Consider the following 112,715-nt stretch of genomic DNA (forward strand, 5'->3'; position numbering starts at 1 on the left):
TTTTCCTGCAACCCGACGCCAATGGCGAGCGCAAAGTGCTGCGCACCCATACATCTCCGGTGCAGGTGCGCACCATGGAAGTGCAAAAACCGCCGATCCGCATCGTCATTCCGGGCAAGACCTATCGGCAGGATTCGGACGCCACCCATTCGCCGATGTTCCATCAGGTCGAAGGCCTGGTGATCGACAAGACCGCCAATGTTGGCCATCTGCGCTGGGTTCTGGAAGAATTCTGCAAAGCCTTCTTTGAAGTCGATAGCGTCACCATGCGCTTTCGCCCGTCCTTCTTCCCGTTCACGGAACCATCGTTCGAGGTGGATATCCAGTGCGACCGCTCCAGCGGCCCGATTGTCAAATTCGGCGAAGGCAAGGACTGGATGGAAATCCTCGGCTGCGGCATGGTCCACCCCAACGTGCTGCGCGCCAGCGGCCTTGACCCCGATGAGTATCAAGGCTTTGCCTGGGGCATGGGGCTGGACCGCATCGCCATGCTGAAATACGGCATGCCCGACCTGCGCGACTTCTTCAATGCCGACGTCCGCTGGATCAGCCACTACGGTTTTCGTCCATTGGACGTGCCGACATTGTTTGGTGGTTTGAGCGTTTAAGGACCAGTGAACATTGAAGACGGTAGAAAATACTTTGTTCGGGCAATTTGAAGTGTTTTGGGGAGTTCTCGATCCTCATATTGAAATTCAAGCTCGAGTTGGATCGTTTTCACATTATAAAAGCGGGTCAGAAGCGGTGACGTTCCAAGACCCTCTTTACCCCAACGAGGCTAAAACACTTTCTGTCTACAGGCATGCAAGCAATCCGAAATGCATCGTTCTACTAGCTGAAATTACACCGAGCATTTGGGCATATGGCTTCCAATTGGATGGACAATACGCATGAAATTCACACTCTCCTGGTTGAAAGACCATCTGGACACCGATGCCACGCTGGATCAGGTCTGCGAGCGCCTTACCGCCATTGGCCTTGAAGTTGAAGATGTTGATGACAAGGCGGCCTATAAGCCGTTTGTGATTGCCAAGATTTTGAGCGCGGAAAAGCATCCCTCTGCCGATCGTCTGAAAGTTCTCTCGGTGGATGCGGGCGACGGTAAACCGGTGCAAGTGGTTTGCGGCGCGCCAAATGCGCGGGCGGGCTTGATTGGCGCGTTTGGCCGTCCGGGCATGTATGTGCCGGGGCTGGATGTGACACTGGCCGTTGGCAATATTCGTGGCGTTGAGAGCCATGGCATGATGTGTTCTGAAAAAGAACTCAACATGTCTGATAATCACGATGGCATTATCGATCTGCCTGATGATGCGCCTGTCGGTACCTCTTTCGCGGCCTATGCTGGCATTGATGATCCGGTCATCGAGATCAATCTCACGCCTAACCGGCCCGATTGCACCAGCATTTACGGCATTGCCCGCGATCTGGCCGCCTCCGGCCTTGGCACGTTGAAGCAGCCCAAAACTCCAAGCTTTGCGGTGGAAGGCGAGACTTCGGTTGAAGTCAAGCTGGAGTTGGATGATGCAAAGCTTTGCCCCGGCTTTGCCTATCGCCTCGTGCGCGGCGTCAAAAATGGCCCAAGCCCGGTCTGGATGCAAAAGCGGCTGATTGCCATTGGCCTGCGCCCGATCTCGGCGCTGGTGGATGTGACCAATTACATGACCTTTGATCAAGGTCGGCCTATGCATGTGTTTGATGCCGATAAGGTCAAGGGCGCGCTCACCGTGCGTCGTGCCAAGGATGGTGAGGAAATTCTCGCTCTCGACACGCGCACCTATAAGCTGACACCCAATACCGTGGTGATTGTCGATGACAATGGCGTTGAATCCATTGGCGGTATCATGGGCGGCGAGCATTCCGGCTGCGATGAAAACACCAGTAATGTGCTGATTGAATCGGCCCTGTGGGACCCGATCAACATTGCCAAATCGGGCCGCTCGCTTGGCATCATCACCGATGCCCGCTATCGGTTTGAGCGCGGCGTTGACCCGGACTATATGGTGCCCGGCCTTGAGCGCACCACTGAACTGGTGCTGGAGATGTGTGGCGGTGTGGCTGCCACCACCAAGGTGGTTGGCTATCAGGGCCACACGAAAAAGGTGGTTGATTTCCCATTCTCGGAAGTCAAGCGCCTCACCGGGCTGAATGTTTCCACCGACGAATCCCGCTCCATCCTCACCGGCCTTGGCTTTGAGGTGTCTGGCGAGGGCGAAACCGTCAAGGTGGCCGTGCCATCCTGGCGGCCGGATGTGGACGGCAAGGCCGATCTGGTGGAAGAGGTCATGCGCATGCATGGCGTGGATAAGATCACGCCAGAGCCTCTGCCCTCCATAGGCGCGGTCAACAGCAAGATCCTCACCACCTTGCAGATCCGTACCCGCACAGCCAAGCGGGCGCTGGCCAGCCGTGGCATGATGGAAGCGGTGACGTGGTCCTTCATCTCGGCAGAACAGGCTGCCCTGTTTGGAGGTGGTAGCGCGGCGCTGAAACTGGTCAACCCGATTGCCTCTGACATGTCGGACATGCGCCCATCGCTGCTGCCGGGCCTGCTCACTGCTGCCCAGCGCAATGCCGACCGCGGCTTTGGCGATGTGGCGATTTTCGAAGTCTCCGGCACCTATGAAGGCGATACGCCGGAAGGCCAGCGCCGCGTGGCTGGCGGCGTGCGCCGTGGCACGGCATCGCTTGCAGGTGCTGGTCGCATGTGGTCGAATGCTGCCAAGGGCGGCGGCAAGCCGGTGGATGTCTATGACGCCAAGGCCGATGCGCTGGCCGTGCTGGAAGCCTGTGGCTTGCCGATGGGCAATGTGCAGATCGAGCAGGGTGGGCCGGAATGGTATCATCCGGGCCGCTCCGGCACCATCAAGATGGGGCCAAAGGTCGTGCTTGGCTATTTCGGCGAGTTCCACCCCAAGACGCTGGCAGCCCTCGATGTGTCCGGTGCGCTCTGCGGCTTTGAGGTCTATCTCGATGCCATGCAGGAGCCGAAGAAAAAGGCCACCCGCACCAAACCAGCACTGGATCTCTCGCCCTTGCAGATGGTGAAGCGCGATTTCGCCTTTGTGGTCGAACGTTCCGTGGAAGCGGGCGCGATCATCAAGGCCGCCACCAGCGCCGACCGTAAGCTGATCACGGGCGTCAACGTGTTTGACGTGTTTGAAGGCGCAAGCGTTGGCGAAGGCAAGAAGTCCGTTGCCATCGAAGTGCTGATTCAGCCATCGGACAAGACCCTGACGGATGAGGATTTTGACGCGCTGACCAAGAAGATCGTCGGCAATGTGGAGAAGACCACAGGTGGTACGCTACGCGCCTGACATCTGTCTTATGGGCAAGGCGGCGGCAACTTTGTCCCGCTGTTTTTATCGTGATTGTCAAAACCCCTCGAATATTTCGAGGGGTTTTGTGTTTCTCAGGTTTTCAACACAGTCAGACGCTTAATACCAAGTCTCGAAGATGCTCACGCATCCTCGACTTGAAAAATTGAAAATATCTCAAATGCGCCAGAGGCTTGAGATATTTTCAAATGGAATACGAAGAGTCATTTTCAATGAACCTTCGTATAAATCATCGGAATGGTGAGCGGCAGACCCGCATGCGGCCATCCCCGGCGATGTAGCGGTTGGTTTGTGGATCATAGGACCGATAGCGGTCCATGCACCAGCGTATATGGCGGTTCGATACACGCGGCGGTGGCGCTGGACGGTAGTAACCTGGTGGCGGAGGTGCTGGGCGATAGTAGCCGGGTGGTGGCGGTGGTGGGACTGGCCGGTAATAACCTGGCGGCGGCGGTGGCGGCCTGCCGTAATCGGGCCGGTCATAGCAACCATAGACGTCGCAGACATAGCGGATATCTATGACCTGGGATGAGCCGCCGTTCGGCGGGTCCACAGTAAATGGCATGGTCGCCGATGCGACAGCAGGCAGGCTGCCGACAAGGACGAACGCAACCCCAGCCAAGGCATTGCGGAACAAGGGCATTCTACATCTCCTCACTATAAAGGCGGACTTGCCGATTTACATAAATCTCATTGCTCGACGGTCAAGGTCTGGGAAATTTTCAATGCAAGGCAATTTTTCTGGCGGGATGATTCCATCAGTCTGTGCTTGCACCTGCCAAAACCCTGATCTTGGACAGGATCACTTTATATATTAGATAAATCATTTATTCGCGCCAGCTTTTTCTATATTGCGAATTGTCCCTATTAAAACCACTAGATTCAGGCGCTTGGGCGAATGTTGAATGATGCTGCAAAATGAACGGGATAGAGGCTCTCGGAAAAAAATCGATCCTGACATGAAAACTTCAAAAACCGTGTTGACAGGCGCGGGCTGGCCTACTAAATCCCTCCTCGTCGCCCAGATGGCGGAATTGGTAGACGCGCCAGCTTCAGGTGCTGGTACTCGAAAGGGTGTGGAGGTTCGAGTCCTCTTCTGGGCACCAATTCCAAAGCCAAATCTTTGATTTGGTTTATGAATACAAAAAAGCCCGGTTCGCCGGGCTTTTTTGTTTTTATGCGGTTTTTCTGCTTGAGGTCTTATTCCCCGACATCTCTCGGATTGATTCCCGGCAACCAGGCGCCGGTGCGCGGTTGCTCGCTGCCCGTGTAGGTAATGCCTTCATCCGTGGTGCAGCGATAGACGGTGCGCGGCATGCCGGAGCCGAGAAAATGAAAATCGCGCGTGCCGCGCCCCTGCATCAGCACAGTCTCGGTCTTGCAGCGATAACTTGGCTGGAGGTTTTGCTGGTCGATTTCGGCCTGCGTCTTCACGCCGGGCAGGTCCTTGTAACCTTTCAAGGGCTGCGACCAATTATCCAGGGCGGGCTTTTTGTTCTGGTCCGCCATGACCGGCCCGGCCATGGTCAAGGCTGCTGCCATCAGCGCTGCCGTCCATCTTGCTGCTCGGTTCTGCATCTCGATCTCCATTTGCTGACACCGTGCCGAAGGACCGGATATCCAGTCCCTTTTTCAAGCTTGTCGGTTCAGGAAAATCGGTGAGCGGTGTCCCTGACAAACAATCGATGGCCCGTTGCGCGCCTGCCCAAAGCTGGGCCTTTCATCTCTGATATAGGAAGGCCGCCGCGTGGGCAAAAGGGCATAAGGCGGGCCTTGCCGATCACGGTTTCGCCAACAGGCATCGAATGGCAATGTTACATCAAAAGCCTGCCCCTGCCAAAATACCTAGAACCGGTCCGAAACGCGAATACCGGCCGGACCAAGAATAACGGCGACCAGCACCGGCAGGAAAAACAGGATCATCGGCACGGTCAGCTTTGGGGGCAGGGCGGCGGCTTTCTTTTCTGCGGCGTTCATACGCTCGTCGCGGCCCTCCTGGGCCAGAACGCGCAGGGCCTGGCCGATCGGTGTTCCGTAGCGTTCCGCCTGGATCAAAGCCTGGCAGACGGATTTGACGATTTCCAGCTGGGTCCGGTTCCCAAGGTTTTCATAGGCCGTGCGGCGGTCCTGAAGGAAAGACAGTTCCGCTGTGGTCAGCACCATTTCCTCGGCCAGCGCCGGAGATTGAGACGCCATTTCATCGGCAACACGCCGCATCGCCGCTTCCATCGACATGCCGGATTCGACGCAGATCAGCATCAGGTCCAGTGCATCGGGCCAGGCCCGGCGGATCGAATGCTGCCGTTTGGTAATGCGGTTGGAAATATAGATATTGGGCAGGTAAAAGCCGACATAACCCGCCACAACCGCCGCCAGGAAACGCACGGCAAACGGCCTGGACTGCATGTTGTGCAATCCGAAGATCCAGGTGGTTGCCAGCGCCAAGAACAGGAAGGGCAGCAGGAACCGGGCCGTCAGAAACATGTTCAGGGCATTTTGGGAGCGCAAGCCAGCGGTTTTCAGCCGGTCCATGGTCTTGTCGTCCACCAGCGCCTTGCGCAGGTTGAAACGCTCGACGATTTTGCGCGCCGAACTGTTATCGGTATTGCGCAGGCTGCCGCGTCCGCCCTCGCTGTTCATCCTGGCCCGCTCACGAGCGCGGATCAGTTCGCGCTCGGAGGACACGGCCTTCATCCGCTTGTTGAGGTCGCCCCGCTCCAGCAGCGGTGAAATCAGGGTGTAAAGGGTGGCGAAAACCGCGATGGCTACCAATACGGCGATCAGCAGGGTCGGGTTGGTGAGTGTGGCGGCAAGATCGGCAGACATCGCATGTCCTCAAATGTCAAAATTGATCATATTGCGCATGACAAGAATACCGATGGACATCCACACCGCCGACACTCCCAGAATCATATGGCCACGCGGGTCGGTAAACAGCACCATGATATAGGCGGGCGAGGAGATGTAGACGAGAAAGGCGACGATGAAGGGCAGCGCGCCGATGATCACCGCGGATGCCTTGGCCTCCATGGACAGGGCGCTGACCTTGGCTTTCATCTTGCGCCGCTCGCGCAGCACTTTCGACAGATTGGCCAGTGCCTCGGAGAGATTACCGCCCGCCTGCGATTGGATGGCGATGACGATGGCAAAGAAGCTGACCTCTTGCAGAGGCATGGAATTGAACATGCGCGCACAGGCTTCCGGCACCGTTATGCCCAGTTGCTGGGCATCGACCACACGGCGAAACTCGGTTTTGACCGGTTCCTGCGCATCGACGGCGATCATTCGCAGAGAATCATTGAGTGGCAAGCCGGATTTGATCGACCGCACCATCACGTCCAGCGCATTGGGAAACTCGGTCAGGAATTTTTCCTGGCGTCGGCGGATCAGGAAATTGACGATCCAGCGCGGCAGGCCTGCACCAGCCGTAAAGGCGATACCCAAGGACGCAAACAGGGACATGCCGAGGACAAAGCACAGGCAGAAGAACACCAGGCCAAGGGTGGTGCTGGCAATGCTGAACTGGGTCAGGCTGACATCAAGGCCTGTCTGGCCGAGCCGCTGTTTCAGCGACTGGCTGGAGATTTTCTTGTTTTTCTCATTCTGTTTGCGTTCGATTTCCTTCAGCGTGTCCTGTACGGACTTGCGCCGCTTGGAAAGTTCCTGAACCCGGTCGCGCGCCACCTGTTTCTTGGCGGTATCGGCTTCGGCATTTTTCACACGGGCGAGGCGTGTGGCGGTTTTCTTGTCGGCCTGCACCCGTGAAAACAACAGGACATAAGCCAGCGACCCCGCCGCGAGGGCTGCAAGAAGCACAATGGCGAGGACATTGATGGTCATGGCTTAGACTACACCGGTTTTCTGTTCCATGGCGTCGAGCGCCGCCGCCAGGCGCCGTTCCTCATTGTAATAGCGGGCGCGTTCCCAGAAATGCGGCTTGCCAATGCCAGTGGACACATGGCGGCCAATGATCTTGCCGGTCAGGTCCTCGCCTTCCATTTCAAAGCGCATCAGGTCCTGGGTGATGATCACATCGCCTTCCATCCCCACCACTTCGGTAATCTGGGTGATGCGGCGTGTCCCGTCGCGCAGGCGGGCCGCCTGGATGATGATGTCGACCGAGCCGGAAATAATCTCGCGCACGGTCTTTGCTGGTAGGGAATAGCCGCCCATGGCAATCATCGATTCCATGCGGCTCAGGCATTCGCGTGGGGTGTTGGCGTGGATGGTGCCCATCGAGCCGTCATGGCCGGTATTCATCGCCTGCAACAGGTCGAAGACTTCCGATCCGCGCACCTCGCCGACGATGATTCGTTCCGGCCTCATGCGCAGGCAGTTCTTGACGAGATCGCGCATGGTGATTTCGCCTTCGCCCTCGATATTCGGCGGGCGGGTTTCCAGCCGGACGACATGCGGCTGCTGCAATTGCAATTCTGCGGTATCTTCGCAGGTAATCACCCGTTCGTCGGCGTCGATATAGCGGGTCAGGCAATTGAGCAGGGTGGTTTTACCCGAGCCGGTACCGCCGGAAATCACCACATTACAGCGTACCCGCCCGATGATTTGCAGGACTTGCGCGCCTTCCGGCGTAATTGCGCCGAATTTGACCAGCTGGTCGAGATTGAGCTTGTCCTTCTTGAATTTACGGATCGTCAGCGCCGGACCGTCGATGGACAGCGGCGGAGCGATCACGTTGACGCGTGAGCCATCCGGCAGGCGGGCGTCACAGATCGGGCTGCTCTCATCGACGCGGCGGCCAACCTGGCTGACGATGCGCTGGCAGATGGAGAGAAGCTGGGAATTGTCGCGAAACCGGATTTCGGATTCGATGGTCTTGCCGCCGACTTCGATAAAGGTCTGGCCGGCGCCATTGACCATGATGTCGGAAATATCGTCGCGGGCCAGCAAGGGTTCCAACGGGCCGTAGCCCAGCACGTCATTGCAGATGTCGTCGAGCAGTTCTTCCTGCTCGGAGATCGACATGGCGAAATTCTTGATGGAAATGATATCGTTGACGATATCGCGGATTTCCTCGCGCGCACTTTCCGCGTCCAGCTTGGCAAGCTGCGACAGGTCGATCGTGTCGATCAGTGCCGAAAAAACCTGGCTCTTGGTATCGTAATAATCCTCGGTCCGGTTCTGGCGACGACGCTGAGCGGGATCGGCGGGAGCGGCTGGCCTGGGTGGCTCGGCGCGGCCCGGTTCGATCCGTCCGGAGGCAGAAACGGACGCGGGCATGCCGGGCGATGACAGTGCCGAGACCGGCGGCGCCATGCCGGAACCGGACTTTACAGACCCTTCATTTCCACGTTTACCGAACATTGTTTCGTTCCAGTCGGGCGCTATGCAAAGACGCCCTCGGTTGCATGTTTACTTGCGTCCCAGCATGGCGAATATCGTGCTGAGACCCGCTTTTTTTGGCTTTTTGATACTGACCCGTCCGGTGATGAGATGGGCGAGTTGCGAGAACGTCTCCGCCGTCGGACTTTTCGCATCGATCTCGGCGATCATCCGGCCGGAATTGGCGGCATTGCCAAACAGCTGAATATCGAAAGGAATGATCGCGGCTGGCTGCATGTCCAGGGGTTCGAAGAAATCGCTGGGCGAAATTTCCGGTCGTTTCGGCATGCCAGCCTGATTGAGGATCAGATGCGGTGCCTTGTCGTTCGGTCGCAACCGCTTCAAGGCATCGAGCAGGTTCTTGACGTTGCGCAAATTGGCAAGATCCGGCACGCAGGTCAGGACGATCTCGTCCACTTCCGACAGCAGCGCCAGCGTCCATTCGTTCCAGCTATGCGGCAGGTCCAGCACCGCAACCGGAGCGCTGCGTTGCAGGGTTTCCAACAGCGGCAGAAAGGCGCCGCGCTCAAAATCATAGGCCCGGTCCAGCAGGGAGGGGGCGGCCAGCAGGGACAGGTTTTGCGAACACGAGGTCAGCAGCCGGTCGAGAAACACTTCGTCCAGGCGCTCCGGGGCAAAGACTGCTTCGGCTACGCCTTGAGCCGGGTCCTGGTCGAAGTCGATATTGGCTGTGCCATAGGGCAGGTCCAGATCGGCCAGGATGGTTTCGGAGGAAAACAGCGAGGCGATCATGAAGGCCGCATTATGGGCGATGGTGGAGGAGCCGACGCCGCCTTTTGCGCCTATGAAGGCGATGTTGCGCCCCAGCGGCTCGGCATCGGGGTCGATGAAGATCGATGACAAGGCCCCGATGACGTCGGCCATGCTGACCGGCGCGACGATATAATCGGAGACGCCATTGCGCATCAATTCGCGGTAAAGAGCGATGTCGTTATAACGTCCGACGACGATGACCCGGGTCGAGGGATCACAGACATCGGCCAGCGGCGCCAGCTCGGAGAGCAGGTTCTCGGGCTTCGCATCGGTTTCCAGAATGACCAGATTGGGGGTCGGCGCCCCGGCAAACATATTGACCGCTGCCGAAATGCCGCCGCTGGTCACCCGCATGCTGACCTTTGTCATGCGCCGGTCACGGGCGGCTTCTTCCATCACGGCCAGCACATTGTCCGAGATGCAGAATGCATGGACGGAAATGCGCGGCAAGGGCCGGAGTTGCTCAAGATTGCCGGTTCTCACCGGTTCCGCGGCCAGGCCGTCTTCGTTCGATCCGGCGATATCGTATTTGATGGTATTCATCAGCCTGCCCCGCGATCCTTGTCGATCAATCCGTGGATGTCGTGGTTGAGGTGTCCTTGCCGTCGCGATAATTGTCGATCACCGTCGAGCGCCGCTCGGCATCGATCGGCGTCATACCGCGCGGGGCGATCAGGTCCGTCGGGCTGGCAACCTGTGCAGCCAGATTGGCCTGGGAGGCGCAGCCGAAATTCTGCCAGTTCTTGTTCTGCGCTGTGTCGTTGGAGAGGTCCTCCGGCCATTGGCCACAGGGTCCGGCCACCGCCGTGGTTGCGACATAGCTCAACCGGATCGGCGCGGCATCGCCTGTTGCGCCGGCCCGGTAAGGCCGTTCAACGATTTTGGGGGCGGCAATACCCTTGGACACCAGCAGGCTGCGCACCTGGCGAGCGATGCTGGAGGCCGCCGTTGTATTGGGAGAGCCTTGCGGCACCAGGATCTGCACATAGCCGGTGGACGCATTGCGGTAATCCTGGGCAAAGCCCGTCACTGCATCGCTCATGCCGATCGTCAGGCGGCTTGAGCCCTGCGCGACCGGAAGATCCAGCGAATGCTCGACATCGGTGACGATGATCGGGTGGCGGGTCCGGTAATCGTCGGGAATCGAGCCGGTGGACATCTCGTCTTTCATACCGCCGCAACTGCTAAGCGGCAGGATGGCCATCAATCCGAGGAGCAGCATCGAAGCGCGGGTCAGGGACAGGGTAGGGTGAAGTGTCATCGCGTCCGCCCTCATTTGTAAATATAGCCGACTGTGCCGTGATAGGCGCCGTTTGCCGTGGTTTCCTTGCGGCCGTAGACCTTGTTGACACGGTTCAGGAAATACATGGCACCGTCTCCGGCAGGATTGAAATTGTCGTCAGGACGCGCCAGCGCATTGCGGGTGACGGGCCGGACCAGATAGGGCGTGGCGATGATCACCAGTTCGGTTTCGTTGCGCACGAAATCCTTGCTGCGAAACAGCGTGCCGAAGATCGGGATTTTCGAAATACCCGGCAGTCCAGACATGGCCTGACGGACATTGTCCTGAACCAGACCGGCAATCACAATCGATCCACCGGAGGGCAGCTCGACTGTGGTCGAGGCTTCGCGCTTGCGGATCGACAGATAGGTTGAACCGGGGATGGACGCATCCGAATTGCCCTCTACCACCGATCCTTCATAGGTCGGTTCGGAAACATTGGTTTCGATCGCCAGGCTGATTCGGCCGGGCGAGAGCACGACTGGCCGGAAGTTCAGCTGAATACCGTAATCGACAGTCGAGGTCGTGCGAGAGACGGTTTTCTGGCCGGTGGTGCTGTCGGTGCTGATTTCCTGACCGGCTGCCAGGCGATATTCGCCGCCGACATAGAATTTCGCCTGTTCGCCGGAAATGGCCGTCAGGCTGGGCTCAGCCAGGGTGCGCATCACGCCCGCCTGTTCCATGGCATTGACATAGGCGCTGATGCCAAAGCTGCCGAATGTCTTGGAAATTGTGGCGGTGCCGCCGACGTCGACGGAATTGCCAAGGTTGGACGGATTGGCGTAGCTGATGCCGCTGGTGCCATCGGTGGCGCTGGCGCTGACACCAAGCTGTTTCAGCACCTGGCGGCTGACCTCGGCAACGGTGACTTTCAACGTTACCTGATCTTCGCCTTCGATGGTCAGCATGTTGACGATCTGCGAGGTCTGGCGATCTTCCGCATAGATGGCCACCGCGCCGTCGCCGCTGCTGTTGCTGGTTGCGGTTTCCCCACGGGTGGTGGCTTCACCACCCTGCAGGAAGGCCTTGGCAAGGCTGACGGCGCGCGACGAATCCTGCGGGGTGCGCACCGTGCCGCTCAGCACGACGTTGTCAGAGATGATCTCGACCTTGATATTGGACTCAGGAATGAACCGGCTCAGGTTGGTTTGCAGACCCTCGATATCCCGTTCGATTTGCAGGTCGAGACTGACGATTTCACGGCCATCCGCCCCGAAAATGAAAATATTGGTCTGGCCGACCTTCTTGCCGAACAGATAAATCCGGCGCGAAGTCCGGGTAACGGCATCGGCCAGTTCCGGATCGGCCACCAGGATATCGTGCGCATCTTCAGGCAGATCGACGACGATGGCCTTGTTAAGGCCAAGCTTCAGGTCGCGCCGCACACCGGGGCCGGTTTGGGCGATGCGCACCAGGCTCTGGGCACCTGCGGCCTGCGCTGCGGACGGCCAGATAAAGGCCGCTATGGGCAGGTCTGCTATCGACAGGCCGAGTGAAAGGGTGGCGACGATCATGGTCCGCAACAGGCGGGAAGAGGAAGCGCGCATGGAAAATCGTCCGTTCATTGTTTTGCAGCTCCCGCGCTCTTGACGATCTGCCCGGATTTAATGACCTGTACCTGTGGACCGCCGCTGTCGCCGCTCAGCAGGTAGCTTGCGGAACTATTGTCCTGCTCCTGGGCATCCGCCACGGAGCGCAGCGCCAGTGACAGGCGCTCGGCCATCTGCTGGGCCACCGTCAGCACCTTGGTTTGCTCCGGTGTCAGTTCCAGTGTTGCGGTGGTGCCGATGACCGAACGGGTGCCGTCGTTCTTTTCCTCGATCTGCTGGTCGATGGCGAGAACGCGGACATTGGACAGCACGGTTTCGGTCAGATGATTGTCATTATCGCCCTTGCGGACCATGATCACGTCAACGCGGTCATTGGGCAGGATGAAACCGCCAGCACCGGTTGCCACGGAAATTTCCGTGGAGATTGCCCGCTTTCCGGCTGGAAGCAGCGCTGAAAGGGTGCGGCTGGAGGCGTCGGCGATCTTTTCGATCCGGATCGGCTCACCTTCGAAAATCGGCAGCCGCACGACAAGCCCGGCGAGGTCGCTCAAGGCCTGGGGACGGTTTTCTTCCGTTACAAAGCCGTCGACCAGGTCGGTCTTCGGCCAGTCCATCCAGCGCATGGCCTTATCGGTCAGGCGGGCGCCGACCGGCAGGCTGGCAGCGGCGATCAGCACCTTGGTGGTCGGCTCTTTTGTCACCACAGGCTCGGATTGCTGTACTACCACGCGCTTTTGCCCGCTCAACCCCATGGCCAGCAGACCGGCCAGACCGGCCGCGACCACGGCGACGAAGAGAATGAGAATGCGGGCGGGCTTCATGGTCTGTCCTTAAGTCGGCGGAAGCTTTCTTAAGGTCGAAAAGAACAGAAATTGGTGTAATTATAGTTAACAACCGCCTTACTGGCGTGGTTAACAAAATATTGCCGGATTTATTTCGGCGAAACTGTCGCCAAGGCCAATGTCACCACTGGGGCACTGAGAAAACTGCAAAAACCGCCAATGGCAATGGCAATGCCATAGGGAATTTTTTTCTCGACAATCAGCGAGCGCGGAAGACGTAGCCCAAGGGCCATCACCGTATTGGCCTGGCTGCGCAAAGCCAGGATCATCAGGGTCAGCACGCCGCCGAATACCGCGACTTCAATCAGAAATTCCACCAGGCTGATATTAAAGCCATACCAAACCGCAGCAGCCGTCAAAAGCTTGGCGTCGCCGCCGCCCATGACATTGACGGCAAACAGCGTGAAGCAACCGAAAAACACGATCAGGCCCGCTGCGAGATGCAGGCCGGTCAAACCTAGAGGTAGGCCAAGAACGAAAGCAAGGGCGCCAAAGCCGATAAGCAGTACGAGGGGGATGGCATTGGGGATCTTCATCTCGAACAAATCGGTAAAGGCCGCCATTGCCAGACAAAGGGGAAAGATCAGTGACAGCGTAACAGCCAGCATGGCGGATGAAACCTTTGACGACGTGATTTTGATGAATCGACCATGCAGTAAAGCCATTACCGAATCATTCTCTGGACTGAAAATACTGCTCGCTCAGAATATTTGGGGTGGGAATATTTAGGGCAGGCTCTCCTGTGAGATCAACGAGAAAAGCCGCCCTTGCGAGGCGGCTCTTGTAGCCTTGAGGCCGCTCACTGCAGCTTAGTTTGAAGCCGACACACCCTTATTCATCTGAGTCGTCAGATTGTTAAACGTGTTGCCGATGCTGTTGCCGAGCGTCGTTGCACCAGCGACGAGGGCCACGGAAATCAAAGCGGCAATCAGACCGTATTCAATGGCGGTCGCGCCGGATTCATCCTTCATAAAACGTGCGAAAATCTTGGTCATGTTCTTCTCCTGCTCCATAAGGGTTTCTCTGGTCCGCCAACTGTTTTTTGTTGTCCGGTTGAGCTGAAATTACAGGTCGCCGCATTGCTATCGCCTTAAGAAAACAAGTTAATTATCCCTGAACGGCAGCTTGATTTGAGTGTGGTAAATGAAGCCGAAAGATAGTCGGAAAAATTGTATTCACTCCGGGAAAAGGCCAGCATTCAAGCATGTGTACATGCAAAATTATGCAAGTATGTGTCAGTTATGGCCGCGGACATGCCAATGTTTATCGGGAGATGAACCGTATTGTGTTCTGAGAGGAGACGGTGGTTTCATGGTTCATTTACCATTTTACCTCAATCTATGGTCCTTATCTGCACGAGAGAATGTTTTCCATGACGCTGCCGATGTCGTTTCGCTGCTGTTTTGCGCTGTTGCTTGCCACAATGGCGCTCGTTTCCGGTACCGCTCGTGCTGAAGACCCACTTTTGCGCGTGGTCATGAACCAGGCCCGCATTCTTAAACTCGACCGGCCAGTCAGCAAGGTCATCATCGGCAATGAGAAAGTCGCCGATGCCACCGTGGCCGACCCGAAAACCATCGTGTTGACAGGGCGCAGCTTCGGAACGACGAATTTGGTTCTGCTCGACAGTCAGGGCAATGCCATTTTCGACCAGCGTATTCTTGTCTCTATTGATGAAGCCAATACAGTCCGGCTGTACAAACAGACGCAGCGCACGGTTCTGTCCTGCACGCCAAGCTGTGAGCAGCATTCGCAGGCTGGAAATTCCACTGGAGACACGTCCTCCAGCACAAGTACGTCAATGGTTACCGCACAATAGCGGGAAGCGCGAAGATACTGAACGGATACGGCGGCTTTATCGGCTATATCGTTCCTGAATGAGCGCCTGCATAAGAAGTCATGCAGTAACAATATGAATTTATTCAAAATACCTAAAATTAAGTTTTAAGTCGTTTCCGTATTATCCTGTTCAAACTGAAGGAATTCGGCAACGAAAATTAAATAGATCCAGACCTAGCTTGCTATCAGGCACAACAACCGGCATTCAGACGATGGTCTTACCAGATGGCACCCGTGACAAACGCAACGGACGATGGCGCAGATGGGCATTAGCGGCCAGGCGTTTACGTCGCTCCCGTGACGGATCGGCGGCCATCGAATTCGCCATTCTGGCCATTCCTTACTTTCTGATTATTTTTGCCATCCTGGAAACATTCGTGGCTTTCATTGCCGAACAGACCGTCAATTCAGCGGTCGATACGCTCGGCAGGCAATTGCGCACCGGCAATATCACCTATAACCAGACCCGCAGCACCGATAAGACGGCCACGGAATTCCGCCAGCTATTCTGCAACGAGATTTCCTTTCTTCTCACCTGCGACGCGGATGAAGTCGCAACGCCCAACCGGCTCTGGCTCGATGTGCGTACCTTCTCGGCCTTTTCCTCCATGCCCACCACCATCGCCACGACGGCGGGTAGTCTCGATACGTCCAGTTTTGCCTTCACGCCGGGTGGAGCAAGTTCGATCAATATGCTGCGCGCCTTTTATTACTGGCCGGTGACCACGGATCTTGTCCGTCCCTATATCGCCACGATCCATCGCCCCGGCGTTTCCAGCAACTCAGATTATCTCATCGTGTCGACAATGGCGTTTCAGAACGAGAATTATCCATGAGATCGATATCGGTATTGATGCTCCGTCTGTGCAGACCATTCCGGCGATTGGCCCTGGATCGATCCGGGGTGGGCGCGGTGGAATTTGCCCTGATCGTACCCCTGCTGCTGGTTCTGTATCTGGGCGCGTTCGAACTCACCATGGCGCTCAGCGTTTCCCAGCGCGCCACCACCAGCGCCGGGGCCATTGCCGATATCGTGGCGCGCCAGCAGACAACGGTCAACAAGACCTTTCTGGCGACCATGCCGGATGTGCTGAAAGCCATGTTCGCCCCGACAGCGACAACGGGCTATGCACTGAAGATCACCGGCATCAAGGTGGACAGCAATGTCAAGGCGACGATTGCCTGGTCCTGGGCGCAGGATGGATCCAAACCCTATGCAACAGGCGCAACGGTCACGCTTCCATCAGGCATGGCCGCCGCCAACGCCTTTTTCGTTCACGCGGAACTGACTGTGCCGCACGAGCTTGTCACCTATTTGCCGGGATTTTCGGGGTCGAGCGTCAACACCATTACCATCGCCAGGGATTATTACTTCCGTCAGCGGGAAAACGGTGAGATTGCCTGTTCGGACTGCTGATCCGCATGTGGATTTGCCATTGGCGGCCTAAATGTCTATTCAATCCGTCCGATTGATATTCAACTGCCTGATGCTGCCTGGTTTCATTTTAATCCCGAAGTGATTCAAGGTGAAATACAAGGCACGACCGGGCGTGACGGGTGAAGCATGGCGCGGGCCTTTCTGTTTGTTCTCGATTCCTTCGGCGTCGGCGGCGCGCCTGATGCGTCAACCTATGGCGATGAGGGGGCCGATACGCTGGGGCATATCGCAGAATTCTGCGCCGCCGGTGCCGGAGACCGCGATGGCCTGCGAACCGGGCCGCTGATGTTGCCGAACCTGTCGGCGCTGGGCTTGTTGCAGATTGCCAGTTTGGCCAGTGGCAATGTGCCTGCGGGCATGGCCCTGCCAGAGCGGGTCTTTGGTCTCCACGGCGCGGCCAATGAGATTTCCCGTGGCAAGGATACACCGTCCGGTCATTGGGAAATCGCCGGCACACCCGTGATGTTTGACTGGGGTTATTTCCCACAAGAAGGCGATGCCTTTCCAGCCGATCTCGTCGCCGAGATCTGTAAACGCGCCAATCTTCCCGGAATTCTCGGCAATTGTCATGCCTCTGGCACGGATATTCTGGGCCGATTGGGCGAGGAGCATTGTCGCACCGGACAACCAATCTGCTACACATCCTCTGATAGTGTCTTCCAGATTGCCGCCCATGAGCATGTGTTCGGGCTGGAGCGTTTGCTGCGGCTCTGCGAAATTGTTCGGGAATTGCTAAGCCCCTACAAGATAGGCCGGGTGATCGCCCGCCCCTTTATCGGCAACAGTGCTTCGAATTTCCAGCGCACCGGCAATCGGAGGGATTATTCGGTCCTGCCCCCGGAGCCGACGCTGCTCGATCGGTTGAGCGAAGCGGGCCGCACGGTGCACGCCATTGGCAAGATCGGCGATATCTTCGCCCATCAGGGAACTGGACGCGAAATCAAGGCGAATGGCAATGCCGCGCTGATGGAGACGACGCTGGCGGTGATGGAAGAGGCCGCCGAGGGTGATCTGGTTTTCACCAATTTCGTCGACTTCGATATGCTGTACGGCCATCGCCGCGATGTGCCGGGCTATGCCGCGGCGCTGGAAGCCTTTGATCTCTGGCTGCCGGATGTCTACCGCAAGCTTATCCCCGGCGACATGGTGATCCTGACCGCCGATCATGGCTGCGATCCGACCTGGCGCGGCACCGACCATACGCGTGAGCGGGTGCCGATCATGGCGTTCGGTCCCGGTATCCGGGCGCGTTCTATCGGCATTCGCGACACCTATGCCGATATCGGTGAGACAATTGCGGCCCATCTCGGCATTGCTCCCGGTCGTCATGGCAGGAGTTTCCTATGACTGCATCGCTGTTGAAGGCCGAACTGCATTGCCATGTTGAAGGTGCAGCACCTCCGGCTCTGGTCGCGGCCCAAGCTGAGAAATATGGCATTGACGCCAGCAGCTTCATCCGCAATGGCGCTTATGTCTGGGAGGATTTCACCAGTTTCATAGCCGCCTATGATTTCGTCGCCTCGGTGTTTCGCAGCGAGGAGGATTTTGCCGCCCTGGCCGAGGCCTACCTGAGCGAACTCGCGGGCGTCAATACGATCTATAGCGAGCTATTCGTTTCGCCTGACCATGGCGAGGCGGTGGGATTGTCTGCCGAAGCCTATATTGAAGGGCTGGCAGAGGGTATTGTCGCTGCCCGGGCCAAAACCGGTATTGAATGCCGGATGGTGATTATCGGTGAACGGCATCTGGGGCCGGAAAACGTCTTGCGCCGGGCGAAATGGCTGGCCGATTACCAGCATCCGCTGATCACGGGTTTCAACATGGCGGGTGAGGAGCGGATGAACCGGGTGGCGGATTACGCGCCTGCTTTCGACATCGCCCGCGAGGCAGGCTATGGCATTACCATCCATGCGGGCGAGCTCTGTGCAGCTTTCAGCGTTCGGGATGCGCTGGATCTGGTGCGCCCAAGCCGGATTGGCCATGGCGTGCGCGCGATTGAGGATGCCGATCTGGTGCAGCGGCTTGCGGACGAAGGTGTGGTCCTGGAGGTCTGTCCGGCTTCCAATATCGCGCTCAAGGTGTTTGAGGATTATGGCAGTCATCCGATGCGGGCTCTGGCCGATGCCGGGGTGCGAATGTGTATTAACTCCGATGATCCGCCATTTTTTCAGACATCACTGGCACGAGATTATGCCATCGTCGCGGAGATGGGCTTTTCGAACGCGGAGATCAACGCCATGACGCGGACGGCCATCGAAGCGGCTTTCGTGGATGAGACGACCCGCCAAAACCTGTTGCAGCGGCTGCAAGCGGCTGGTTCTGGGGATGAGGCAGCGATTTAACGGCTGCAAGCCTTGCTCATCCCACCGATTCGTTGGAAGAAACATCACAGTCAGGAATAGAGCGGAAGAGACAAGAGGTTTCCCATGGACGGCGTCACAGTCATCAATCATCCCCTGGTGCAGCATAAGCTGACCTTCATGCGCCGCAAGGAAACCTCGACGGCGGGCTTTCGCCGTCTGCTGCGGGAAATCTCGACGCTGCTCTGCTATGAAGTGACCCGCGATCTGGAACTGACCGTGGAAACCATCGAAACGCCGATGGTGGAAATGGAAGCACCGGTGCTGGAAGGCAAGAAGCTGGTCTTCGCCTCCATCCTGCGCGCCGGAAACGGCCTGCTGGAAGGCATGCTGGATCTGGTCCCCTCCGCCCGTGTCTCGCATGTCGGGGTCTACCGCGATCACGAGACCTTGCAGCCGGTCGAATATTACTTCAAGGCACCGGAAAACCTGTCGGAGCGGCTGGTGATTGTCGTTGATCCGATGCTGGCCACCGGCAATTCTTCGATTGCCGCCGTCGATAAGCTGAAGGAGCGGGGCGCCAAGAACCTGCGTTTCGTCTGCCTGTTGGCAGCTCCTGAGGGCCTGAAACATTTCCGCGAAGCCCATCCAGACGTGCCGATCTTTACGGCGTCGATCGACAGCCATTTGAACGAGCAGGGCTATATCGTGCCAGGTCTCGGCGATGCTGGCGACCGGATGTACGGCACGAAGTAAAGCTTTCTTAACGACGAACGGCTTCGACCCCGGTGCTTCCTGCGCCGGGGTTTGCTTTTGAGCGGTAATGTTAACCGAAGTGAAATCCTGCCCACCGTTTCTATCTTCGATAGATCTGGAGAGAGATGTGATGTTCATGCGGGTTGTGGTTTTTGCCGGTCTGACAGTCCTCGTCGCCACGCAATTGCCTGCCTATTTGCAGGACAGGACGGACACCGTACCGGAAAAGCCATCCCAGGCGGCAAGTCTTGAGGCAACCCGTCTCGCGGTCGCGCCGCAGTCGGTCGCCGGTTCAGGTCAGGCGATCCTGAAAGCCGATGGCCGGGGCCATTTCATCGCGCCTTTCCGCATCAACGGTAAGACCGTTGATGCGATGATCGATACCGGCGCAAGCACGGTTGCCATTAACGAGACCACCGCCCGCAGGCTTGGCTTCGGCGGCAACGATCTGAACTTCAAATATAAGGTCAATACCGCCAATGGCGACACTTTGGCTGCGGTGGTGATGTTGGACCGGGTGGAGGTTGGCGGGGTGCGCGTCACGAAGGTTCAAGCCCTGGTGCTAAAGGACAAGGCCCTGTCCGGCACGCTGATCGGTATGACATTCCTGAAACAACTCGGCAGCTACAAAGTTGAAGATGGCCAGTTGAAGCTCAGTCAAAAATAAGGGCTCCTCTAGGAGGAGCCCTGACATCATTCATTAAAACTGTTGAACCTGCGCTCAATGCGCGCCGGACATGTCGCCCAGCACGTCCTTGGAGGCCACGGTGGAATCGGCGTTCAGCTTGTAGACCATCGGCACGCCGGTGGCGAGATTGACGCTGAGGATCTGCTCTTTGGTCAGCTTGTCCAGCACCATCACCAGCGAACGCAGCGAATTGCCATGGGCCGCCACCAGCACCTTTTCGCCCCGCAGCACGCGCGGCAGGATTTCGGTGAGGTAATAGGGCCAGACGCGGGCGCCGGTATCGCGCAGGCTTTCGCCGCCCGGTGGCGGAATGTCGTAGGAGCGGCGCCAGATATGCACCTGTTCCTCGCCCCATTTGGCGCGCGCGTCATCCTTGTTGAGGCCGGAAAGATCGCCGTAATCACGCTCGTTCAGGGCCTGATCGCGGATGGTTTCAAGGCCGGACTGACCAAGATTGTCGAGAATGATACCGCAGGTTTTCTGGGCGCGGGAAAGATCGGATGTAAAGGCGATATCGAACTGAATGCCGTAATCCTTTAGCGCCTTGCCGCCAGCATTGGCTTCCTGCACGCCAAGGTCGGTCAGGTCGGGATCACGCCAACCGGTGAACAGGTTCTTCAAATTCCAATCGCTCTGGCCATGGCGCACGAGCACGAGGGTACCGGTCATCGACAAAATCCTCTCATTGACGTTACTGGAAACATTATTGCGGAGATGAAAGCCCGAGAACATCGAGCATGGAGTAAAGGCCGGGCTTCTTGTCCTGCGCCCAGAGCGCGGCCTTGACCGCGCCGCGTGCGAAGATTGAGCGGTCGCCCGCGCTATGGGAAAGCGTCACGATCTCGCCTTCGCCAGCCAGCAGCACGGAATGTTCGCCGATGACAGAGCCGCCGCGCAACGTTGCAAAGCCGATCGAGCCGGGCGTCCGCGGGCCGGTATGGCCGTCGCGCACTTTAACGGCCATGTCCTTGAGGTCGACGCCACGCCCCTTGGCGGCGGCTTCACCCAGAAGAAGGGCGGTGCCTGAGGGCGCATCGACCTTGTGTTTGTGGTGCATTTCCAGCACTTCGATATCCCAGCCGGACGCTTCCAAGGCCTTTGCGGCTTGGGCGACCAGCACCGACAGAAGGTTGACGCCGAGGCTCATATTGCCGGATTTGACGATCCGCGCATGGCGCGCTGCCGCTTCGAACTTCGCCTCATCGGCTTCGGAACATCCCGTGGTACCGATGATATGCACGATGCGCGCCTGGGCTGCGAGGGCTGCAAATTCCACCGAGGTTTCCTGCTTGGTAAAGTCGATCACCCCATCGGCATTGACGAAGGCGGCCAGTGCATCGTCGGTGACGGGAACACCCAGTGGACCGACGCCAGCCAGATCGCCCGCATCCCGGCCAATCGAAGCGGAGCCCGGACGGCCCACCGCCGCATGCAGCACAGCACCTTGCGTTTCGCAGATGATGCGCACCAGAGCTTGGCCCATGCGTCCGCTGGCACCAACCACGACCAGCTTCATCGGTCCGGTGTTCAACGCAACTGTCATGCCTCTCTCTCCGTCCTTATCCATCCTTTCACGCAGGCTTTGCGCTTACAGCGAAGGACTTCCATTGGTTGCCTGCATGTTGTTCAGCCGGGCATAAAGCCCTTCCGGTCTTTCCGTCAGTGTCCTGTGGTTGCCCACTTCGACCACGCGGCCCTCCTGCATCACCACGATCTTGTCGGCCTTGACCACGGTGGACAGCCTGTGCGCGATGACCACGACGGTCCGGCCGTTCATGGCTTCGTCCAATGCCTTCTGCACGGCGGCTTCCGATTCGGTGTCGAGAGCGGATGTCGCTTCGTCCAGAAGCAGGATCGGCGCGTTGCGCACCAGAGCGCGGGCGATAGACAGGCGCTGTCGCTGGCCACCAGACAGCGTCAGGCCGTTTTCACCCACCGGGGTTTCATAGCCATAGGGCTGCGCCACAATGAAATCATGGGCATGGGCAAGACGCGCGGCTTCTTCCACTTCGGCATCGGTGGCCTCTGGACGGCCATAGCGGATATTGTCGCGGATCGTGCCTTCAAACAGATAGGGATGCTGCGACACATAGGCGATATGCTTGCGCAGCGAGGCCTTGGTCACATCGGCAATGTCCTGCCCGTCGATCAGGATCTGGCCCTGCGGCGGATCGTAGAAGCGCGGGATCAGCGTGATGATCGTGGATTTTCCGGCCCCCGATGGCCCGACCAGTGCGGTGGTCTTGCCGCCTTCGGCAGTGATATCGACGCCCTTCAGAATTTCAGGGCCGTTGCCATAGGCGAAATGAATGTTTTTGAACTCGATACGGGCCTCGCTGACCTTCAATTCGCCAGCGCCGGGCTTGTCGCGCTGATGCGGCTGAGTGTCGAGGATGGCATAGATCATCCGGGCATTGACCACGGCCCGTTCCATCTGGATCTGCAGTTTCGCCAGCCGCTTGGCAGGCTCATAGGCCATCAGCAGGGCGGCGATGAAGGAGAAGAAGGCGCCCGGCAACATGCCACCGGCGATGGTGCGGTAGGAGGCATAGGCAATGACGGCGGCAATGGCGAGACCGGCAAAACTCTCGGTAATCGGCGACGTGCGTTCGCTCAAACGGGCAATGCGGTTGGCGCGGCTTTCGGCGCTGTCGATAATGCCCTCCACCTTGCGGCCAAGCTCTTCTTCCATGGTGAAGGCCTTGACGACGGCAATGCCCTGGACGCTTTCCTGCATGGCGCCGAGCACCCGGCTGTTGAGCATGACGGAATCCGTTGTCGCCTTGCGTAGCCGCTTGGAAATATAGCGCAGCGAATAGAGAACCGGCGGCGCCACCACGAAAACGATCAGCGTCAGCACCCAGTCCTTGGCGAGCATGACGGCGATCAAGCCGATGAGGCTGAGCAGATCCCGTGCTGTCGAGGTGACGGTCAGGTTCAAAACATCTCTGATACCATTGACATTCTGGCTGACCTGGGCGGCCAGATGCGCCGAGCGGGCCTCGTTGAAATAGCCCATCGACAGCGTCATCAGATGGCTGAACAACCGCTTCTGATAGCGCGCGACAATATTATTGCCGATCTTGGACAAAGCCACTGCCTGGCCATAGCTGGCAAGGCCACGTAGCGAAAAGGCAATGAAGATCGAGACGCAGATGATCCAGACCAGGTCGGCACGCTTGTTGGCAAACGCCTCGTTGATGACCGTTTCCATGATCCAGGCGGTAAAGGCCGTCGTCAGCGCCACAGTTGCCAGGCAGATGATGGCGAAGACATAGCCGCGCACATGATCGCGGCCGTTTTCGGCGATGACCCGCTTAAGAACTGCCGTGATGCTTTCCGAGGATTCTGGCAGGGAGGTCTTGATGGTGTCGCGCAAGAAATGTCTTTCCCATTCGATTGGTCATAGCGACCATCATGGCCGCGCCAGCCGGTCTATAGCCAGTCCGGCGGCTTTTGACCATAGAGCAATGCGCGGTGCAATCAACGCTGCCAGCGACGGCCTTCATGCTTCACGCCATAGCTCGATGGCGTGCGGGCATAGGCTGCCAATCCCGAAAGGGCGGCCTGCGGGTGAATAGCGACAAAGGTGGGAATGGTCTTCATCATCTCGGTATGCGGTGCCTTGTCCTCGAAAGCCGCCCGGAAGACCGGGCTCTTCAGCAAGGGGATAATCTTTTGCGAAATGCCGCCGGATAGGAAAACGCCGCCACGGGCCATGAAAACCAGGGCCATGTCGCCGGCAATCCGGCCGAGATAGGTCACGAACAGTGTCATGGTTTCCACGCAGACCGGATCATTGCCCTTCAGGGCATGCTGGGTCACATCGGCGGGATCGGTCCATACGGGCTCGATACCATCGGCCGCGCAGATGGCATTGTAGAGATGCAGGATGCCGCGCCCGCACAGGATCTGCTCGCCGGAAATCCGGCCCTCGATCCGCTCGATATGCGGAAAAATCTGCCAGTCGCGTTCACTGCGCGGCCCGATATCCACATGGCCGCCTTCGCCGGGAACCGGAAACCAGGTCTGATGGGTATAAAGCAGCCCGCCAACACCAAGCCCGGTGCCTGGTCCCAGAATGACGCGGGAGTTCAGCGATGTTTCGCTCAAGGGACCGATCGGTTCGCGGTCGTCGCGCCCCAGTGATGCAGCGGCCAGCGCCTGTGCCTCGAAATCATTGACAACAAGCACGTCGTCAAAGCCGAGATCGGCAATCATTGCCTTGGGACGAATGACCCAGGGGCAATTGGTCAGCGGGATTTCGTCATCCTTGATCGGCCCGGCCACAGCCAGAATGGCCGAGCGCGGCTGGAAGCCGGATTTGTCGAGAATGCAATCCTGAATGGCCTGGTCGATGGTCGGGAAATCCGCCGTGTGAATATTGGCAAATTCTCGCGGCGCAGCATGGGCATCCATGAGGATCCAGAAGCGGGCATTGGTGCCGCCGATATCGCCGACAAGAACCGGAAAGGGCATGTGATCATTGTCATGAGGTTTTGGCATTGAAAAATCCATTTCTGGTCACGCGGCTTCGGCCTTGCGGTTTGATATTATTCCGTGATCACGGGCAACAGACGGTCGGCTGTCGCCCGATTGAGCGCCATCGGTGTATCGTAAAGAATAGCCAGCCGCATCAGCGCCTTGACATCGACATCATGGGGCATGGGGGTGAGGGGATCGACGAAGAAGATCAGCATGGCGACCTCTTCCTGGGCGATCATCGCACCGATCTGCTGATCACCGCCCAGAGGGCCGCTTTTCATCCTGAGGACGTCGAGTTTCGGACAGGCATCCTGCACCCGTGCGCCGGTCGTGCCGGTGGCGACAATCTGCCATTGCTCAAGAAAACTCTGATGATGGCGGGCAAACGCCGCCATCTGGTCCTTCATCTTGTCATGCGCGATCAGCGCAATCTTCTGGCGCTCAGCCATTGGTTCTCCCCTGAGCGTTTAAATCGATTTGCGGATCTCTTATACCAAGCGGCGGGGAATTGAAAAGCCGCCCCCGCCTGATCTTAGGGGCGGGGCGACGGTGATGGAACGTCCTCACTCGGCAGGTTAGCATCGTCAGGTGTGGCCGACGAGGCTTTGACCGAGGTCGCACCCGGATTGACATAGGCCTTGGCGCCGCCAAAGGTCGCCTGTTTCTCGCTGGCGACAGACGGAGCATCCAGCACCGTGGCACAGGCCTTGGGCAGGTCCGAAACCATCACGGGCCGAGGTGGCGGTGGGGGCTTGGCATTTGGGTCGCGTTTCTTCTGTTCCCACGGTTCCTTGGTAAACCACCAGGCCAGGGATTTGTCGCAGCCATCGCCGGGGGCAACAGGTGCTTGCGGCTTGCAACCGGCGGCACCGGGCGGGCAGGAAAGCCGGATATGGAAATGCGCGTCATGGCCATAGATCGGACGGATCTTGCCCATATTGGTCCGATCGCCCGTCCAGCTTTCGCAGAGTTTTTTCTTGATGGTCGGATTGACGAACAACCGCTCGACCTGCGGATAGCTTGCCGCCAGCATCAACAGCCGGGCATGGGTCGGTGTCCAGGTCTGCGGATTGATCGTCAGGAACTTGTCCTTCAGGATCATCGAAGTGAAGGGCAGATCCTCGCGCTGCTGCACGCTCAGGCGTTTTGCTGGCATCGGGGTCAGCCAGATATCGGCGTCCAACCCGATCTGGTGGGAGGCGTGGCCATTGGCCATCGGTCCGCCGCGCGGCTGGGCGATATCGCCAACCAGCAGGCCAGGCCAACCGATCTTCGGCGCATCCCGCGACAATTGCTCGATGGTCTGGATCATCGCCGGATTGCCCCAGCGGCGATTGCGCGACAGCCGCATGGCTTGCCAATTCGGCCCATCCGTCGGCAGGGCGACCGCCCCGCTCATGCAGCCACGGGCATAGGAACCATAGGGCATGACAGGCCCTGCATTGGGAAGGGTTTCCTGGGGAAAGGCGAGTTTTGCGGGCTGATCCGGCCCGGCCATGGCCATGTCGATCCCGAGTGAAAGAACCGCCAGCCCGGCTGTCATAGCCCGCAGCACTATTGATCGTCTCGTCAAATTTCACCTCATCCTTGCGGAATCATCCATCTACTTGGCAATCAAACTAGGGTTTGTCAGGCAAAAGTGGAACCAGGCTTTCCTCAAAACCGAAGAGTTTGTGTGGGTTTGCGTGCCAAAGCCTGTCTTTCGCCCGGTTTTGTCTTATCTTGCACGGCAAATCACCACTGCATGGTTCTCTTTCTCCGAAGGGAATGAGGGACGTCATGCAGGTGGAAAGGCATTTTCGGCCTTTCTGTTGAAATTCGAGGGGTAATTCATGGCTGTCATCCGCGCCGGGGCAAAAATACGCGCATTGCTTATGGGTCCATTGTTCTTGGGTCTTTGTGCCGCACAGAGCTTGGCCACCCAGGCTTTCGCAGAGGAACCCCAATGGCGCCACGCCATCGGCTTGATCGACGCGCCGAAATATCCCGAGGGTTTTCAACGCTTCGACTATGTCAATGCCGATGCGCCGAAGGCGGGGGAATTGAAACTGTCGGCCAATGGGACGTTTGATACGTTCAATCCTGTTTTGGATAAAGGCCAACTTGCGGCAGGACTATTGCCACGTCTGTCGATGGTGACGGAAACGCTATTGAAGCCGTCTTTGGATGAGGATGGTACGAGCTATGGATTGCTCGCCGAAGCTTTCGCTTATCCGGATGATTTTTCCTACGTCAAATTTCGTCTGAGACAGCAAGCAAAATGGGCCGATGGTCAGCCGGTAACACCGGAAGACGTTGTTTTCAGTCTGGAAAAATTCAAGGAGCTCAATCCGCTTTTCACCTCTTACTATAGCCATGTAGTGAAAGCCGAAAAGACCGGTGAACGGGAAGTGACATTTACGTTCGATCAGAAGGGCAACAAGGAATTGCCCTTGATCGTCGGTGAACTGGATATCGTTCCGAAACACTGGTGGGAGGGCCAGGGACCCGATGGCAAGCCACGCGACATTTCCAAGACGAGGTTAGAGCCGATCATGGGGTCCGGTCCCTATCGCATCGCCGGATTTTCGCCGGGTGGGTCCGTGCGCTACGAATTGCGGGAGGATTACTGGGGCAAGGATCTGAACGTCAACATCGGCTATAACAATTTCAAGACGGTGATTTATACGTTTTTCACCGACGAAAATGTGGAGTTTGAAGCCTTTCGGGCCGGGACCGTCGATTATTGGTATGAGACCAAGGCCGCTCATTGGGCCACGGCTTTTGATTTTCCAGCCGTCAAGGACGGGCGGATCGTCAGAGAAGAGACACCGAATCCTTTTCGGGCAACAGGCATTATGCAGGCCATGGTTCCCAATCTGCGACGGGAGCTTTTCAAAGATGAGCGGGTCCGCGAAGCTTTGGGCTATGCATTCGACTTCGAAGAGCTCAACAGGACCGTATTTTTCAACAGCTACAAGCGCATCGACAGCTTTTTCTGGGGTACTGAACTCGCGTCGTCCGGTCTGCCTCAGGGCAGGGAGTTGGACATTCTGGGGGCGTTAAAAGGGGAGGTTCCCTCTGACGTTTTCACAAAGCCCTATGCAAACCCGATTGGCGGGACGCCTGAAAAGCAGCGTGATAATCTTCGCAATGCCGTGGCACTGTTGAAGCAGGCTGGATATGAAATCCGTGGCAGTAAAATGGTCAAGGCGGCAACGGGCGAGCCGCTGAAATTCGAAATTCTTTTGAGCAGCCCGATCCTGGAAGTGGTTGCAGTTCCTTATGTCACAATGCTGCGAAAAATCGGTATTGAGGTTAGTATACGGACCGTTGATTCATCTCAATATATCAATCGTTTACGAAATTTCGATTATGACATGACGTGGACCGTGTGGGGCCAGACCCGCAATCCTGGAAATGAACAACGCAATTATTGGGGTTCGGCATCCGCCAATCAAAACGGCTCCCGCAATTATGCCGGCATATCCGATCCCGCTATCGACAAGCTGATCGATCAGGTCGTGTTCGCAAAAAGCCGGGATGACCTTATCACTGCCACAAGAGCGCTGGACCGTGTCCTCTTGGCTCATCATTATGTTATCCCGATGTATTACGGAAACACGGCACGCATGGGCTATTGGTCAAAGCTTGCTCACCCGGCAGAGTTTCCGCACTTTTCAACCGGTTTCCCCGACATCTGGTGGTCAAAGCAAGCCCCGAACTAACCCGATGTGCGATCCTGCTGCGGGATGGGCGATCACAGCCTGCTTTGCAGGCCGCATTTCAGCCGCTACCAATAGGCACGGCGAATCAGCGCCCCGAACATACGGCAAGAGCAATAAAGGACGGATGGATTGGCAAAATGTGATGGCATGGTGAACACGGGAGCGTTCTGCTGATGGGCGCCTATATCCTGCGCCGCCTGCTGTTGATGATCCCGACCATGGTCGGGATTATGGGCATTTCCTTCCTGGTCATCCAGTTTGCCCCCGGCGGTCCGGTGGAACAGGTGGTGGCGCAGTTGAGCGGGCAGGGCGACAGCGCCGACCAGCGGCTTTCCGGTGGTGGCGATATCGTCAGCCAGGGCGGCATGGGCGATGGCGGATCGAACTATCGCGGCGCCCAGGGGCTGGACCCGGATCTGATCAAGAAACTGGAAAAGCAGTTCGGCTTCGACAAGCCGCCGCTCACCCGGTTTCTCGACATGATGTGGAACTATATCCGCTTCGATTTCGGCGAGAGCTTTTTCCGAAACACCTCGGTGATCGACCTGATTGTCGAGAAAATGCCGGTCTCGATCTCGCTCGGCGTCTGGGTTCTGTTGCTGTCCTATGCGATTTCCATTCCGCTCGGTATCCGCAAGGCGGTCAAGGACGGCTCGACCTTTGATGTCTGGACCTCCGGCATCGTTGTGGTCGGCTATGCCGTGCCGGGCTTCCTGTTCGGCATTCTGCTGATCGTGCTGTTTGCCGGTGGCTCCTTCTACAATTGGTTTCCGCTGCGTGGCCTGACCTCTGACAATTTCGCCGATCTCAGCTGGTGGCAGAAGATCCTCGATTATTTCTGGCATCTGACCCTGCCGCTGACCGCATTGCTGCTTTCGGCCTTTGCCACCACGACGCTGCTCACCAAGAATTCCTTCATTGACGAGATCAAGAAACAATATGTGGTGACGGCCCGCGCCAAGGGCCTCAGTGAGCATCGGGTGCTGTACGGCCATGTGTTTCGCAATGCCATGCTGATCGTCATTGCTGGTATTCCCGGCGCTTTCGTTTCGGCCTTCTTCACCGGTTCGCTGCTGATCGAGAATATCTTCTCTCTGGATGGCCTGGGGCGTCTCGGCTATCTGTCGATCATCAACCGCGATTATCCGATCGTGTTTGCCACGCTTTATATCTTCTCGCTGCTGGGCCTCGTGGTCAGCCTTGTCTCGGATTTGATCTATACCTGGATTGATCCCCGCATTGATTTTGACCGGAGGGATGTCTGATGGCAGCCGTTCCCGAACACTTGGCCAAGCCGCCAAAAAAGCCGTTCCTGACCCCGATCAACCGCCGCCGTCTGGAAAACTTCAAGGCCAACCGGCGCGGCTCCTGGTCCTTCTGGATCTTCATGGTGCTGTTCGGGCTGAGCCTCTGCGCCGAGCTGATCGCCAACGACCGGCCAATCATCGCCTCCTACAAGGGCGAGATCCTGTTTCCGGTCGCTATCAACTATCCAGAAGAGAAATTCGGTGGCTTTCTCGCTGTCACCGATTATCGCTCCAGCTTTGTCTCGGACGAGATCAACGCCCATGGCTGGATGATCTGGCCGCCGATCCGCTATTCCTATCGCACGGTGAATTCGGAGATCCCGCAATCGGCCCCGACGCCGCCCTTCTGGCTGATGGACGCCAAGCAACGCTGCTCGGCCTATCCGAAGGGTGCGGATGATCCGAATTGTATCCTCGGCAACATGAACTGGCTTGGCACCGACGATCAGGCCCGCGATGTCATGGCGCGGATGATTTACGGATTCCGCATTTCCGTGCTGTTCGGTCTGGCGCTGACGATGATTTCCGCCGTGATCGGCGTGTCCGCCGGTGCGGTGCAAGGCTATTTTGGCGGCAAGACCGATCTGCTGATGCAGCGGTTCATCGAGATCTGGTCATCGATCCCGCTGCTTTACATCCTGCTGATCATCGCCTCGCTGCTGCCGCCGGGCTTTTTCATTCTGTTGGGCATCATGCTGTTGTTCACCTGGGTGCATTTCGTCGGTATCGTGCGGGCGGAGTTTCTGCGGGCCAGAAATTTCGAATATGTCAATGCCGCCCGGGCGCTTGGGGTCGGCAATTGGACCATCATGCGCCGCCATCTGCTGCCCAATGCCATGGTGGCGACCTTGACCTTCCTGCCCTTCATCCTGTCGGGATCGATCACCACCCTGACTTCGCTGGATTTCCTCGGTCTCGGGATGCCGCCCGGTTCGCCCTCGCTGGGTGAGTTGATCGCCCAGGGCAAGCGCAATTTGCAAGCGCCCTGGCTGGGGCTGACGGCCTTCTTCACCATGGCGATCATGCTGTCCCTGCTGATTTTCGTCGGCGAGGCGGTGCGCGATGCCTTCGATCCGAGGAAGACTTTCAAATGAGCGCGCCTCTTCTGTCCGTTCGCGATCTGTCGGTCGCCTTTCATCAGGGCGAAAGCCAGAGCCTGGCCGTCGATCACATTAGCTTCGACATCGCGCCGGGCGAAATCCTGGCGCTGGTCGGCGAATCCGGCTCCGGCAAATCGGTCTCGGCAGCCTCTATCCTCAAACTCCTGCCTTATCCCGCTGCCAGCCATCCCTCCGGCCAGATCCTGTTCGACGGGCGCGATCTGCTGACCCTGTCGGAACCGGCTTTGCGGGCGGTGCGGGGCAATGACATCACGATGATTTTCCAGGAGCCGATGACCTCGCTCAACCCGCTGCACAGCATTGAGCAACAGATTGGCGAGATCCTGGAACTTCATCAGTCGCTGACCGGTGACGCCGCCCGCAAGCGGACGCTGGAACTGCTGCTTCAGGTCGGCATCCGCGAGCCGGAAAAACGGCTCTCGGCCTTTCCGCATGAATTGTCCGGCGGCCAGCGTCAGCGGGTGATGATTGCCATGGCGCTTGCCAACCGGCCAAAGCTGCTGGTGGCCGATGAGCCGACCACGGCGCTGGATGTGACGGTGCAGGCGCAAATCCTGGAGCTTCTGGCCGGGCTGAAGCGTGAGCATGGCATGTCCATGCTGTTCATCACCCATGATCTCGGCATTGTCCGTAAATTCGCCGACCGCGTTTGTGTGATGACCGGCGGTAAAATCGTTGAAAGCGGCCCGGTCGAGTCGATCTTTGCCAATCCGCAACATGCTTATACCCAGAAATTGCTGGCATCCGAGCCGCGCGGTGTGCCGCCGGAAACCGATCTGGCAAAACCTGTGGTGATGGAAGGGCAGGAGATCCGCGTCTGGTTCCCGATCAAGGCCGGGTTTCTGCGCCGGGTGGTGGACAATGTGAAGGCCGTGGACGGTGTCGATCTGACGCTGCGCGCCGGACAGACGCTTGGCGTGGTCGGCGAATCCGGCTCCGGCAAGACCACGCTGGGGCTGGCGTTGGCCCGCCTGATCTCGTCCGAGGGCCGGATCGGCTTTCTCGGCAGCAATATCGATGGCTATTCATTCAAGCAGATGCGCCCGCTGCGCGACCGTTTGCAGGTGGTGTTCCAGGACCCGTTCGGCGCGCTCAGTCCGCGCATGTCGGTGGGTGACATCATTGCCGAGGGATTGCGAGTGCATGAGCGGGGCCTCACGGCAGCCGAGCGCGACAGGCGGGTCTGCTGGGCGCTGGAGGAAGTCGGGTTGGATATCGCCACCCGCTGGCGTTATCCGCATGAGTTTTCCGGTGGCCAACGGCAACGGATCGCCATTGCCCGTGCCATGGTGCTGAAACCGCGCTTCGTCATGCTGGATGAGCCGACCTCGGCGCTGGATATGACCGTGCAGGCGCAAGTGGTCGACCTGTTGCGCGATTTGCAGAGTCGCCATGACCTCGCCTACCTGTTCATCAGCCACGACCTGAAAGTGGTGAAGGCGCTGGCCAATGACATTATCGTCATGCGATCAGGAAAAGTTGTCGAGCAGGGACCGGCGCAGGAGGTTTTCACCGCGCCGAAACAGGATTATACCAAGGCGCTTCTGGCTGCCGCGTTCGACCTCAAGGCTATGAATATCGGTGGCGTCAGCCAATAATTCAGCCTTCTGCAAGGATGCCCCCGCATGTCCCCCAAGCCTCCCGTGGTGATTGACCTCAAGTTTTCACGCGCCGCCATGCAGGCAGCACTTGCCGGGGCCTTTCCGGACCGTGAGGTGATCGATCTCGGTGATCCCGAGAACGCCCAAAGGGACCTGTCGGCCGCTGCCTATGCGGTGCTGTGGAAGCCGGAGCCGTCGCTGTTTACCCGCGCCTCCGGCCTTAAAGTGTTGTTTTCCGGCGGCGCGGGTGTCGATCATGTCCTGACACTGCCGGGTCTTCCCGACTTGCCGATCGTGCGCTTCGTTGACCGCAGCCTGACGGACCGGATGAGCGAATGGGTGGTGCTGAACTGTCTCTATCACCTGCGCCATATGGGCCAATATCTCAGGCAGCAGCGCGATAAGGTCTGGAACGAGATGGATCTCCAGCCGGAAGCCCGCGATGTTACAGTCGGCGTCATGGGCTTGGGCGTTCTGGGCCTGGATGCGGCGCGCAAACTGAAGGTGATGGGATTTGACGTCATCGGCTGGTCTCGGCGCAAACGCGAGATCGACGGAATCGACACCTTTGACGAGGCCCGGATCGATGAATTCCTGGCTCGCACCGATATCCTTGTCGGCCTTCTGCCGCTGACCCCGGAAACCCGGGGCCTCTACGATAGCAGCCTGTTTTCACGGCTGCGACAGGGCGGGGCGCTGGGCAAGCCGGTGTTTCTCAATGCGGGTCGCGGTGGAAGCCAGGTGGAAGCGGATGTCGTTGCCGCTTTGCAGAAGGGCGTGCTGGGTGGCGCATCGCTGGATGTGTTTGAAAAAGAACCGCTGGCGATGGATAGCCCACTCTGGGCCATGGAGAATGTCGTCCTGACCCCTCATGCCGCCGCAGCGTCGGATGTGCGGGCATTGTTTGCCCACGTGGAGAACCAGATTGCCCGATATGAAGCTGGTGACGCTCTTGATCATGTCGTGGACCGGTCTGCGGGCTACTGATCCCGGAACCTTTGCCGTGTCGATACGTTGGCCTTCATAAGTATTTACGCTGGTGCGTATAAAACAGATGGAGGCTCTCCGCATGGCAGGACCAGGCAATTTCGACCCCGCTGACAGAAACCCGAATACGACGTCCCAAGCGCCGGGAGCAGAGCGCCCGCTGGAGCCGACTGAGGCACGGCAGGGCTTTCGCGGCAAGCCTGTCCTGATCGTTTTGCTGGCAGGATTGGTTCTGGCGCTGGTTGCGTGGATACCGGCGGAATGGTGGGGGCAGAAAATTGCACCCGCAACGGACCCTGCCACAGAAACGACGCGCCCGACCACCGCTCCGCAGCAACCGAGCCAACCAAGCACCACACCGTGATGGCGAGGGGCGGGTGTAGTAGGACAATAATGAAGTTCCCGGGCACTGGACTTTGGTCACAGTTTTTTCGATAAGGTTGGCCCTGAAAAGACCAGAGCCATAAGGCTATGGTCGTAATGGTGCGGCCAAAACCAGGCCGGTGGCACGCGGCGAGGACGAATGGCAAAGGCGGATATTGCACGGCGGGTGTATAACCATGCCTGGAAGCTCGACCCCATCGTGCGCAGCCTGCTCGATACCGATTTCTATAAGCTATTGATGTTGCAGATGATCTGGAAACTCTATCCGGATGTCGATGTGACATTCACGCTGATCAACCGCACGACAAAGGTACGCATCGCCGACGAGATCGACGAGGCGGAACTGCGCGCCCAGCTCGACCACGTCCGCACGCTTGGCATCAGCAAGAAAGAACTGATCTGGCTGGCAGGCAATAGCTTTTATGGCCGCACCCAGATTTTCGAACCGGAATTTCTGGCCTGGCTCTCAGCAATCCGCCTGCCAGCCTATGAGCTTTCCAAGCGCGACGGCCAATATGAGCTGACCTTCCGGGGGCGATGGATGGAAACCACGCTCTGGGAAATCCCGGCTCTGGCAATTATCAATGAATTGCGGTCGCGGGCTGCGCTGAAATCACTCGGTTATTTCACGCTGGATGTTATCTACGCCCGTGCCAAGGCGAAGATGTGGGAAAAGGTCGAGCGGCTGAAGCAATTGCCTGGCCTGCGGATTTCCGATTTCGGCACCCGTCGTCGCCACAGCTTCCTGTGGCAAAGGTGGTGTGTGGAAGCCCTAAAGGAAGGCATTGGCGAAGCCTTTACTGGCACCAGCAATGTATTGCTGGCTATGGATTCGGACCTGGAAGCCGTCGGCACCAATGCCCATGAATTGCCGATGGTAGCCGCAGCCCTAGCGAAGACCGATGCCGAACTGGCCAACGCACCCTATAAAGTGCTTCAGGACTGGAACACGCTCTACAACGGCAATTTGCTGATTGTTTTGCCCGATGCCTTCGGCACCTCGGCTTTCCTGCGCGATGCGCCGCCCTGGGTGGCGGATTGGACCGGTTTTCGTCCCGACAGCGCCCCACCGATTGAAGGTGGCGAGAGGATCATTGCCTGGTGGGAGAAAATGGGCCGCGATCCGCGACAGAAACTGTTGATTTTTTCCGATGGTCTGGACGTGGACGCCATCATTGACACCTACCGCCATTTCGAAGGCCGGGTGCGAATGAGCTTTGGCTGGGGCACCAACCTAACCAATGATTTCATCGGCTGCGCGCCCCATGATATTGCGGGACTGAAGCCAATTTCCATCGTCTGCAAGATCACTGAAGCCAATGGCCGTCCTGCTGTCAAACTCTCCGACAATCCGCTGAAAGCAACGGGAGAACCCGCCGAAGTCGAACGTTACCTGAAATTCTTTGGTTCGCAAGACCGTGTGGAGCACGCCGTCAAGGTATAAAGCCTGCGTCGAGGAGTCAGGAAGTTTCGTTTTCGGCAAGCCAGCTTTCGAGCGCCGCAATAGCTTTCAGCCTCAATGCGGCTTTACGCGCCAGTGCCTTCAACAGGCTCCTGTCATTGGCACCAAAACCGAGTTCCTGCATCACCTCGCCCGGCTTTAGTCGCCGCCGCGCCATGACGGCTTCAATGCGGATAATCGTCTCCGGCAACAGATAGCGGCCATTGGCAATTGGGCCAGAGGCAGATTTTTGTACGGACAGGGTTGACCTGGGAAAAGCGCTTTCCAGCTCCTCGCCATTTTCCTCGACTGCCAGCCAGGCGATAAACGCCCGCTGTTCTTCCACACTCGCCTTTTTCCAGGAGTTTTTCAGCTTCTCCAACCGGCTGCGTTGTGGCCGCAACCCCGCCAATTCAAGCGCCACCCGCAGAGACCCAATGCGGCCCGCCAAAAAATCACTGTAAATGCCGGGAAACATTGAGCGGAGACGCTCTACCTCCGCAGCTTTCATCTGTTTTTCTGCTTTCGCCATCGTCCGATCACCGCTGTTTTTCGAAGCGGTGTACTCGGGTTCAGTCGTCAAGGCGAGCTGGAAAGCGGGTTTGCCGTCATTGAATGACAGGACTAGTCGCGGCTGACTCGGACCAGTGCAGGGCAAGCAGGTTTGATGCGAAGAGTCATTTTCAATGACTTTTCATATTCCTTTTGCAAATATCCCAAGCCTCTGACGCATTTGAGATATTTTCAATCGCCTTCAAAACGAGGATGCGTTAGCTTCTTCGATGCCTTGGTATGATAGCATGGCGACTTATAGCGCACCCATCGTTAATACTGTGCGTACTGTGCTGTCGTCAGCGTCCCAAATCTCCTGCACTTTTGAAAGTGCCACCGGTGCCGTCGCGATCTTTAATCCTGCGGGCCTTGCCGCTTGAAGCAATTCGCGAATCGTCTGGATCATGCGATCCATCGGAACACTGCCGATACCGCTTCCCATGAGCTCGACGGCGGAGGATCGTAATACGGCAGCTGGCAATGAGATTTGACCTCCGCTGACAGCGCCAACCTGAATAAAGCGAAGAGGTACGGCATTGGCCTTTGCAGCCTCGACAAGCAGTAATTCCGCGCTCTGTCCCCAAAGATAATCCAGAACGACATTCACTCCGTCTGCAAACTGCGCTTTGAAACTTGCCGCCAGAGCCTCCTCATCTTGCAGCAGGGAAATTGTCACGTCTGCACCAAGCCCCGACAGTGATTGCAGAGCCTGCGGATTTCGCCCCGTGGCAATGACTTTCTTCGCACCAAGATGCTTGGCAATCTGCACGGCAAGCCGTCCAGCAATGCCTGTCGCGCCATTGACCAGAACGGTCTCTCCAGCAATCAGCTTTGCCCGTTCACGATAAGCCATCCATGACGACATGCCTGGATTGACGATCGCGGCGGCGGTGATGTCGTCCAGATTGTCGGGTACGGCGAGGCATTGGACGGAGGCAACGACAGTCCTCTCCGCCATGCTGCCAAACGGTGCCTTGGGTAAGGCGAAATAAACCCGCTCGCCATTCTCTTTGCGCCCGACGCCATCTATTCCAACAACAAAGGGGAAGCTTCCCGATGAGCTGTAATGCGTGCCGGAAGCACGACTTTTAACGAGATGGCTAAGCGCTGCAGCCGAGACCGTGATGAGGGTTTCGCCTGTCTGAGCAACAGGTTCTTCAAAGTCGCCATAAAGAGGCGTCTGTTTGGCTCCGTATACAATAGCAGCTTTCACGGTCTTTTCCTTTTCATGGGAGATTTAATGTGTAATATGCACATAAATGGAGATTGCGTTGATGTCAATGAAAAGTGTGCAAAATACACATAATGATGAGCGCCTTCGTACGCTTCATATGTCCCTGCTCGATATCGTTGCTGTCATGAACCGCCCTCAGCGCGATGAAATCCTGATCAAGGCAGCGGGCATCCCTCTGGATCGGGCGCTGTTTCCATTGCTTGTCAATATAGAGAGATTCGGCCCTATTGGTGTGGTGGAGCTTGCCGACCGCAATGGGCGCGATTACACGACCGTCAGCAGGCAGGTGGCCAAGCTTGAAAGCCTCGGCCTTGTGGAGCGCCGCGCCAGTACAGCCGATCGCCGCATACGCGAGGCTGTTATTACTGCGAAAGGCAAGACAATGACCGACCTTGTCGACACTGCCCGCGAAAAAATAGGCCACACCATTTTCGCCAACTGGGAAGACCGCGATATCGAAGATCTCGTGCGATTGACGAGGAAGTTTGCAGATGCCGTGAAGGAAGAGCCAGTGATCGATCCCTAATTGGGACTATCATCCAGTTTCGCCAAAAGAGGCTCATTGACGAGCGTCCTAGCAATTAACATGGAGTGATAATGGCGGACAGGGAGGTGATGTAGATACCCTACAAAATCAATCCGCTAATCTGTCCACCCCTGCCAGCGGTGCCATTGATAAAATTGAAGAAAATGGAGCAACGTCTAACCGCGTTCAGGCCGCCGCACTCTGGCTTTCACAGCACCGTGACACGGTTGGAAGCAATGTCATTGCCGTCCTTAAAGAACTCTTCTCTCTTAGCAACCTTGAGGCGATAGAGGCGGCAAAGCAGGCCCATGCGCTGGTCTATGGTGGCCGCCATGGGTGAAGCGTTTCCGATCTCGGCGGCGCTTGCCCGCAATCTTGCCAACCGCCCGAACATGTCGCCGTCCGATGTTGCCATCATGAATGGCTATCTGACGGGCGCTATGCCGACACAGCCCGCGAGCAAACAGCCGACAAGCTTCAACATCCTAAGCCCGCACCTTCGCCGGATGCAGCGCCTTGCGGGCCGCAAGTGGCAACGCTCGCCGGATCGTGCCGCCTCGATGGCTCGCAAGCGCAAGCTGGGCGGATCAAGCGGGATGCCCGACACCATCCGTCACCACTACACGGAAGGCGAACGCGCCGTGCTGACGGTGATTGCTGGCGAGGTGAAGCACCACGGCCTGTGTGATCTTGCGGTGGATCGTATCGCGGCTATTGCTGGCCTGAGCCGCACCACAGTGCAGAACGCTATCCGTGAAGCCCGCGCCCTTGGCCACCTGTCTGTAGAGAGCCGCCCGCGCAAGGGACAGAAGAACCTCACCAACCTTGTGCGGATTGTCTCGCCTGAATGGCTGGCATGGCTCAAGCGCGGGCCTTCGCTGGCCAGACAGATAGGGTTCAAAGATTTCCACCCCACGAAGAACCAAGATAAAAACAAATACAAGAAAGAATATACGAGAGGGCAGAACCGCACCGATGGCGCTTACCGCAACCGCTACATGGGCTTGGGAGAGGGAGAGAGCAGCCCTGTTGCGGGCAGCAACGACCAGCGAGGGCGCAGCAATGGCTAAATGGCCGTACAACACCATCCAATGGCAAAAGCTGCGACTGGCGAAGCTGACGGCCACGCCACTGTGCGAGCCGTGCAGGATGCGCGGGCAGGTGACCGTTGCTAAGGCAGTGGACCACATGACGCCGATCAATGCGGGCGGCGATCCGTTCCCGCCGCTCGATGGCCTGACCTCGATGTGTGAGCGTTGCCACAACGAGAAGACGGCTGCGAATGACCGTAAGCACAAGAAACCATTCGCCCGGAAGGTCAAAGGTTTCGATGCATCGGGCAATCCGGCGGACCAATCCGACGCTTGGCATAGGGGTGGGGGCGGGTCAAATCACCAGAACGAGGCCGGGCGCGGACCGATGTCCCAGATAGGAATATACTTAGTTTCAGAGGGGCAAGCCTTTGAAGAAAATGACGAAACAGGATTTTCATAATGGCTACTCGGGGCATTGGTGCAAAGGCACTTTCACAACGCGGCAAGGTCGAAGTGCGCGAGGTCTTGCCCTGGAATGAGCCGGGCTTGTCCCGTGCGGGCCGGGTGATTGCCTTTCTGGAAGACTTGCCGATTACGGCGGGTAAACTGGCCGGGTCGAAAATGACGTTGCGGCCCTGGCAGTGCGAATTTATCGAGGAGGTCTATGCGGAGAACGGCGAAGGCCGCCGCCCGATCCGCACGGCGGTGCTGTCCATGGCCCGCAAGAACGGCAAGACGCAGCTTGCGGCGGGCCTTGCGCTTTGCCACCTGATGGGGCCGGAAGCCGAGCCGCGCGGCGAGGTCTATTCCGCAGCCCTGACCCGGGATCAGGCCGCCAAGCTGTTTCAGGAAATGCGCGCCATCCTTAACGAGCACCCGGAATTGGATGACCGCGCCAATATCATCCAGTTCAACAAGCAAATCGAGGTGCTGACCGGCGACGGCGCGGGTTCGATCTATGCGGCGCTGTCGGCTGATGCCGGTTCGAAAATGGGTCTGTCGCCGTCCTTCGTGGTCTATGACGAGCTGGGCAGTGCGCCAAACCGCGATCTGTTTGACGCGCTGGATACAGCCACCGGCGCACGCGACAACCCGCTGATGATCTGCATTTCCACCCAGGCCGCCGCCGACCATCATGTATTTTCTGAGCTGATCGATTACGGAACCCGGGTCAATTCCGGCGATATCCAAGACCCAAGTTTCCACCTGACGCTCTATGCAGCGCCCGCAGATGCCGACCCCTGGAGCCGCGAGGCGTGGATTGCCGCAAACCCGGCGCTGGCCGATTTCCGCTCGCTGGAAGACGTGGAGCGGCAAGCCTCCCAGGCCCGGCTTGTTCCGTCCAAGGAAAGCGCGTTTCGAAACCTGATCCTCAATCAGCGGGTGTCCGCCGTGTCGCGCTTTATCCATAAGGCCGAATGGGACCGCTGTAATGGTGTGGTTGATCTGGCCAGCCTTGCGGGCCGCGAATGCTATGGCGGCCTTGATCTGTCCGGCTCACGCGATCTCACGGCCTTTGTGCTGGTGTTTCCGCAGGAAGGGCGGCGGTTCGATGTGGTCTGCCAGTTCTTCATGCCAGAGGCGAATATTGCCGAGCGCTCCAATGAAGACCGCGTGCCGTATGAGCTTTGGGCGCGGCAAGGCTTCATCACGCTTATTTCCGGCTCCACCATCGATCCCGGCTTTGTGGCGCAAGCCATCATGCAGGCGGCGCAAACCTATGATCTGCGCACCGTGGCTTATGACCGTTGGCGGATTGAGGATTTGAAGCGCGAGCTTGGCCTGTTCGGCGGCACTGTGCCGCTGGAGCCGTTCGGGCAGGGCTATAAGGATATGTCGCCCGCTGTGGATACGCTGGAGCGCAACGTGGCCGAACAGCTCTTGCGCCATGGCGGCAATCCTGTGCTGAATATGTGTTCGTCAAACGCTGTTGTTACCCGCGACCCAGCCGGAAGCCGTAAGTTGGACAAGAGCAAGGCCACCGGCCGCATTGACGGGCTGGTGGCTTTGGCGATGGCATTGCAAGTCAGCGGGCGTCATGAGCCGGAGGTGCTTCCGGCTTGGGTGTTGGATGCGATGGTATGAGGGAGAAATTGCGCTTTCCATTGCGTCGAGCACAATAAATTCACTTGACTGAGTGCGTTAGTTACATACATTAACCCCATGCAAACGGTTTCAGAACTAAACTCATTCCGTAAATCGGCAATCGCGGCTGGCATGACAGACGACGAGATAATCTCGCTTGTCAATTATCTTGCCAAGAACCCGGAAGCTGGCGACGAAATCCGTGGTACGGGCGGCTGTCGCAAGCTTCGCTTTGCAATTGCTGGAAACAATAAGGGTAAAAGTGGTGGCATTCGCGTTATCACTTTTTTCACGGGGTCAAATATGCCGGTATTCTTGATAGCGGCATTTGCGAAAAACGTGAAGGTCAGCCTGACAAAAGCGGAACAGAACACATTGAAGTCCGTTACAGAACTTATAGTGAAAGAGTACTCCAATAGGGTTACTCGGTTGAAAGTAGGAGCAACAGCATGAGCAAACAAGCATTCGACATGATCCATGAGGGTCTGACCGAAGCGCTGGCTGTCGCCCGTGGCGAGGCGGAGCCTTTTAACCTTCATGTGCCGGCAGAGCTTGACGTTAAGGAAATTCGCGCGGCCACAGGCATGACGCAAAAGGATTTTGCATCGACGTTCGGGTTTGGCCTCGATCAATTGAAGCAGTGGGAGCAAGGTCGCGCGCGTCCGGTTCAGGCTATGCGCGCATATCTTTTGCTTATCAAAGACAACCATAGGTACCTTATCAAGGCGCTTCGCAGACTTCACGAGGCTCCAATGCCCGAACCCGCATTGTGCGCGGCAATGTAAAATATCAACCCCGCTTTTGCGGGGTTTTTTATTTGCTTTTTTTTAGCCTGACCCCCGCCCCCTCACCATTTTCATCAACAAAAACTACCCCTGTCGCCTCAAGAGCGGCTTTTAGCGCATCTACCGTGCGATCCTTCAATTCCTCACCAGCTTCAAATCTCGAGACCGTTCCAGGGGCAACTTTGGCAAGCTGCGCAAGTTCACGCACTCCCAAACCAAGGGCGGCCCGAGCCATCTTGCATTGAACTGGTAACATTTTCGATACACCGTTATAATTTTGGTTTGACGCTCCGATAATTCATCGGTATTGATACACTGTATCAAAAACGAATATCAGGAGCAACGTGATGGGCTACCATTTTCGTGAACAGGAAAGCTATGTCCGCATTGTCGAACTGACCCCCAGACTGCGAAAGCGGATCGAGCAGGCGATTGAGTATTTGGTTTCAATCCTCGACCAGTTCGACGGCGACGAAAACTTGGAAGACGGAGGGGACAACGAACCATCATTGGGCTGGACTGCACGCGGCCCGGAGGCCGAGCGTTTCGATTTTCAAGACCGCGAGTTGGACGACGCCGACAACGAAGACGGTGGCGATGATGAACCGACGCTAGGGTGGACCCATGACGGCGATATGGGGCAGACATTCGACAATGACGAGCGCGAATTGGAAGGGGCCTGACATGCCGGAAGCCTTTGAGCTGATTGACCCCCTCCATGAAGTTGATGCCCTCATTCATGCTCTATGGATGGCGGCGGCGGCGCTTGACGACGAACCCCATCGTCGCGCCATACGCCAACTCGCTGAAAACGCGGGGGATAAGCTTCAAGCGGTGATTGCCGATTGTGAGCAGATGGAAAAAGGCGATTTCCAGGGTGTTGGTTAATTCATGAGCCTTTTTAAACCGTGGTGCTTGCAGCGATTTATTTATCGTGGTATCTAACACTAATTGAAACGTGGGAAGAGCCACTATGCAGCCCCAATATATCTTGACGACTTTCACACCCGCTGAAGCGGAAAAAATCACAACTCTAAGCACTGTCGCTCAACGAGATTGGCGGCGTAGAGAGTTTCTTCCAACTGTGGATGGACACGCGCGTTTTGATGCATTCGCATTGGCTGAAATCTGGGTCATGAAAATGCTCTCTGATCGTGGCGTGGGGCCACAAGCGTCAAAGGAAGTTGCGAACTGGTGTGCAATCGGCATTCTTTGGCATGCTTTAAAGAATGTAGACGCCTATGAAGGCGATCATCATAAGACGTTTGATTGGTATCCAGAGAAGCATCGTCCCAAGAATGATCCTGAGGAAGCTGCTAATTTTAGACAACTCTGTGAGGACGCGGGCTGGAATATACCCGAAAATGTTGATTTCGATTTTACGTGGCACTCAAAATCGCAGTGGTTGACTAAACAAATTTTCCGTCTCCGTGGCTACCCCAAGATTATCCCCGCTAGATACTTCATTTGGTGGGCTGATGGTTCACATCTTTGGCATGATAATCTTGCTGAGGCATTTTCGAGCCACTCCAGTGAGGCTCGCTACGCGGGGCCGGTCATCGTCCTTGATCTGGAGGCTCTTGCGACGACGCTCAGTCAGCGCGCAGGGCGAGCCTTAGTTCACGTTGAATTTCCCGTCGATGGGGAGGGAAATCTGGTGTCTCCGATTGAGTATGGTGCGCCCGTACCGTTGACTTGAGGCGAAGAATTTCCCGCGCCGTTCATATGAGGCCCTGCCAGCGGGCCAATATCGATAAGCAGCTCTCCGGGGCGCGGGACAGTAAGAACCACCGGACAAGGGCTGTGCGCTGGTACCATTTCCGCCGAAAACGGCAAACAACAGACCATACAACACGACTTATGAACTTGGTTCCTGACAGGCTTTCAACCTCCTTAAAGGAACAAACCATGAAAAAGCTTATTGAACTGCGCGAAAAGCGGGCTGCCAAGCTAACTGAGATGCGCGCCCTCCACGCCAAGGACAAGCTGGAGACTAACGAAGAACAGCGTTTCAAGGCGCTGGAAAGTGACGTTACCGAGATTGATGGCCAGATTGCCCGCGAGGAGCGCATGGCCGCTTTTGAGCGTGAAGAGCAGCGGGCGGAAAGCGTCTCTGGTGACAACGCTTTTTCCCGCGAGCTGCGCGGTTATTCCGTTGCCAATGCCATCAACGGCGCGTTGACGGGCCGCCTCACAGGCCGGGAGGCGGAAGTGGATCAGGAATTGAAGCGCGGACGCGAAAGCCGTTCTGGCGCTTCTGGCATTCATCTGGCCATTCCTTCCGAAATCTTGCTGGGCATGGCCGAACAGCGCTCGCAGACAGTCGGCTCCAATGCGGCGGGCGGTTATACCGTTGCCACCAACCTCGCAGCCGTTGCGGATCGTTTCCGCCCGGCTTTGAAGGTGGAAGGTATGGGGGCCACGGTGCTGCGCGGTCTGACTGGCTTTCTGGACCTGCCAAACCTTGCCACCAGCGGCACGGCAAGTTGGGTGGGTGAAGATGGCAACGCCACCCGTTCCAGCGCCTCTTTTGAAAAGGTGTCGATGGCCCCCAAGACCGTGACGGGTGAATACCGCCTTTCGCGCCGCCTGATGCTGCAATCCAGCGCTGCGATTGAAGATATTCTTCGCCGCGATCTGGGTTTTCTGTTGGCGCAAGGGCTTGACCTGGCCGCCATCACCGGCACGGGTACCGCGCCCGAACCTCTGGGCCTACTGTCCACGCCGGGCATTGCCAAAGTCACCACGGATACGGATTTCTCTGACACCACGGCAAACCTGATTGCCGAGCTGGAGCTGGATGACGTGACCGGCACGGCGGCATTCCTCACCAACCCCACGGTGATGAAAGCTGTGCGCAAGATGAAGGATGATGACGGACATGTGATGCCCGTGGGCGAGCTGTTCCACAATGGTCGGGTGGAAACCTCCACGCAGGTTCCCGCCACGCTGGGCGCAAACAACGATAAATCGGCGCTGATCTATGGCCAGTGGGGCGAGCTTTATCTGGGCTATTGGTCGGCGGTGGATATTCTGATCAACCCCTATCACCCGGATGTTGCCAGCAATGGCGGTGCACTTCTCCACGCTTTCCTTGATGCCGATGTGGCCGCCCGCCACCCCAAGGCATTCGCCTACGCGGAGATTTGAACCCTATGATCTCGCTCGCTGACGCAAAGGCTTATATCCGCGTTGATTATGACGACGAGGATTTGATGATTGAACGCCTCATTGCGGCGGCGGGCAATCACCTGAAATCGATTGGCGTCAATATGGACGCCGATCCCCTGCCGCCATCGGTCGAACTCGCACAATTGCTGCTGGTTGGCCATTTCTTTGATAACCGGGACGCAACCGGCGCAACCACCACCTCCGCCATTGATTTTGGCGTGGATCGGCTGATTGCCCCACACCGGGAGCAAGGCATATGAGCGGGTTTGAACGTCGCGGCCTGGCCATCGAGCTTCGCGCCAAGGGCCGCCGCCTTGAAGGTTATGCCGCCACTTTTGGCCGTTCTGCCGACATTGGCGGGCGGTTTATGGAAACCATCGCGCCGGGAGCTTTTTCCGGCTCGTTGCGTTCCAAGGCCGATGTTTTGGCACTGGTGGATCACGATCCGGGCCGGGTTCTGGGCCGCACTCGTTCCGGCTCGCTACGCCTCTCCGAAGACAGCCGGGGTTTGGCCTTCGATCTGGACCTGCCGGAAACAGTGGCGGGCCGCGATGTGCTGGCCTTGGCCGAACGCGGCGATCTTGGCGGCATGTCCTTCGGCTTCACCGCCCTGGACGAGCAACGCGATGGCGACCGCCGCGAACTTCGCGCCGTGGAGCTGCACGAAATCAGCGTGGTCATGGCATGGCCCGCCTATGACGGGACTGTCATTCAGGCCCGTTCCTTCACATTCCCAAGCCCGTTTCGCGACTATGCCGAGCGGGCCTTGCGCCTTCTGGAGATTTCCAAATGAGCCTGTTTGACCGCTTCAAACGGCGTGAGCAACGCGCCGCCATTAAATCGGATGATCCTTATCTGGGCGAGTTTTTCGGTCTTCGCGGCGGTATTGGCGGTTATGTCGATCCGGGCCGCGCCTCTGGCATTGCCGTGGCTCATGCCTGCATTGCCATTGTCAGCCAGAACCTTGCCGCTATGCCGCTCAACCTCTACCGCCGCGCCGACAACGGCGGGCGCGAACGGGCCACAGACCACCCGCTCTACAACGTGTTGCATGACATGGCCAACCCGACCATGACAGCCTATGAAGCCCGCGAGGCGCTGATTGCCTCGCTGATGATAGCAGGCAATGCATTCGCCCGGCTCGAATACAATGGCCGTGGGCAGGTGGCCGCGCTCTATCCGCTGGATGCCGCGCAAGTGGCGGTGGAGCGGTTGGACAGTGGCCGCTTGCGCTATCGCGTTGGCTCTCGCGTCTATCTGCAAGAGGAGATGCTTCACCTTCGCTATCGGCTGGGCCGGTGTGGGGTTATGGGCCTCTCCCCTATTCAGATTGCCCGCGAAACCTTCAACCTCGCCCTGACCCAACAGGAACAGGCCGGAAAGCAGGCGCGTAAAAGCTTCCGGGAAGAGGGGGCTTTGATGTTCCCGCAAGCCCTCGGCAAGGAACAGCGCAATTCGGTTTTGGATAGGCTGGAAAGCAAACTGAATTCTGATCTTTCCACCTCTGGTATTCTCGTCATGGACGGTGGCACGGATTTTAAATCCTTCTCGTTTTCCTCAAAGGATGCCGAGTTTCTGGATAGCCGCAAGCTCGCCAATCTCGACATTTGCCGTATCTGGAACGTGCCGCCGACCTCGGTGGGCATTGTCGATAACGCCACCTATTCCAACAGCGATCAGGAAAGCCGCGCCCTTGTTGTGCGCTGCCTTGCCCCCATGGCCAAACGTGTAGAGCAGGCTATGAATGCCGCCTTGCTGACCACCGAGACCCGCAAGACCCTGTTCATTGAGCACGATCTCGCGGGCCTGCTGCGTGGCGATATGAAGGCCCGTTATGAGGCATATCAGATTGGCCGCAATTGGGGCTGGCTGTCTCCAAACGAAATTCGTGGCTGGGAAAACCTGCCATCAATCGAAGGCGGCGACGAATATCTCTCGCCGCTCAACATGACCACGCTGGGCCAGCGCCAGCCGGAAGGGGAGGGCGTGTAATGGCGGGCAAAGTCGCAATGATCAAACAGGTGGATGCAAAGCGCCTGTTTAAAGCCGCGATTGAGGCGGGCTTTGCCGCCGCCCGGATCACGGTTCACCCGGATGGGCGGATTGAAGCCAGTGCATCGCTCAATGAGAGCGCTGCAAGCCCGGACACCAAAAACTCATGGGATGACGTTCTGAAATGAAAAAGAAGCGCCGAAACGGTTTGCCTGACCATTGCACGCTGGTGATTGACCGCCATAAAAAGCGGCGTATCCGCTTTCGTGCAAAGGGTGTGGACACCTATTTGCCTTATCCGCCGCTTGGTGCGGAGTTTGAGGCCGCCTATGCGCAAGCCTTGGCGGGTGTGACCGAATGGCGCGCAAACGTTGGTATCAGCAAAACCAAGCCCGGCTCTTTCGATGCCCTGACTGTTTCTTATTACCGCTCGCCCGAATTTTCGGGCTTGCGTGACAGCACACAGCAAACCTATCGCCGCATTATCGAGCGGTTCCGTGAGGCCCATGGCAAGCGCATGATCCGCGATTTGCGCCGCGAGCATATCAAGGCGCTGGTGGGGTCGATGGCGGATAAGCCACAGGCGGCAAACCGCTTGCTGTCCCTTCTCAAGATCATGTTGGGCCACGCGCTTGATATTGGCTGGATACCTGCCAACCCGGCCCAAGGCCTCAAAGGCTTTTCAAAGAAGACCAAAGGTTTCCATACGTGGACGGAATTGGAAATTGCCGCCTATGAAGCCCGCCACCCGGAAGGCTCACAGGCCCGCCTTGCGCTTGCACTGCTTCTCTATACCGCACAACGCCGTAGCGACGTGGTGGCCATGGGCTGGGAGAAGATCAAGGGCAAACACATTGTTGTCAAACAGGTGAAAACCGACGCCGAGTTGGATCTGTTCATGCTTCCGGCGCTGACAGACGCAATCCGCCCTTTGCCTCGCGACAAGCCAACATTCCTCACCACCGCATTCGGCAAGCCCTTCACCCCCGCAGGTTTCGGAAATTGGTTCCGCGAGCGCTGCAATGAAGCGGGGCTTGAAAACTGTTCGGCTCACGGTCTGCGCAAAGCAGCGGCCCGGCGCATGGCAGAAGGCGGAATGAGCGGCGACATCATCAAGGCCGTAACAGGCCACACCGACCTAAAACAGGTCTCTGTTTACACCGCAGCGGCAAACCAAGCCATCCTCGCAGAGAAGGGCCTCAAGGCCATCGCGGGGAAGAAAAAGCGAACAAATTCTGTCCAACCTGTCGAAAAAGTTGGACAAACGAAAGGCGATTAATATGGAAAATCAACATGTTGTTGAAAACAATGGCGGACAGGGAGGGATTCGAACCCTCGGTACGCTTTCACGCACACACGCGTTCCAGGCGTGCGCCTTAAACCACTCGGCCACCTGTCCGTTTTTCGAAAAGCTTGCTGCGGGGCAGCTTGACCGTTCGGGCGGGACATATATCAAGGATTCGGCGGCGATCAACCCAAATCTGACAGTTTTTCGACAAAGCCTCGGAAATCTTTTGTCAGGCCCCAGATTGCGTGCTTGGGCTTACAGCGCCGAGCGCCCTATATGGCGCGCAAAGCTTCGCTGTCGCTGTTTAAATCTGCTGCATCATTCTTTAAACCGATTCCGGTTTAAAGAATGATGCAGCAGACGGGCAATCCTGTAAAAGCGGCGCGGGTGAGATGGAAGGGGAAGGTGATGATCCGGGCTTTATTGCGTATTCTCAGTTTTATCATGCTGGTCCTTGCCATCGTGGCTGGTACGACTGATGCCATAGAGTCCGTTGCCTCCTCGGATGTCGTGACGACGGGTTTCGGTTCGCTTTGGGCCGATATCGGCCCGGCAAGCCTTGCCGTGGTCAAGCAGGCAATCACCGCCCATATCAGCAGGGAGGCTTTGCAGCTGGCGGATAAAGGCATATTGCAGCAGCCGGCTTTTGCAGTTTTCCTGACCGTTGCTCTTTTGCTGTGGATCGCTGGCTATAAACGGCGGTCGTCTGCCGGGCGGTTTGCAGCCTGATATTCCGATCTAAGGCAAGCTCCCGGTCTATGACGTCGGTAATACCTATCGCTCTGAGGTGTATTCTGACGTCATGTGGATTTAGAGCTGTAAAAGGCTGGTTGCGGAGAGACGTTTGCCGTAAAAACTCCTTGGGCGGGTGCGTTTTATGACGCCGAGGAAGGTCATCAACACTCTCTGGCCAAGAACGCCTGTGGTTAACGCAGGCTGTGCTATACAGGCGCGCGTCGCCCGTCGGCTAAAAATACAGCAAACAAGCCGTTGATGTGGCTTGTTTTTCGACTTTCAGCTTTAAAAAACAGCAGCCCTGTTAATATTTACCAGTTGAAAAAAATCTGGTGAATTTTTTGGAAAGCCGTGCAAGGATGCGGCCCAGCCGAACCTAAGAGGGGGCGGGCTGGCCGTCGCGACGCAATTCTTCGTCGCGCATGGAAAGCCTATAAAGAACAACACAAGCAACATCAGGGCTGCACAATGAAGAAATCCCTTATCACGCTGTTTGCCATGGCCGCCATGTCGGCCTCGGCGCTCGCTGCCGACATCAAGCCGGCGCTCGTCTATGGCACCGGCGGCAAGTTCGACAAATCCTTCAACGAGGCAGCATTCCACGGCGCAGACAAGTTCGAGAAGGAAACCGGCATCAAGTTCCGGGATTTCGAACCGACCAGCGATACCCAGGGCGAACAGGCGATCCGCAACTTTGCTTCCAAGGGCTTCAGCCCGATTGTCGCCGTATCCTTCGCCTGGACCTCGGCCATGGAAAAGGTCGCGACCGAGTTTCCCGAAACCAAATTCGTGATCGTCGATTCGGTCGTGGATAAGCCGAATGTTCGCTCCGTCGTCTTCCGGGAAGAAGAAGGCTCCTATCTGGTTGGTCTGCTGGCCGGCATGGCCTCCAAAACCGGCAAAGTCAGCTTTGTCGGCGGCATGGACATTCCGCTGATCCGCAAGTTCGAATGCGGCTATGAGCAGGGCGCACGCGCTGCCAATCCGAAGATCGAAGTGTTGCAGAACATGGTTGGCACGACAGGTGCGGCCTGGAACGATCCGGTTCGCGCTGGCGAGTTGACCAAGAACCAGATGGACCAGGGCTCCGACGTGATCTACGCGGCCGCCGGTGCATCCGGCATGGGCGTGTTGCAGACCGCAGCCGATGCCAAGAAACTGTCGATCGGCGTCGATTCCAACCAGAACCATCTTCATCCCGGCTCAGTGCTGACCTCGATGGTCAAGCGCGTCGATCTTGCTGTCTATAACGCCTATGCCGATGCCAAGGCCGACAAGTTCAAGCCTGGTCTTGAAGTGCTTGGCGTCAAGGAAGATGGCGTCATGGCGGCGCTCGACGACAACAACAAGGCGTTGATTACACCGGAAATGAAGGCGGCCGTCGAAAAGGCCCGCGCCGATATCATTGCTGGCACAGTCAAGGTTCATGATTACATGGCAGACAATTCCTGCCCGAAGTGATCTGAAACGAGGGCGCGAGCGGTATTCCGCCTCGCGCCCTTTTCATGTCCGTTAGAGCGCTTCCGCTTTTCGTCGAACAGCGAAAATTCTCTCTCTTTTTGCATTTCCGGACGCAAACCTGCTTCGCATCTTTGCTGGAAATACTCTCTCCGGAGTTTTGCACGTGGCCCAAACCCCTGCGATTGAACTCATCGGGATCGATAAGAAATTCGGTCCGGTTCATGCCAACAAGAATATCAACCTGACAGTGGCCAAGGGCTCGATCCATGGCATTATCGGTGAGAACGGTGCCGGGAAATCGACGCTGATGTCGATCCTCTATGGGTTTTACCAGGCAGATGGCGGCGAGATTAAAATCGGCGGCCAGACAACTGTCATCAAGGACAGTCAGGCGGCCATTTCAAGCGGCATTGGCATGGTGCATCAGCATTTCATGCTGGTCGAGAATTTCACCGTGCTGGAAAATGTCATGCTGGGCGCCGAAGGTGGCGCTTTGCTGGCCAAGGGAACGGCAGCGGCCCGCGCCTCCCTGAAACAGTTGGAAACGGATTACGGGCTGGATGTCGATCCCGATGCTGTAGTCGAGGAATTGCCGGTCGGTCGCCAGCAGCGGGTTGAAATTTTGAAAGCGCTGTATCGCGGTGCCGATATTCTCATTCTCGACGAGCCGACGGGAGTGCTGACGCCCGCCGAGGCCGATCATCTGTTCAAGATCCTGCGTGTGCTGCGCGATCAGGGCAAGACGGTGATCCTGATTACCCATAAACTCCGGGAAATCATGGCGATTACCGATATGGTTTCTGTCATGCGTCGCGGCGAAATCGTGGCCACCCGCAAGACCTCGGAGACCACAGTCGAAGAACTGGCGGAGCTGATGGTTGGCCGCCGGGTGCTGCTGCGGGTCGACAAGCAGCCTGCCCAGCCGCGTGACGTTCTGCTGTCGGTGCGCAACCTGACCGTTAAGGACAGTCGCGGCGTCGTCATGGTCGATGATGTGTCCTTCGATGTGCGCGAAGGTGAGATTGTCGGCATTGCTGGCGTAGCGGGCAATGGCCAGAGCGAATTGCTGGAAGCGATCACCGGCATTCGCAAGCCGGTATCGGGCGAGATTCTCATCGCTGGCAAATCGGTCACCGGTTATGATCCGGCTCGATTGCGAGATCTTGGGCTTGCCCATATCCCTGAAGATCGCCATCACATGGGCCTTGTCCTGCCCTTTGAGGAAAGCCAGAACGCTATTCTCGGCTATCACCGCGACGAGCGCTACGGAAAGGGCATGTTTCTCGATCCGAAGGCGATCCGGGCTGCCGCCGAGGTCGAGATTGCCAAATATGATATCCGACCACCCAATCCCCGATTGAAGACGGCCAATTTTTCGGGCGGCAATCAGCAGAAGATCGTCGTTGCCCGCGAGATCGAGCGCGATCCGAACGTGCTGATCATCGGCCAGCCGACCCGTGGCGTCGATATCGGCGCCATCGAATTCATCCACCGGCGCATCGTCGAAACCCGTGATAAGGGTAAGGCGCTGCTGCTGGTATCGGTGGAACTGGATGAAATCCGCTCCTTGTCCGACCGCATCCTGGTGATGTTTGCCGGCAAGGTGGTGGGCGAAAAGACGGCAGATGCCGATGAACAGACGCTGGGCCTGATGATGGCCGGCATTGCCGCTTGAGGTTTTGATGAGTACCGCTTCCATTCCGCTGCCGAACTGGATCACCTACGGGCTTTTGCCGTTGATCAACCTGCTGCTGGCTTTTTTTATTTCCGGCCTGGTCGTGTGGATCATTGGCGAAAATCCCTGGGACGCCCTGGTCCTCATGCTTCAGGGCGCGCTGGGTCGCGGTGAAGGCATTGGTTTTACGCTCTATTATGCGACCAATTTCATTTTTACCGGCCTGTCGGTGGCTGTTGCCTACCATGCCGGGTTGTTCAACATCGGCTCCGAAGGCCAGGCCTATGTCGGTGGTCTTGGCGCAGCGCTGGTGGCCTTGGCATTGGACCATTATTGTCCGTGGTATGTCACCATGCCGTTTGCGGTGATCGGGGCGGCTGTGTTCGGGGCGGCCTGGGCGTTGATTCCGGCTTGGCTACAGGCAAAGCGCGGTAGCCATATCGTCATCACCACCATCATGTTCAACTTCATCGGCGCGGCGCTGATGGTGTATCTGCTGGTGCATGTGCTGATCGTGCCCGGCAAGATGGCGCCGGAAACCCGGACCTTTCTTGAGGGCGGTCAATTGCCGAAGCTGGATTGGCTGATGGCGTTGTTTGGCCTGAAGCTCGGCCCCGCTCCCTTCAACGTCTCCTTCATCATCGCTTTGGTGATGGCGGCAGCGGTCTGGGTGCTGATCTGGCGCACTAAGCTTGGCTATGAAATGCGCACGCTCGGCATCAGTCGGTCTGCGGCGGCCTATGCCGGGATTCCCTATGTGAAAATCGTCATCATCACCATGCTGATATCAGGTGGCCTCGCCGGTATGATGTCGCTGAATACGGTGATGGGCGCTTCCGCTCGCCTCCAGGTGGAATTTGTCGGCGGCGCGGGCTTTGTCGGTATCGCCGTCAGCCTGATGGGCCGCAGCCATCCGCTCGGCATCGTCATTGCCGCCATCCTGTTCGGCGTGCTCTACCAAGGCGGTGCGGAACTGTCCTTCGATATGCCCAATATCACCCGCGACATGATCGTGGTCATCCAGGGTCTGGTGATCCTGTTTGCAGGGGCGCTGGAATTCATGTTCCGACCGGCGCTGGTGCGTTTCTACCAGACGATTGCCCGTCCGGCTGCCCGCCCCGCCCCGTCAAGCCCCGCCCCTTCAAACAAGTGAGGATCTGACGATATGGATAATTTCGATATGATCGTCAGCATCCTGGGCTCCACGGTGCGTCTGTCGATCCCGCTGATTTTCACGGCGCTGGCCGGGCTGTTTTCCGAACGGGCCGGGGTGTTCGACATCGGGTTGGAAGGCAAGATGCTGGCGGGTGCTTTCGCGGCAGCCTGCGTTGCCTATCTCACCGGCTCGGCCTGGGCGGGGCTTGCAGGCGGCATTGCGGTGTCCATCGGCTTTTCGCTGATCCACGGCTTTGCCTCGATCACCAATCGCGGCAATCAGATCATTTCCGGCGTGGCGCTGAATTTCGTTGCAGCAGGCCTGACTGCGGTTTTGGGTCAGGCCTGGTTCAGCCAGGGCGGACGTACGCCCCAACTGCCGGGCGATGCCCGCTTTCAACCGATCGTGCTTCCGGGCGCTGAGGCCCTGCGTGACGTGCCGTTTCTTGGCCCTCTCTATGCCAATGTGGTTTCCGGCAACAATGCCTTGACCTATTTGGCCTTCCTGGCCGTCCCACTCAGTTGGTGGGTGCTGTACCGCACCCGTTTTGGCCTCAGGCTGCGGGCCGTGGGCGAAAATCCCGGTGCTGTCGATACGGCAGGGATTTCCGTGGCTTGGCTGCGCTACCGGGCGGTGATCGTTGCTGGCTTTCTCTGCGGCTTTGCCGGAGCCTATCTCGCCATCGCCCAATCGGCGGCTTTCATCCGCGACATGTCGGCGGGCAAGGGCTATATCGCGCTTGCCGCGCTGATCTTTGCCAAATGGAAGCCGGTGCCTGTGATGTTCGCCTGCCTGCTGTTCGGCTTTCTCGATGCCATGTCTAATTTCATGCAGGGCAAGGCGGTACCGGGCATTGGTGAAGTGCCGGTGCAAATTTTCCAGGCCCTGCCCTATATTCTCACCTGTATCCTGCTGGCTGGCTTTATCGGAGCGGCCAATGGTCCCAAGGCGGGCGGCGTGCCCTATGTGAAGGAACGGTAATATGTCTCACGACCTGTTCGAGGCGGCCCGCGATGCCATGCGCCATGCCCATGCGCCCTATTCGAAATTTCCGGTCGGCGCTGCGATCCGCGCCGATGACGGCAAGATCTATACCGGCGCCAATATCGAGAACCTGTCTTTTCCTCAAGGCTGGTGCGCCGAGCCGACGGCCATCGGCTGCATGATTATGGGCGGCGGACGGAAAATCGTCGAGATTGCCGTCATCGCTGAAAAGCTGGCGCTCTGCCCGCCTTGCGGCGGCTGCCGTCAGAAAATCCGGGAATTTGCTTCGCCTGAGACGAAAATCTATCTCTGCGATGAGGTGGGCGTGCAAAAGGTGATGAGCATGGACGAATTGCTGCCCTTCAGCTTCGAGACGGATACACTCGGATGACCCCCGCGGTCGATCTCCTCATCGACAGGCTGAACGGGCTTCTGCCACGCATCGCTATCGTGCTGGGTTCTGGCCTTGGCGGATTGGTGGACGAAGTGGAGAACGCGGTTCGCATTCCCTTTGCCGACATACCGGGTTTTCCGCAGGGCGGCGTTTCCGGCCATGCCAAGGAACTGGTGGCCGGGCTTTTCGCCGGTCAGCCGATTATCATGCTGGCGGGCAGGGTGCATTATTACGAAGCGGGCGATGCCGCAGCCATGCGGTTGCCCATCGAGACGCTGGCAGCGCTTGGCGTGACGACGCTGATCCTCACCAATGCAGCCGGTTCCTTGCGGGCCGACATGCCGCCCGGATCGGTGATGCAGATTACCGATCACATCAATTTTTCCGGTCGCAACCCGCTGATTGGCGAGGTGGGGGATGGCCGGTTCGTGGGCATGACCCAGGCCTATGACGGCGAATTGGCCGAGGCCATGCGCCGTGCGGCAGACGCTGAAGACATTTCCCTGTCATCCGGCGTCTATATGTGGTTTTCTGGACCAAGTTTTGAGACGCCAGCGGAAATCCGCATGGCGCGGACGCTGGGTGCCGATGCGGTCGGCATGTCCACCGTGCCGGAAGTCATTCTGGCGCGGTTTTTCGGCCTTAAGGTTGCGGCCGCGTCGGTTATCACCAATTATGGAGCAGGGATGACGGGCGCCGAACTCAGCCACGAGGAGACCAAGGATATGGCCCCGATTGGCGGGAGACGGCTTGCCGCCATCCTCAAGCGAATGATCGTTCATGGAGGAGCAGATCTTGGATAGTCGTGAACTGCGCGAATGCGCTGCCGTCGCCCTGTCGGTGCTGGATCTGACCAATCTGAAAGACGATTGCAGACCGGAAGAAATCGATGAACTTTGCGCCCGTGCCGTGACGTCATTCGGCCATACGGCGGCGATCTGCATCTGGCCGCGTTTCGTAGCGCAGGCGCGCGGCTTGCTTGGTCATGACGGCCAGGTGAAGATCGCAACGGTGGTCAATTTCCCCTCGGGCAATCTTGATATTGCAGCGGTTGTCGCGGAAACCGAGATAGCTCTGGCCGATGGTGCCGACGAGATCGATCTGGTCATCCCCTACCATGCTTTTATCGAAGGCGATGAAACGGCCGTGATGGACATGATTCGGGCTGTCAGAGCCGTGATCGCCTCGCCCGCAATTCTCAAGGTTATTCTGGAAACCGGCGAGTTGAAAAGTGCCGCCCTTATCCGCCGCGCCTCGCAGATCGCGATTGCCGAAGGTGCTGATTTCATCAAGACGTCGACAGGCAAGGTCGCGGTCAACGCCACCCTTGAGGCAGCCGATATCATGCTCCAGGAAATCCGCGACAGTGGCCGCAAGGTCGGCTTCAAGCCGGCGGGTGGCATTTCCACAGTCAAGGATGCGAGCCTGTATTTCCGCCACGCCAGCGCGATCATGGGCGAGGATTGGGTGATGCCCTCCACCTTCCGTTTCGGCGCATCCGGCCTGTTGAATGATATCCTGGCGATCCTGTCCGGCGAAAAATCCTCGGCCCCAGCCAGCGGCTATTGATATGCAGGCCGTCGAGATCATTCGCCGTAAGCGCGACGGAGAGGAGCTTTCCAGTGCTGATCTACAGGCCTTCATCCGCGCCTTGAGCCGGGATGAATTGTCGGAAGGGCAGATCGCCGCGTTTGCCATGGCGGTCTTCCTGCGGGGCATGAGCGATGCCGAGACGGTGGCGCTGACCTTGGCGATGCGCGACAGCGGTACGGTTCTATCGTGGAAGACGGCTGGTCGTCCCGTGGCCGACAAGCATTCCACCGGCGGCGTCGGCGACAATGTCTCGCTGATGCTGGCCCCGATGATGGCCGCCTGTGGGCTGGCGGTGCCGATGATTTCCGGGCGGGGACTTGGCCATACCGGGGGGACGCTGGACAAGCTGGAATCGATACCCGGCTATGATATTGCGCCGGATGCCTCGGTCTTCCGTACATTGGTGGAGGAGATTGGCTGCGCCATCATCGGCCAGACCGCTGACCTTGCCCCCGCCGACAAACGGCTTTACGCGGTTCGCGATGTGACGGCGACGGTGGAATCCGTGCCACTGATCACCGCCTCCATTCTCTCCAAGAAACTCGCCAGCGGGCTGGAAAGCCTGGTGATGGATGTCAAATTCGGCAATGGCGCCTTCATGGGCCAGATCGAAGAGGCACGGGTATTGGCGCGTTCACTGGTGGCGGTCGCCAATGGCGCAGGCACCAGAACCTCGGCGCTGCTGACCGATATGAACCAACCCTTGGCGGATTGTGCGGGTAATGCCGTGGAAATAGCCAATGCAGTCGCCTTTCTGAGAGGTGAGAAGGCGGGAACCCGGTTGGAAACCGTGACACTGGCTCTCGGTGCCGAGATGCTGGTCAATGGCGGGGTTGAGCCGGATCGGGACGCTGCTGACATCAGGTGTCGCCAAGCCCTGGACAGCGGTCGGGCTGCCGAGATTTTCGGGCGCATGGTGCATGGGCTGGGCGGGCCGGTGGATTTCATCGACAGGGTTGGGCAATATCTCCCCAAGGCGGTGCTCGACATTCCGGTTCTTGCCACGCAATCCGGCTTCATTTCCACGGTCGCCACGCGCGATATTGGTCTTGCAGTCATCGACCTTGGCGGAGGCCGCCGCCGTGCCTCAGACAGGATTGACCATTCGGTTGGCTTCAGCGGCTTCCTGCCGGTGGGAACCGCTGTTACCAAAGGCGACGTTCTGGCTGTCGTTCATGCTGCCGATGAAGCCAGCGGCACCCGCGCCGCGCAGGTCATAGCGGCAAGTTTTGCCATCGGCGATGAAGCGCTGGTGCCGGGGCCTGCGGTGGTTGAATGGCTCAACTCTCAATCGTGAACTGCACTCTGTCGGCGGGAAAGCGCGTTACGGCATATTGCACCGGCACGCCATCCAGATCGGTGTTCAGCGCTTTGGTGATCATCACGATGGCACCGGGTGACAGGCCGAGTTCATCCCGGTCGGAAGGATCGGCATGGACGGCACTGATGTCGGTGCGCACGCGCAGATAATCGGCAAGACCACAGGCTGCGAAGGCGGCGGTGATTGAGCCGCTCTGCCGATATGCCACATCGATCCCTTCGAAACGGGGCAGGGGAAACCAAATGGTGGAGCGTGACACCGCCCGGCCATCCGCTTTGCGCAGCACTTCCAGCCGAATCACCTGAACGCCGTCTGCCAATTGCAAATGGTCCATCAGGTCAGCGCTGGGTGTCTCGACGGCGCTTTCCAGTAAGAGACCTTCCAGCGCCCGCGCCTGACCGCCGATGCCGGGCGTGAAACGGGTGCGCTTTGAAATCGGAAAACTGATCCGATCCCGTCGCTCGATCAGCGTGCCGCGTCCCTGAACCGCGCGCACGATCCCCTCCTGGGCAAGGGCCGCCAGCGCACTGCGCACCGTATGTCTGTTGACACCAAATTCGCTAGCCAGAATCGTTTCCGGCGGCACCATGCCCGTCGTGTCATAGGTGCCATCGCTGATCGATACCCGGATTCGATCGGCAATCTGGCGCCAGAGCGCCACGCCGGTCTGTCTTTCGATTGCTTTTTGTCCCGCCACTTTCTGCACCGTCATGTCACACGCTTGTCATCCCGGAGGAATATTTGTAAAGATAAGTTGTATGGTTGTCTATATTAATAGACAAATGGAGGTTTGGCAATGGGCGCACGAGCAAAAAGTGCAAATCCAGATGATGTACATCGAAAAAGAGTTGTTGACCTTTTGGCCGCGGCCCAAGTGGACGAATTGAAGGTGCTGTGGAGCGCGCTGCCGTTTGCGCCGGAAGCACATTTCCTGCGCGGACCAGAGACTGGTCTGGTCATGGTGCGCGGACGTATCGGTGGCGGTGGCGCGTCCTTCAATCTGGGTGAAGTGACGGTGACGCGGGCGACATGCAGGCTGGCATCCGGCCAGGTCGGGCATGCCCAGGCGCTTGGCACGTCAAAGGAAAAGGCGCGGCTTTCGGCAATTTTCGACGCTCTTTGGCAGGATGAGGCGCATCGCGACCGGATTGAGGCGTTGTTGGCGGCTGTGGAGCGGCGTCTGAATGAAGGCGACCGCGTCAAGGCGGAGCAGGTGGCGGCAACGAAGGTGGATTTCTTCACCATGGTCAGAGGAGAAGACTGATGCTCGAAGCGGAAAGCCTGACCGGCGGTTTTACTCAGCCGGTATTTGAAGCGCAAAGCGTGTTTCGTGCTGTTATGGACGGTATGGCCCGGCCCGGCACCCACCAGATTGTTCCCCTGTCGTTGCACCCGCCAGCCCCATTCAATCTGGCGCAGGCGGCCATCGCATTGACGCTGTGTGACGCCGATACCCGCGTCTGGCTCAGCGGCGGGCTTGCCAAAAATGCGACGCCCGCCTGGCTGAGCTTTCACACTGGCGCGGTGGCGACAACCGACAAGACCGAAGCACAGTTTGCGTTTTTCGAAGCAGGCAGCCCGCTTGCGGCATTCGCGCAATTTTCCACGGGTACGCAGGACTATCCCGACCGCTCGGTGACCCTTGTCTACGAAGTCACCAGCCTCGAAGGCGGCCAGCCGCTTACTCTGAAGGGACCCGGCATCCAAGACCGGACAATGATCGCTCCGCTTGGCCTGCCGGACGGTTTCCTGCGCCATTGGCAGGACAATCATGCCCTGTTTCCGCGCGGCGTCGATGTGATTGTCACTGCCGGTCGGGATTTTCTCTGCCTGCCGCGCAGCTGCGCGATCCTATCCGAGGAGGCGTGAATGTATGTTGCAGTAAAGGGCGGCGAGACCGCCATTGCCAATGCCCACAGCCTGCTGGCCGACCGTCGCCGGGGTGATCGAAGCCTGCCGACAATGACCGTCGATCAGATTGTCGAGCAATTGGCGCTGGCGGTTGGCCGCGTCATGGCCGAGGCCTCGCTTTATGATCGCAAGCTTGCGGCGCTGGCCATCAAACAGGCGCGGGGCGACATGATCGAGGCGATCTTCCTGCTGCGCGCCTATCGCACCACGCTGCCGCGGTTTGGTCTGTCAGAGCCGGTCGATACCGGCGCGATGTTAATCGAGCGGCGGATTTCCGCCACCTACAAGGATTTGCCCGGCGGCCAGCTGCTAGGCCCGACCTTCGACTATACCCACCGTCTGCTCGATCCGTCATTGCTGGAAGAAGGCGAGGTGGAGCCTCCGGTTCAGAAAATGCCATCCAGCGAACCCGCCATGCGGGTCTCCGATATCTTGCGCGAGGAAGGGTTGATCGAACCAGACGGTGACATGCCAGAGGATCATCTGGCGGGCGATATTACCCGCGAGCCTATCGAGTTTCCGATGGCGCGCGATTTGCGGCTGCAATCGCTGGCCCGTGGCGATGAAGGTTTCCTTCTGGCGCTCGCCTACTCCACCCAGCGCGGCTATGGCCGCAGCCATCCGTTTGCCGGCGAAATCCGCTTGGGCGAGGTTGAGGTGGAGCTGGATGTGCCGGAGCTTGGCTTTGCCGTATCGCTTGGGCGTATCCAGGTCACAGAATGCCAGATGGTCAACCAGTTCAAGGGATCGTCGAAAGCCCCGCCGCAATTCACACGAGGCTACGGTCTCGTGTTTGGTCAGAGCGAACGAAAGGCGATGGCCATGTCGCTGGTGGATCGGTCATTGCGCGCCGAAGAGCTCGGCGAGGATATCACGGCACCCGCCCAGGACCAGGAGTTCGTCCTGTCCCATTGTGACAATGTGCAGGCAACAGGGTTCGTCGAACATCTAAAACTGCCGCATTACGTGGATTTCCAGGCAGAACTCGATCTGGTGCGGCGTATGCGATCTGAACACGAGCAGGCCCGCCAGCAAGGGCTAGACCTGAGCGAGGCGGCGGAATGACCGGGATATCAGTCGTGATCGGCATACCAGGCGGCACAAAGCGTCGAGACGCCCAGCATGAGGGTCACGAAGACGGCGAACATCATTTCGATTTCCATGCTCATTGCTCCCTGTTTGCGAATTTCTGGAAGGGTAACGCACAATGATTACGGAAGTTTCATTAGCGGGCGAAATTGCCACTTATAATTTTGCCTATCTGGATGAGCAGACCAAGCGGATGATCCGCCGGGCGATCCTGAAGGCCATCGCCATCCCCGGCTATCAGGTGCCGTTTGCCTCGCGTGAAATGCCGATGCCCTATGGCTGGGGCACCGGCGGCGTCCAGGTGACGGCGGCGATCCTTGGGCCGGATGACGTGTTGAAGGTGATCGACCAGGGCGCCGACGACACCACCAATGCGGTGTCGATCCGGGCCTTCTTTCAGAAGGTCGCCAATGTGGCAGTCACCACCCATACGGGCGACGCCACCATCATCCAGACCCGCCACCGGATTCCGGAGGAAAAGCTGCGGGCGGGCCAGGTGCTGGTCTATCAGGTGCCGATCCCGGAACCTCTGCGCTTCCTGGAACCGCGCGAGACAGAGACCCGCAAGATGCATGCGTTGGAAGAATACGGGTTGATGCATGTGAAGCTCTATGAAGACATTGCCCGCAATGGCCGGATTGCCACCACTTATGCCTATCCGGTCAAGGTGGCGGGCCGCTATGTGATGGACCCGTCGCCGACGCCGAAATTCGACAATCCGAAAATGCACCGGTCAGAGGCCCTGCAATTGTTCGGCGCGGGCCGAGAAAAGCGGATCTATGCCGTGCCGCCCTATACCGATGTCGTCAGCCTGGATTTCGAGGATCATCCCTTCACGGTGCAAAGCTTCGACAAGCCCTGCGCACTCTGTGGTGCCGAGCACGTCTATCTCGATGAAGTGATCCTCGACGACAAGGGCGGGCGAATGTTCGTTTGCTCCGATACCGACCATTGCGAGGATCGCCGCGCCAAAGGTCATCGGGGCGAGATGCTGGCCGAAACACAGCATGAGGAGGCTGCCCAATGACCCAGCAACCGCTTTTGAAGGTCCGTGACCTGTCGAAATTCTACGGACGGCGGATCGGCTGCGCCAATGTCTCCTTCGATCTCTGGCCGGGCGAAGTGCTGGCCGTGGTCGGTGAATCCGGTTCCGGCAAGACGACGCTATTGTCCTGCCTGTCCACCCGGCTGATGCCGACCACCGGCAGTGTCGATTACCGGATGCGTGACGGCGCTTACCGTGAGCTTTATCACATGAGCGAGGCCGAGCGGCGCTTTCTGATGCGCACCGACTGGGGCTTCGTTCACCAGAACCCCGCTGATGGCCTGCGCATGACCGTTTCAGCCGGGGCCAATGTCGGCGAGCGGCTGATGGCGGTCGGCGAACGGCATTATGGCAATATCCGCGCCACCGCCACCGATTGGCTGGACCGGGTGGAAATCGCCGCTGACCGGATCGACGACCAGCCGCGCGCTTTTTCCGGTGGCATGCGTCAGCGCTTGCAGATCGCCCGCAATCTCGTCACCAATCCGCGTCTGGTGTTCATGGACGAGCCGACCGGCGGGCTGGATGTGTCCGTCCAGGCAAGGCTGCTGGATCTGGTGCGTGGGCTTGTGGCTGATCTTGGTCTGTCGGTCATCGTCGTCACTCATGATCTGGCCGTCGCAAGGCTGTTGTCGCACCGGATGATGGTGATGAAGGACGGCCATGTGATCGAGCAGGGCCTGACCGACCGGGTGCTGGACGATCCGCGCGAGCCTTATACGCAATTGCTCGTCTCCTCTATACTTCAAGTGTGATTGGATAGACCCATGCCCACACCTCTCATCATTTCCGATGTCGCCAAAAGCTTCACCATGCACCTGCGCGACGGGCTGGTGTTGCCGGTGGTGCGCAATGTCAGCTTTTCCGTCAACAGTGGCAGTTGTAGCGTGCTGGGCGGCCCATCCGGCATTGGCAAAAGCTCGATCCTGAAAATGCTCTACGGCAATTATGCCGTCGATAGCGGCCAGATCCTGGTGCGCCATCACGATGTGGTGGTGGATCTGGCGTCGGCCATGCCACGCATGGTGCTGGATATCCGCCGCGATACGATGGGCTATGTCAGCCAGTTTCTGCGCACGGTTCCAAGGGTGTCGGCGCTGGATGTTGTCGCCCAACCGCTGACGGCGCGCGGTGTGGGTATCGACGAGGCAAGGTCGGTGGCAAGTGATCTCTTGGCCAGGCTGAACCTGCCCAAGGCACTCTGGCAATTGCCGCCCGCCACCTTTTCCGGAGGCGAGCAGCAGCGCGTCAACATCGCCCGCGGCTTCATCACCGACCATAAAATTCTGCTGCTGGATGAGCCGACGGCCTCGCTCGACGCGCAAAACCGGGCCGTGGTCATCGAGTTGATTGCTGGGAAAAAGGCCGAGGGCGTCGCCATGCTCGGCATTTTCCACGACGAGGAAGTGCGCGAAGCGGTCGCTGATACCATTCTCGATGTGTCGCAATTCTCACCTAGAGGCCGTCAGGTTCAGATTGAACCAGCCATCCTCTAGCTTTCTTGTTTTCGTTTGTCTTTTCGGGAAAACCGGTACCCACTTTTCCCTGACAAACTCTAGGAGCATCGCCGCATGAGCACCCGTCTTGGGCTTGAGCCTCAAATCAACCCGACCGCCAGCGTCACGAACAGCACGCTCGGTCGCTACACCGAAGTCGCCGAGCGCAGCCGTCTCGATGAGGTTGAGATGGGCGACTATTCCTATGTGATGCAGGATGTTTCCATCTGGTGCGCCACCATCGGCAAATTTGCCAATATCGCCGCCAGTGTCCGCATCAATGCCCCCAACCATCCCACCTGGCGCGCCACGCTGCACCATTTCACCTACCGCGCTGTCGATTATTTCGAAGGGGCGGATCTGGAGACGGATTTCTTCGACTGGCGGCGGGAAAACCGGGTGGTGATCGGCCATGATGTCTGGATCGGCCATGGCGCCACCATCCTGCCCGGCGTCACCATCGGCAATGGCGCGGTCGTCGGCGCAGGCGCGGTCGTGTCCAAGTCGGTGGAGCCCTATAGCATCGTCGGCGGCGTCCCGGCCAAGCCGATCAAGCCCCGGTTTGGTCCAGGTATCGGCGCGCGCATGGACAGACTTGCCTGGTGGGATTGGCAGCATGAGCGGCTTCACGCTGCCCTTGCCGACTTCCGCACACTTTCCGCCGAAGATTTTCTGGCCCGACATGAAGTCTTAGTCTGAAGTATAGGCCTTTCTACCCTCTGATTTTAACAGAAATGTCATGAAACTGACATGGCCGCTTCACCGACCTGAACTATAGCTCGCTCTGGATTTGGACATGACATCGGAACAAGCGCATGAATTTCGAACTGACCGAGGTGACGCGGCGTTTTGGCAAGAAGATTGCCGTGGAGGCCGTGACCCTGTCTATTCCGCATGGGCAGATGGTCGGCATTATCGGTCGTTCGGGTGCGGGAAAGTCCACTTTGCTGCGAATGATCAACCGCTTGGCCGATCCGACATCCGGGTCGATGCGGTTCGGCGATCAGGACGTGACGCGCCTAAAGGGATCGGCTTTGCGCAGCTGGCAGCGCGATTGCGCGATGATTTTCCAGCAGTTCAACCTGGTTCCGCGTCTGGATGTTCTCACCAATGTCATGCTGGGGCGTCTCAACCACCGTTCCACGTCGCTGAGCATCCTCAATATTTTTACGCGCGAAGAGCGGATCATGGCGATTGCGGCTTTGGAGCGGCTGGGCATCGAGCAGACGGCCCTGCAGCCGGCTGGCACGCTGTCCGGTGGTCAGCAGCAGCGGGTGGCCATTGCCCGTGCGCTGATGCAGGCGCCGAAAATGCTGCTGGCCGACGAGCCGATCGCCTCGCTCGATCCGCTGAACGCCAAGATCGTCATGGATGCGCTGCGCGACATCAACGAGCGCGAAGGTATCACCGTGATCACCAATCTGCACACGCTGGATACGGCGCGGGCCTATTGCGAGCGGATCATCGGCATGGCGGCGGGCAAGGTGGTGTTCGACGGTCCGCCGGATGCCCTGACGGCACAGGCGGTGCAGGCGATCTATGGCAATGGCCAGGATGGCAACGGCATTGACGAGAGCATGACATCGACCGCGATCCGCCTGCCGAAGCCGGAGGTTGCCCTGTCTGTGCCGATGGTGGCGGCCACGGCAAGCTGAGCCAGCAATTCGTGACCTGAAAAATAGCATTTCTATCGTGGCATCCAGCCCGATGGCAGCGCCTTCGCTTGCCCGCGTCAAAGGCACCTTTCTTACGTTCAAGAGACAGATCCGGTCCATCGGGAAAACCAGACCGGAAAACCAGGAGAGAGACCATGTTGAAGAAAATTCTGCTTGCCTCCGTGACGCTTCTGTCGCTGGCCGGCGTGGCTGCTGCCGAAGACCTGAAGGAATTCCGCATCGGCATTCTCGGCGGCGAGAACGAAGCTGACCGGTTGCGCAATTACAACTGCCTGTCCGATCACCTGAAGAAGGAATTCGGCTTCACCAAGGTCTCGCTGTTCCCGGCGTCGGATTATGACGGCGTTATCCAGGGTCTTCTGGGCGGCACGCTCGATTATGCCGAGCTTGGCGCTTCCGGCTATGCCAAGGCCTATTTGGCCAACCCGAAGGCCGTCGAGCCGATCCTGACCACGGTACAGACCGACGGCTCGATGGGCTATTACTCGATCATGGTGGCCCGCAAGGATAGCGGCATGACCAAAGTCACCGACATCAAGGGCAAGAAGCTCGGCTTTGCCGATCCTGACAGCACGTCTGGCTACCTGATCCCGACCGTGACCCTGCCCGACGCGCTTGGCGGCAAGCCGGTCAAGGAATATGTCGGTTCCACTGGTTTTGGCGGCGGCCATGAAAACCTGGTTCTCGAAGTGCTGAAGGGCACCTTCGATGCTGGCACCACGTTCGGCTCCGGCGTTGGTAATTTCAAGGACGGCTACACGTCAGGCAACCTGCGCAAGATGGTCGACAAGGGCGTCCTCAACATGGACGACCTGGTGGAACTGTGGAAGTCGCCGCTGATCCCGAACGGCCCGATCGTCATCCGCTCCTCGATGAACGACGACATGAAGACCAAGGTCAAGGCCTTCATGATGGACCTGCCGAAGACCGATGCCGCCTGCTTCTCCGCCATCGAAGGCGGCGATTTCAAGGGCTTTGCGGCTGTGAATGTCGATTTCTACAAGCCGGTCATCGACGCCCGCAAGGCAACCATCGGGGGCTGATCGCAGCCTGAGATATCAAAGCCGCCGGGATAAACGACCGGCGGCTTACCCATTTGTCCATTTTGGAAAGTGCCAGATGAGCCATACCGCCAGATTGTCCTTGCTGAGCGAGCAGGGGCGCGTGATCGAAAGCCACTGGAACGCCCTGGCGCAAACCCGCCGCCTCTATACGCTGATCGGTCTTGCCGTGTTGTTTCTGGCGTTGGCAGGATCGCTGTGGTTTGCCAATGATACCAATTCGGGCAAGTTCTTCGACCGTCTGCCGCATCTGTTCGATTTCGTCGAAACGCTTATCCCCCGCGATGGCAATGAGATCTGGCGGGCGATGTTCGACCTGCCGTCGCCCTATGACGATGGTAGCCTGAAATACAATTATCCGGAAGGGCGCTTCTACCTCACCCAGACGCTTTATATCCCGGAATATTTCTACAAGATGATCGAGACGCTGAATATCGCGCTGGTCTCGACCCTGCTGGGTGGCATGTTGGGCTTTTGTTTTTCCTTCATGGCGGCCCGCAACATGATGCCAAACCGGTTCATCCGCTGGCCAGTGCGCCGTTTTATGGAGTTGCTGCGGGCCTTTCCGGAAGTGGTGCTGGCCGGGTTTTTCCTCGCCATTCTCTCCATCGGCCCGATCCCGGCGATGATTGCGGTTTCGGTCCACACGGTCGGCGCACTCGGCAAGCTGTTTTTCGAAGTGGTGGAAAATGCGGATATGAAACCGGACGAGGGCCTGCGTGCTGTCGGCGGCAATTGGCTGGAGCGGCTATGGTTCGGCATGGTGCCGCAGGTCATGCCGAATTTCATCAGTTACGCCCTGTTGCGCCTGGAAATCAATGTGCGCGCGTCAACGATTATCGGCGCTGTCGGCGGCGGCGGCATTGGCGAACCCTTGCGCCTGTCGATCAGCCAGGGGCATGCGGCAAAAACCGTTGCCATCATCATCCTGCTTCTGACGACGGTGATCGCCGTCGACCAGTTTTCGGCTTGGTTGCGCCGCAAACTCGTCGGTGAGCAAGCCTTCCATGCTGTCTCCTGAGGTCCGGCCATGACACATCTCGACACCACCCAAATGGACATGATCGCCGCCCGTCATCCGGAGATCTTCCGCCGAAGCTTTTGGCAGCGCTACCGCGTGCCGCTGACCATTGTCCTGCTTGCGCTGTATTTCACCTTTTCCTGGTGGTTCTTTGCGGTTGGCAAAGTGGTCTCCACCGCCAGCTGGGGCATTGCCGGCAACTATCTGGCTGATTGGGTTTCCTATGAGATCCGGCCCGAAATCAATATCGCGCCCGATGGCGCGATCTCCATCGCCTATTCGCGCTTTGACCCGATTGGTCCCAACCCCAAACCGGATTGGCTGGTGACCAAGAAAGAGATGATGACGCGCACGAGTACTGCTGCCGATGTGCCAGTGGCACCCACGCCAAAAGCCTCGAGCTTTAACTTCATGGGGGCAGCCCCACAACAGGCGCCGGTCGCGGCGCAAGCTGCACCTGTTACGCGCCAGGAAGAGGTGATCCGAGAGGCCGATGTCAATCTCGGCCCCAGCGCCTCGCTGCTGGTCAACCCCGAAAGCGTGGTGCTGAACCGGGGCGGTGAGCGCGTCACACTGATGCTTGACCGCAAGGCTGGCACCGTGCTTGCCGATGGCACCCTGCCAGCCTGGGTCGAACAGCGCGAACATGGCGGCAGGGTCATGGCCTATTTCGGCCTTCAGGGCTGGGCGGATATCAGCGCCGACCGGGTCAGGGTGCGCAACCGGTTTTTCGGCTGGGCCAATTTCCTGTTCGATACCAATTCCGCATTTTTTGGCAGGTCCGCAACCGAAGTGGTCAGCCTGATCGCCACCGGCGCAAGGCTCGATCCCGACCGGTCCAACCTGTCACTGGCCTGGAACGACATTCTCTACAATCCGTCCTGGCAGCATCTGGATGTCTGGACCAAGCTGGCGCAGACGCTGGTCATGGCCTTTGTCGGTACGGTGTTTGCATCGCTGGTCGCCTTTCCGCTGTCCTTCATCGCGGCGCGCAACATTACCCGCAACCGTCCGGTCAACCAGCTCACCAAACGGTTCTTCGATTTCCTGCGCTCCGTGGATATGCTGATTTGGGCGTTGTTTTTCACCCGCGCCTTTGGGCCGGGGCCGCTGGCCGGGATTTCGGCGATTTTCTTCACCGACACGGGCACGCTCGGTAAGCTCTATTCCGAAGCGCTTGAAAATATCGATGACAAGCAGCGCGAAGGGGTGAAATCGGTTGGCGCTTCGCCGCTCGCCGTGCAGCGCTTCGGTGTATTGCCGCAGGTTTTGCCGGTCTTTGCATCGCAGGCTTTGTATTTCTGGGAATCCAACACCCGTTCTGCCACCATTATCGGCGCGGTCGGGGCGGGTGGCATTGGCCTGAAGCTTTGGGAAGCGATGCGCACCAACCAGAATTGGGAAAATGTCTGCTATATGGTTCTGTTGATATTGATGGTGGTGTTTATCTTCGATGCCGTGTCCAACCTGCTGCGCTCAAAACTGATCGGCGCGCAAAAATGATCCTCCTCTGGTGCAGTTTCGGCATCGCCGCCTGCCAGACAAAGCTTGCTTCCACCGCTTGAGAAGGGTCAGATACGGCCTCTTCCAAGCTGATTCCCGCGATAGGATTGCCGTGCGTTACGCCCTTTATTTTACACCGCCCAAAGACGATCCCTTGTCCCTTGCCGCCGCGCGCTGGCTTGGCCGTGATGCCTTCACCGGCGAGGATCTTGACCGCCAGCCGGTGGAAGGGTTTTCAGACGATGAGATCACCGCCCTGACCGCCGATCCCCGTCGCTATGGCTTTCATGCCACGCTGAAAGCACCGTTTTCGTTGAAGGAAGGCGAGAGCGAAGCAGCGCTGCTGGAGATGTTTTCGCGGTTTTGCAAGGCGACGCCCGCCTTTGAGATCCCGAAAGTCGTGGTCAATCAACTCGGGCCGTTCTTTGCCGTGGTTCCCGATTCGGCCCATCAACCCTTGCAGGATTTTGCCGCTTCGGTCGTTGAGGCTTTCGAGCCGTTTCGCGCGCCCTTGAGCGAGGCCGATATTATCAGGCGCAAGCCGGAAAAGCTGTCTGAGCGCAAGCGCGCCCTGCTGGACACCTGGGGCTATCCCTACGTCATGGAGGAATTCCGGTTTCACATGACCCTGACCGGACCTGTTGATGCCGAGCGCGGCGATGCGATGCGCGCTGTGCTGGAGAGCAGGTTTGCTGATTTTACCAACCGGGCGCTGCCGATTGGCGGGCTTGGCCTGTTTGTTGAGCCGAGCCGCAATGCGCCCTTTACCGTTCACCGCTGGTTGCCCCTTGCCGGGCCTGAAGGAAGTCTGTGATGTCGAATGAAACCGTGCTGTCCAATGCGACTGTGGTGCTGGAAAGTGGGCTGCTTCTGAAGGGCGCCGTGGTCATTCGTGATGGGTTGATTGCTGAAATTTCGGAAGGCAACAGCCGCGTCGGCGAGGATTTCGGCGGTGATTATCTGATCCCCGGGCTGGTCGAGCTGCACACCGATCATCTGGAATCGCATTATTCGCCACGCCCCGGCGTGCGCTGGAACAAGACGGCGGCCATTCAGGCCCATGATGCGCAGGTCGTCACCTCAGGCATTACCACCGTGTTCGATTGTCTGCGGATGGGGTCGGACGAGGATGGCGGGTTTGAGAAGGGTGAAATGCGCGATATGGCCGATGCCATTCAAGCCGCCGAAAAGGATGACCGTCTCCGCGCCGAGCATCTGCTGCATCTGCGGTGTGAAGTCGCATCCGACAATGTTCTCGACCATTTCGCCGATTTCGCGCAAGACCCGCATGTGCGGCTGGTATCGCTGATGGACCATTCCCCGGGCCAGCGCCAGTTCCAGACCATGGACCAGTACACGCTCTATTATAAAACGAAGAAGGGCTTGAGCGAGGAGGCTTTCGCCCGCTTCGTCGAAAAGCGGTTAGAGGCATCGGCGGCCTATTCTTCCCAGCACCGCGATACGCTGGCCCGCATCTGCGCCGAGCGCGGCATTACTGTTGCCAGCCATGACGATGCAACCTTGGCTCATGTGGAAGAGGCCAAGGGCCATGGTGTGCGTCTGGCCGAGTTTCCGACCAGTCTTGAAGCCGCCGATGCCTCGCACCAGGCGGGGATGAGCGTGCTGATGGGCGCGCCGAACGTGGTGCGCGGTGGCTCCCATTCCGGCAATATTGCCGCCACTGATCTGGCCGAGCGCGGTGTGCTCGACGTGCTGTCATCCGACTATATCCCCCTCAGCCTGCTGCACGCGCCTTTCGTGCTCGCCCATCGCTATGAGGCGATCAGCCTGCCGCAGGCGCTGGCCATGGTGACCTCGACACCGGCCCGCACCGTCGGGCTGGAAGACCGGGGCCGGATTGCCCCTGGCCTGCGCGCCGATCTGGTGCGGGTGCGCTACAGCGAAAATCACGGTGGCGTGCCTGTGGTGCGCTCCGTCTGGCGCCAGGGCAGAAGGGTTGCGTGATGGTGCCGCGTTCCGCCATGCCTGATAACATGCCTGATCATCCGGGCGACAAGGCTGAAGATAAGGGCCGGATGATTGTCGTGGTCGGCCCAAGCGGAGCGGGCAAGGATAGTCTGATTGCCTATGCCAAGCGGTATTTTACCGAACAGACTGACGCTGAGCGCTGCCCTGTGCATTTCGTCCAGCGGGTCATCACAAGGGCCGCCGATGCGGGCGGGGAGGATCATCGCCCGGCCAGTCCTTCCGAGTTCGATGATCTCAAGGCCGCTGGCCGTTTTGCTGTCGACTGGGATGCGCATGGTCTAAGCTATGGCATTCCTGACGATGTGCATCGCTGGCTATCGAATGGCAGCGTGGTGATCGCCAACGGCTCACGCTCGGTACTTTCCCGGTTTGCACAGGTCTTTCCGCGAATGCTGGTGGTCAATATCACCGCCCGGCCCGAGGTTCTGGCCGACCGGCTGGAGGCAAGGGGCAGGGAAAGCCGCGGGGACATCCTGCAACGGTTGCAACGCAGCCCACCGGACATTCGCGGCGACTATCCTGTCGTGACCATCGACAATTCCGGTGCGCTGGAAGAGGCGGGCAGGCGTTTCATTGAGACGATTGAAGCCGCGCTATAAAATGTGTTAAGCAACTTATCCGCGTTACTGGCGATAAGAGTGAAGCAGGCAGGATGCCAATGCAAAAGATTGCGGCAACTGTCTTATGCTCTTGAAGATGGATCACCATCGGGAAACGCGGCGCTTATCTTTCTGGAGATAAGCGATCAGCGGATCATCCGCGCCGCGCGCCTGGGCAATTTCCTTTCACTATGGAGATGCCGCATGACGATGGTTGCAACTTTATTTGCCATAGCATTCGCTCTGTTGATCGGGGCGGCCAGTCCCGGTCCAAGTTTCCTTTTGGTCAGCCACACATCCATGACCCGTTCCAGAGCAGCCGGTTTGGTGATGGCGCTCGGCATGGGGACCGGCGGGTTGATCTTCGCCAGTCTGGCTCTTGTCGGATTGGCTGCCCTGATAACCCAGCTTGCCTGGCTCCATAAGGTTTTGCAGGTCGCGGGTGGCCTCTACCTCGCTTATATCGCATGGAAACTTTGGCGCGGGGCTGCTCAACCGGTCGATCTGGAACAGACTGCGAGTGCGCCCAAGTCTTTCAGCAGGATTTATCTCAGTGCCTTTTTGACGCAGATCAGCAATCCCAAAACCGCGATTGTCTATGCCAGTATTTTTGCGGCTTTGCTGCCGCCTCGGCCCGATAGCCTGTTCTTCATCATGCTGCCAGCCGTGGTCTTTCTGGTGGAAGCGGGCTGGTATGCATTGGTGGCACTGGTATTTTCCGCGCCAATACCCCGGCGCGCTTATCTTGCAGCCAGGAAGCCGCTGGATCGCTGCGCGGCTTTGGTTCTGGGTGGGCTTGGCCTTCGCCTTGTGTTCGAGGGCGCGCGACCCTGACACCTTTTACCGAAGAGGGGTTGCCGCCAGGCTCGTATCCTTTAGGGGCGTTTGGGCAGGTTTCCTGACGGGGTTCTGGGCTGTATCCTTGGACGCCAATTGTTTCCAGGTATTCTGCTGGTTCAGCATGGTGCGCAGATAGGCAACATTCGCCTCTGCCTGTTCGGGTGAAAGTTCGGCGCGCGCAATCCTGTCGGCCTCGTCGAAGCGGCCTTGAAGGCCGACGACAAGGGCAAGGTTCTGGCGAACGCGGCTATCGGCGCCGGGTTGCTGAGATGCGCTGCGCAGGTAGGTTTCAGCGGTTTTCAGATCGCCGCCGAGCAGATAGGACATGCCCATATTCGACAGGATCGAAGGCTCGTTGGGCTGAATCTGCAAGGCCTGCTGATAGGCGGCGCGCGCTTCCTGGGTGCGGCCAAGCTGGTCGAGAACCGCGCCTTGGGCAGAATAAAGCCGCCAATCGGGCCGATCCGGGGTCTGGGCGCGGCCAATCGTCGTCAATGCCTGTTCCAGCTGGCCGGCTGCGGCCTGTGCCTTGCCATAGGCAGCAAGCACTTGGCGGTCATTTGGATTGGCGATCACCACCTGCTGCATGACAGACAAAGCCTGCGGCGCGCGACCGCCCATCTGCAACAAGTTGGCGTAGGCTACGCCAACCTGGGCGTTCTTGCGATTTTTCTCATAGGCCCGGCCCATGCTATCGGTGGCCATGGCGATTTCGCCAGGCGTCATCTGATCAACGGGCTTGGTCATGCTCGGGATAGAGCCGGTCGACATTTTGTCGGTATTGGAGGTGGTGGCGCAGCCTGTTAGCGCCAGCGCCAGAGCAAACACCGAAAGAGCCGGCAGTGCCCCGCAAATCTGAATGGATGAACGCCAAACAGCCATCACTCTATCCCCATACCCCTGAATTCACAGGCGGACGAATCACCGTCATCGATCCTGCAACCATAGAAAAGCAATAATCTGTTAACCCTAATGGAGTGTTAAAATGCCTCTGGTCTGCGCGACCATTCGGCGTTTGACATTCAAGTCAGCCGCATATGTGCGGGAAAAATCGGACCGGGTCCTCTCGACAGAGAAAACTGCCGCGAAGGAACTGATTCTAAGGAATTTTGCGGTAAAGCTGACCTTGAAGTGATGGAACAGCAAAAGGGCAATCATGGCACCTTATCAATATATTGAAAGACCCACCCCGTTTCTGACCAAGGGCGGTAAGTCCCTGCCGATTTTCGCGGTGACGCCTGCCCATATCGAAACCGGGGCGATTGATCCTCTTGCACTCGATTGGGCGAAGAAGGCAGGCTACAAGGCGGATGTGGGTTCGCTGCTGCTGATCCCCACCAGCGATGGACAATTGGGCGGAGCGCTCTTTGGTCTGGGCAGGGCGCCAGGAGAAAATCCATTTCTGGCGGGCAAGTTGGCGCGGGCATTGCCGGCTGGCGACTGGCATATCGAGACCGCGCCATTGACGGCCAACCGGTTGGTTCTGGGCTATGGTCTGGGCAGCTATCGTTTCGAGCGCTATAAGGCCGACCGCTCGGATCATCCCAAACTGCTGATGCCTCAGGATGCGGATGCCAGCGACATTGCCCGCCAACTGGCGGGCGTTTTCCTGGCCCGCGACCTGATCAACACGCCCACCAATGACATGGGACCGGCAGATCTGGAAAAAGCCTTCCGGGCACTGGCCGACCATTATAAGGCAGAGGTCAGCGTGGTGATCGGCGATGAACTGCTGCACCGGAATTTTCCTCTGGTTCACACCGTGGGCCGGGCCAGCGCCCAGGCGCCGAGGCTTCTCGAAATGCGCTGGGGCAAGAAGGGCCACAAGAAGGTTACCCTGGTCGGCAAGGGCGTCTGTTTCGATACCGGCGGGCTGGATATCAAGCCGTCTTCATCCATGCTGTTGATGAAGAAGGACATGGGCGGTGCGGCCAATGTGCTGGGCCTTGCCCTGATGATCATGGATGCCAAGCTGAAGGTGGATCTGCGCGTCCTCGTGCCTGCCGTGGAAAACTCCATAGCCGGCAATGCATTCCGGCCCAGTGACATCTATACAAGCCGTCAGGGCCTGACGGTTCAGATCGACAATACCGATGCCGAGGGACGGTTGATCCTGGCTGATGCGCTGACCTATGCCGACGAAGAAGAGCCGGACCTGCTGATCGATATGGCGACGCTGACGGGGGCTGCCCGGGTGGCGCTCGGGCCGGATGTGCCGGCATTTTTCTCCAATGACGATGCACTCGCCTATGACCTGGCCGATTCAAGCCTGGAAACGGACGACCCGATGTGGCGCCTGCCGCTTTTCCCCGGTTACGAAAAAATGGTCCGCTCGCAGATTGCCGACCTCACTAATGCACCTGCGGGCGGCATGGCGGGGGCAATCACCGCTGCCCTGTTCCTGAAGCGCTTCGTGACCCGAACGGCAAGCTGGGCGCATTTCGACATTTTCGGCTGGGCGTCTCAAGAGCGGCCCCATAGCCCGGTTGGTGGGGAGGCGCAGGCAATTCGCGCCCTTTATCGTTACATATCGGCGCTGAAATAAGCGAAGCCGTTGACGATGCTGTCTTTATCCTCGAGAGGTTTGAAAATCTCTCGAGGATAAAGGTGTGCCGAGATCTGAAATCCGGCAGTCTCTCTTCAATGGTCGTTCCTTAAAGCCGCTGTCCTCATCATTTCTCATTTGCAGGGACTCATGCCGATTTGGGCTATCAGGCCTTGGCATTGTCGTGCCGTTTGACAGACTGTTCATCATCTGTTGACGACACGGAGGCTATCGTTCATTTTTTATTTTGACTATGATTGTCGTGTTTTGAGTTCCAGGAGCCGGATATTTCTTAAGGTTGGCTGTAAGATCTCCTTCCTGTTGACGCCGAGCTGTCATCCAGGGAAACGTAGTCTAACGATAAAAAATTATTTATTTACAATGAATTGTTGGATTTTTGCAGATGGTTTGCGTTGCGCCAAAGCGCAGACGAGATACGGATTGGGGGGATTTTTATTTGAATTAAAATAATTATTCGGCATTTCAATTTTTGCGTGTTAAATTTCAAGAGTTAGAAAATTCAAATTTTTTTTATTTTACATTGGCATCTCCGCTCCACACGTTTTCAGCGCATGGAACGGAAAAAAGGAGATTGATTTAATGAATTTTAATATGAAAAAAATCGTTATAAATTCAGCATTTATTGGAATGGCAACGGGTTTTGGTGGCCTGACTATTGGCGGCGTGGCAACGGCTTCGGCGCAGGATGCGCAGACGGCCCCGCCCGCTGGGGTCTACAAGCTGGATCCGACCCATGCGAACCTGACATGGACGGTCAAGCACAATACGATTTCCAATTACACGGCTCGCTTTGGCAAGCTGGACGCGACGCTTTCGCTTGATCCGGCAAAAATCGAAGCCTCCAAGATCGAGGTAACGATTGATCCGACTTCGGTGGATGTGCCCTATCCCGCCGATTATAAAGCCACCCACGCCAAATCGCCCTATGCGACTTGGCCTGAGGAGATCAGCAAGGATCCGAAAAAGCTCAACAGTGGCGCTTTCCCGAAGATCACCTTCACATCGACCAGTGTGAAGAAAACCGGTGACAAGACGGCTGAAATCGTCGGTAACTTGACATTCCTGGGTGTCACCAAGCCGGTGACGTTGAATGCAACGCTGAACGGGGCCATTGACAGCCATCCATTTGCAGGTGTTCCGGCCATTGGATTTGCCGCGGAAGGTACGTTTGACAGAACAGCGTTTGGCCAACCTGTCGGTTTCGTCGGCAAGGATGTGACGATCCGCTTTGATGGTGAGTTCATCCAGGACCCGGCAGCGTCTCCATCCAAGTGATAGTGGACCCGAACTGATGATGAAAGCAGCGCGTGAGGCACAGGCCTCTGCGTAAAATGCCTTTGGGCCGATTGGGTTTCGCCGCGATATCAGCACCCTTAATCGGCCCAGAGCTTTCGCCGTAGCGGGCATTCGGCTCGCAAAATTTTCCGAATTTTATCATTGATAAATATAGGTTTTAAGAGCCATGAACACTGCGTTTCAGCACCAGACAGTATCGCGGGCTGCGGTACGCTACACCGGCGTTGCCATCGTGTTGCATTGGGCGATCGCGCTGATGATCTTGTCGATGATCCCGATGGGATGGTGGATGGTGCGGGCCTTGAAAAAGCCTGAGACCCAGCAACTGGCCTATCAACTGTTCCAGATCCACAAATCCATCGGCTTTGCCATTCTGGCTTTGACCGTGCTGCGCATCGTCTGGCGGGCAACCCATAAGCCGCCCGCCCTGCCATCCGGCATGAAGCTCTGGGAACGGTTTCTGGCCAATGCCACGCATATCGCTTTCTACGGCCTGATGCTGATCCTACCCTTGACCGGCTGGATTTACGTGTCTTCCGGCTGGGCGATTGCAACGGATCGCCCGCTGGACGTGGCGACCTCCTGGTTTGGCCTGTTTCCAATCCCGCATCTTCCGGGCCTTGAGGGAAACCGCAGCCTCGCCTTCGGCGCGATGGGCGCCCATAGCTATATGGCTTACGGCGGTGCAGTGCTGATCGCTTTGCATGTCGCGGCAGCCTTGAAGCATCAATTTATCGAACGGGATGGTGTCTTAGCGCAGATGGTGCCTTTCCTGCGGGCCGGTAAAGCCGCGCACGGTACGTCTGGCAAAGGGAAGACCAGTGGGCTGTCGCATGGCTTCGGCTTGGCGCTTGTCGTGATGGCTGCCGCCATCGGCTGGGTCCTGCATTTGCCGCCGCCGCTTGCCGAGCAGCCATCGTCGGTGGAGGCGCAAGCTGAGCCGACCACCACTACGCCCCAGTCACCGGCAAGTGCCAGCCAGGCCAACCCTGCGCAAACCGATGTCCAAACCGCGCCAGTCCAGGCGGCAACCGCCCCTGTCTGGGTAATCGATATGGCATCGTCCAGCATCGGCTTTGGTGGCACCCATGCAGGCAATGCCTTCAATGGCCGGTTTGAAGAGTGGAGTGGCGATATTCGCTTCGATCCTGCCAATCTTCCTGGTTCGAAAGCGGTTATCCTGGTGAAAACGGCCTCCGCCAGGACCGGCGATGCGACCCAGGAGGGCTCGTTGAAGAACGGTGAATGGCTCAATTCTACTCGGTTTCCGGAAGCCAAATTCGAAACCACGGAATTTCGCGCCTTGGGAGGCGACCGCTATGAGGCGAAAGGCACCCTGAGCATCAAGAACAAGCCTCTGCCGGTTGTCCTGCCCTTTACGTTGAAAATGGAGGGCAACAAGGCGCAGGTGGACGGTGCGTTGGAGCTGGATCGCGCCGCACTCAATCTCGGAATGTTTTCCGATCCGTCGGCGGAATGGGTGTCGAAAACCATCTCTGTCAAGATTGCGGTGAGCGCAACAAAATCGGACTCTTGATCGCATCCATCCATGACAGGCCCGGCCTCTTGCAGTGCCGGGCTTTGTCATGTGATATATAACGGGTGCGAAACGAGAGCGGAGCCGAGGATGAGCCTGGAACTGACCGCAACGGCGGCACTGGGGCTTTGGCATCATGTAACCTTGCGCCAGGTGCAGGAGGATGGCCGTGACCTGACGCTGCGCCAGCTGTCCATCCTGCTGCATATCTATCTGGTTCCGCCGCCGCATACCGTTCGGGGGCTTGCCGCCACCCTCAAGGTCACCAAGCCGGTCATTACCCGCGCGCTCGATACCATGGGCGGTATGGGGTTTGTTGACCGCGTGCGCGATGATATGGACAAGCGCAATGTCATCATCAAGCGCACTGTGGCAGGGGCGCTTTATCTGGAAAAATTTGGCGACCTGATCATTGAGCAGGCGCGTGGCATGAGGACGTGAACATGCAACTGGACCGTCGGCTGAATGCCTATCGACATGATCTGGCCGATGCGGCCCTGCGCGACCGGGTGGACGCGGAGCGCTATGTCAGCGGCACATCAGCGCGTATTGCTGTGCCGGTTATCGCCCTGCGTCCGCGCCCGGATTTTGCCTGCGGGATCGATACGGAGGTGCTGCTGGGCGAAGAGGTTACGGTCTTCGACCGGGCCGATGGCTGGGCCTGGGTGAAGGCCGGACTGGATGGTTATGTCGGTTATCTGCCGGAAACGGCGATTGCCGCCATCGAGGCGCCGCCCACGCATTGGGTAACAGTGCCACGCAGTTTTCTCTATACCGGTCCGGATCTGCGCTATCCCAATGCGCGGACCATCTCGATGGGGAGCCGGGTAACGGTCACCGGCGAGGCCGAGACCCGTGGCACCCGCTACTTCCTGCTGAGTGACGGTCATGCGGTGATTGCCGATCATTGCCGCGCCCTGGGTACACCGGCAGGAGAGGATTATGTGGCCATCGCCGCCCGTTTTCTGGAAACGCCCTATCTCTGGGGCGGACGCAGCGGGCTTGGCATCGATTGCTCCGGCCTCGTCCAGCTCTCCATGCAGATGTGCGGGCTGAGCGCCCCGCGCGACAGCGACATGCAGGCGGCAGGCCTCGGCAGCCCGATTGACCGGAGCGATCTGCGCCGGGGCGACCTGATCTTCTGGAAAGGCCATGCCGGCATCATGGAAGACGAGCGCACCTTGCTGCATGCCAACGGTCACACGATGAGCGTCGCCTGCGAAGACGTAGACGCCGCCATCGCCCGGATCGGCTGGCTCTACCAGCAGCCGACCGGCTATCGCCGCCCGGAACGGATTGCTTAGAGCATTTCCAGCAAAAGTGTGTAGCGGTTTTGCGTTCGGAAATGCGTCAAAACAAGGAGTTAGAGTATTTATGCGTTTCTATGAAACGCGGAAATGCTCTCGCCAATTCAATCAGGCAAACCCTGTCAATGCGCCTCGTCCCAATTGTTGGCGGCGCGGGCATCCACCTTCAGCGGCACGCGCATGGCGATGGCGGGCATGGCGGCATTTTCCATGGTGGAGACGATGACTGGCAGGGCCGCGTCGATGGCCTCGTCTTCGACTTCGAAGATCAGTTCGTCATGCACCTGGAGCAGCATCCGGGTTTTGTCACCGAGACCGGCCTTGGCCAGCGCCGGTTCCACCTGCACCATGGCGCGGCGGATGACATCGGCGGCGGAACCCTGGATGGGTGCGTTGATTGCCGCCCGCTCGTTGAAGGCCCGCATCGATGGGTTGGAGGATTTGATCTCCGGGTAATGGGCGCGCCGTCCAAAGATGGTTTCGACATAGCCATGCTCGCGCACGAAGGCCTTGGTGCTTTCCATATAGTCCTTGATGCCGGGGAAGCGCTCGAAATATTTCTTGATGTACTCGCCTGCTTCCGACCGCTCAATGCTGAGCTGGTTGGCAAGGCCGAAGGCGGAAATGCCGTAGATGATCCCGAAATTGATCGCCTTGGCGCGGCGGCGCACTTCAGACGGCATGCCGTCCACCGGCACGCCGAACATTTCAGAGGCCGTCATCGCATGGATATCGACACCATCGGCAAAGGCCTGGCGCAATTGCGGAATATCCGCCACATGGGCCAGCACCCGCAGCTCGATCTGGCTGTAATCGGCAGACAAGAGCTTATGGCCTGGGGTGGAAATGAAGGCGGTGCGGATCTTGCGGCCTTCGGCCGTGCGCACCGGGATATTTTGCAGGTTCGGCTCTGAGGAAGACAGGCGACCCGTTGTGGTGGCCGCCATGGAATAGGATGTGTGGACCCGCTTGGTCTGCGGGTGAACATAGCCGGGCAGGGCGTCAGTATAGGTGGATTTCAGCTTGGTCAGCTGGCGCCAATCGACAATCTTCCGGGGCAGGGGCTCGCCCTGGGCGGCCAGATCCTCCAGCACCTGCGCAGATGTGGACCATTGGCCGGTCTTGGTTTTCGAACCGCCGGGGAGATTCATCCTGCCAAACAGGATATCGCCCAACTGTTTGGGTGAACCGACATTGAAGCGCTCGCCAGCCAGTTCGTAAATTTCATCCTCGAAGGCGGCGGCCTTCTGCGCCAACTCGCCTGATAGCCGCGAGAGGATTTGCCGGTCGATGGTGATGCCGCGCTCTTCCATCTCGGCCAGAACCGGCACCAGGGGCCGTTCCAGCCGCTCGTAGACCCGCGCCAAGCCTACAGCCGCAAGCCGTGGCTTCAGCACCAGCCAGAGACGCAGCGTGACATCGGCATCTTCTGCGGCGTAGGCGGTCGCCTTGTCGATATCGACGAGATCGAAGGTGACAAGCGATTTTCCAGAGCCAGCGACCTCCTTATAGGGGATGGGCGTATGTCCGAGCCAGCGCTCCGACAGGCTGTCCATGCCATGGGCGCCGACGCCAGCTTCCAGCACATAGGACAGCAGCATCGTGTCGTCGAAACCCCTGATAACAATGCCGTGCCGCTTCATGACCAGGTAATCGTATTTCAGGTTCTGCGCCACTTTCAGAACCGATGGATCTTCCAGCAGGCCCTTCAAGGCCGCGAGTGCCGCATCCATCGGGATCTGGTTTTCCGCCAGTTTCAGTCCGTCGCTGAACAGGTCGTCACGACCGGTCTTGTGGCCAAGCGGCACATAGGCGGCGCGAATGGTTGCTGCGCCCGGCGACGCCGCATTGTCCTGAAGGGCGAGTGACACACCGACCAGATCGGCCTGCATCGGGTCAAGCGAGGTGGTTTCGGTATCGAAGGCGACAAACCCGGCCTCCCGCGCCGAGGCGATCCAGCCTTCCAGGGTGGGAAGATCGCGAATGGTCACATAGGTGGACCGGTCGATGGGTTGACCACCAAAGGCCGATTGCCGGGCAGCGGCGAGATCGGCAGGCGTCGCGCCATCGGCCTTTGCAGACTGTGCCGTGGGTTGTGTTTCTTGGCCGGGGGCAGGCGTTTGAGCTGCGGCACCGGCATCGAGATCCGGGCCACGGGCCGCAGCACCCCATTCCACTGAGATCGTCGCGGGCTCGATGACGCCTGCATCACACTCGCAATTGTCGGCGACGCGCCGTGTCAGCGAGGTGAATTCCATGGCCTTCAGGAAGGCGACCAACTTTGGCCCATCCTGTTTTTCCAGCATCAGCGCGTCGAGCGGCATGTCGAGTGGCACGTCGGTACGCAGCGTTACCAATTGCCGTGACAGCTTGACCAGTTCGGCACCGGCCAGAATGTTTTCGCGCCGCTTGTTCTGCTTGATTTCGGAGGCCCGGGCCATTAGCGTTTCCAGGTCGCCATATTCCTCCAGCAATTGCGCCGCCGTTTTCGGGCCGATGCCGGGAATGCCTGGAATGTTATCGGTGCTGTCGCCGGTCAGCGATTGCAGGTCGATCATCTTTTCCGGCGGCACGCCCCATTTCTCGATAACGTCGGGAATGCCGATCTGCTTGTCCTTCATGCTGTCATACATATGGACATTGGCCGTCACCAACTGCATCAGGTCCTTGTCGGAGGAGACGATGGTGACATCCGCGCCAATGGCTTCGGCAGCCCGGGCATAGGTGGCGATGATGTCATCGGCCTCGAAACCCTCGGTCTCGATGCACGGCAGGTTGAAGGCTCGCGTCGCCTGGCGAATCAGCCCGAATTGCGGCACCAGATCTTCCGGCGGGGCCGAGCGATTGGCCTTATAGTCCGGATAGAGATCCTTGCGGAAGGTTTTCGACGAATAGTCGAAAATCACCGCCAAATGGGTGGGCGTGACCCCGACCGATGTGTCGCGCGCTTCGGTCAGCAACTTCCACATCATATTGCAGAAGCCCGAGACCGCGCCGACCGGCAGCCCGTCCGATTTGCGGGTCAGCGCCGGAAGCGCATGGAAGGCCCGGAAGATGAAGCCGGAGCCGTCGACAAGAAAGAGATGATCGCCTTTTTTCATGCGCCAAGGGATAGCGCGGCGGCTCAAAAAGGTCCATGCCACATCATGCCAAAACCGTTTACAGAGTGAAGTGACGAATTTTCTGTGTCATCACGAAAAGCTTACCGCTTTGTAATCATTCCTTCCCTTGAAAAAACACATTTGGCCGCGCATTTACTAGTCAGCGGCGCATGATTAGCACCGCAGTCTGAAAGTTGGCTCGTCCCCCGCCGCTTCAGACTTCAGGACAAAGGCCTTATCCCCCCTCTCCGGGCCTTTGTCCCCTGTTACGAAAAGTCGTCACGGCGCCGCCTCCAGCCGTGACGACTTTTTTGTTTGTGCCTGGCATTTCTGCTATAGAGGTGGCCACATTGCCTCTGCTTTGAAACCGGCCTATCATCGCCACCATGCTGTTTGATCGTCGGCAATCGCCAACCTATCTCGTGAGCCAGCTCGCCAAGGAATTTGCCCGTGCCTTGCAGGTTCGGGCCGAGGGGCTCGGCTTTTCCGCCGGTCAGTTTCCAATCCTGCTGGAGCTTTGGGAAGAGCAAGGCCTGACCCAGAAGCAATTGCTGGAGCGGGTGGCGGTGGAACAGGCGACCATGGCCAATACCCTGTCGCGCATGGAGCGCGACGGATTGATCGAGCGAAAGCCCCATCCTAGCGATCGACGCGCCCAGCTGGTGTTCCTGACCGCCAAGGGGGAGGGGCTGCGGGATCAGGCGATTTCCGCCGCCTTTGAGGCCGATGAGGCTCTTTTTCAAGGGTTTCGGCGTTTCGAGAGGGAATTGATGCTGGAATTCATTCGTCAGGCCCTGGAAAATGCCCGCAACGGCGATCTCGGCTCAAATATTTGAGGCTGCTTGTCTCGAAACTGTCGGGCTCATGGTCTATCGTCCCCGCTGATTTGAACAGTCCAGGACATGCCCATGACCGATCTAGCCCCCATTCTCGCCGAGGCCGACAAGGCGCTGCCGCAAAGCCTTGATCGGCTTTTCGACCTTGTTCGTATCCCCTCCATTTCCACCGACCCGGCCTATAAGGCCGATTGCCGTAAGGCAGCGGAATGGCTGGCGCAGGAGCTGACGGGTCTCGGTTTCAATGCCTCCGTGCGCGACACGCCCGGTCATCCGATGGTCGTTGGCCATCACGATGCTGACCGCCCGGATGCGCCACATGTGCTGTTTTACGGCCATTACGATGTGCAGCCGGTCGATCCGCTCAATCTTTGGGAAAATGATCCGTTCGAGCCTGCCATCAAGGAAATCGAGCCGGGCCGCAAGGTCATCACCGGCCGCGGCACCTCCGATGACAAGGGCCAATTGATGACCTTCGTCGAGGCCTGCCGAGCCTATAAGGCCGTGCATGGCGGCCTGCCCGTCAAGATCACTATTCTATTCGAGGGCGAAGAAGAATCCGGTTCGCCTTCACTGAAGCCATTTCTTGCGGCCAATGAAGACGAGCTGACATGCGATTTTGCCCTGGTCTGCGACACCGGCATGTGGGACCGCGAAACCCCGGCGATTGCGGCGGCCCTGCGCGGCCTGGTTGGCGAGGAAGTGACCGTGACGGCTGCGGACCGCGACCTGCATTCCGGCCTGTTCGGCGGAGCTGCGGCCAATCCGATTCATATTCTCGCCAAAGTGCTGGCCGACCTGCATGACGAGACCGGTCGGGTTACCATTGATAGTTTCTACGAGGGTGTCGAGGAGACCCCAGCCAACATCAAGGCCTCCTGGGAAAAGCTGGGCCGCACCGCCGATACGTTTCTCAATGATGTCGGCCTGTCGATCCCATCAGGCGAAAAGGGGCGTAGCGTCCTGGAATTGACCTGGGCGCGTCCGACCGCCGAAGTCAACGGCATTACCGGTGGCTATACCGGCGAAGGTTTCAAGACGGTGATCGCCTCAAAAGCCTCGGCGAAGGTTTCTTTCCGTCTGGTCGGTGAGCAGGACCCGGCGAAAATCCGCGAAAACTTCCGGGCTTTCGTCAAGGCACGCATTCCCGGCGACTGCTCGGTTGAATTTCACGAGCACGGGGCGTCGCCAGCTATTCAGCTTCCCTATGATTCGCCCTTCCTGACCAAGGCGAAATCCGCTCTGTCGGATGAATGGCCAAAGCCTGCTGAAGTGATCGGCATGGGCGGCTCTATCCCGATTGTCGGGGATTTTCAGACCATGCTGGGAATGGATTCGTTGCTGGTCGGCTTTGGCCTGGTGGATGACCGCATCCACTCGCCCAATGAAAAATACGAGCTGGAATCCTTCCACAAGGGTATCCGGTCCTGGATCCGCATTCTGGACGCGTTGGCGCATTGATACCAAACACGCAATTGCGACGACGCCCGGACGAATTCCGGGCGTTTTCATTTGGATCGCGTATCGCGGCGGGGAAATAATAAGGGGCCTAAAAAGCAAAAAGGCCGGGGAGTAAGCCCGACCTTTCCAAAACTCGCTCTTATCGTTGCCAGTACATCCGTGGTCAACGAAGCGCGAGGCTTCAACCTTAAGGAGGACCGGGTTCTCACCCTGTTTGCCGCCTTTGAATGAGTATCGCGCCAAATGCCTAAACTTGTATTAAGCATCGTCAGCGACCTCGGCAGCAATGCCCCGTCCTTCACGTCTTCATCATAAATGGCGTCTCATTGCGGTTTTTCAAGGGCTCTGCTGCATAATTTTTAAATCGGCATTGATTGAAGAATTATGGAGCAGTGGGCGCATAGCGCTGGAGGTGATTTTCTTGATCCTCCCGATCTGCGAGCCCTTGCAGCCCGACGGTCGTCCTTTTATGAAATAGAACATGAGCCTTACATCCGTCCGAGATTTCTTTTCGGCCCATGCGCCGGATATCACCGTCATTGAAACCGAGCAAAGCTCGGCCACCGTGCCTTTGGCTGCCCTGGCGCATGGCGTCGAGCCGGATCAGATCGCCAAGACCCTGTGTTTGCGGGTTGGGGATGTCACCATGCTGGTGGTTGCCGCAGGCGAGCGCAGGCTGGACAATAAGAAATTCAAGGAGCGGTTCGGGGGCAAGCCCCGTATGCTGGGCGCGGAAGAGGTCGTGGCGCTGACCGGCCATCCGGTGGGTGGCGTTTGTCCTTTCGGACTGGCGACGCCGCTTCCGGTGTTTTGCGATGTGTCGTTGCAGCGCTTTGACATTGTTGTCCCAGCCGCCGGTGCCACCAATTCTGCCGTGAAGATCGCGCCGCAACGCATCGTCGATCTGACGGGTGCGGAATGGGTCGATGTGTGCCAGTAAGATGAAGAATCACTGATAACAGTAATCGAATACAAAAAAGGCGGCGCAAGATGCGCCGCCTTTCCTCCTCGCCATAAAACGACGAATGCCTATCCCCCGAAACTGTGTTACAGTTTCGGACCCGTCCTTTAATACCAGCGACGGCGGGGTTCTGGCGTGGACTGGCTTGCCACCAGATAACCAATGAGCCCACCCACCAGTGCAATGCCGAGCAGAGCGGTCGATGTTGCCGTTGGATGCTCGCGCACGATGCCAGCAACCGATGTCGCCTCATCCTTGGCGTAGCGCGCCACGTCCTGCGCACTGCGGGCAGCACTGCTCAGCGCATGGGATGTGGTGCCTCGAACCTGATCGGCCACAGAATGACCCTGGTCAGCCAACTTGTCCTTCAATTGCGCGATCTGAGCCTGAAGCTCACGCATTTCAGCTTGCATACGCGTCGTATCAGCCATGGGTAACTCCCTGTTGTGTTTTCGGGAAAATAACGGTTCCATGCCGCTTTGGTTCCATTCGGTTCTCGAAAAGACCGCAATGGGATGGAATCAACGGATAGACATTGCCGATCCCATCCGTCTTCCATCCATGCCCAAGACATTATAAGCAGGGATTGAAGCAGCCCATAAATTACCCTTCCGGAGAACGGCCCGCGCGCCATGGCAGGCATGAAAAAGTCACGAAACCGCATTGAGCCCAGGCTTGGCGACGCTGAGAATGAGGATGGTGACGAGATCAGGCTCGACAGCAATGATCGCGTGCTCGGCGGACGCTCGGCTTCGGGTGGGAAAAAAATGCCGGCCACCAGTTCCAAACGGTCGAGAGAGGCTGCCGATCTGCGCCCGAAACGTGAGAAAATCCGGTCCGGCGGCTTCTTCGGTGGTATCCGCAGGTTGTTTTACTGGTGCGTGGTGCTGGGTATATGGGGAACGATCGGTGTTGTCGGTCTGGTGATCTATTTTGCCGCCCAGATGCCGAGTGCCAGTTCCTGGACCGTGCCGGCCCGCGCGCCGAATATCAAGATTGTCTCTGTCGATGGCGCATTGATCGCCAATCGCGGTGTCACCGGTGGCGAAGCCTTGTCCATCGATGAAATGTCGCCCTATCTGCCCGAAGCGATCGTGGCGATTGAGGATAAGCGGTTTTACCACCATTTCGGTGTTGACTTCATCGGGGTTGGCCGCGCCTTCGTCACCAATATTCTGCTGGGCCATAAGGCCCAGGGCGGATCGACCATCACGCAGCAATTGGCCCGAAACCTGTTTCTGTCGCCCAAGAAGACCTTTGAGCGCAAAGTGCAGGAAGTGCTGCTGTCGCTGTGGCTGGAGCAAAAATATACCAAGGATCAGATCCTGGCCATGTATCTGAACCGGGTCTATTTTGGCGACAATGCCTATGGTGTCGAAGCGGCATCGCGGCGCTATTTCAATACCTCCGCGCGTGACGTTAATCTGGGCGAAGCGGCGCTTTTGGCCGGGTTGGTTCAGGCGCCGTCGCGGCTATCGCCGGTCAATGATCCAAAGCCAGCCCAGGATCGGGCCAAGATCGTGCTGGGCGCCATGCGCGAACAGGGCTACATCACGGACAGCGACTTTGATCGCGCCATGAAACAATCCCCGGACCATGCCAAGCGGCAGGCCGATGGCGCGGGCCAATATGTGGCCGATATGGTGGCGGGCCAGTTGAAAGGGCTGATCGGCGAGGTCAAGCAGGACATTGTCGTCACCACGACCATCGATCCGACGCTGGAAGATGCGGCGCAGGCCGCAATTGCCGCCACGCTGGACAAGGACGGCAAGAAATCGAATGCCTCGCAAGCGGCTCTTGTCGCCATTGATGGCAATGGCGCGGTGCGCGCCTTGGTCGGCGGTCGGGATTATGCGACCAGCCAGTTCAACCGTGCCGTAACCGCCAAACGGCAGCCGGGTTCGGCTTTCAAGCCTTTCGTTTATGCCGCTGCCATGGAAATCGGCGATACGCCCAGCACTGTCCGCAATGACGGTCCGGTGAAGATTGGCAATTGGACCCCTGAAAACTACGAGCAGAAATACAATGGACCAGTGACGCTTTCCTACGCGCTCGCCCATTCGCTCAACACCATTGCCGCCCAGTTGGTCATGGAGGTTGGCCCCGATCAAGTGATCAAGCTTACGCACCGGCTCGGTGTCGAATCGGACCTGCAAAGCAATGCGTCGATTGCGCTCGGCACCTCGGAAGTGTCGCTGCTGGAGCTGACGGCAGCCTATGCGCCCTTCATGAACGGCGGTTATAAGGCAACCCCGCATGTGATCAGCCAGATTGCCGATGCCGATGGCAAGGTGCTTTATACGGCCGATTATGGCGAGCCGCCTCGGGTGCTCAATCAGCAGGTTGTCGGGCAGATGACCCGAATGATGGAATCAGTCATGACCGAGGGTACCGGCAAGGCGGCCAAGCTCAAGAACTGGCAGGCGGCTGGCAAGACCGGAACGACGCAGTCGTTCCGCGATGCGCTGTTTGTTGGGTTTACCAGCAATCTCACCACCGGCGTCTGGTTCGGCAATGACGACGGGGCGCCGATGAAGAAGGTGACCGGCGGCGGTCTTCCTGCTAAGACCTGGAGGGATTTCATGACGGTTGCCCATAAAGGTTTGACACCGGTGCCATTGTTTGGCGATCCTACGCCACAGACCGAGGAAAGCCCGTCGCTAACGACGATGATCCAGCAGGTCCTGTCCGGCACGCCGTCCACGCCTAACACTGCCGATCAGGAAAACAGCTATCCGCCAGCGCCACCAGCGCCTGCCAATACACCGGGTCCGCTGTCCGGCAATGCTTCCGGGACTCAGCCTGGCGATGCCAACCAGGCCTATCCACCTCAGGCGCGCCAGATACCAAACCAGAATACGGGACAAATCCCGGGCCAGGCCCCATTACAGCCGCGTCCGCCGGTCAATCCACGCGATGGTGCCGTTCTGGAAGGCCGGGTGCCGCCGGGGGCTTTGCGCCGCAACGATCCGATGCCTGAGGATGGCTATCCGGGTGAAGACCCGGACAGCAATCCTTATGGTGCCGATGGCGGCTATGCGCCTCCAGCCGATGTCGGTGAAGGACAACAGCCCCGCGCGCAAAGCCATGGCGATGGAAAGACCACATTGCTGGATGTAATTATGGGACGGTAACGGCTGGATTTTATATGTGCTATGACGCCTTGATCGTGCCGCAGGCTCCAGGCAAGCAATGCCTGCGACATCTGATGGGATTTGGTCCCGGTTGTATGGCTTGTTCACCTTGGTACCATCCGCAATACCTTGTTTTGCGGGAAATGCGTAAACTTGGTGGTCGGCGTGAATTTGGTGCCTTGCAGTCGTAAATTTCGGTTCTTATATAGCCCGCATAAGGCAGCGTCGCTGCGCAATCCCGTAGACCACAATCCACGTCGAGGGGCTGTCACTGGAATGCCTGTCGGGGTTCGGACAGCCTGCTTCAAGGAGAGAATAAAATGGCAAAAGTAATCGGTATCGACCTTGGAACGACCAATTCCTGCGTTTCTGTCATGGACGGCAAGGATGCGAAGGTCATTGAAAATTCAGAGGGCGCGCGTACCACGCCGTCCATGGTGGCTTTTTCTGACGATGGTGAGCGCCTTGTCGGCCAGCCGGCCAAGCGCCAGGCGGTGACAAACCCCACCAACACGCTCTTCGCTGTCAAGCGCCTGATTGGCCGCCGCTACGAAGATCCGACCGTTGAAAAGGACAAGGGCCTGGTGCCTTTCCCGATCATCAAGGGCGACAATGGTGATGCCTGGGTCGAAGCCCAGGGCAAGGGCTACTCGCCAGCCCAGATCTCTGCGATGATCTTGCAGAAGATGAAGGAAACGGCAGAAGCTTACCTCGGCGAAAAGGTCGAAAAGGCCGTTATCACCGTTCCCGCTTACTTCAATGACGCCCAGCGTCAGGCCACCAAGGATGCAGGCCGCATCGCGGGTCTCGAAGTTCTGCGCATCATCAACGAGCCAACCGCTGCTGCTTTGGCCTATGGCCTCGACAAGACCGAAGGCAAGACCATTGCCGTCTACGACTTGGGCGGTGGTACGTTCGATATTTCCGTTCTGGAAATCGGCGATGGCGTGTTCGAAGTGAAGTCCACCAACGGTGACACCTTCCTCGGTGGTGAAGACTTCGACATGCGTCTGGTCGAGTATTTGGCTGCCGAGTTCAAGAAGGAACAGGGCATTGAGCTGAAGAACGACAAGCTCGCTCTCCAGCGCCTGAAGGAAGCCGCTGAAAAGGCCAAGATCGAACTGTCCTCGTCGCAGCAGACTGAAATCAACCTGCCATTCATCACGGCTGACGCTTCTGGTCCGAAGCATTTGACCATGAAGCTGACCCGCGCCAAGTTTGAAAACCTGGTGGATGATCTGGTTCAGCGCACTGTTGCACCGTGCAAGGCAGCCCTCAAGGACGCTGGCGTCAGCGCCGCTGACATTGATGAAGTTGTTCTGGTGGGCGGCATGAGCCGCATGCCGAAGGTGCAGGAAGTTGTAAAGCAGCTGTTCGGCAAAGAACCACACAAGGGTGTGAACCCGGACGAAGTGGTTGCCATGGGTGCTGCCATTCAGGCTGGCGTTCTGCAGGGCGACGTCAAGGACGTTCTGCTGCTCGACGTCACCCCGCTGTCGCTCGGCATTGAAACCCTTGGCGGTGTCTTCACCCGTCTGATCGACCGTAACACGACGATCCCGACCAAGAAGAGCCAGGTGTTCTCGACCGCTGACGATAACCAGCAGGCTGTCACCATCCGCGTATCGCAGGGCGAGCGCGAAATGGCCCAGGACAACAAGCTGCTTGGCCAGTTCGACCTGGTTGGTCTGCCACCGGCACCGCGCGGCGTTCCGCAGATCGAAGTGACCTTCGATATCGACGCCAACGGTATTGTGCAGGTCTCGGCCAAGGACAAGGGCACCGGCAAGGAACAGCAGATCCGCATTCAGGCCTCTGGTGGTCTGTCGGATGCTGACATCGAAAAGATGGTCAAGGACGCTGAAGCCAACGCCGAAGCCGACAAGAACCGTCGCGCTGTGGTTGAAGCCAAGAACCAGGCTGAAAGCTTGATCCATTCCACCGAAAAGTCGGTGAAGGATTATGGTGACAAGGTTTCCGCTGACGACCGCAAGGCGATTGAAGATGCCATTGCGGCCCTGAAGTCTTCGGTTGAAACCTCGGAGCCGAACGCCGAGGACATCCAGGCCAAGACCCAGACCTTGATGGAAGTGTCCATGAAGCTTGGTCAGGCGATTTACGAGTCCCAGCAGGCCGAAGGCGGTGCTGAAGGTGGGCCAAGTGGTCACCATGATGACGGCATCGTCGATGCCGACTATGAAGAAGTGAAGGACGACAACACGAAGAAGTCTGCTTGATGCGGACTTCGCGGCGTCATACCTTTGTGAGATGGCTGGCCTTTGGGCCAGCCGCGTTTGCTTTGGCAGGGTGCCTCGCCGCGCATGCGGCAGCGGGTGCCGATGTTCACCAGAAAGTCAGTGCTGCCGAAGCGTCTATCCTCCAGGCGATTGCCAAGCGGGATACGGCGCTTTTGCGGCGAACCGTTGGTGGTCTCGGTCCGCTGATCGAGGATGCCTTGAAGCGCAAGAAGTCCGGTGGACAGGTGTCTTCCTGCGATCTGGCGGCTCATTCGTTGGGCTTTGCTGGCATGTCGCTGTCGGAGGCGGTCACGCAAAAGGGCGCTGCGCGAAAAATGCTGATGGATGATGCCCGCCAGGCGGCGGCAGATTTTAACAGGGACATGTCTGCCTGCGATGCGCAGGTGGGACAGAAGACAAGCAACCACGCGGGTGTGGAAAAAGCTTTGAGAGCTTTGTAGGACGATGGCAAAAGCAGATTTCTACGAGACCCTCGGTGTCTCCAAAACCGCAGATGAAAAAGAGCTGAAAAGCGCTTTCCGCAAGCTGGCGATGAAGTTTCACCCGGACAAAAATCCGGGCGATGCCGAATCCGAGCGGAAGTTCAAGGAAATCAATGAGGCCTATGAAACGCTTAAGGACCCGCAAAAACGGGCTGCCTATGACCGTTTCGGCCACGCTGCCTTTGAGCAGGGTGGCATGGGTAGCGCTGGCGGCGGTGGCGGTTTTGCCGGCGGCGGCTTCTCGGATATTTTCGAGGACATCTTTGGCGAGATGATGGGCGGCGGGCGTGGCGGCAATGCGCGTGGACGCTCCACCAGCGGGCGCGAACGTGGTGCCGACCTGCGCTACAATATGGAAATTTCGCTGGAGGAAGCCTTTACTGGCAAGACGGCGCAGATTCGGGTTCCGACCTCGATTACCTGCGAAGTCTGTTCCGGTTCGGGTGCCAAGCCCGGAACCAAGCCGACCACCTGCGCCACCTGCCAGGGGTCCGGCCGGGTGCGGGCTGCCCAGGGCTTCTTTTCTATCGAGCGGACCTGCCCGACCTGCCAGGGCCGGGGCCAGACGATCAGCGATCCCTGCGGCAAGTGCCATGGCCAGGGCCGTGTTACGGAAGAGCGTCAGCTATCGGTGTCCATTCCGTCCGGTATCGAAGATGGGACACGCATTCGTCTTCAAGGCGAGGGCGAAGCGGGCCTACGAGGCGGGCCGTCAGGCGATCTCTATATTTTCCTGTCGGTCAAGCCGCACCAGTTCTTCCAGCGCGAAGGTGCCGATCTTTACTGCTCAGTGCCGATCTCGATGACAACAGCGGCCCTCGGTGGCACCTTCGATGTGACCACGCTGGATGGAACCAAGTCTCGTGTCACCGTGCCGGAAGGTACGCAACCCGGCAAGCAGTTCCGTTTGAAGGGCAAGGGCATGCCGGTGCTGCGCTCGGCGCAGATGGGTGATCTCTATATCCAGATCCAGATCGAGACTCCGCAGAAGCTCACCAAGCGTCAACGCGAGCTGCTGCAGGAATTCGATCAGATCTCATCCAAGGAGAACAATCCGGAATCGACTGGATTCTTCGCCCGGATGAAAGAGTTCTTCGAGGGTTGATGAAAAAAGGCCGGTGCGCTTTGCATCGGCCTTTTCCAAGGTCAATAATGTGGAGGCTTGGTGATCGGCACGCTGTCCGCTGCCTGTTCTTCGAGACTGAGAAAGCGTTCCGTCAGTCGATCAAGCTTGGCGCGGGTCTGCTCCACCACCTTCCACTGCTCGGTCAACTGATCCGAAAGCTCTTCGATGGTCTTGGCCTGATAGGCAACCGTTTCTTCAAGCCGGATCAGGCGGTCTTCTGCGTCGGTGTCTTTCGCGCTAGCCATGCTGTACTCCTGCCATTGTCTTCGTCAGGACGAGCTACTGCATAATTGCCTGAAACGGAATTGCTTTGGGCTTGATGCAGAAAATAAAATGATACAGCTTCTTTCGTGTCTTACATATGACGCTACAGCTTTGTCCCGCGAGACGGTTTGATATGGGAATGCATGGCTGAAAAAACCTTCATCAACCGGCTGCAGCTGACAGATTTCCGCAATTACGGCGCTGCTTCTTTGCGGCTCGATGGTCGCCATGTGGTGCTGACCGGCAATAACGGTTCCGGCAAGACCAATTTGATGGAAGCGGTTTCCTTTCTGTCGCCGGGACGCGGATTGCGCCGGGCGGTGCTATCGGATGTGGCGCGGGCCGGTGCGGCAGGTGGATTTTCGATTTTTGCCGGCCTGGAGGGCATGGCTGGGGACGTTGAACTTGGCACCGGCTCGGAGGTTCAGGAGGAGACGGCGGTGCGGCGTCTGCGCATCAATGGGGCCTCGGTGCGCTCCGTCGACGACTTGACCGATCATCTGCGCGTCCTGTGGCTGACGCCAGCCATGGACGGTCTCTTTACCGGCTCCTCGTCCGAGCGGCGCCGGTTTCTGGATCGGCTGGTCCTGTCGATCGACCCACAACATGGCCGCCGCGCCAGCGATTTTGAGCGCGCCATGCGCAGCCGCAACAAGCTGCTCTCCGAAGGCCGTTTCGATGCCAGCTGGCTGGCGGGGATCGAGCAGCAGATGGCAGCACTTGGCATTGCCATGGCGCTCGCCCGTCAGGAAATGATGCGGTTGCTGGCCACCCTTATCGAGCAGCGACGCGAGCCTGAAACTTTTCCGGGAGCAGAACTGATGCTGTCGGGCTTCATGGATGACCATCAAGGCACGGCGGCTATCGATCTCGAAGACACCTATCGCGACAGTCTGGCGGGCTCCAGGGGCAGGGATGCAGCGGCAGGCCGCACGCTGGAGGGGCCGCATCGCAGCGATCTTCTTGTGCGGCACCGGGAAAAAGACATGGAAGCCGAGCGCTGTTCGACCGGCGAGCAGAAGGCTCTGCTGATCGGCCTGATCCTTGCCCATGCCGAACTGGTGGCGACCATGACCGGCTTTGCGCCGATTCTGCTTTTGGATGAAATTGCCGCCCATCTCGACGAGGGGCGCCGGGCTGCCCTGTTCGACCGGATCGACGTGCTCGGCGGCCAGGCCTTCATGACCGGCACCGATGCGCAGATGTTTGCAAGTCTGGGGGATCGGGCGCAATTCGTCACCGTGGATGATGGTCATCTGTCATTGTGACTATTCGGAAAGCCAAAGACATGCGACAACAGGCCATGGAGCCGCTTTCACCCGAAGAAATCCAGCGTTATCAACGCCACATCCTCCTGCCGGAAATCGGCGGGGCAGGCCAGCAGAAGCTGAAAGCCGCCCGCGTGCTGGTCATCGGCGCAGGCGGGCTTGGCGCGCCCGTGCTGCAATATCTGGCCGCAGCCGGTATCGGCACGCTGGGGATTGCCGATGACGACCACGTCTCGCTCTCCAATCTGCAACGGCAGGTGATTCATGACAGCGGCACGCTGAACGATCTGAAGACGGAAAGCGCGGCAAAGGCCATTGCCAGGCTCAACCCGCATGTGCGCGTGACCCGGTTTGAGCAGCGTTTCGATGCGGATTTTGCCGCAACCCATCTGCCTGGTTTCGATCTGTTGATCGACGGTTCGGATAATTTCGACAGCCGCTATGCCGCTGCCGATGCCGGACAACGGCATTGCCGCCCATTGGTGACGGGTGCTGTGGGGCGTTTTGAAGGCTCGCTGACAGTGTTGAAACCCTATGAGGCCGGGCCGGATGGAATGCTCTATCCTGGTTACCGCGATCTTTTTCCGGAAAAGCCGCCTGCCGGTCTCATTCCCACCTGCGCCGAGACCGGCATTATCGGTGCGCTGACCGGGGTGATCGGCACTTTGATGGCGATGGAAGCGATCAAACTTATTACCGGCATTGGCGAACCGTTAGTAGGGCGTCTGCTAATGTATGATGCCCTGTCCGCCCGGTTCGATACGGTGCGCTACCGGCGTCGTGACAGGAACAGGAAAGGCTGACCATGGTCGAGATCATTCAGATCGACGAGCATTTTGAAAATTGGGATGATCTTCTGGCCCTGGTGCTGGAAGCCTTCGACTATATGCATCCGCTGATCGATCCGCCGTCTTCGGCGTTGAAGCTGACGCCCGAAGCCCTGAAAGCCAAGGCGCATGAGGAAATCGGTTATGCCGCCCTGATCGATGGCAAGCTGGTCGGCTGTCTGTTTTGCCGCCAGAGTGAGGCGGATCGGCTCTATGTCGGCAAGGTCGCCGTTCTTCCTGGCCTTCAGGGGCAAGGGATTGGCCGCGCCATGCTGAAAGCGGCAGAAGGTGTGGCTCATGCCTGTGGTGTCAGGCATCTGCAATTGGAAACCCGTATCGAGCTTGATAACAATCACAAGCGCTTCGAAAAATGGGGTTTCCATGTTGTCGGGGAAAAAAGCCATCCCGGTTATGACCGGGCAACGTTCGTGCTGATGGAAAAGCCACTCGCCTGATTGATGCGAAAAGCCATGGAAAATGGCTGTTCGTATTTCGGTTTCGACTATCTCAAGCCTTTTATGAAAGCACCTGTGATCAGTCGCGCCCCGGCAAAACCCGGTTCGGTGGCCTGTGGCCATCGAAATAGGTGCGGATATTGATGATTACCTTGTCCCCCATATCGATCCGGCCTTCGATGGTTGCTGATCCCATATGCGGCAGCAACACGACCTTGCCGTCCTCCGCCAGCTTCAACAGTTTCGGGTTGACGGCCGGTTCATTCTCGAACACATCAAGGCCTGCGCCCGCGATCTTGCCGTCACGGATGCATTGAATGAGGGCGCTTTCATCGATAATGCCGCCCCGGGCGGTATTGACGATATAGCTGGTCGGCTGCATCAGCGCCAAGCGCCGTGCCGACAGCAGATGATAGGTGGCCGGTGTGGATGGACAATTGACCGAGACGATATCGACCCGCGCCAGCATCTGGTCGAGACTGTCCCAATAGGTTGCCTCCAGCTCATCTTCTGTCTGCGGGCTGACCCGTTTGCGGTTGTGATAGTGGATGGCGAGGCCGAAAGCCTTGGCGCGCCGGGCGACTGCGGTGCCGATCCGACCCATGCCGACAATGCCGATTCGCTTGCCCCAGATCCGCCGTCCCAGCATCCAGGTCGGCGACCATCCAGCCCATTCGCCGGGCTGGTCAGTCAAGATACGCGAGCCTTCCGCCAGGCGGCGTGGGCCGGCGAGAATCAGCGCCATGGTCATGTCGGCGGTATCTTCGCTCAACACATTTGGCGTATTGGTCACGGTAATGCCCTTGCGGGCAGCAGCATCGACATCGATATGGTCGGTGCCGTTGGAAAAGCTGGCAATCAGTTTCAGTTGCGGGCCAGCCGCCTCAATCAATCCGGCATCGATTCGGTCGGTCACGGTCGGCACCAGGACATCACAGGTTTTTACCGCATCCATCAGGGCGTCCCGGCTGCGCGGCGTGTCGTCAATGTTCAACTCTGCCTCGAACAATTCCCGCATGCGGGTTTCCACTGCGTCCGGCAGTTTGCGCGTGATGTAAACCTTGGTCTTTTTCCGCTGGGTCATGAAGACTTTCGATGCTTTGTAAACAGGTCCTTAACCAACACAGGCGATGATTCCGGCCAGTCGTCGCGCGTCGCTGGCGCGGGACGGATGTTTCAAGAGGTTTCGCCAGCTCCGCACTATTATTTTCGAGCCATATGGTCGAAAGAAATATTGCGCAGTCCGGTTCATTTCTATCAAACCTATTCGGGAAGACAATTACATCTTCGCCGTCAAGGATCACATACAGGCGACGGAACCGCTGGCGGGGGCTTCGGGTTTCGTTTTATCGATCGATCAACGGAAATGCCATGCCCAACGGGTTCAAACGCTCCTGTCTCATTCCTTTCATCGCCGCTCTCTGTCTCATATGGGCAGGCGCCGCCGTCGCGCAAGGTCCAGCCAAGGGCATGAGCGGCCTGCCTCTGCCGCGTTTCGTGACGTTGAAATCGGCGCGGGTCAATCTGCGTATCGGTCCTAGCACGGATTATGCGACGTCCTGGATGTATACGCGTGCAGGTTTGCCGGTTGAAATTATTCAGGAATATGACAATTGGCGGCGCATTCGCGACGCTGATGGCACTGAGGGCTGGGTGAACCAGACATTGCTGTCCGGTGAACGCAGCGCGCTTGCGGCACCGTGGATGAAGGGCAAGGGCGACGATATCTATGTTAATATGCGCCGCGATGGGCAGGCCGGTGCGGGCGTGGTCGCCAAGCTTCAACCCGGCGTGCTAATGAAGCTGTTGGAATGTAACGGCAATTGGTGCCGCGCCGAGGTGGACGGCACCAAGGGCTGGGTCGCTCAGGGGGAAGTCTGGGGCGCCTATCCCGGAGAGGCCTTCAAGTAAGACAAGCCTTCAAATAAGGGAAGCCTCCAGATAACGGAAGGCTTCCCATAATCGGGCCTTTTAAATAAGCGCTGCTTCGGCGGCTGCCTCTTGCAGCGAGGCCAGCGGTCTCGGTCCCATCTGCTGGATGACCAGACCGGCTGCCAGGCAACCGAGCTTGCCACACTCTTCCAGAGACCGCCCTTGCGTATAGCCGTAAAGAAAACCGGAAGCGAACAGATCGCCAGCACCGGTCGTGTCGACCAGTTCGGCGATGGTAGTGGCAGGCACATGAATGCGCTCGCTGCCGCGGATGATCATCGCTCCGTCTTCGCTCATGGTCACGGCAGCCAGTTTGCAATCCTTGGCGATCTGGTCCAGCGCTGCGTCGAAATCCTCTGTTTCATAGAGGGCGAGTGCTTCCTGCCGATTGGCAAACACGATGTCGACGGTGCCTGAGCGCATCAGGTCGAGGAATTCGGCGCGGTAGCGATGCACACAGAAGCTGTCGGACAGGGTCATCGACATTTCCCGTCCATGCTCATGGGCAATTCGGGCGCAATCGACGATCGCCTGCTTGGCGCGTGGCGGGTCCCAGAGATAGCCTTCGAAATAGGTGACCTTGGCCTGTTTCACCACCTCCGGCTCGACATCTTCAGGACCGAACTCCACGCAGGCGCCGAGATAGGTGTTCATCGATCGCTCGCCGTCCTCGGTTACGAAAATCATGCAGCGAGCGGTTGGCGGATGCTGGCCCTTGGCCGTGGTCTGGTAATGAACGCCCTGGGCGCGAATGTCATGGGCGAAAATCGTCCCGAGCTGGTCTTCGGCGACCTTGCCGAAATAAGCAGCCTTGCCGCCGAAATTGGCAATACCTGCCGCCGTATTGCCCGCACTGCCGCCGGAGGCTTCGATGGCTGGTCCCATCAGGCTGTAAAGCCGTGTGGCGCGTTCCGCATCAATCAGGTTCATGGCGCCTTTGACGATGCCGTTTTCTTCCAGGAATTGATCCTCACAGCGGGAGATGATGTCAACGATAGCGTTACCGATGGTGAGCACGTCAAATTGCGTCATGGGAGGCTGAATCCGTCCATTGATATTACGATAAGCTCTTAGCGAATTTTGACGTCCAGGAAAGACAAAATTGCCGCCCTCAACGGATCCGTCAGCTATCGGGCTTGGTTTCTATCGCGCTACTCTTGCTGCATCTGGCTTTATTGAGGCATCCTTTGTCGTTAGCGATAGGGCTTGTTCTGCCGGTAACGCCTTGCTGAACAAGAAGCCCTGACCGAAATCGCAGCCGATGCTTTTTAGGAAGGCCAGCTGATTTTCGTCCTCGATGCCCTCGGCAGTGGTGGCAATGCCAAGGCCCTGACCAAGACCCAGAATGGCGCGCATGATGTCTTCCTGCTTCTTGTCGACGTCATAGCTCATGACGAAACTCCGGTCGATCTTGATCTTGTCGAAGGTGAATTTCGACAATTGCGACAGGCTGGAATAGCCGGTGCCAAAATCGTCCAAGGCAATGCGGATGCCGCTCTGCCTGAGGTCGGCTAGAATCTGGGTTGCCAGTTCTATGTCATGCACCAGAGCCGTCTCGGTGATCTCGATCTCCAGCCTGCTGGGCGGAAATCCCGTTTCCATCAGGATCGACATGATCCGCAGGCTCAACTGGCGGTCAATGAATTGCGTCGGCGAGATGTTGAAGGCCAGCCGCACCGTGTCGGGCCATTGCAGCGCGTCAACACAAGCCTGGCGAAACAGGCTATCCGACAGCTCGACGATCAGCCCGGCGGTTTCCGCCAATTCGATGAAATCACTGGGGGGAACATAATGGTTAGGGCCGGTCTTCCATCGTGCCAAAGCCTCGAATCCACGCAATTCACCGGACTTGAGGTCGATCAATGGCTGGTAATAGGGAACGATCAGATTGTCGCGGATCGCACGCTTCAGCGCCATTTCGGTTTCAGCCCGCCGCATGACCCGGTCTTCCATGATCCGCTCGAAGCCATAGACGCTGTTCTGCCCGGCTTTCTTGGCGACATACATCGCCACATCGGCGCAGTGCGTGGCATCCTTGAAGTCGTCGCTGTCTTCCGGAAACAGCGCAAAACCGACACTGGCGCCGATTTCGCTGGTCATGCCGCCCACATCGTAAGGGGTGCACAGAAGCCTGACGATATGCTGGCCGGCATGGCGATAATCCATATTCGCCGATCGAGGGCTGACCAGCAGGAATTCATCGCCGCCCATCCGGTAGACATCGGCATTCGGCAAGGCATGCGTTAAGCGCTGTGCCACTTCCCGCAAAAGCAGGTCGCCGCCCTGATGGCCCACAAGGTCGTTGACCTTCTTGAACCCGTCGAGATCTATGGAATAGATCACCCAGTGGCGTCCATCCTGTAAGGCTTCCATCTCCGCCTGCCGGTCGGACAAGGCCCGACGATTGGGCAGCCCGGTCAGGGGGTCATGATGGGCCAGCCAGTCCATATTGTCTTCGGCGGTGTTTCTCAAGCGGATCTCGGCCTTCAGCTCGCCGATGCGCCTGGCCGCGAAGATCAGACTAAGCAGACCGGTAATGCTGATAACATTGAAAAGCTCGTCGAGCTGCCAGGCTTCGTTGCGATGCAGGAAGGCGTCGAGATGTTCATGGAAGTTGAAACGAATGGCAATCGCCCATATCATAGCCCCGACACTCAGCAATACAGCAGCGTCTTTTATAGGCTTGTTTCGAAATATGGATGCCATCTTCACGCTGTCGATCTCCCCGGCCGCGGGTCAACACGGTTTGCCAGTCCTGACGAAAGCACATTCACTGTGAAATAGGCGTTAAAAATATTCCTTAAATATGAAATACGCGGATGTGATGGGCATAGTTATGATGCCAGATTGGGATCATCACCGATGGCATGCCCACCCCAGAACGCGCTCATTGAATTCCTGTTTTAGCCGCCAGCCTCGATTAAACGGCAACCTTGAACTTTGGCCTCTGTTCGACTTCCTCTGTGTCATCCATCTGCACCCATTGCAGATCGCCATCGTATCGCCATGCCATGCGGCCTTCTTCATTGATGGTAAAGAGATGCAGCCAGCCATTGTCGAACAGGGCGCGCACCCCCTCATGGCGGCCCAGCACCTCGGTGATTGCCTCGACGGGCGCCTCAAGGCAGACCGACAAGCGCAGCGGTTCATGTACATAATCCTGTCCGTCATGGACCGATTGCCAGGGAAGACCGGCCCGCAAAAGCCCGCCATTGCCTTCCACCACGCCGATACCGCCGGTGACATTGTGCAGGAGCTTGTTGCCACCGCCGAAAGCCTCGGGTGCCACGGTCGAGCCGTAATATTGCAGGCTGATCCAGCTCGCAACGATGACCGGCGCGGTCAGGATCAGCTCCAGCGTGCCAAAGCTTTTGTCCTGTTTCCAGTCATAATCATGCAGGAAGGCTCGTCCTTCTAGGTTTTTAGTGGCGGTGCGTGATCTGGGAGCGGCGATAAACGCCTTGCAGCCAGCCAGTGCCCATTCGGGCCGGGTCTCGGCCCAGTCTCTGCTGCGTTTGGAGATGGATGCCTCATCTGTGGCGCGCGGCAGGCGAAGGGCGCGTTCGCCCCTTGCAAGCCTGCCTGCATCGGCCAGCCAGGTTCTGGCCTGTGCGATATCGGCCTCATGGGTTTGGCAGGGGTTGTCATCGGCATAGAGCGTCACCCGGTCGGTGGTCGTGTCATGCAGGGCCGCCAGGAACAGTGTATCCTGCGGGATCTCGATGCCGATCTCGGTTAGTCCGGCCCGGACCTCAGGGTCATTCAGCAAAGCCGCCAGCAGGCGGGCATTGACCTCGCCGGAATAGCCACCGCAGGCACCGCAATGCAGGCCGCTGGCATGGGGATTGTTGACGGTATTGGCGCCGTGTCCTGCCAGAAGCACCAGCCGTGCAAAGCCCGTGGTCAGCGACATGGCGCGCAGCACCGCACCGGCTGCCTTGATCCGGGTCGCTACATCAAGCGCTGGGTCGAGTTGCGGGGCAGGATCATTTGGAACTGGAGCGTGGGGGAGGCCGAGTGCATCACTCAGCAGCTTGCCGACATAGATCGGCCCTGTCGCCTCGACGAACGCGAAGGAGGAGACGGCGGCCAGCTTGAACCGGCCCCAGGCCCGCTTTGCCCGCGCCTTGACCCGTTGTGGCTCGACCCGCTGCGGCTCGGCATCCTCGGCCCTGTAGGGTCCGCCAGAGCGGGAGTTGAGTGCAGGATTGAGCAGGACTGGAAGCCGCAATTCCTCGACATCGGAGGCAAGCCGGCGATGCGCCGTGCCCAGGCCGAAAAAGCCTGCAAAGCCAAGCGTCTGGATCTGTGGATCGAGGCTCTCAAGCGCGCGGCGAAACACTTCGGAGCGCACATCGATACAGAAGACGGCCTGAACCAGAGGCCGGGTTTCGGGTTTCTGCGGGGCGGTTTTTGCCAAAGTCCGAGCCAGTTTCCGCTGTGCCGCGCGGTCGGCGGCATCCTGAAGGATGGCGTCGATCACCAGATCGGGCGTCGCCACGACCGGTGCCGCATGGGCAGCCCGCGCATGCGCCCAGGCTTCGCCGATTTGGTCGCCATAGCGCAAAAACAGCGCCTCTTCCCAGATCAGCCGGATTGCCAGAAGGTCTGCTATCGTTTGATCGGAGCCACCGGCCAGTTCCGCTTGCCAGAGCTGGTAGCGTGCATATTGCCCCCAGCCGCCCAGTGACATCAGCATCTGATGAAAATAGGTCTCCAGCGCCTCGACAGGCAGGCCGAGACGCATGCAGACACGGGCGATAACCGCCATCGCCGTTTCCGGTGCCTCCGACACATGCCGCGCAAAACCGTGCAGACCGGCGATTTCCGGTGTCAGGTCATGGGTTGCCACGGCCCGCCAGGCACCATAGGCGCTCTTGCCACGCGGCGCGGCCCACAGCGCCTGTCCCGCATCGAAATAGCCCGCCATCCAGGCACCGAGCCGCTCGGTTATCAGACCCGGCCAATCCACCCCGGAGGCCTGCGCCGCCAGCTCCGCCACCGAGGCCAGTGCCTGTGGCCTTGGTGGGTTGAGAGTGGCGGCGGCCTTTAGGGCGGCAAGATCGGTTGGCCGCAGATCGGCAGGCGCGCAGGCCCAGGCGGCCAGTAGGTCCGCATCGGAAATCTCACCCGTGGCGATCTTCTGCTGGTACCAGTGGCGCGGCATGGTGATGGCGACGCCTGCCACGCGCGCCAGCCGGGCGCCCGCCTTCGCAAGGGGTTCACCAGCCTGCCCCAGAAAAGGATTGACGGCGACGCTCGACATCAATGGCCAGACGGGAGGAATGGCCCGCGCGGCACGGTCCGCCGCCGCCTCGAAGATCACCGGATCGGCTTTGGTCAGAATAGGGCTATGCAACATGGTCAAAACTCCGATTTCATCAAGACAGGCTGCGGATCGACCAACCACCGACCAGGCGGTCGAAGATGGCATTGACGTAGAAGCCGTTGGAAAGATGGACGCGCAGGCCTGCCGCTGCCGGATGATAGGCCCAGAGCGGGAACATGGCCTGCACGACGGCCACCAGGCCGAAGCTGACGACGGCCAGCACGATCAGCGCCCATTCCAGCGGTTCCGGTGCAGGCGTGGCGGGCAGGACCCCTGATGTCATCAGGGTGGCAGCCATTTGCAGTGCGAAATAGCCGACCGAGGTCGCTATGGCATAGACCGCCGTGCGTTGGGTCAATGCCTTGGGGGCTGCATCGGCAAAGCCTTGTGCGAGCATATAGGCGACACCGAAGATCAGAATGGCGCCGAGCGCAATGGCCTGTGGTGATTTATGTGTCAGCCCGAAACACAAGCCCACAACGCAGTAGATGGCAAGGGCAGACAGAAAGGCTCGCCCGACCGCGCCCGCATCGGGTACGGCCACCGGGCCGGGCCGGGGCAGTGCGGCGACCCGCTCCACCGCGCCACCGGAGGAGAGAAAGGAGTGCGCCTTGTAGAGCGAATGGGCCACGATATGCAGCAGGGCCAGCGCAAACAGCCCCAGGCCGCATTCGAAGATCATGAAGCCCATTTGCGCCACGGTGGACCAGGCCAGCGAGGTTTTGACCGCAGGTTGGGTCAGCATCACCAGGCTGCCGAACAGGGCCGTGAAACCGCCCAGTATGACCAGCGCTGCCAGCACGCCGGGGGCAAGCAGCATGACATCTGCAAAGCGGATCAGCAGAAAGCCACCGGCGTTGATCACCCCCGCATGCAAAAGCGCTGAGACGGGGGTTGGTGTTTCCATCACCTCGGTCAGCCAGCCATGGGTGGGAAACTGCGCGGATTTAAGCGCCGCTGCCAGCGCCAGCAGGCTTGCTGCGGCAACAATGAGGCCTCCGCCTTGTCCTGCCTCATGCCCGGTGCGGGCCGCATTGAGAATTTCACCGATATCGGCGGTTCCATAGCCGATTGCCAGCAAAGCGGCCGCAGCGGCCAGCGCTGCATCGCCGAGGCGGGCGGTGATGAATTTCTTGCGTGCGGCGCGCTGGGCCGCCACCCGGCCCGGATAAAACAGCAGCAATTTGTGGAGAAACAGGCTGGTGGCGATCCAGGCGAGCACCAGTTGCAGCAGATTGCCCGCCGTGACCAGCAATAGCACCGAGGCGAGGGTCAGGCACAGCCAACCGGTAAACGGCCCCTGCCGGTCCTCGCCGTCCAGATAGGTGGCGGCATAGCGTGTGACCACCCAGCCGATAAATGTCACCAGAACCAGCATGGTGGCGCTGACGGCATCCAGCCGAACCGATAGACCCGCGGTGGCAAAACCGATCAACGGACTGCTGCCGGGGCCAAGCATGATCAGCGCGATGACGCAGGCAAGTGCGATTGCAAGTGCCAGCAGCGCGGCTGCTTGCGCAAGCCGAGGGCTATGTCTGGGCCTTTGCTGTTTTTGGGTAAAGCTGATGGCGGCGCTTGCAAGCAGGGCAAGGGGCGCCAGCAAGGGCAGGAAATGAATGGACACGGGTGGTATTCCCTTCAGGCAGGATCGCTTCGGGGACCACTCTTATCCAAGCCCTGAGCCCAAGAAAAATTCATTGTTTTGTCGATATCGTTCGTTTTAAAAGAACGATATGAGAGACCTGAATTTCAATCATCTCCGCTATTTCTGGGCTGTGGCGCATGAGGGCAGCCTGACGCGGGCCGCACAGCATATGAATCTGTCGCAGTCAGCTTTGTCTGTGCAGATCCAGAAGCTCGAACATCAGATGGGGCATGCGCTGTTTGAGCGCGTTGGCAAGAAGCTCGTGCTGACAGAGGCCGGGCAGATCGCGCTCGATTATGCCGATACGGTGTTCAAGGCCGGTGACGAATTGATGAGCACGCTCAGTGGCCGCCCGACCTCCAGCCGTCAAGTGCTGCGGGTTGGCGCGCTGACGACACTGTCGCGCAACTTTCAGCTGGAATTCCTGCGCCCGCTGGTCGGTCGCTCCGACGTGGAACTGATCGTGCGGTCCGGCAATATGCGCGATCTCCTGGCACAACTCGAAGCCCATGCCGTCGATGTGGTGCTGGCAAACAGCGCCGCCCCGCGTGATGCACGCTCAATGCTACGCAATCATCTGCTGAACGAGCAGCCGGTCAGCCTGGTTGGCCGCCCCCGGCCTGCTGGGCAGAGTTTCACATTCCCCGACGATCTGCGCACCGAGCCATTGCTACTGCCCAGCCTCGACAGCGATATCCGGGTGGCCTTCGACCGGATTCTCGAAATGGCCGGTATACGGCCCATCATTCTCGCCGAGGTGGACGATATGGCGATGCTGCGCCTTTTGGCACGCGAGCGCGAAGGGCTCACGCTGGTGCCGCCGATCGTCGTGCGCGACGAACTGGAGGCGGGAGTGCTCATCGAACACTGCCGCATTCCAGAAGTCATCGAAAGCTTTTATGCAATCATCCAGAAACGGCGCTTTCCCAATACAATGCTGGCCGAACTGCTGGCCAGCGGCAGGGTATTATGATCGCGGTCTGCACCGGCTATCGCTGCCTTGGGGCCTGTGTCAAAGGTCGATACCGCCAATAAGTTCCAGAATAGCCGGCTTGCTGACGGTGCTCGCGCCGATTTTACCCTTCACCAGGCAGAGTGACTGGCATCCGCTATGGCCTTGTCCTGGCTGATAGACAAATTCCGGTCGCTCGAGCATAGCTGTCAGCACAATGTCGAGATTGATTGCTGGCGCGGTTATATGCGCAACGGCAGGATAACGCTGCCCGGTATCGCTGCTTGTCCAGATGCGATCGTAGTCCACGTGCGCATCGACATTCATCTGCACCCCATCCTCGCGCAAATAGGTCAGGAAGGTCGAACGCTGGTTGGGTTCCATGACATCCCAGAATGAAATCGCGCATTTGTCTGAGGCACCGAACGTCAGTCCCAGCCATGTCCAGTGAGACTGATTGATCTGCTCAGCCTTTTTCGCCTGCTCCTGTGGATCGGCGGCTTCCGACTTGGCCCATTGCCGATCAAACCACACCGATTTCGCATCGACTGGAAACGCGTCGCCATCAATGGTCATCGATCCCTTTGCCTGCATGTTGGGGAAGGCAAATTCATAGGAATCCGAGCCGAGAAAGCGAAGAAGGCCGGTTGTGCCGTTATAGAGTTCCTCTCGCTGCGGCGTCAGCACCACGTCGACGGAGTTCTCTCCCGATCCGAGCTTGAGCTGGAACTGGGACCGGTTCCCCTTCAGCGTGCCGAGGCTGGAATAGACATGGCATTCCGTCGTCGCCGTGCCAACTTTATCCGATGCTGCTTCTGCAGCGACTTGCGGACGCCAGATGCCGTCAGATCCATTCATCAGCAGGAACTCGGTCATGCTGCCCTGCGGGGTGACGCCTTGATGCCATTCGAAACCGACGATCTTGCCCCGACTTTCGAAGGCTGCATTGACATACCAGGATTCCAGAACGGTCGAGGGATGAGAAGCCAGATCCTTGACCGTATCGACAAACAGCGGCGTGCCCGATGTGGAGCGGGCTTTGCCGGTGGCGATGGCCGCACCCAGGCTAGAGGTCGCTGTGAGGCTGAGGGCCCCAAGCGCCAAGCCCCCGCCGAGCACCGCCCGTCTGCGGGCCTTTTGCGACAGAAGGGGAAAATTTGTGTTCAAATCGCTCATTTTGCTATCTTTCAATTTTGCATTTGGCGTGGCTGGCGAATGATTGGGGAGCGAAGGGAGATGCTTTGGTTGTGCTTGTGGAGCAATACCCCCTTAACGGCGTGCGCCGGTTGCGGCGTTACGCAACGGGATCAGCCGCGCCAGTTCCCACCATTTCAATGCGTGTGAAGCCGGTCACGGTTTCTTCGTCGAAGGTGCCGGATATCGTCGCCACGTCCTCGTATTTCGGTTCCGTTGGCGAGACGATTTCCTGCTCTATCATCACAGATGTGACGCACCTCCCCACCGGATCGACCGTCTGCTTGCTGTTTGTGAGTGCGGAGGGAGCCAGGTGTTGACGTTGTTCATCGTTTATGAATTTCGCTATGGGTCTATAGCGAAATTCATAAACCCAATTGCCTCCGCTATCAAGAGCGAGTATCGCGGCGATGCGCATCGATATCGACGGGGCGGTTTTTAAGATGAGTATTGTGTTGAACGCTGACGATTCCAATTCACCGCAGCAAGGCCGCCCACGCGACAAGAACCTTGATGACGCGCTTATTCGCATCACGTTGGAGCTTCTCAGCCAGACGGGTCTTGAGGGTGTGACCATGGCCAAGGTCGGACGGCTGTCCGGTATTCCCGCGACCAGCATTTACAGGCGCTATCCGGATGCAAAGAGCCTGGTCATGGCGGCAATCGAGGATGATCTGGCAAAGCTGCAATTGCATTTGGAAGATCACGGTTCGTTGCGTGCCGACCTGTTCGCGTTTTTGAAAATGCTTGCCGAGGCGCTTAATCCAGAGCGGGCGCGTATGCTTGCGGGCCTGCTATTGCCCATGCACCATGATCCGGAACTGGCTGCTCTGCTTTCCAAGAAACTCGAAGCAATTCGCAACGAAGGATGGCGCGGTGTGATTGATCGGGCGGTGCAAAGGGGAGCATTGCGGGCGCAGGCCCTGGAGGTGGAGCCGCTCGACGATGTGGCGCAAACGATGATTTTCTATCAGGCGGTGGTCAGGCGCATGCCGGCTGACGAGGTTTTCCTCAACCGATTGCTGGATACGGTCTTGATGCCTGCGTTGCAGCGCCTAGGAGATGGCGAGCCAGAAACAAACGTCGGCAGCGCCTGAAAATTGCGGCTCACGAAGGTCGGTCCGTCAGCCGTACATGTTTTTCACGACTCGTTCCGCCTTCGCCTGCATCCTGGATGCGAGGTCCAACGGGAACGAGCCGCATAAATCCGGCGGCCTATATGCACGCCTGGATCGGCAGGATCATTCCCACTCGATTGTATAAATAGTATATAACCAATTGAAATTGCTCGCAAATATTTTGCGGCCACTACGAAATTCCGACGCGTAGGCCGCCAAAAAGTTACGCTTTTGATTTTAAAGGGAAAATCGCCAAAAAAATATTTTTGAGGTTTCGCCAACTATCGGGACCAGTCGGGCGATTTTTGCACTCGCGGCGCCCGGCAACATATCCGACTCGCGTCAAAAAGTACCGTCACTTAATACATATCACGCATCGTGGGCTGGTGCCACCCAGCCGCTGGCGAGCCGCGCACAGCCTAACCCGAACCTTGCTAAAACGCTACTTTCTGGCTATATTACTGGAAATAAGTCAGAGGTTACTATGGGCAGCTCGCAAAAACGCGCCATCCAAAACTATCGATCTCGCCTTAGCGAGCGCGGTCTGGCGCGCTTTGAGGTGCTTGGTCGCGATGCCGACCGCGACCTTATTCGATCATTGGCGCGCCGCCTTGCCGAAGACGGCCCGGATGCCTCTCGCCTCCGCGCGGCTGTCAGCCAGACCATCGCCGGTGAGCCTCCGAAGAAAGGCGGCATCCTTGCCGCACTGCGCCGATCCCCGCTCGTCGAAGCCGATCTCGACCTTAGTCGTCCTCGCGAAGAAGGACGCAAGGTGGAGATCTGATGCGATATCTGCTCGATACCAACATCATCAGCAACGTCACGAAACCGACCCCATCGGAGCCCCTGCTCGTATGGATGGCAAACCAAAACGACGATGACCTTTTCATCGCCTCGCTCACTGTCGCTGAAATTCGCCGTGGCGTGCTTGAGAAGCCAGCAGGCAAGCGACGTGACGAACTCGAAACCTGGTTCATGGGCCCAGACGGTCCACAGATGCTTTTTGCAGGCCGGGTTCTATCGTTTGACGATAAGGCTGGCCTCATATGGGCGCGGCTCATGGCCGACGGCAAAGCCAACGGACGCCCTCGAAGCGCCCTCGACACGATCATCGCCGCCGTTGCCGAAGCCAACGACTGCATCGTCGTGACCGACAACGAAAAAGACTTCTTCGATATCGAGATCGTCAACCCGATCAGGGACGGCGACGGGGGAAAGAAATGACAGGACCAGCCGCAGCGCCGTTAGAATACCAGCTTATCGGTCTAACCGAGAGCGGCGATGTCGGCGATATCCTTTCGGCGCTCGATCAGAAGCAAGGCCGCGTCCGCCTGCAGGCCCTGATCGCAGAATGGCTGCGCATGGAGAACCTAGTTGTCCTCACCGGCTCCGGGACATCGGTCAGTTCCGGTGGCAAGACGATGGCCAATCTCGAAACTGCAGTCTTTGCGACAATCGAAGCGCTTGCCGATCTGCCCGCTTCCGTTACGCCGATCATCACCGCCCGCAAGGCCGATGTCGATTACGCGAACATGATGGACGAACCGGTCATTGGCTTCGAAGGCTGGCTATCCTTCATCGCCAATGCACTCGTCGTCACCGAGTCCACCGATGCGCCGTTCAAAGGTGTTATTTGGCCGATCGCCCCAGGCCCAACCGTCGCCGAGCTTCGATGGTTCGTCGATCGGCTTCGCATGGCGATCTTTGCTGAATGCGCCCTATCCCTACCGGACACTGGAGCCGCCAAAACAGCCGGCGGAATCGCACCACAGCTCGCGTTTCTCTCGAAGCTTGTCGCCCGTGACAGCAATCTCGGTCGGACTCACCTCTTCACGCTGAATTACGACACCCTCTTCGAACAGGCGCTTGAGATCCTCGGCATCCAGTACTTCGACGGCTTCACTGGCCGTGCCGACGCCCGCTTCGATCCGTCGGTCTATGGTCTCGACGTCTACTACCCGGGCGAGGTTGCCGAGGGTCGCGTTCGCCGGTTCGATAAGTTCCTGCACTTCTACAAGCTTCACGGCTCAATCCATTGGTTTGAGCAGGACGGCGAGATGCGCGCTCGGCATCCAAGCCTGGCACCGTTTTGCGCTTACGGAAGCCTCAACACGGCCGACAAAGCCGCGGCTCTGTCGAAGCTGGCCACGGACACGCCCTCGGTTGGCATCCTCCCCACCGCCAACAAGTTCGCCCAGACCCTAACGATGCCCTACGCGCATCTCTTCAGGTCGTTTCAGGTGCGTCTGGGCATTCCGCAAACCTTCCTTCTCGTCCTCGGCTATGGATTTGGCGACGATCATGTCAGTCGCATCATCGAAAACGCACTCATGAATCCGTCGCTGGTTATGCTCGTCGTTGAGCCTAATCCGAAGAGCCCGGTTATCGACCGCATTCGGCGCTATAAGGATTTGGGTAAGCGGGCCTTCGTCCTTTGCCCGACCGACGCCGCTTTCACCGCCGCGGCATTCAAGCATGCGACATTCGACGACTTCGCTAGGTCGGTGATGCCCGACGTCCAGTGGCTCGACGACTTTCTCCGATTGAGGCGCTTCGAAAAGCAAATCGCGTCGTCTTCGACGCCTGCGCCAGATCTGGACCCGGGAGTCTGACATGGACAACCCGCGCCTCGTCGGCCACATCGTTGCAGTTCAGGGCTTCCGTATAAAAGTCGAGCTTCTGCCCGAAACTCGATCGGCGCTTCGGGCGACGCTTGACGGCGTTCAAGTAGCGATCGCTATCAATGCCTATCTGACATTCTCGCTGGGCGCGGGTGAAACTGTCATCGGCATCATCACTGACCTCGAAGCGCGCGAGAGCTTCGATCCCACAAGCGGCGATGATCTCAGCCTCGAATTGATGAAGCCCAGAAGAGTCGCGAGCGTGCAATTGCTGGGGACGATCGAGCGCATCGACAACGAGCCCTCGTTCAGTCCAGGCATTTCAGTGCTGCCCACACTGGACACGCCCGCTGAGATCGGGTCGCCCGAAATCCTTCGCGCCGTCTTCGAGATACCACCGCGCCGGAACCAGCCCGAAGATTACAACGCAAAGGACTTTGATTGCGAGCTGAAGATCGGTCACCCGACGGGTCAATCGAGCAATGTCGTCCGCGCTTCGTACAACGACCTATTCTCTCGGCCGTTGGCCATCGTCGGCAACACCGGCTCCGGCAAGTCCTATTCGGTGTCGAGCCTCATACAAAAAGCGATGAAGGCACTCGACGGCGCTGCTCAGGAGCCGCACATCTTCATACTCGACATCAACGGCGAGTATGAGAAGGCCTTTCCGTCAGGCAAGACGACCGTGCGCCAGCCTGATCGGGTCTACCTAAACGGCGAGGAATTTGGCGTTCCGTTGTGGTTCCTCAACGCCGAGGAAATCTGTGCCTGGCTGAGCGCATCGGAGCAGACCCAAGAGCCCGTGCTCAAGGACTGGTGGGCCATTGCGAAGGGCGGAAGTGCAGATGATGCCGCCAACCTGAATTCCCTTCAGAATGCCATGAGCGCCTTGGATCAGCTTTTGAGCGAACTCACCCGCATCAAGAAGAAGGCGGCTGGCTCCTACTGCGATGCCGCGATCGGCCACCTCGCTGACACCGGGATCGATACCACGGCATTCGAAGCCCTATTCGCGCATCACCGAACGGCCAACGATTACAACACCGAGGTAATGAACAACCAGGCCGCAGTGGCGACGGAAGCGGAAAAGCTGAAAGACGAGATTCGCGAGCAAATCGTCGGAGGCAGTGGTGCCGCCGAAGCTGGAGTCCGCACTGCGGATTCGCCACTTCCGATCGCACGGGCAACATTGACGGATCCATCGTTGATCAATCGGGCGGTCTCCAAGGAAGATACGTTCAGGGTCGATGCGCATCTCACGACCCTGAAGCTCCGGCTGAAAACCAGATTAGATGACAAACGTTGGCGCTCGTTTCTCAACTACGAGGAAGCGGCCGTGGCGATCGCCGACCTCTCGTCCTGGTTCGGCCGCTTCGGTCTCGGCAAGGCGACGGGCCCCAAGGTGTCAGTGCTCGACCTGTCCATGTTGAGCAACGAAGTCCTCCCCTATGCCTGCGCCGTCATTGGCCGCATCTTGCTAGAGGCGCGCGAGCGACTGCCAGCAGCGTCCCGATACAAGCATCCATGGGTTTTGGTCTTAGAAGAAGCGCATAATTATGCCCGGCCAGGTCGTTCGGACGAGGATCGCGGCCATCGTCAAGCGCGTCTGACCTATGAACGTATCGCCAAGGAAGGTCGGAAGTTTGGCCTGTCGCTGATCATCGCCAGCCAGCGACCCAGCGAAATCAGCCAGACTATCATCAGCCAATGCGCCAATTTCATCAGCCATCGGCTGCAGAATCCCGATGATATCGACCACTTCCGTCGCATCATTCCGATGCAAGCACGGCGCCTGCTCGACCAAGTGACAATATTGGCATCCGGCGAAGCCATCGTATTTGGCAGCGCTTTCCATATTCCAGCGCGCGTACAGTTCGACCGCCCCGATCCCGGGCCATATAGCCAAACCGCCGCGCCCTACCACGAGTGGTCAAAGGAAACGAAGCTCTTCCCCTTAGATCATGTCATTGATGCCTGGGGGGTAAACAGCCCGAAACCAGCAGACTGACCCGCGAGCCCTATCTTACTGTTGCGGGAATACACCTTCTTTTGGCGACCACACGGTGATGCCACAGGGGCGATCGCGCCTCGGGTCTGCATACTCACAAGAATCGCAGCCGTGTTGGGGAACGTCAGCGGTCAAAACGCACCAAATTTGCAGTTTTCGGATCATAAACATGGCCCGTGATCGTGCCATCCTTGATGCGACTGACGGCCTCATCAACGGCGAATATCGGAACTAAGAACCACTCCTTGGGCACGATCGGTTGGCCGAAACGATCCTTGATCTCGACATCCAAGCGAGCGGCGCCAAAGACCTTGTGGATCAGCGTTTCGAGCTTAGCGCGGTTAATGTTGTAGAGTTCGTAAGTTGCGACGATCTCGACATCGGCCATGAGGTAGGTTGGATCAAGCCGAGCGTTAGCGATACGCCGCTCGACGCTACCGCCCGTCACGCCGATCTTGTGCAGGATCTCACGGTTGGCTGCGACCAAGGGGTGGTCGGACTTGCTCCGCAACACATAGATCGTGCCGCTGGCCTGATCACCATCGCCAGTCTGGTCATCGAATAACGGGCCGGCGCTGGGCTCGGTAATACGCCGACCAGCCTCATCCTTGTAGAGGGCGCGCTGCAGCGATCGCAATAGCAGGTCGCTCTCGGTGCCATTCGAATAGATCACCCGGAGCCGCGCGTCGGTTTCGCCATTGGGCGCCTTTATCGGCTCACCAACCTCCGCCACATAAGCGGTCTGGCCCCCAAGGATGAAGAATTGCCCGGGCTGAATGTCGGCTTTCAAGAAACCCGCGTCCTTGACAAAAGGTCTTGTGGTCCGCTGCCCGCTCTCAAGATCGACCTGTACCTGCTGAAATAGGGGTTTAAATCTCTCGAAATCCACGCACTTCTCGCGGCTCGCGATTTCTTCGGCCTCGCGCTTCTCTGCACTAGTGCGCACATGGCGCAGCGCGGTGATGTCGGATGAACCGGCCGCGCCCTCCAGTTCGGCGAGCAGTTCGTCCTCATCCATCGAGTCAGCGGGCGGGCCAGACGCCATGGGCGCACCTGTAAGCAGTCCCTGGTGATCAAACTGTGTGAGAAGGGACCGGCACTCTTCCAGCGCGCGCAGTCGGTCGAGCCGCAGGGCGTAGAGCCGTTCAAATATATCGCCATGCTCGCCATGGCGCGGAGCGTGGCCGTTTTTCTCGACAAAGCGCTGAATCTCCTCAAAGCCCGCGATGATGCGCTCCGCCCTGGGCGAACGGCCGCCCTTCTTTTCCGGTTGCGCGAAATCGTCGAGCTCCGCACGCAGTTCATCAAGGTCGAGATCACTCATAGCGGCCCTCATCCTTGAAGCGGACAAACGCGGCGGCACCTTCTGCCAGATGCTTTTCCCAAGCGTCGGTCGAACTGATCGACGGCAGACGCCCGCGCTCCCGCTTGAACTCAACGGCGCGCTTGGCGATCACCTTCGCCTCCTCCGGCGTCAGGGTGGCGCGCTTGGCGGCAATCGCTGCGGCAACCTGCTTCAGGCTCTCCTCGCTCATCGTCTTGGCAAGGATGGCATAGGCTTCCCCGAAGGGATTGATCCGGTCGATCAAGTCGATGTCCAACTCGCGCACGTCCATCGCGAACTTGCGCACGCCATCGACAAAG

The 112,715-nt window shown here is 58.3% G+C and carries 113 protein-coding genes and 2 tRNA genes (2 of these 115 running past the window's edge); 79 read left to right on the top strand and 36 right to left on the bottom strand.

Annotation, left to right across the window (positions count from 1 at the left end; all coding sequences use genetic code 11):
* The 3 genes in view from pheS to pheT are tightly spaced (at most 13 nt apart) and all read left to right on the top strand, a layout consistent with a single transcriptional unit that may run on beyond the window.
* Window positions 1-608 carry the 3' portion of a phenylalanine--tRNA ligase subunit alpha gene (pheS, locus tag ASB66_RS05335; RefSeq protein ID WP_060719381.1) on the top strand. It extends 478 nt beyond the left edge of the window, so the window shows 608 of its 1,086 coding nt (coding positions 479-1,086); its start codon lies beyond the left edge, outside the window; it ends in the stop codon at window positions 606-608.
* 13 nt (window positions 609-621) lie between these two features.
* Window positions 622-894, top strand: coding sequence for a hypothetical protein (locus ASB66_RS26020; protein ID WP_147274012.1), 273 nt, complete (start codon window positions 622-624; stop codon window positions 892-894).
* Window positions 891-3,314 carry a phenylalanine--tRNA ligase subunit beta gene (gene pheT / locus ASB66_RS05340; protein WP_060719380.1) on the top strand — a complete coding sequence of 808 codons (2,424 nt, stop codon included), beginning with the start codon at window positions 891-893 and terminating at the stop codon, window positions 3,312-3,314. The genes ASB66_RS26020 and pheT overlap by 4 nt, the downstream gene beginning before the upstream one ends.
* Before the next feature lie 250 nt (window positions 3,315-3,564).
* Here pheT and ASB66_RS05345 read toward each other — a convergent pair whose 3' ends face one another.
* Window positions 3,565-3,978 (bottom strand): BA14K family protein, encoded by a 414-nt coding sequence (locus ASB66_RS05345; RefSeq protein WP_060719379.1) that lies wholly within the window; start codon window positions 3,976-3,978, stop codon window positions 3,565-3,567.
* 376 nt (window positions 3,979-4,354) lie between these two features.
* Between ASB66_RS05345 and ASB66_RS05350 the strand changes: the two genes are divergently transcribed.
* Window positions 4,355-4,441 (top strand) — tRNA-Leu (locus ASB66_RS05350).
* A gap of 94 nt (window positions 4,442-4,535) precedes the next feature.
* Here the strand turns inward: ASB66_RS05350 and ASB66_RS05355 are convergent.
* The 10 genes from ASB66_RS05355 to ASB66_RS05400 form a co-directional block, all read right to left on the bottom strand.
* On the bottom strand, window positions 4,536-4,913 hold the full coding sequence (locus ASB66_RS05355; protein WP_147274013.1) for a hypothetical protein: 378 nt from the start codon (window positions 4,911-4,913) through the stop codon (window positions 4,536-4,538).
* A 267-nt stretch (window positions 4,914-5,180) separates the two neighbouring features.
* Window positions 5,181-6,161 carry a type II secretion system F family protein gene (locus tag ASB66_RS05360; protein ID WP_060719377.1) on the bottom strand — a complete coding sequence of 327 codons (981 nt, stop codon included), beginning with the start codon at window positions 6,159-6,161 and terminating at the stop codon, window positions 5,181-5,183.
* Window positions 6,162-6,170: 9 nt separating this feature from the next.
* Window positions 6,171-7,175, bottom strand: coding sequence for a type II secretion system F family protein (locus tag ASB66_RS05365; RefSeq protein WP_060719376.1), 1,005 nt, complete (start codon window positions 7,173-7,175; stop codon window positions 6,171-6,173).
* Window positions 7,176-7,178: 3 nt separating this feature from the next.
* Window positions 7,179-8,657 carry a TadA family conjugal transfer-associated ATPase gene (locus ASB66_RS05370; RefSeq protein ID WP_060719375.1) on the bottom strand — a complete coding sequence of 493 codons (1,479 nt, stop codon included), beginning with the start codon at window positions 8,655-8,657 and terminating at the stop codon, window positions 7,179-7,181.
* A 48-nt stretch (window positions 8,658-8,705) separates the two neighbouring features.
* The gene (locus ASB66_RS05375) at window positions 8,706-9,992 is read right to left on the bottom strand and encodes a CpaE/TadZ family protein (protein ID WP_060719374.1); all 1,287 of its coding nucleotides are present in this window, start codon (window positions 9,990-9,992) and stop codon (window positions 8,706-8,708) included.
* Window positions 9,993-10,017: 25 nt separating this feature from the next.
* Window positions 10,018-10,710, bottom strand: a complete 693-nt coding sequence (locus ASB66_RS05380; RefSeq protein WP_171431001.1) for a CpaD family pilus assembly protein — start codon at window positions 10,708-10,710, stop codon at window positions 10,018-10,020.
* 11 nt (window positions 10,711-10,721) lie between these two features.
* Complete coding sequence (locus ASB66_RS05385) at window positions 10,722-12,296, bottom strand: type II and III secretion system protein family protein (RefSeq protein ID WP_060719372.1); 1,575 nt, start codon at window positions 12,294-12,296, stop codon at window positions 10,722-10,724.
* Entirely contained in the window at window positions 12,293-13,102 is an 810-nt protein-coding gene (gene cpaB, locus ASB66_RS05390) for a Flp pilus assembly protein CpaB (RefSeq protein WP_060719371.1), read from the bottom strand. Before cpaB ends, ASB66_RS05385 begins: the two co-directional genes overlap by 4 nt.
* A gap of 110 nt (window positions 13,103-13,212) precedes the next feature.
* On the bottom strand, window positions 13,213-13,731 hold the full coding sequence (locus tag ASB66_RS05395; protein WP_060719370.1) for an A24 family peptidase: 519 nt from the start codon (window positions 13,729-13,731) through the stop codon (window positions 13,213-13,215).
* Between the two features lie 201 nt (window positions 13,732-13,932).
* Window positions 13,933-14,118, bottom strand: a complete 186-nt coding sequence (locus tag ASB66_RS05400) for a Flp family type IVb pilin (protein ID WP_060719484.1) — start codon at window positions 14,116-14,118, stop codon at window positions 13,933-13,935.
* A 377-nt stretch (window positions 14,119-14,495) separates the two neighbouring features.
* Between ASB66_RS05400 and ASB66_RS05405 the strand changes: the two genes are divergently transcribed.
* The 7 genes from ASB66_RS05405 to ASB66_RS05435 all read left to right on the top strand — a co-directional run bounded on the left by ASB66_RS05405 (window position 14,496) and on the right by ASB66_RS05435 (window position 20,123).
* The gene (locus ASB66_RS05405; protein WP_411910096.1) at window positions 14,496-14,942 is read left to right on the top strand and encodes a pilus assembly protein N-terminal domain-containing protein; all 447 of its coding nucleotides are present in this window, start codon (window positions 14,496-14,498) and stop codon (window positions 14,940-14,942) included.
* A gap of 232 nt (window positions 14,943-15,174) precedes the next feature.
* Entirely contained in the window at window positions 15,175-15,798 is a 624-nt protein-coding gene (locus ASB66_RS05410; protein ID WP_060719369.1) for a TadE/TadG family type IV pilus assembly protein, read from the top strand.
* A complete protein-coding gene (locus ASB66_RS05415; protein ID WP_070147521.1) occupies window positions 15,795-16,379 on the top strand; it encodes a TadE/TadG family type IV pilus assembly protein in 585 nt (194 codons plus the stop codon). Before ASB66_RS05410 ends, ASB66_RS05415 begins: the two co-directional genes overlap by 4 nt.
* 147 nt (window positions 16,380-16,526) lie before the next feature.
* Complete coding sequence (locus ASB66_RS05420; RefSeq protein WP_060719367.1) at window positions 16,527-17,747, top strand: phosphopentomutase; 1,221 nt, start codon at window positions 16,527-16,529, stop codon at window positions 17,745-17,747.
* Window positions 17,744-18,742, top strand: a complete 999-nt coding sequence (locus ASB66_RS05425; RefSeq protein ID WP_060719366.1) for an adenosine deaminase — start codon at window positions 17,744-17,746, stop codon at window positions 18,740-18,742. The genes ASB66_RS05420 and ASB66_RS05425 overlap by 4 nt, the downstream gene beginning before the upstream one ends.
* A gap of 84 nt (window positions 18,743-18,826) precedes the next feature.
* Window positions 18,827-19,456 carry a uracil phosphoribosyltransferase gene (upp, locus tag ASB66_RS05430; protein WP_060719365.1) on the top strand — a complete coding sequence of 210 codons (630 nt, stop codon included), beginning with the start codon at window positions 18,827-18,829 and terminating at the stop codon, window positions 19,454-19,456.
* A gap of 130 nt (window positions 19,457-19,586) precedes the next feature.
* Window positions 19,587-20,123, top strand: coding sequence for a TIGR02281 family clan AA aspartic protease (locus ASB66_RS05435; protein ID WP_060719364.1), 537 nt, complete (start codon window positions 19,587-19,589; stop codon window positions 20,121-20,123).
* Window positions 20,124-20,177: 54 nt separating this feature from the next.
* Here the strand turns inward: ASB66_RS05435 and ASB66_RS05440 are convergent, their stop codons facing one another.
* The 6 genes from ASB66_RS05440 to mepA form a co-directional block, all read right to left on the bottom strand.
* Window positions 20,178-20,813 (bottom strand): 2,3-bisphosphoglycerate-dependent phosphoglycerate mutase, encoded by a 636-nt coding sequence (locus tag ASB66_RS05440; protein ID WP_012654678.1) that lies wholly within the window; start codon window positions 20,811-20,813, stop codon window positions 20,178-20,180.
* 34 nt (window positions 20,814-20,847) lie between these two features.
* Entirely contained in the window at window positions 20,848-21,660 is an 813-nt protein-coding gene (gene dapB / locus ASB66_RS05445; protein ID WP_171431067.1) for a 4-hydroxy-tetrahydrodipicolinate reductase, read from the bottom strand.
* 72 nt (window positions 21,661-21,732) lie between these two features.
* On the bottom strand, window positions 21,733-23,523 hold the full coding sequence (locus ASB66_RS05450) for an ABC transporter ATP-binding protein (protein ID WP_060719363.1): 1,791 nt from the start codon (window positions 23,521-23,523) through the stop codon (window positions 21,733-21,735).
* Between the two features lie 104 nt (window positions 23,524-23,627).
* A complete protein-coding gene (locus ASB66_RS05455; RefSeq protein ID WP_060719481.1) occupies window positions 23,628-24,650 on the bottom strand; it encodes a glucokinase in 1,023 nt (340 codons plus the stop codon).
* 47 nt (window positions 24,651-24,697) lie between these two features.
* Window positions 24,698-25,078 (bottom strand): methylglyoxal synthase, encoded by a 381-nt coding sequence (locus ASB66_RS05460; RefSeq protein WP_060719362.1) that lies wholly within the window; start codon window positions 25,076-25,078, stop codon window positions 24,698-24,700.
* Window positions 25,079-25,161: 83 nt separating this feature from the next.
* Window positions 25,162-26,172 carry a penicillin-insensitive murein endopeptidase gene (gene mepA, locus ASB66_RS05465; protein WP_060719361.1) on the bottom strand — a complete coding sequence of 337 codons (1,011 nt, stop codon included), beginning with the start codon at window positions 26,170-26,172 and terminating at the stop codon, window positions 25,162-25,164.
* Window positions 26,173-26,461: 289 nt separating this feature from the next.
* Between mepA and ASB66_RS05470 the strand changes: the two genes are divergently transcribed.
* The 7 genes from ASB66_RS05470 to pncB all read left to right on the top strand — a co-directional run bounded on the left by ASB66_RS05470 (window position 26,462) and on the right by pncB (window position 35,180).
* The gene (locus tag ASB66_RS05470; RefSeq protein WP_081089139.1) at window positions 26,462-28,336 is read left to right on the top strand and encodes an extracellular solute-binding protein; all 1,875 of its coding nucleotides are present in this window, start codon (window positions 26,462-26,464) and stop codon (window positions 28,334-28,336) included.
* A 173-nt stretch (window positions 28,337-28,509) separates the two neighbouring features.
* Window positions 28,510-29,601: a microcin C ABC transporter permease YejB gene (locus ASB66_RS05475; RefSeq protein ID WP_012654685.1), complete on the top strand. Its 1,092-nt coding sequence runs from the start codon at window positions 28,510-28,512 to the stop codon at window positions 29,599-29,601.
* Window positions 29,601-30,737, top strand: a complete 1,137-nt coding sequence (locus tag ASB66_RS05480; protein WP_060719359.1) for an ABC transporter permease — start codon at window positions 29,601-29,603, stop codon at window positions 30,735-30,737. Before ASB66_RS05475 ends, ASB66_RS05480 begins: the two co-directional genes overlap by 1 nt.
* Window positions 30,734-32,362, top strand: coding sequence for an ABC transporter ATP-binding protein (locus tag ASB66_RS05485; RefSeq protein WP_060719358.1), 1,629 nt, complete (start codon window positions 30,734-30,736; stop codon window positions 32,360-32,362). Before ASB66_RS05480 ends, ASB66_RS05485 begins: the two co-directional genes overlap by 4 nt.
* Before the next feature lie 27 nt (window positions 32,363-32,389).
* Complete coding sequence (locus ASB66_RS05490; RefSeq protein WP_060719357.1) at window positions 32,390-33,352, top strand: 2-hydroxyacid dehydrogenase; 963 nt, start codon at window positions 32,390-32,392, stop codon at window positions 33,350-33,352.
* 82 nt (window positions 33,353-33,434) lie between these two features.
* Window positions 33,435-33,716, top strand: coding sequence for a hypothetical protein (locus ASB66_RS05495; protein ID WP_060719356.1), 282 nt, complete (start codon window positions 33,435-33,437; stop codon window positions 33,714-33,716).
* Window positions 33,717-33,875: 159 nt separating this feature from the next.
* On the top strand, window positions 33,876-35,180 hold the full coding sequence (pncB, locus tag ASB66_RS05500) for a nicotinate phosphoribosyltransferase (RefSeq protein ID WP_060719355.1): 1,305 nt from the start codon (window positions 33,876-33,878) through the stop codon (window positions 35,178-35,180).
* Between the two features lie 16 nt (window positions 35,181-35,196).
* Here pncB and ASB66_RS05505 read toward each other — a convergent pair whose 3' ends face one another.
* Both ASB66_RS05505 and ASB66_RS05510 read right to left on the bottom strand, forming a co-directional pair.
* Window positions 35,197-35,709: a hypothetical protein gene (locus tag ASB66_RS05505; RefSeq protein WP_060719354.1), complete on the bottom strand. Its 513-nt coding sequence runs from the start codon at window positions 35,707-35,709 to the stop codon at window positions 35,197-35,199.
* Window positions 35,710-35,985: 276 nt separating this feature from the next.
* Window positions 35,986-36,942 (bottom strand): quinone oxidoreductase family protein, encoded by a 957-nt coding sequence (locus ASB66_RS05510; RefSeq protein WP_060719353.1) that lies wholly within the window; start codon window positions 36,940-36,942, stop codon window positions 35,986-35,988.
* A gap of 58 nt (window positions 36,943-37,000) precedes the next feature.
* Here ASB66_RS05510 and ASB66_RS05515 point away from each other — a divergent pair, with 58 nt between their 5' ends.
* On the top strand, window positions 37,001-37,489 hold the full coding sequence (locus ASB66_RS05515) for a MarR family winged helix-turn-helix transcriptional regulator (RefSeq protein ID WP_060719479.1): 489 nt from the start codon (window positions 37,001-37,003) through the stop codon (window positions 37,487-37,489).
* Window positions 37,490-37,697: 208 nt separating this feature from the next.
* Here ASB66_RS05515 and ASB66_RS26985 read toward each other — a convergent pair whose 3' ends face one another.
* On the bottom strand, window positions 37,698-37,823 hold the full coding sequence (locus tag ASB66_RS26985; RefSeq protein ID WP_267970748.1) for a hypothetical protein: 126 nt from the start codon (window positions 37,821-37,823) through the stop codon (window positions 37,698-37,700).
* On the opposite strand from ASB66_RS26985, the gene ASB66_RS05520 reads away from it, so the two are divergent.
* The 5 genes from ASB66_RS05520 to ASB66_RS05540 all read left to right on the top strand — a co-directional run bounded on the left by ASB66_RS05520 (window position 37,822) and on the right by ASB66_RS05540 (window position 41,393).
* Complete coding sequence (locus tag ASB66_RS05520) at window positions 37,822-38,559, top strand: helix-turn-helix domain-containing protein (protein WP_060719352.1); 738 nt, start codon at window positions 37,822-37,824, stop codon at window positions 38,557-38,559. The two genes, ASB66_RS26985 and ASB66_RS05520, sit on opposite strands and share 2 nt — an antisense overlap.
* Window positions 38,552-38,983, top strand: a complete 432-nt coding sequence (locus ASB66_RS05525; RefSeq protein ID WP_081089138.1) for an HNH endonuclease — start codon at window positions 38,552-38,554, stop codon at window positions 38,981-38,983. The genes ASB66_RS05520 and ASB66_RS05525 overlap by 8 nt, the downstream gene beginning before the upstream one ends.
* Window positions 38,983-40,608, top strand: coding sequence for a terminase large subunit (locus ASB66_RS05530; protein ID WP_060719351.1), 1,626 nt, complete (start codon window positions 38,983-38,985; stop codon window positions 40,606-40,608). The genes ASB66_RS05525 and ASB66_RS05530 overlap by 1 nt, the downstream gene beginning before the upstream one ends.
* A gap of 78 nt (window positions 40,609-40,686) precedes the next feature.
* Complete coding sequence (locus ASB66_RS05535; RefSeq protein ID WP_081089137.1) at window positions 40,687-41,061, top strand: type II toxin-antitoxin system RelE/ParE family toxin; 375 nt, start codon at window positions 40,687-40,689, stop codon at window positions 41,059-41,061.
* Window positions 41,058-41,393 carry a helix-turn-helix domain-containing protein gene (locus ASB66_RS05540; protein WP_060719349.1) on the top strand — a complete coding sequence of 112 codons (336 nt, stop codon included), beginning with the start codon at window positions 41,058-41,060 and terminating at the stop codon, window positions 41,391-41,393. Before ASB66_RS05535 ends, ASB66_RS05540 begins: the two co-directional genes overlap by 4 nt.
* Window positions 41,394-41,421: 28 nt before the next feature.
* Here the strand turns inward: ASB66_RS05540 and ASB66_RS05545 are convergent, their stop codons facing one another.
* Window positions 41,422-41,649, bottom strand: a complete 228-nt coding sequence (locus ASB66_RS05545) for a helix-turn-helix domain-containing protein (protein WP_171430999.1) — start codon at window positions 41,647-41,649, stop codon at window positions 41,422-41,424.
* 91 nt (window positions 41,650-41,740) lie between these two features.
* On the opposite strand from ASB66_RS05545, the gene ASB66_RS05550 reads away from it, so the two are divergent.
* From ASB66_RS05550 to ASB66_RS05590, 9 genes are all read left to right on the top strand, one after another.
* Window positions 41,741-42,076: a hypothetical protein gene (locus ASB66_RS05550; RefSeq protein ID WP_060719347.1), complete on the top strand. Its 336-nt coding sequence runs from the start codon at window positions 41,741-41,743 to the stop codon at window positions 42,074-42,076.
* Window position 42,077: 1 nt separating this feature from the next.
* A complete protein-coding gene (locus ASB66_RS05555) occupies window positions 42,078-42,281 on the top strand; it encodes a hypothetical protein (protein ID WP_060719346.1) in 204 nt (67 codons plus the stop codon).
* Window positions 42,282-42,366: 85 nt separating this feature from the next.
* Window positions 42,367-43,092, top strand: a complete 726-nt coding sequence (locus ASB66_RS05560; protein ID WP_060719345.1) for a hypothetical protein — start codon at window positions 42,367-42,369, stop codon at window positions 43,090-43,092.
* A 209-nt stretch (window positions 43,093-43,301) separates the two neighbouring features.
* A complete protein-coding gene (locus tag ASB66_RS05565; RefSeq protein WP_060719344.1) occupies window positions 43,302-44,543 on the top strand; it encodes a phage major capsid protein in 1,242 nt (413 codons plus the stop codon).
* 5 nt (window positions 44,544-44,548) lie between these two features.
* Window positions 44,549-44,824, top strand: coding sequence for a head-tail connector protein (locus ASB66_RS05570; protein ID WP_060719343.1), 276 nt, complete (start codon window positions 44,549-44,551; stop codon window positions 44,822-44,824).
* Window positions 44,821-45,357, top strand: coding sequence for an HK97 family phage prohead protease (locus tag ASB66_RS05575; RefSeq protein WP_060719342.1), 537 nt, complete (start codon window positions 44,821-44,823; stop codon window positions 45,355-45,357). Before ASB66_RS05570 ends, ASB66_RS05575 begins: the two co-directional genes overlap by 4 nt.
* A complete protein-coding gene (locus ASB66_RS05580; protein ID WP_060719341.1) occupies window positions 45,354-46,556 on the top strand; it encodes a phage portal protein in 1,203 nt (400 codons plus the stop codon). The genes ASB66_RS05575 and ASB66_RS05580 overlap by 4 nt, the downstream gene beginning before the upstream one ends.
* Window positions 46,556-46,744, top strand: a complete 189-nt coding sequence (locus ASB66_RS05585) for a hypothetical protein (RefSeq protein ID WP_060719340.1) — start codon at window positions 46,556-46,558, stop codon at window positions 46,742-46,744. Before ASB66_RS05580 ends, ASB66_RS05585 begins: the two co-directional genes overlap by 1 nt.
* Complete coding sequence (locus ASB66_RS05590) at window positions 46,741-47,835, top strand: tyrosine-type recombinase/integrase (protein ID WP_060719339.1); 1,095 nt, start codon at window positions 46,741-46,743, stop codon at window positions 47,833-47,835. The genes ASB66_RS05585 and ASB66_RS05590 overlap by 4 nt, the downstream gene beginning before the upstream one ends.
* 30 nt (window positions 47,836-47,865) lie before the next feature.
* On the opposite strand, the gene ASB66_RS05595 is transcribed toward ASB66_RS05590, so the two are convergent.
* Window positions 47,866-47,955, bottom strand: a tRNA-Ser gene (locus ASB66_RS05595).
* A gap of 297 nt (window positions 47,956-48,252) precedes the next feature.
* Here ASB66_RS05595 and ASB66_RS05600 point away from each other — a divergent pair.
* The 9 genes from ASB66_RS05600 to deoA all read left to right on the top strand — a co-directional run bounded on the left by ASB66_RS05600 (window position 48,253) and on the right by deoA (window position 57,139).
* Window positions 48,253-48,573 (top strand): hypothetical protein, encoded by a 321-nt coding sequence (locus tag ASB66_RS05600; RefSeq protein ID WP_060719338.1) that lies wholly within the window; start codon window positions 48,253-48,255, stop codon window positions 48,571-48,573.
* A gap of 474 nt (window positions 48,574-49,047) precedes the next feature.
* Window positions 49,048-50,040, top strand: a complete 993-nt coding sequence (locus ASB66_RS05605) for a BMP family lipoprotein (protein WP_060719337.1) — start codon at window positions 49,048-49,050, stop codon at window positions 50,038-50,040.
* A 163-nt stretch (window positions 50,041-50,203) separates the two neighbouring features.
* Window positions 50,204-51,715, top strand: a complete 1,512-nt coding sequence (locus ASB66_RS05610) for an ABC transporter ATP-binding protein (RefSeq protein WP_060719336.1) — start codon at window positions 50,204-50,206, stop codon at window positions 51,713-51,715.
* Window positions 51,716-51,722: 7 nt separating this feature from the next.
* Window positions 51,723-52,868: an ABC transporter permease gene (locus ASB66_RS05615; protein WP_060719478.1), complete on the top strand. Its 1,146-nt coding sequence runs from the start codon at window positions 51,723-51,725 to the stop codon at window positions 52,866-52,868.
* 12 nt (window positions 52,869-52,880) lie between these two features.
* The gene (locus ASB66_RS05620) at window positions 52,881-53,852 is read left to right on the top strand and encodes an ABC transporter permease (protein ID WP_060719335.1); all 972 of its coding nucleotides are present in this window, start codon (window positions 52,881-52,883) and stop codon (window positions 53,850-53,852) included.
* A 1-nt stretch (window position 53,853) separates the two neighbouring features.
* Window positions 53,854-54,246 (top strand): cytidine deaminase, encoded by a 393-nt coding sequence (locus tag ASB66_RS05625; RefSeq protein ID WP_060719334.1) that lies wholly within the window; start codon window positions 53,854-53,856, stop codon window positions 54,244-54,246.
* Window positions 54,243-55,052 (top strand): purine-nucleoside phosphorylase, encoded by an 810-nt coding sequence (locus ASB66_RS05630; RefSeq protein WP_060719333.1) that lies wholly within the window; start codon window positions 54,243-54,245, stop codon window positions 55,050-55,052. The genes ASB66_RS05625 and ASB66_RS05630 overlap by 4 nt, the downstream gene beginning before the upstream one ends.
* Window positions 55,045-55,818, top strand: coding sequence for a deoxyribose-phosphate aldolase (gene deoC / locus ASB66_RS05635; protein ID WP_060719477.1), 774 nt, complete (start codon window positions 55,045-55,047; stop codon window positions 55,816-55,818). The genes ASB66_RS05630 and deoC overlap by 8 nt, the downstream gene beginning before the upstream one ends.
* A 1-nt stretch (window position 55,819) precedes the next feature.
* Entirely contained in the window at window positions 55,820-57,139 is a 1,320-nt protein-coding gene (deoA, locus tag ASB66_RS05640) for a thymidine phosphorylase (protein WP_060719332.1), read from the top strand.
* Here deoA and phnF read toward each other — a convergent pair.
* Window positions 57,123-57,860: a phosphonate metabolism transcriptional regulator PhnF gene (phnF, locus tag ASB66_RS05645; protein WP_060719476.1), complete on the bottom strand. Its 738-nt coding sequence runs from the start codon at window positions 57,858-57,860 to the stop codon at window positions 57,123-57,125. The two genes, deoA and phnF, sit on opposite strands and share 17 nt — an antisense overlap.
* A gap of 93 nt (window positions 57,861-57,953) precedes the next feature.
* Here phnF and phnG point away from each other — a divergent pair, with 93 nt between their 5' ends.
* The 15 genes from phnG to ASB66_RS05720 all read left to right on the top strand — a co-directional run bounded on the left by phnG (window position 57,954) and on the right by ASB66_RS05720 (window position 71,387).
* The gene (gene phnG / locus ASB66_RS05650) at window positions 57,954-58,427 is read left to right on the top strand and encodes a phosphonate C-P lyase system protein PhnG (RefSeq protein WP_420094373.1); all 474 of its coding nucleotides are present in this window, start codon (window positions 57,954-57,956) and stop codon (window positions 58,425-58,427) included.
* Window positions 58,427-59,032: a phosphonate C-P lyase system protein PhnH gene (phnH, locus tag ASB66_RS05655; protein WP_411910094.1), complete on the top strand. Its 606-nt coding sequence runs from the start codon at window positions 58,427-58,429 to the stop codon at window positions 59,030-59,032. Before phnG ends, phnH begins: the two co-directional genes overlap by 1 nt.
* A complete protein-coding gene (locus tag ASB66_RS05660; RefSeq protein ID WP_060719329.1) occupies window positions 59,033-60,139 on the top strand; it encodes a carbon-phosphorus lyase complex subunit in 1,107 nt (368 codons plus the stop codon).
* 142 nt (window positions 60,140-60,281) lie between these two features.
* Window positions 60,282-61,190: an alpha-D-ribose 1-methylphosphonate 5-phosphate C-P-lyase PhnJ gene (locus tag ASB66_RS05665; protein WP_060719328.1), complete on the top strand. Its 909-nt coding sequence runs from the start codon at window positions 60,282-60,284 to the stop codon at window positions 61,188-61,190.
* Window positions 61,187-61,963 carry a phosphonate C-P lyase system protein PhnK gene (gene phnK, locus ASB66_RS05670; protein ID WP_012654706.1) on the top strand — a complete coding sequence of 259 codons (777 nt, stop codon included), beginning with the start codon at window positions 61,187-61,189 and terminating at the stop codon, window positions 61,961-61,963. The genes ASB66_RS05665 and phnK overlap by 4 nt, the downstream gene beginning before the upstream one ends.
* 12 nt (window positions 61,964-61,975) lie before the next feature.
* Window positions 61,976-62,704, top strand: a complete 729-nt coding sequence (phnL, locus tag ASB66_RS05675; RefSeq protein ID WP_060719327.1) for a phosphonate C-P lyase system protein PhnL — start codon at window positions 61,976-61,978, stop codon at window positions 62,702-62,704.
* 75 nt (window positions 62,705-62,779) lie between these two features.
* Entirely contained in the window at window positions 62,780-63,403 is a 624-nt protein-coding gene (locus ASB66_RS05680) for a DapH/DapD/GlmU-related protein (protein WP_060719326.1), read from the top strand.
* A 116-nt stretch (window positions 63,404-63,519) separates the two neighbouring features.
* Complete coding sequence (gene phnC, locus ASB66_RS05685) at window positions 63,520-64,359, top strand: phosphonate ABC transporter ATP-binding protein (protein ID WP_060719325.1); 840 nt, start codon at window positions 63,520-63,522, stop codon at window positions 64,357-64,359.
* A 155-nt stretch (window positions 64,360-64,514) separates the two neighbouring features.
* Window positions 64,515-65,423, top strand: a complete 909-nt coding sequence (gene phnD, locus ASB66_RS05690) for a phosphonate ABC transporter substrate-binding protein (RefSeq protein ID WP_060719324.1) — start codon at window positions 64,515-64,517, stop codon at window positions 65,421-65,423.
* A 76-nt stretch (window positions 65,424-65,499) separates the two neighbouring features.
* On the top strand, window positions 65,500-66,462 hold the full coding sequence (gene phnE / locus ASB66_RS05695) for a phosphonate ABC transporter, permease protein PhnE (RefSeq protein WP_060719323.1): 963 nt from the start codon (window positions 65,500-65,502) through the stop codon (window positions 66,460-66,462).
* 9 nt (window positions 66,463-66,471) lie between these two features.
* Complete coding sequence (phnE, locus tag ASB66_RS05700; RefSeq protein ID WP_060719322.1) at window positions 66,472-67,965, top strand: phosphonate ABC transporter, permease protein PhnE; 1,494 nt, start codon at window positions 66,472-66,474, stop codon at window positions 67,963-67,965.
* A gap of 112 nt (window positions 67,966-68,077) precedes the next feature.
* Window positions 68,078-68,779, top strand: a complete 702-nt coding sequence (locus tag ASB66_RS05705; RefSeq protein WP_060719475.1) for a DUF1045 domain-containing protein — start codon at window positions 68,078-68,080, stop codon at window positions 68,777-68,779.
* The gene (locus ASB66_RS05710) at window positions 68,779-69,930 is read left to right on the top strand and encodes an alpha-D-ribose 1-methylphosphonate 5-triphosphate diphosphatase (protein WP_060719321.1); all 1,152 of its coding nucleotides are present in this window, start codon (window positions 68,779-68,781) and stop codon (window positions 69,928-69,930) included. Before ASB66_RS05705 ends, ASB66_RS05710 begins: the two co-directional genes overlap by 1 nt.
* A 71-nt stretch (window positions 69,931-70,001) precedes the next feature.
* Entirely contained in the window at window positions 70,002-70,553 is a 552-nt protein-coding gene (gene phnN / locus ASB66_RS05715; protein WP_081089148.1) for a phosphonate metabolism protein/1,5-bisphosphokinase (PRPP-forming) PhnN, read from the top strand.
* A 204-nt stretch (window positions 70,554-70,757) separates the two neighbouring features.
* Entirely contained in the window at window positions 70,758-71,387 is a 630-nt protein-coding gene (locus tag ASB66_RS05720; RefSeq protein WP_060719473.1) for a LysE family translocator, read from the top strand.
* A gap of 6 nt (window positions 71,388-71,393) precedes the next feature.
* On the opposite strand, the gene ASB66_RS05725 is transcribed toward ASB66_RS05720, so the two are convergent.
* A complete protein-coding gene (locus tag ASB66_RS05725; protein WP_234613405.1) occupies window positions 71,394-72,275 on the bottom strand; it encodes a tetratricopeptide repeat protein in 882 nt (293 codons plus the stop codon).
* Between the two features lie 274 nt (window positions 72,276-72,549).
* Here ASB66_RS05725 and ASB66_RS05735 point away from each other — a divergent pair, with 274 nt between their 5' ends.
* The 5 genes from ASB66_RS05735 (at window position 72,550) to ASB66_RS05755 (ending at window position 78,096) form a co-directional block, all read left to right on the top strand.
* Window positions 72,550-73,938 carry a leucyl aminopeptidase family protein gene (locus ASB66_RS05735; protein WP_060719319.1) on the top strand — a complete coding sequence of 463 codons (1,389 nt, stop codon included), beginning with the start codon at window positions 72,550-72,552 and terminating at the stop codon, window positions 73,936-73,938.
* A 648-nt stretch (window positions 73,939-74,586) separates the two neighbouring features.
* Window positions 74,587-75,234 carry a YceI family protein gene (locus tag ASB66_RS05740; RefSeq protein ID WP_233741242.1) on the top strand — a complete coding sequence of 216 codons (648 nt, stop codon included), beginning with the start codon at window positions 74,587-74,589 and terminating at the stop codon, window positions 75,232-75,234.
* Between the two features lie 187 nt (window positions 75,235-75,421).
* On the top strand, window positions 75,422-76,792 hold the full coding sequence (locus ASB66_RS05745; RefSeq protein ID WP_114386305.1) for a cytochrome b/b6 domain-containing protein: 1,371 nt from the start codon (window positions 75,422-75,424) through the stop codon (window positions 76,790-76,792).
* Window positions 76,793-76,882: 90 nt separating this feature from the next.
* Window positions 76,883-77,233, top strand: a complete 351-nt coding sequence (locus ASB66_RS05750; RefSeq protein WP_012654721.1) for a MarR family winged helix-turn-helix transcriptional regulator — start codon at window positions 76,883-76,885, stop codon at window positions 77,231-77,233.
* 2 nt (window positions 77,234-77,235) lie between these two features.
* Window positions 77,236-78,096: a C40 family peptidase gene (locus ASB66_RS05755; RefSeq protein ID WP_060719316.1), complete on the top strand. Its 861-nt coding sequence runs from the start codon at window positions 77,236-77,238 to the stop codon at window positions 78,094-78,096.
* A gap of 125 nt (window positions 78,097-78,221) precedes the next feature.
* Here the strand turns inward: ASB66_RS05755 and polA are convergent, their stop codons facing one another.
* Window positions 78,222-81,200: a DNA polymerase I gene (gene polA / locus ASB66_RS05760; protein ID WP_060719315.1), complete on the bottom strand. Its 2,979-nt coding sequence runs from the start codon at window positions 81,198-81,200 to the stop codon at window positions 78,222-78,224.
* A gap of 386 nt (window positions 81,201-81,586) precedes the next feature.
* On the opposite strand from polA, the gene ASB66_RS05765 reads away from it, so the two are divergent.
* The 3 genes from ASB66_RS05765 to ASB66_RS05775 all read left to right on the top strand — a co-directional run bounded on the left by ASB66_RS05765 (window position 81,587) and on the right by ASB66_RS05775 (window position 84,437).
* Window positions 81,587-82,036 (top strand): MarR family winged helix-turn-helix transcriptional regulator, encoded by a 450-nt coding sequence (locus tag ASB66_RS05765; RefSeq protein WP_060719314.1) that lies wholly within the window; start codon window positions 81,587-81,589, stop codon window positions 82,034-82,036.
* A 72-nt stretch (window positions 82,037-82,108) separates the two neighbouring features.
* Window positions 82,109-83,497 (top strand): dipeptidase, encoded by a 1,389-nt coding sequence (locus ASB66_RS05770; RefSeq protein ID WP_060719471.1) that lies wholly within the window; start codon window positions 82,109-82,111, stop codon window positions 83,495-83,497.
* A 481-nt stretch (window positions 83,498-83,978) separates the two neighbouring features.
* Window positions 83,979-84,437 (top strand): YbaK/EbsC family protein, encoded by a 459-nt coding sequence (locus ASB66_RS05775; protein ID WP_060719313.1) that lies wholly within the window; start codon window positions 83,979-83,981, stop codon window positions 84,435-84,437.
* Between the two features lie 128 nt (window positions 84,438-84,565).
* On the opposite strand, the gene ASB66_RS05780 is transcribed toward ASB66_RS05775, so the two are convergent.
* A complete protein-coding gene (locus tag ASB66_RS05780) occupies window positions 84,566-84,889 on the bottom strand; it encodes a hypothetical protein (RefSeq protein WP_060719312.1) in 324 nt (107 codons plus the stop codon).
* A 201-nt stretch (window positions 84,890-85,090) separates the two neighbouring features.
* Here ASB66_RS05780 and ASB66_RS05785 point away from each other — a divergent pair, with 201 nt between their 5' ends.
* From ASB66_RS05785 to dnaJ, 4 genes are all read left to right on the top strand, one after another.
* Window positions 85,091-87,592 (top strand): transglycosylase domain-containing protein, encoded by a 2,502-nt coding sequence (locus ASB66_RS05785; protein WP_060719311.1) that lies wholly within the window; start codon window positions 85,091-85,093, stop codon window positions 87,590-87,592.
* 320 nt (window positions 87,593-87,912) lie between these two features.
* Window positions 87,913-89,829 carry a molecular chaperone DnaK gene (dnaK, locus tag ASB66_RS05790; protein WP_060719310.1) on the top strand — a complete coding sequence of 639 codons (1,917 nt, stop codon included), beginning with the start codon at window positions 87,913-87,915 and terminating at the stop codon, window positions 89,827-89,829.
* Window positions 89,829-90,290 (top strand): hypothetical protein, encoded by a 462-nt coding sequence (locus ASB66_RS05795; RefSeq protein WP_060719309.1) that lies wholly within the window; start codon window positions 89,829-89,831, stop codon window positions 90,288-90,290. The genes dnaK and ASB66_RS05795 overlap by 1 nt, the downstream gene beginning before the upstream one ends.
* A gap of 4 nt (window positions 90,291-90,294) precedes the next feature.
* Window positions 90,295-91,437: a molecular chaperone DnaJ gene (gene dnaJ / locus ASB66_RS05800; protein ID WP_060719308.1), complete on the top strand. Its 1,143-nt coding sequence runs from the start codon at window positions 90,295-90,297 to the stop codon at window positions 91,435-91,437.
* Window positions 91,438-91,478: 41 nt separating this feature from the next.
* Here dnaJ and ASB66_RS05805 read toward each other — a convergent pair whose 3' ends face one another.
* Window positions 91,479-91,703, bottom strand: coding sequence for a SlyX family protein (locus ASB66_RS05805; protein WP_060719307.1), 225 nt, complete (start codon window positions 91,701-91,703; stop codon window positions 91,479-91,481).
* 162 nt (window positions 91,704-91,865) lie between these two features.
* On the opposite strand from ASB66_RS05805, the gene recF reads away from it, so the two are divergent.
* Genes recF through ASB66_RS05820 form a run of 3 tightly spaced genes read left to right on the top strand, consistent with a single transcriptional unit; the run spans window position 91,866 to window position 94,272 of the window.
* On the top strand, window positions 91,866-92,990 hold the full coding sequence (recF, locus tag ASB66_RS05810; protein WP_060719306.1) for a DNA replication/repair protein RecF: 1,125 nt from the start codon (window positions 91,866-91,868) through the stop codon (window positions 92,988-92,990).
* Between the two features lie 35 nt (window positions 92,991-93,025).
* Complete coding sequence (locus tag ASB66_RS05815) at window positions 93,026-93,793, top strand: molybdopterin-synthase adenylyltransferase MoeB (protein WP_171431065.1); 768 nt, start codon at window positions 93,026-93,028, stop codon at window positions 93,791-93,793.
* A gap of 2 nt (window positions 93,794-93,795) precedes the next feature.
* On the top strand, window positions 93,796-94,272 hold the full coding sequence (locus ASB66_RS05820) for a GNAT family N-acetyltransferase (RefSeq protein ID WP_081089135.1): 477 nt from the start codon (window positions 93,796-93,798) through the stop codon (window positions 94,270-94,272).
* Between the two features lie 79 nt (window positions 94,273-94,351).
* Here the strand turns inward: ASB66_RS05820 and ASB66_RS05825 are convergent, their stop codons facing one another.
* Window positions 94,352-95,356 (bottom strand): 2-hydroxyacid dehydrogenase, encoded by a 1,005-nt coding sequence (locus ASB66_RS05825; RefSeq protein ID WP_012654736.1) that lies wholly within the window; start codon window positions 95,354-95,356, stop codon window positions 94,352-94,354.
* A gap of 287 nt (window positions 95,357-95,643) precedes the next feature.
* On the opposite strand from ASB66_RS05825, the gene ASB66_RS05830 reads away from it, so the two are divergent.
* A complete protein-coding gene (locus ASB66_RS05830) occupies window positions 95,644-96,183 on the top strand; it encodes an SH3 domain-containing protein (protein ID WP_114386307.1) in 540 nt (179 codons plus the stop codon).
* A gap of 60 nt (window positions 96,184-96,243) precedes the next feature.
* Here ASB66_RS05830 and ASB66_RS05835 read toward each other — a convergent pair whose 3' ends face one another.
* The 4 genes from ASB66_RS05835 to ASB66_RS05850 form a co-directional block, all read right to left on the bottom strand.
* Window positions 96,244-97,236, bottom strand: a complete 993-nt coding sequence (locus tag ASB66_RS05835) for an adenosine kinase (RefSeq protein WP_060719303.1) — start codon at window positions 97,234-97,236, stop codon at window positions 96,244-96,246.
* A 111-nt stretch (window positions 97,237-97,347) separates the two neighbouring features.
* Window positions 97,348-98,910, bottom strand: a complete 1,563-nt coding sequence (locus ASB66_RS05840; protein ID WP_234613394.1) for a putative bifunctional diguanylate cyclase/phosphodiesterase — start codon at window positions 98,908-98,910, stop codon at window positions 97,348-97,350.
* Between the two features lie 214 nt (window positions 98,911-99,124).
* Window positions 99,125-101,566, bottom strand: coding sequence for a YbcC family protein (locus ASB66_RS05845; RefSeq protein ID WP_060719302.1), 2,442 nt, complete (start codon window positions 101,564-101,566; stop codon window positions 99,125-99,127).
* Between the two features lie 19 nt (window positions 101,567-101,585).
* Entirely contained in the window at window positions 101,586-103,157 is a 1,572-nt protein-coding gene (locus tag ASB66_RS05850; RefSeq protein WP_060719301.1) for an NADH-quinone oxidoreductase subunit L, read from the bottom strand.
* A 109-nt stretch (window positions 103,158-103,266) separates the two neighbouring features.
* On the opposite strand from ASB66_RS05850, the gene ASB66_RS05855 reads away from it, so the two are divergent.
* Window positions 103,267-104,151, top strand: a complete 885-nt coding sequence (locus ASB66_RS05855) for a LysR family transcriptional regulator (RefSeq protein ID WP_060719300.1) — start codon at window positions 103,267-103,269, stop codon at window positions 104,149-104,151.
* Window positions 104,152-104,190: 39 nt separating this feature from the next.
* On the opposite strand, the gene ASB66_RS05860 is transcribed toward ASB66_RS05855, so the two are convergent.
* Together ASB66_RS05860 and ASB66_RS26560 are read right to left on the bottom strand one after the other, a co-directional pair.
* Window positions 104,191-105,306 carry a lipocalin-like domain-containing protein gene (locus ASB66_RS05860; protein WP_060719299.1) on the bottom strand — a complete coding sequence of 372 codons (1,116 nt, stop codon included), beginning with the start codon at window positions 105,304-105,306 and terminating at the stop codon, window positions 104,191-104,193.
* Between the two features lie 118 nt (window positions 105,307-105,424).
* Complete coding sequence (locus ASB66_RS26560) at window positions 105,425-105,568, bottom strand: hypothetical protein (protein WP_174084556.1); 144 nt, start codon at window positions 105,566-105,568, stop codon at window positions 105,425-105,427.
* Between the two features lie 199 nt (window positions 105,569-105,767).
* On the opposite strand from ASB66_RS26560, the gene ASB66_RS05865 reads away from it, so the two are divergent.
* The 5 genes from ASB66_RS05865 to ASB66_RS05885 all read left to right on the top strand — a co-directional run bounded on the left by ASB66_RS05865 (window position 105,768) and on the right by ASB66_RS05885 (window position 111,071).
* Window positions 105,768-106,421 (top strand): TetR/AcrR family transcriptional regulator, encoded by a 654-nt coding sequence (locus tag ASB66_RS05865; RefSeq protein ID WP_060719468.1) that lies wholly within the window; start codon window positions 105,768-105,770, stop codon window positions 106,419-106,421.
* 505 nt (window positions 106,422-106,926) lie between these two features.
* Window positions 106,927-107,226 (top strand): hypothetical protein, encoded by a 300-nt coding sequence (locus tag ASB66_RS05870; RefSeq protein WP_060719297.1) that lies wholly within the window; start codon window positions 106,927-106,929, stop codon window positions 107,224-107,226.
* Window positions 107,223-107,666, top strand: coding sequence for a PIN domain-containing protein (locus ASB66_RS05875; RefSeq protein ID WP_060719296.1), 444 nt, complete (start codon window positions 107,223-107,225; stop codon window positions 107,664-107,666). The genes ASB66_RS05870 and ASB66_RS05875 overlap by 4 nt, the downstream gene beginning before the upstream one ends.
* Window positions 107,663-109,054 carry an SIR2 family protein gene (locus ASB66_RS05880; RefSeq protein WP_060719295.1) on the top strand — a complete coding sequence of 464 codons (1,392 nt, stop codon included), beginning with the start codon at window positions 107,663-107,665 and terminating at the stop codon, window positions 109,052-109,054. The genes ASB66_RS05875 and ASB66_RS05880 overlap by 4 nt, the downstream gene beginning before the upstream one ends.
* 1 nt (window position 109,055) lies before the next feature.
* Window positions 109,056-111,071, top strand: a complete 2,016-nt coding sequence (locus tag ASB66_RS05885; RefSeq protein ID WP_060719294.1) for an ATP-binding protein — start codon at window positions 109,056-109,058, stop codon at window positions 111,069-111,071.
* Between the two features lie 124 nt (window positions 111,072-111,195).
* Here the strand turns inward: ASB66_RS05885 and ASB66_RS05890 are convergent, their stop codons facing one another.
* On the bottom strand, window positions 111,196-112,395 hold the full coding sequence (locus ASB66_RS05890) for a GIY-YIG nuclease family protein (protein ID WP_060719293.1): 1,200 nt from the start codon (window positions 112,393-112,395) through the stop codon (window positions 111,196-111,198).
* Window positions 112,388-112,715, bottom strand: partial view of a DEAD/DEAH box helicase gene (locus ASB66_RS05895; protein ID WP_060719292.1) — the final stretch only. Its footprint extends 1,727 nt past the window's final position; the window shows 328 of its 2,055 coding nt (coding positions 1,728-2,055); its start codon lies beyond the right edge, outside the window; its stop codon occupies window positions 112,388-112,390. Before ASB66_RS05895 ends, ASB66_RS05890 begins: the two co-directional genes overlap by 8 nt.

It is taken from the genome of Gillisella vitis, from assembly GCF_001541345.2.
GTDB classification, from domain to species: domain Bacteria; phylum Pseudomonadota; class Alphaproteobacteria; order Rhizobiales; family Rhizobiaceae; genus Allorhizobium; species Allorhizobium vitis.

Excerpts from the sequence above, each read along its gene's own strand:
- pheT (WP_060719380.1), top strand. The coding sequence starts at position 891 with ATGAAATTCACACTCTCCTGGTTGAAAGACCATCTGGACACCGATGCC.
- ASB66_RS05345 (WP_060719379.1), bottom strand. The coding sequence starts at position 3,978 with ATGCCCTTGTTCCGCAATGCCTTGGCTGGGGTTGCGTTCGTCCTTGTC.
- ASB66_RS05355 (WP_147274013.1), bottom strand. The coding sequence starts at position 4,913 with ATGCAGAACCGAGCAGCAAGATGGACGGCAGCGCTGATGGCAGCAGCC.
- ASB66_RS05360 (WP_060719377.1), bottom strand. The coding sequence starts at position 6,161 with ATGTCTGCCGATCTTGCCGCCACACTCACCAACCCGACCCTGCTGATC.
- ASB66_RS05365 (WP_060719376.1), bottom strand. The coding sequence starts at position 7,175 with ATGACCATCAATGTCCTCGCCATTGTGCTTCTTGCAGCCCTCGCGGCG.
- ASB66_RS05370 (WP_060719375.1), bottom strand. The coding sequence starts at position 8,657 with ATGTTCGGTAAACGTGGAAATGAAGGGTCTGTAAAGTCCGGTTCCGGC.
- ASB66_RS05375 (WP_060719374.1), bottom strand. The coding sequence starts at position 9,992 with ATGAATACCATCAAATACGATATCGCCGGATCGAACGAAGACGGCCTG.
- ASB66_RS05380 (WP_171431001.1), bottom strand. The coding sequence starts at position 10,710 with ATGACACTTCACCCTACCCTGTCCCTGACCCGCGCTTCGATGCTGCTC.
- ASB66_RS05385 (WP_060719372.1), bottom strand. The coding sequence starts at position 12,296 with ATGAACGGACGATTTTCCATGCGCGCTTCCTCTTCCCGCCTGTTGCGG.
- cpaB (WP_060719371.1), bottom strand. The coding sequence starts at position 13,102 with ATGAAGCCCGCCCGCATTCTCATTCTCTTCGTCGCCGTGGTCGCGGCC.
- ASB66_RS05395 (WP_060719370.1), bottom strand. The coding sequence starts at position 13,731 with ATGCTGGCTGTTACGCTGTCACTGATCTTTCCCCTTTGTCTGGCAATG.
- ASB66_RS05400 (WP_060719484.1), bottom strand. The coding sequence starts at position 14,118 with ATGACCAAGATTTTCGCACGTTTTATGAAGGATGAATCCGGCGCGACC.
- ASB66_RS05405 (WP_411910096.1), top strand. The coding sequence starts at position 14,496 with ATGACGCTGCCGATGTCGTTTCGCTGCTGTTTTGCGCTGTTGCTTGCC.
- ASB66_RS05410 (WP_060719369.1), top strand. The coding sequence starts at position 15,175 with ATGGTCTTACCAGATGGCACCCGTGACAAACGCAACGGACGATGGCGC.
- ASB66_RS05415 (WP_070147521.1), top strand. The coding sequence starts at position 15,795 with ATGAGATCGATATCGGTATTGATGCTCCGTCTGTGCAGACCATTCCGG.
- ASB66_RS05420 (WP_060719367.1), top strand. The coding sequence starts at position 16,527 with ATGGCGCGGGCCTTTCTGTTTGTTCTCGATTCCTTCGGCGTCGGCGGC.
- ASB66_RS05425 (WP_060719366.1), top strand. The coding sequence starts at position 17,744 with ATGACTGCATCGCTGTTGAAGGCCGAACTGCATTGCCATGTTGAAGGT.
- upp (WP_060719365.1), top strand. The coding sequence starts at position 18,827 with ATGGACGGCGTCACAGTCATCAATCATCCCCTGGTGCAGCATAAGCTG.
- ASB66_RS05435 (WP_060719364.1), top strand. The coding sequence starts at position 19,587 with ATGTTCATGCGGGTTGTGGTTTTTGCCGGTCTGACAGTCCTCGTCGCC.
- ASB66_RS05440 (WP_012654678.1), bottom strand. The coding sequence starts at position 20,813 with ATGACCGGTACCCTCGTGCTCGTGCGCCATGGCCAGAGCGATTGGAAT.
- dapB (WP_171431067.1), bottom strand. The coding sequence starts at position 21,660 with ATGAAGCTGGTCGTGGTTGGTGCCAGCGGACGCATGGGCCAAGCTCTG.
- ASB66_RS05455 (WP_060719481.1), bottom strand. The coding sequence starts at position 24,650 with ATGCCAAAACCTCATGACAATGATCACATGCCCTTTCCGGTTCTTGTC.
- ASB66_RS05460 (WP_060719362.1), bottom strand. The coding sequence starts at position 25,078 with ATGGCTGAGCGCCAGAAGATTGCGCTGATCGCGCATGACAAGATGAAG.
- mepA (WP_060719361.1), bottom strand. The coding sequence starts at position 26,172 with ATGACAGCCGGGCTGGCGGTTCTTTCACTCGGGATCGACATGGCCATG.
- ASB66_RS05470 (WP_081089139.1), top strand. The coding sequence starts at position 26,462 with ATGGCTGTCATCCGCGCCGGGGCAAAAATACGCGCATTGCTTATGGGT.
- ASB66_RS05475 (WP_012654685.1), top strand. The coding sequence starts at position 28,510 with ATGGGCGCCTATATCCTGCGCCGCCTGCTGTTGATGATCCCGACCATG.
- ASB66_RS05480 (WP_060719359.1), top strand. The coding sequence starts at position 29,601 with ATGGCAGCCGTTCCCGAACACTTGGCCAAGCCGCCAAAAAAGCCGTTC.
- ASB66_RS05485 (WP_060719358.1), top strand. The coding sequence starts at position 30,734 with ATGAGCGCGCCTCTTCTGTCCGTTCGCGATCTGTCGGTCGCCTTTCAT.
- ASB66_RS05490 (WP_060719357.1), top strand. The coding sequence starts at position 32,390 with ATGTCCCCCAAGCCTCCCGTGGTGATTGACCTCAAGTTTTCACGCGCC.
- ASB66_RS05495 (WP_060719356.1), top strand. The coding sequence starts at position 33,435 with ATGGCAGGACCAGGCAATTTCGACCCCGCTGACAGAAACCCGAATACG.
- pncB (WP_060719355.1), top strand. The coding sequence starts at position 33,876 with ATGGCAAAGGCGGATATTGCACGGCGGGTGTATAACCATGCCTGGAAG.
- ASB66_RS05505 (WP_060719354.1), bottom strand. The coding sequence starts at position 35,709 with ATGGCGAAAGCAGAAAAACAGATGAAAGCTGCGGAGGTAGAGCGTCTC.
- ASB66_RS05520 (WP_060719352.1), top strand. The coding sequence starts at position 37,822 with ATGGGTGAAGCGTTTCCGATCTCGGCGGCGCTTGCCCGCAATCTTGCC.
- ASB66_RS26985 (WP_267970748.1), bottom strand. The coding sequence starts at position 37,823 with ATGGCGGCCACCATAGACCAGCGCATGGGCCTGCTTTGCCGCCTCTAT.
- ASB66_RS05525 (WP_081089138.1), top strand. The coding sequence starts at position 38,552 with ATGGCTAAATGGCCGTACAACACCATCCAATGGCAAAAGCTGCGACTG.
- ASB66_RS05530 (WP_060719351.1), top strand. The coding sequence starts at position 38,983 with ATGGCTACTCGGGGCATTGGTGCAAAGGCACTTTCACAACGCGGCAAG.
- ASB66_RS05535 (WP_081089137.1), top strand. The coding sequence starts at position 40,687 with ATGCAAACGGTTTCAGAACTAAACTCATTCCGTAAATCGGCAATCGCG.
- ASB66_RS05540 (WP_060719349.1), top strand. The coding sequence starts at position 41,058 with ATGAGCAAACAAGCATTCGACATGATCCATGAGGGTCTGACCGAAGCG.
- ASB66_RS05545 (WP_171430999.1), bottom strand. The coding sequence starts at position 41,649 with ATGTTACCAGTTCAATGCAAGATGGCTCGGGCCGCCCTTGGTTTGGGA.
- ASB66_RS05550 (WP_060719347.1), top strand. The coding sequence starts at position 41,741 with ATGGGCTACCATTTTCGTGAACAGGAAAGCTATGTCCGCATTGTCGAA.
- ASB66_RS05555 (WP_060719346.1), top strand. The coding sequence starts at position 42,078 with ATGCCGGAAGCCTTTGAGCTGATTGACCCCCTCCATGAAGTTGATGCC.
- ASB66_RS05560 (WP_060719345.1), top strand. The coding sequence starts at position 42,367 with ATGCAGCCCCAATATATCTTGACGACTTTCACACCCGCTGAAGCGGAA.
- ASB66_RS05565 (WP_060719344.1), top strand. The coding sequence starts at position 43,302 with ATGAAAAAGCTTATTGAACTGCGCGAAAAGCGGGCTGCCAAGCTAACT.
- ASB66_RS05570 (WP_060719343.1), top strand. The coding sequence starts at position 44,549 with ATGATCTCGCTCGCTGACGCAAAGGCTTATATCCGCGTTGATTATGAC.
- ASB66_RS05575 (WP_060719342.1), top strand. The coding sequence starts at position 44,821 with ATGAGCGGGTTTGAACGTCGCGGCCTGGCCATCGAGCTTCGCGCCAAG.
- ASB66_RS05580 (WP_060719341.1), top strand. The coding sequence starts at position 45,354 with ATGAGCCTGTTTGACCGCTTCAAACGGCGTGAGCAACGCGCCGCCATT.
- ASB66_RS05585 (WP_060719340.1), top strand. The coding sequence starts at position 46,556 with ATGGCGGGCAAAGTCGCAATGATCAAACAGGTGGATGCAAAGCGCCTG.
- ASB66_RS05590 (WP_060719339.1), top strand. The coding sequence starts at position 46,741 with ATGAAAAAGAAGCGCCGAAACGGTTTGCCTGACCATTGCACGCTGGTG.
- ASB66_RS05600 (WP_060719338.1), top strand. The coding sequence starts at position 48,253 with ATGATCCGGGCTTTATTGCGTATTCTCAGTTTTATCATGCTGGTCCTT.
- ASB66_RS05605 (WP_060719337.1), top strand. The coding sequence starts at position 49,048 with ATGAAGAAATCCCTTATCACGCTGTTTGCCATGGCCGCCATGTCGGCC.
- ASB66_RS05615 (WP_060719478.1), top strand. The coding sequence starts at position 51,723 with ATGAGTACCGCTTCCATTCCGCTGCCGAACTGGATCACCTACGGGCTT.
- ASB66_RS05620 (WP_060719335.1), top strand. The coding sequence starts at position 52,881 with ATGGATAATTTCGATATGATCGTCAGCATCCTGGGCTCCACGGTGCGT.
- ASB66_RS05625 (WP_060719334.1), top strand. The coding sequence starts at position 53,854 with ATGTCTCACGACCTGTTCGAGGCGGCCCGCGATGCCATGCGCCATGCC.
- ASB66_RS05630 (WP_060719333.1), top strand. The coding sequence starts at position 54,243 with ATGACCCCCGCGGTCGATCTCCTCATCGACAGGCTGAACGGGCTTCTG.
- deoA (WP_060719332.1), top strand. The coding sequence starts at position 55,820 with ATGCAGGCCGTCGAGATCATTCGCCGTAAGCGCGACGGAGAGGAGCTT.
- phnH (WP_411910094.1), top strand. The coding sequence starts at position 58,427 with ATGCTCGAAGCGGAAAGCCTGACCGGCGGTTTTACTCAGCCGGTATTT.
- ASB66_RS05660 (WP_060719329.1), top strand. The coding sequence starts at position 59,033 with ATGTATGTTGCAGTAAAGGGCGGCGAGACCGCCATTGCCAATGCCCAC.
- ASB66_RS05665 (WP_060719328.1), top strand. The coding sequence starts at position 60,282 with ATGATTACGGAAGTTTCATTAGCGGGCGAAATTGCCACTTATAATTTT.
- phnK (WP_012654706.1), top strand. The coding sequence starts at position 61,187 with ATGACCCAGCAACCGCTTTTGAAGGTCCGTGACCTGTCGAAATTCTAC.
- phnL (WP_060719327.1), top strand. The coding sequence starts at position 61,976 with ATGCCCACACCTCTCATCATTTCCGATGTCGCCAAAAGCTTCACCATG.
- ASB66_RS05680 (WP_060719326.1), top strand. The coding sequence starts at position 62,780 with ATGAGCACCCGTCTTGGGCTTGAGCCTCAAATCAACCCGACCGCCAGC.
- phnC (WP_060719325.1), top strand. The coding sequence starts at position 63,520 with ATGAATTTCGAACTGACCGAGGTGACGCGGCGTTTTGGCAAGAAGATT.
- phnD (WP_060719324.1), top strand. The coding sequence starts at position 64,515 with ATGTTGAAGAAAATTCTGCTTGCCTCCGTGACGCTTCTGTCGCTGGCC.
- phnE (WP_060719323.1), top strand. The coding sequence starts at position 65,500 with ATGAGCCATACCGCCAGATTGTCCTTGCTGAGCGAGCAGGGGCGCGTG.
- phnE (WP_060719322.1), top strand. The coding sequence starts at position 66,472 with ATGACACATCTCGACACCACCCAAATGGACATGATCGCCGCCCGTCAT.
- ASB66_RS05710 (WP_060719321.1), top strand. The coding sequence starts at position 68,779 with ATGTCGAATGAAACCGTGCTGTCCAATGCGACTGTGGTGCTGGAAAGT.
- phnN (WP_081089148.1), top strand. The coding sequence starts at position 70,002 with ATGATTGTCGTGGTCGGCCCAAGCGGAGCGGGCAAGGATAGTCTGATT.
- ASB66_RS05720 (WP_060719473.1), top strand. The coding sequence starts at position 70,758 with ATGACGATGGTTGCAACTTTATTTGCCATAGCATTCGCTCTGTTGATC.
- ASB66_RS05725 (WP_234613405.1), bottom strand. The coding sequence starts at position 72,275 with ATGGCTGTTTGGCGTTCATCCATTCAGATTTGCGGGGCACTGCCGGCT.
- ASB66_RS05735 (WP_060719319.1), top strand. The coding sequence starts at position 72,550 with ATGGCACCTTATCAATATATTGAAAGACCCACCCCGTTTCTGACCAAG.
- ASB66_RS05740 (WP_233741242.1), top strand. The coding sequence starts at position 74,587 with ATGGCAACGGGTTTTGGTGGCCTGACTATTGGCGGCGTGGCAACGGCT.
- ASB66_RS05745 (WP_114386305.1), top strand. The coding sequence starts at position 75,422 with ATGAACACTGCGTTTCAGCACCAGACAGTATCGCGGGCTGCGGTACGC.
- ASB66_RS05750 (WP_012654721.1), top strand. The coding sequence starts at position 76,883 with ATGAGCCTGGAACTGACCGCAACGGCGGCACTGGGGCTTTGGCATCAT.
- ASB66_RS05755 (WP_060719316.1), top strand. The coding sequence starts at position 77,236 with ATGCAACTGGACCGTCGGCTGAATGCCTATCGACATGATCTGGCCGAT.
- polA (WP_060719315.1), bottom strand. The coding sequence starts at position 81,200 with ATGAAAAAAGGCGATCATCTCTTTCTTGTCGACGGCTCCGGCTTCATC.
- ASB66_RS05765 (WP_060719314.1), top strand. The coding sequence starts at position 81,587 with ATGCTGTTTGATCGTCGGCAATCGCCAACCTATCTCGTGAGCCAGCTC.
- ASB66_RS05770 (WP_060719471.1), top strand. The coding sequence starts at position 82,109 with ATGACCGATCTAGCCCCCATTCTCGCCGAGGCCGACAAGGCGCTGCCG.
- ASB66_RS05775 (WP_060719313.1), top strand. The coding sequence starts at position 83,979 with ATGAGCCTTACATCCGTCCGAGATTTCTTTTCGGCCCATGCGCCGGAT.
- ASB66_RS05780 (WP_060719312.1), bottom strand. The coding sequence starts at position 84,889 with ATGGCTGATACGACGCGTATGCAAGCTGAAATGCGTGAGCTTCAGGCT.
- ASB66_RS05785 (WP_060719311.1), top strand. The coding sequence starts at position 85,091 with ATGGCAGGCATGAAAAAGTCACGAAACCGCATTGAGCCCAGGCTTGGC.
- dnaK (WP_060719310.1), top strand. The coding sequence starts at position 87,913 with ATGGCAAAAGTAATCGGTATCGACCTTGGAACGACCAATTCCTGCGTT.
- ASB66_RS05795 (WP_060719309.1), top strand. The coding sequence starts at position 89,829 with ATGCGGACTTCGCGGCGTCATACCTTTGTGAGATGGCTGGCCTTTGGG.
- dnaJ (WP_060719308.1), top strand. The coding sequence starts at position 90,295 with ATGGCAAAAGCAGATTTCTACGAGACCCTCGGTGTCTCCAAAACCGCA.
- ASB66_RS05805 (WP_060719307.1), bottom strand. The coding sequence starts at position 91,703 with ATGGCTAGCGCGAAAGACACCGACGCAGAAGACCGCCTGATCCGGCTT.
- recF (WP_060719306.1), top strand. The coding sequence starts at position 91,866 with ATGGCTGAAAAAACCTTCATCAACCGGCTGCAGCTGACAGATTTCCGC.
- ASB66_RS05815 (WP_171431065.1), top strand. The coding sequence starts at position 93,026 with ATGGAGCCGCTTTCACCCGAAGAAATCCAGCGTTATCAACGCCACATC.
- ASB66_RS05820 (WP_081089135.1), top strand. The coding sequence starts at position 93,796 with ATGGTCGAGATCATTCAGATCGACGAGCATTTTGAAAATTGGGATGAT.
- ASB66_RS05825 (WP_012654736.1), bottom strand. The coding sequence starts at position 95,356 with ATGACCCAGCGGAAAAAGACCAAGGTTTACATCACGCGCAAACTGCCG.
- ASB66_RS05830 (WP_114386307.1), top strand. The coding sequence starts at position 95,644 with ATGCCCAACGGGTTCAAACGCTCCTGTCTCATTCCTTTCATCGCCGCT.
- ASB66_RS05835 (WP_060719303.1), bottom strand. The coding sequence starts at position 97,236 with ATGACGCAATTTGACGTGCTCACCATCGGTAACGCTATCGTTGACATC.
- ASB66_RS05840 (WP_234613394.1), bottom strand. The coding sequence starts at position 98,910 with ATGGCATCCATATTTCGAAACAAGCCTATAAAAGACGCTGCTGTATTG.
- ASB66_RS05845 (WP_060719302.1), bottom strand. The coding sequence starts at position 101,566 with ATGTTGCATAGCCCTATTCTGACCAAAGCCGATCCGGTGATCTTCGAG.
- ASB66_RS05855 (WP_060719300.1), top strand. The coding sequence starts at position 103,267 with ATGAGAGACCTGAATTTCAATCATCTCCGCTATTTCTGGGCTGTGGCG.
- ASB66_RS05860 (WP_060719299.1), bottom strand. The coding sequence starts at position 105,306 with ATGAGCGATTTGAACACAAATTTTCCCCTTCTGTCGCAAAAGGCCCGC.
- ASB66_RS26560 (WP_174084556.1), bottom strand. The coding sequence starts at position 105,568 with ATGATAGAGCAGGAAATCGTCTCGCCAACGGAACCGAAATACGAGGAC.
- ASB66_RS05865 (WP_060719468.1), top strand. The coding sequence starts at position 105,768 with ATGAGTATTGTGTTGAACGCTGACGATTCCAATTCACCGCAGCAAGGC.
- ASB66_RS05870 (WP_060719297.1), top strand. The coding sequence starts at position 106,927 with ATGGGCAGCTCGCAAAAACGCGCCATCCAAAACTATCGATCTCGCCTT.
- ASB66_RS05880 (WP_060719295.1), top strand. The coding sequence starts at position 107,663 with ATGACAGGACCAGCCGCAGCGCCGTTAGAATACCAGCTTATCGGTCTA.
- ASB66_RS05885 (WP_060719294.1), top strand. The coding sequence starts at position 109,056 with ATGGACAACCCGCGCCTCGTCGGCCACATCGTTGCAGTTCAGGGCTTC.
- ASB66_RS05890 (WP_060719293.1), bottom strand. The coding sequence starts at position 112,395 with ATGAGTGATCTCGACCTTGATGAACTGCGTGCGGAGCTCGACGATTTC.